Source organism: Bilophila wadsworthia ATCC 49260 (assembly GCF_000701705.1).
In the GTDB taxonomy this organism is placed as follows: domain Bacteria; phylum Desulfobacterota; class Desulfovibrionia; order Desulfovibrionales; family Desulfovibrionaceae; genus Bilophila; species Bilophila wadsworthia.
On the sequence record NZ_JNJP01000006.1, the window covers coordinates 1 to 114,222 of the forward strand.

Annotated in this window: 110 protein-coding genes and 2 pseudogenes (1 of these 112 only partly in view); 47 read left to right on the plus strand and 65 right to left on the minus strand. The window is 55.3% G+C overall.

The genetic code is table 11. The annotated features are described in order from the left end of the window. The 5 genes and pseudogenes from T370_RS0104150 to T370_RS26170 all read left to right on the plus strand — a co-directional run. Positions 1-975: pseudogene (locus T370_RS0104150) on the plus strand (hypothetical protein); the annotation flags it as partial. 206 nt (positions 976-1,181) lie between these two features. Next, a pseudogene (locus tag T370_RS26245) lies at positions 1,182-1,373 on the plus strand (hypothetical protein); the annotation flags it as partial. Between the two features lie 369 nt (positions 1,374-1,742). Further along, the gene (locus tag T370_RS26250) at positions 1,743-1,934 is read left to right on the plus strand and encodes a Com family DNA-binding transcriptional regulator (protein WP_081847479.1); all 192 of its coding nucleotides are present in this window, start codon (positions 1,743-1,745) and stop codon (positions 1,932-1,934) included. Then, positions 1,912-2,244 carry a class I SAM-dependent methyltransferase gene (locus T370_RS26165; protein WP_306538141.1) on the plus strand — a complete coding sequence of 111 codons (333 nt, stop codon included), beginning with the start codon at positions 1,912-1,914 and terminating at the stop codon, positions 2,242-2,244. Before T370_RS26250 ends, T370_RS26165 begins: the two co-directional genes overlap by 23 nt. Next, positions 2,241-2,693 carry a DNA-methyltransferase gene (locus T370_RS26170; RefSeq protein ID WP_306538139.1) on the plus strand — a complete coding sequence of 151 codons (453 nt, stop codon included), beginning with the start codon at positions 2,241-2,243 and terminating at the stop codon, positions 2,691-2,693. Before T370_RS26165 ends, T370_RS26170 begins: the two co-directional genes overlap by 4 nt. 128 nt (positions 2,694-2,821) lie before the next feature. Here T370_RS26170 and T370_RS24795 read toward each other — a convergent pair whose 3' ends face one another. Genes T370_RS24795 through T370_RS24800 form a run of 3 tightly spaced genes read right to left on the minus strand, consistent with a single transcriptional unit; the run spans position 2,822 to position 4,970 of the window. Further along, the gene (locus tag T370_RS24795) at positions 2,822-3,022 is read right to left on the minus strand and encodes a hypothetical protein (protein ID WP_156034326.1); all 201 of its coding nucleotides are present in this window, start codon (positions 3,020-3,022) and stop codon (positions 2,822-2,824) included. A gap of 15 nt (positions 3,023-3,037) precedes the next feature. Beyond that, positions 3,038-3,343, minus strand: coding sequence for a hypothetical protein (locus T370_RS0104160; protein WP_029434848.1), 306 nt, complete (start codon positions 3,341-3,343; stop codon positions 3,038-3,040). 4 nt (positions 3,344-3,347) lie between these two features. After that, positions 3,348-4,970: a hypothetical protein gene (locus T370_RS24800; protein ID WP_156034327.1), complete on the minus strand. Its 1,623-nt coding sequence runs from the start codon at positions 4,968-4,970 to the stop codon at positions 3,348-3,350. A gap of 352 nt (positions 4,971-5,322) precedes the next feature. Here T370_RS24800 and T370_RS0104180 point away from each other — a divergent pair, with 352 nt between their 5' ends. Next, positions 5,323-6,138, plus strand: coding sequence for a Hachiman antiphage defense system protein HamA (locus T370_RS0104180; RefSeq protein ID WP_029434852.1), 816 nt, complete (start codon positions 5,323-5,325; stop codon positions 6,136-6,138). Next, entirely contained in the window at positions 6,128-9,250 is a 3,123-nt protein-coding gene (locus T370_RS0104185; RefSeq protein WP_029434853.1) for a DEAD/DEAH box helicase, read from the plus strand. Before T370_RS0104180 ends, T370_RS0104185 begins: the two co-directional genes overlap by 11 nt. A 114-nt stretch (positions 9,251-9,364) precedes the next feature. Here T370_RS0104185 and T370_RS24115 read toward each other — a convergent pair whose 3' ends face one another. From T370_RS24115 to T370_RS0104230, 9 genes are read right to left on the minus strand one after another with little or no spacing between them, the layout of a single operon-like run. Beyond that, positions 9,365-9,649 carry a PAAR domain-containing protein gene (locus tag T370_RS24115; protein WP_029434854.1) on the minus strand — a complete coding sequence of 95 codons (285 nt, stop codon included), beginning with the start codon at positions 9,647-9,649 and terminating at the stop codon, positions 9,365-9,367. Positions 9,650-9,652: 3 nt separating this feature from the next. Next, complete coding sequence (locus T370_RS0104195; RefSeq protein ID WP_029434855.1) at positions 9,653-9,880, minus strand: hypothetical protein; 228 nt, start codon at positions 9,878-9,880, stop codon at positions 9,653-9,655. Positions 9,881-9,890: 10 nt separating this feature from the next. Next, positions 9,891-10,472 (minus strand): phage baseplate assembly protein V, encoded by a 582-nt coding sequence (locus tag T370_RS23440; protein WP_156034328.1) that lies wholly within the window; start codon positions 10,470-10,472, stop codon positions 9,891-9,893. Positions 10,473-10,500: 28 nt separating this feature from the next. After that, positions 10,501-11,478 (minus strand): hypothetical protein, encoded by a 978-nt coding sequence (locus tag T370_RS0104205; RefSeq protein WP_029434857.1) that lies wholly within the window; start codon positions 11,476-11,478, stop codon positions 10,501-10,503. Between the two features lie 4 nt (positions 11,479-11,482). Beyond that, positions 11,483-12,163 carry a hypothetical protein gene (locus T370_RS0104210; protein WP_029434858.1) on the minus strand — a complete coding sequence of 227 codons (681 nt, stop codon included), beginning with the start codon at positions 12,161-12,163 and terminating at the stop codon, positions 11,483-11,485. Then, a complete protein-coding gene (locus T370_RS0104215) occupies positions 12,163-12,726 on the minus strand; it encodes a hypothetical protein (RefSeq protein ID WP_029434859.1) in 564 nt (187 codons plus the stop codon). The genes T370_RS0104210 and T370_RS0104215 overlap by 1 nt, the downstream gene beginning before the upstream one ends. Next, positions 12,723-13,850, minus strand: coding sequence for a hypothetical protein (locus T370_RS23445; protein ID WP_051643734.1), 1,128 nt, complete (start codon positions 13,848-13,850; stop codon positions 12,723-12,725). Before T370_RS23445 ends, T370_RS0104215 begins: the two co-directional genes overlap by 4 nt. After that, positions 13,847-14,191: a hypothetical protein gene (locus T370_RS0104225; protein ID WP_029434861.1), complete on the minus strand. Its 345-nt coding sequence runs from the start codon at positions 14,189-14,191 to the stop codon at positions 13,847-13,849. The genes T370_RS23445 and T370_RS0104225 overlap by 4 nt, the downstream gene beginning before the upstream one ends. Before the next feature lie 7 nt (positions 14,192-14,198). Beyond that, entirely contained in the window at positions 14,199-14,858 is a 660-nt protein-coding gene (locus tag T370_RS0104230; RefSeq protein WP_029434862.1) for a hypothetical protein, read from the minus strand. 130 nt (positions 14,859-14,988) lie between these two features. Between T370_RS0104230 and T370_RS24120 the strand changes: the two genes are divergently transcribed. Both T370_RS24120 and T370_RS22640 read left to right on the plus strand, forming a co-directional pair. Continuing rightward, positions 14,989-15,192, plus strand: coding sequence for a BrnT family toxin (locus tag T370_RS24120; protein ID WP_211250465.1), 204 nt, complete (start codon positions 14,989-14,991; stop codon positions 15,190-15,192). Between the two features lie 81 nt (positions 15,193-15,273). Next, positions 15,274-15,600: a BrnA antitoxin family protein gene (locus T370_RS22640; protein WP_034505736.1), complete on the plus strand. Its 327-nt coding sequence runs from the start codon at positions 15,274-15,276 to the stop codon at positions 15,598-15,600. A gap of 173 nt (positions 15,601-15,773) precedes the next feature. Here T370_RS22640 and T370_RS0104245 read toward each other — a convergent pair whose 3' ends face one another. The 3 genes from T370_RS0104245 to T370_RS0104250 all read right to left on the minus strand — a co-directional run bounded on the left by T370_RS0104245 (position 15,774) and on the right by T370_RS0104250 (position 17,370). Continuing rightward, positions 15,774-16,139 carry a hypothetical protein gene (locus T370_RS0104245; protein ID WP_029434863.1) on the minus strand — a complete coding sequence of 122 codons (366 nt, stop codon included), beginning with the start codon at positions 16,137-16,139 and terminating at the stop codon, positions 15,774-15,776. Between the two features lie 168 nt (positions 16,140-16,307). Further along, positions 16,308-16,970, minus strand: coding sequence for a hypothetical protein (locus T370_RS24805; RefSeq protein WP_156034329.1), 663 nt, complete (start codon positions 16,968-16,970; stop codon positions 16,308-16,310). Between the two features lie 58 nt (positions 16,971-17,028). Then, positions 17,029-17,370, minus strand: coding sequence for a hypothetical protein (locus tag T370_RS0104250; protein WP_029434864.1), 342 nt, complete (start codon positions 17,368-17,370; stop codon positions 17,029-17,031). Positions 17,371-17,420: 50 nt separating this feature from the next. Here T370_RS0104250 and T370_RS24125 point away from each other — a divergent pair, with 50 nt between their 5' ends. From T370_RS24125 to T370_RS0104265, 4 genes are all read left to right on the plus strand, one after another. Next, positions 17,421-17,705, plus strand: coding sequence for a hypothetical protein (locus tag T370_RS24125; RefSeq protein ID WP_211250469.1), 285 nt, complete (start codon positions 17,421-17,423; stop codon positions 17,703-17,705). A 248-nt stretch (positions 17,706-17,953) separates the two neighbouring features. Next, positions 17,954-19,567: an amidohydrolase gene (locus T370_RS0104255; protein ID WP_029434865.1), complete on the plus strand. Its 1,614-nt coding sequence runs from the start codon at positions 17,954-17,956 to the stop codon at positions 19,565-19,567. 85 nt (positions 19,568-19,652) lie between these two features. Then, positions 19,653-21,008 (plus strand): MFS transporter, encoded by a 1,356-nt coding sequence (locus T370_RS0104260; protein ID WP_029434866.1) that lies wholly within the window; start codon positions 19,653-19,655, stop codon positions 21,006-21,008. Between the two features lie 362 nt (positions 21,009-21,370). Then, a complete protein-coding gene (locus tag T370_RS0104265; RefSeq protein ID WP_248604206.1) occupies positions 21,371-24,466 on the plus strand; it encodes a sigma-54 interaction domain-containing protein in 3,096 nt (1,031 codons plus the stop codon). 750 nt (positions 24,467-25,216) lie between these two features. Here the strand turns inward: T370_RS0104265 and T370_RS0104270 are convergent. From T370_RS0104270 to T370_RS0104310, 7 genes are all read right to left on the minus strand, one after another. Continuing rightward, complete coding sequence (locus T370_RS0104270; protein ID WP_016361026.1) at positions 25,217-25,489, minus strand: phage regulatory CII family protein; 273 nt, start codon at positions 25,487-25,489, stop codon at positions 25,217-25,219. A 237-nt stretch (positions 25,490-25,726) separates the two neighbouring features. Then, complete coding sequence (locus T370_RS0104275; RefSeq protein WP_029434868.1) at positions 25,727-25,927, minus strand: hypothetical protein; 201 nt, start codon at positions 25,925-25,927, stop codon at positions 25,727-25,729. A gap of 1,150 nt (positions 25,928-27,077) precedes the next feature. Then, the gene (locus T370_RS0104285; RefSeq protein WP_029434869.1) at positions 27,078-27,485 is read right to left on the minus strand and encodes an ExbD/TolR family protein; all 408 of its coding nucleotides are present in this window, start codon (positions 27,483-27,485) and stop codon (positions 27,078-27,080) included. After that, positions 27,475-28,044, minus strand: a complete 570-nt coding sequence (locus T370_RS0104290; protein ID WP_029434870.1) for a MotA/TolQ/ExbB proton channel family protein — start codon at positions 28,042-28,044, stop codon at positions 27,475-27,477. The genes T370_RS0104285 and T370_RS0104290 overlap by 11 nt, the downstream gene beginning before the upstream one ends. Then, the gene (locus T370_RS26175; RefSeq protein ID WP_314970493.1) at positions 28,041-28,772 is read right to left on the minus strand and encodes an energy transducer TonB; all 732 of its coding nucleotides are present in this window, start codon (positions 28,770-28,772) and stop codon (positions 28,041-28,043) included. The genes T370_RS0104290 and T370_RS26175 overlap by 4 nt, the downstream gene beginning before the upstream one ends. Further along, on the minus strand, positions 28,769-29,512 hold the full coding sequence (locus tag T370_RS0104305) for an ABC transporter permease (RefSeq protein WP_029434873.1): 744 nt from the start codon (positions 29,510-29,512) through the stop codon (positions 28,769-28,771). The genes T370_RS26175 and T370_RS0104305 overlap by 4 nt, the downstream gene beginning before the upstream one ends. Beyond that, positions 29,509-30,357, minus strand: a complete 849-nt coding sequence (locus T370_RS0104310; protein WP_029434874.1) for an ABC transporter ATP-binding protein — start codon at positions 30,355-30,357, stop codon at positions 29,509-29,511. Before T370_RS0104310 ends, T370_RS0104305 begins: the two co-directional genes overlap by 4 nt. A gap of 155 nt (positions 30,358-30,512) precedes the next feature. Here T370_RS0104310 and T370_RS0104315 point away from each other — a divergent pair, with 155 nt between their 5' ends. From T370_RS0104315 to T370_RS0104355, 9 genes are all read left to right on the plus strand, one after another. Next, entirely contained in the window at positions 30,513-31,514 is a 1,002-nt protein-coding gene (locus T370_RS0104315) for a FecCD family ABC transporter permease (RefSeq protein ID WP_005027178.1), read from the plus strand. Then, positions 31,507-32,340: an ABC transporter ATP-binding protein gene (locus T370_RS0104320; RefSeq protein WP_005027175.1), complete on the plus strand. Its 834-nt coding sequence runs from the start codon at positions 31,507-31,509 to the stop codon at positions 32,338-32,340. The genes T370_RS0104315 and T370_RS0104320 overlap by 8 nt, the downstream gene beginning before the upstream one ends. Further along, complete coding sequence (locus T370_RS0104325; RefSeq protein WP_029434876.1) at positions 32,337-34,385, plus strand: TonB-dependent receptor plug domain-containing protein; 2,049 nt, start codon at positions 32,337-32,339, stop codon at positions 34,383-34,385. The genes T370_RS0104320 and T370_RS0104325 overlap by 4 nt, the downstream gene beginning before the upstream one ends. Before the next feature lie 90 nt (positions 34,386-34,475). Beyond that, positions 34,476-38,375, plus strand: coding sequence for a cobaltochelatase subunit CobN (gene cobN, locus T370_RS0104330; RefSeq protein ID WP_029434877.1), 3,900 nt, complete (start codon positions 34,476-34,478; stop codon positions 38,373-38,375). Positions 38,376-38,391: 16 nt separating this feature from the next. After that, entirely contained in the window at positions 38,392-39,387 is a 996-nt protein-coding gene (locus T370_RS0104335) for a magnesium chelatase ATPase subunit I (RefSeq protein ID WP_029434878.1), read from the plus strand. Next, positions 39,387-41,405: a magnesium chelatase subunit D family protein gene (locus T370_RS0104340; RefSeq protein ID WP_029434879.1), complete on the plus strand. Its 2,019-nt coding sequence runs from the start codon at positions 39,387-39,389 to the stop codon at positions 41,403-41,405. The genes T370_RS0104335 and T370_RS0104340 overlap by 1 nt, the downstream gene beginning before the upstream one ends. Beyond that, complete coding sequence (locus T370_RS0104345) at positions 41,402-42,415, plus strand: ABC transporter substrate-binding protein (RefSeq protein WP_029434880.1); 1,014 nt, start codon at positions 41,402-41,404, stop codon at positions 42,413-42,415. Before T370_RS0104340 ends, T370_RS0104345 begins: the two co-directional genes overlap by 4 nt. Positions 42,416-42,697: 282 nt before the next feature. After that, a complete protein-coding gene (locus tag T370_RS0104350; protein WP_029434881.1) occupies positions 42,698-43,387 on the plus strand; it encodes a hypothetical protein in 690 nt (229 codons plus the stop codon). Position 43,388: 1 nt separating this feature from the next. Continuing rightward, a complete protein-coding gene (locus T370_RS0104355; protein ID WP_029434882.1) occupies positions 43,389-43,928 on the plus strand; it encodes a FlgO family outer membrane protein in 540 nt (179 codons plus the stop codon). Between the two features lie 276 nt (positions 43,929-44,204). Here T370_RS0104355 and crcB (T370_RS0104360) read toward each other — a convergent pair whose 3' ends face one another. From crcB (T370_RS0104360) to T370_RS0104410, 11 genes are all read right to left on the minus strand, one after another. Next, complete coding sequence (gene crcB / locus T370_RS0104360) at positions 44,205-44,600, minus strand: fluoride efflux transporter CrcB (protein ID WP_005027160.1); 396 nt, start codon at positions 44,598-44,600, stop codon at positions 44,205-44,207. Positions 44,601-44,609: 9 nt separating this feature from the next. Further along, positions 44,610-44,990, minus strand: a complete 381-nt coding sequence (crcB, locus tag T370_RS0104365; RefSeq protein ID WP_029434883.1) for a fluoride efflux transporter CrcB — start codon at positions 44,988-44,990, stop codon at positions 44,610-44,612. Between the two features lie 48 nt (positions 44,991-45,038). Then, complete coding sequence (locus T370_RS0104370) at positions 45,039-46,253, minus strand: ammonium transporter (RefSeq protein ID WP_005027158.1); 1,215 nt, start codon at positions 46,251-46,253, stop codon at positions 45,039-45,041. Between the two features lie 30 nt (positions 46,254-46,283). Next, positions 46,284-47,285, minus strand: a complete 1,002-nt coding sequence (gene yut, locus T370_RS0104375; protein WP_005027157.1) for an urea transporter — start codon at positions 47,283-47,285, stop codon at positions 46,284-46,286. A 137-nt stretch (positions 47,286-47,422) separates the two neighbouring features. Then, complete coding sequence (locus tag T370_RS0104380) at positions 47,423-48,391, minus strand: urease accessory protein UreD (protein ID WP_005027155.1); 969 nt, start codon at positions 48,389-48,391, stop codon at positions 47,423-47,425. A gap of 10 nt (positions 48,392-48,401) precedes the next feature. Next, positions 48,402-49,040, minus strand: coding sequence for an urease accessory protein UreG (ureG, locus tag T370_RS0104385; protein WP_005027152.1), 639 nt, complete (start codon positions 49,038-49,040; stop codon positions 48,402-48,404). 55 nt (positions 49,041-49,095) lie between these two features. Next, positions 49,096-49,902, minus strand: coding sequence for an urease accessory protein UreF (locus tag T370_RS0104390; protein ID WP_005027150.1), 807 nt, complete (start codon positions 49,900-49,902; stop codon positions 49,096-49,098). Then, positions 49,829-50,473 carry an urease accessory protein UreE gene (locus tag T370_RS0104395; protein ID WP_029434885.1) on the minus strand — a complete coding sequence of 215 codons (645 nt, stop codon included), beginning with the start codon at positions 50,471-50,473 and terminating at the stop codon, positions 49,829-49,831. Before T370_RS0104395 ends, T370_RS0104390 begins: the two co-directional genes overlap by 74 nt. 250 nt (positions 50,474-50,723) lie before the next feature. After that, positions 50,724-52,442: an urease subunit alpha gene (locus T370_RS0104400; protein WP_029434886.1), complete on the minus strand. Its 1,719-nt coding sequence runs from the start codon at positions 52,440-52,442 to the stop codon at positions 50,724-50,726. 36 nt (positions 52,443-52,478) lie between these two features. After that, positions 52,479-52,883, minus strand: coding sequence for an urease subunit beta (gene ureB, locus T370_RS0104405; protein ID WP_005027144.1), 405 nt, complete (start codon positions 52,881-52,883; stop codon positions 52,479-52,481). A gap of 14 nt (positions 52,884-52,897) precedes the next feature. Next, positions 52,898-53,200, minus strand: coding sequence for an urease subunit gamma (locus T370_RS0104410; RefSeq protein WP_005027142.1), 303 nt, complete (start codon positions 53,198-53,200; stop codon positions 52,898-52,900). Positions 53,201-53,641: 441 nt separating this feature from the next. Between T370_RS0104410 and T370_RS0104415 the strand changes: the two genes are divergently transcribed. Beyond that, entirely contained in the window at positions 53,642-54,808 is a 1,167-nt protein-coding gene (locus T370_RS0104415; RefSeq protein WP_029434887.1) for an MFS transporter, read from the plus strand. A gap of 490 nt (positions 54,809-55,298) precedes the next feature. Continuing rightward, entirely contained in the window at positions 55,299-56,303 is a 1,005-nt protein-coding gene (locus T370_RS0104420; protein WP_029434888.1) for a sugar ABC transporter substrate-binding protein, read from the plus strand. 79 nt (positions 56,304-56,382) lie between these two features. On the opposite strand, the gene T370_RS0104425 is transcribed toward T370_RS0104420, so the two are convergent. The 6 genes from T370_RS0104425 to T370_RS0104450 form a co-directional block, all read right to left on the minus strand. Then, the gene (locus tag T370_RS0104425) at positions 56,383-57,441 is read right to left on the minus strand and encodes an ABC transporter substrate-binding protein (RefSeq protein WP_005027134.1); all 1,059 of its coding nucleotides are present in this window, start codon (positions 57,439-57,441) and stop codon (positions 56,383-56,385) included. Between the two features lie 57 nt (positions 57,442-57,498). Beyond that, a complete protein-coding gene (locus T370_RS0104430; protein WP_005027131.1) occupies positions 57,499-58,470 on the minus strand; it encodes a tripartite tricarboxylate transporter substrate binding protein in 972 nt (323 codons plus the stop codon). A 25-nt stretch (positions 58,471-58,495) separates the two neighbouring features. Next, positions 58,496-59,725: a M20/M25/M40 family metallo-hydrolase gene (locus T370_RS0104435; RefSeq protein WP_029434889.1), complete on the minus strand. Its 1,230-nt coding sequence runs from the start codon at positions 59,723-59,725 to the stop codon at positions 58,496-58,498. A 21-nt stretch (positions 59,726-59,746) separates the two neighbouring features. Next, the gene (locus tag T370_RS0104440; RefSeq protein ID WP_029434890.1) at positions 59,747-61,237 is read right to left on the minus strand and encodes a tripartite tricarboxylate transporter permease; all 1,491 of its coding nucleotides are present in this window, start codon (positions 61,235-61,237) and stop codon (positions 59,747-59,749) included. Between the two features lie 51 nt (positions 61,238-61,288). Beyond that, positions 61,289-61,774 (minus strand): tripartite tricarboxylate transporter TctB family protein, encoded by a 486-nt coding sequence (locus T370_RS0104445; RefSeq protein WP_009378392.1) that lies wholly within the window; start codon positions 61,772-61,774, stop codon positions 61,289-61,291. A gap of 226 nt (positions 61,775-62,000) precedes the next feature. After that, complete coding sequence (locus T370_RS0104450; protein ID WP_248604208.1) at positions 62,001-62,696, minus strand: FadR/GntR family transcriptional regulator; 696 nt, start codon at positions 62,694-62,696, stop codon at positions 62,001-62,003. A gap of 702 nt (positions 62,697-63,398) precedes the next feature. On the opposite strand from T370_RS0104450, the gene pap reads away from it, so the two are divergent. The 3 genes from pap (at position 63,399) to T370_RS0104465 (ending at position 66,101) form a co-directional block, all read left to right on the plus strand. After that, entirely contained in the window at positions 63,399-64,892 is a 1,494-nt protein-coding gene (gene pap, locus T370_RS0104455) for a polyphosphate:AMP phosphotransferase (RefSeq protein WP_005027118.1), read from the plus strand. 186 nt (positions 64,893-65,078) lie between these two features. Beyond that, a complete protein-coding gene (locus T370_RS25625) occupies positions 65,079-65,336 on the plus strand; it encodes a hypothetical protein (protein WP_198134970.1) in 258 nt (85 codons plus the stop codon). A gap of 324 nt (positions 65,337-65,660) precedes the next feature. Then, positions 65,661-66,101 carry a hypothetical protein gene (locus T370_RS0104465; RefSeq protein WP_005027112.1) on the plus strand — a complete coding sequence of 147 codons (441 nt, stop codon included), beginning with the start codon at positions 65,661-65,663 and terminating at the stop codon, positions 66,099-66,101. Positions 66,102-66,180: 79 nt separating this feature from the next. Here T370_RS0104465 and iadA read toward each other — a convergent pair whose 3' ends face one another. The 4 genes from iadA to T370_RS0104485 all read right to left on the minus strand — a co-directional run bounded on the left by iadA (position 66,181) and on the right by T370_RS0104485 (position 71,253). Beyond that, positions 66,181-67,350, minus strand: coding sequence for a beta-aspartyl-peptidase (gene iadA, locus T370_RS0104470; RefSeq protein WP_029434892.1), 1,170 nt, complete (start codon positions 67,348-67,350; stop codon positions 66,181-66,183). Between the two features lie 71 nt (positions 67,351-67,421). After that, positions 67,422-69,212, minus strand: a complete 1,791-nt coding sequence (gene nhaC, locus T370_RS22645; RefSeq protein WP_029434893.1) for a Na+/H+ antiporter NhaC — start codon at positions 69,210-69,212, stop codon at positions 67,422-67,424. Continuing rightward, positions 69,199-69,462 carry a type II toxin-antitoxin system RelB/DinJ family antitoxin gene (locus T370_RS0104480; protein ID WP_029434894.1) on the minus strand — a complete coding sequence of 88 codons (264 nt, stop codon included), beginning with the start codon at positions 69,460-69,462 and terminating at the stop codon, positions 69,199-69,201. The genes nhaC and T370_RS0104480 overlap by 14 nt, the downstream gene beginning before the upstream one ends. A gap of 225 nt (positions 69,463-69,687) precedes the next feature. Further along, positions 69,688-71,253: a Na+/H+ antiporter NhaC family protein gene (locus tag T370_RS0104485; protein ID WP_029434895.1), complete on the minus strand. Its 1,566-nt coding sequence runs from the start codon at positions 71,251-71,253 to the stop codon at positions 69,688-69,690. Positions 71,254-71,896: 643 nt separating this feature from the next. Here T370_RS0104485 and T370_RS0104490 point away from each other — a divergent pair. Next, the gene (locus tag T370_RS0104490) at positions 71,897-72,253 is read left to right on the plus strand and encodes a hypothetical protein (protein WP_016361016.1); all 357 of its coding nucleotides are present in this window, start codon (positions 71,897-71,899) and stop codon (positions 72,251-72,253) included. 125 nt (positions 72,254-72,378) lie between these two features. On the opposite strand, the gene T370_RS0104495 is transcribed toward T370_RS0104490, so the two are convergent. Both T370_RS0104495 and T370_RS0104500 read right to left on the minus strand, forming a co-directional pair. After that, entirely contained in the window at positions 72,379-74,568 is a 2,190-nt protein-coding gene (locus T370_RS0104495) for a sensor histidine kinase (protein ID WP_029434896.1), read from the minus strand. Between the two features lie 18 nt (positions 74,569-74,586). Next, positions 74,587-75,357, minus strand: a complete 771-nt coding sequence (locus T370_RS0104500; RefSeq protein ID WP_248604209.1) for a DUF4390 domain-containing protein — start codon at positions 75,355-75,357, stop codon at positions 74,587-74,589. 110 nt (positions 75,358-75,467) lie between these two features. On the opposite strand from T370_RS0104500, the gene T370_RS24140 reads away from it, so the two are divergent. Then, positions 75,468-75,707: an FmdB family zinc ribbon protein gene (locus tag T370_RS24140; protein WP_227327646.1), complete on the plus strand. Its 240-nt coding sequence runs from the start codon at positions 75,468-75,470 to the stop codon at positions 75,705-75,707. Positions 75,708-75,947: 240 nt separating this feature from the next. On the opposite strand, the gene T370_RS0104505 is transcribed toward T370_RS24140, so the two are convergent. The 7 genes from T370_RS0104505 to T370_RS0104535 all read right to left on the minus strand — a co-directional run bounded on the left by T370_RS0104505 (position 75,948) and on the right by T370_RS0104535 (position 81,783). After that, a complete protein-coding gene (locus tag T370_RS0104505) occupies positions 75,948-76,172 on the minus strand; it encodes a hypothetical protein (RefSeq protein WP_005027090.1) in 225 nt (74 codons plus the stop codon). A 184-nt stretch (positions 76,173-76,356) separates the two neighbouring features. After that, entirely contained in the window at positions 76,357-77,268 is a 912-nt protein-coding gene (locus tag T370_RS0104510; RefSeq protein WP_029434898.1) for a TIGR01777 family oxidoreductase, read from the minus strand. A 124-nt stretch (positions 77,269-77,392) separates the two neighbouring features. Further along, a complete protein-coding gene (locus T370_RS0104515) occupies positions 77,393-77,707 on the minus strand; it encodes a hypothetical protein (RefSeq protein WP_227327609.1) in 315 nt (104 codons plus the stop codon). A 273-nt stretch (positions 77,708-77,980) separates the two neighbouring features. After that, positions 77,981-78,709 (minus strand): DUF4396 domain-containing protein, encoded by a 729-nt coding sequence (locus T370_RS0104520; RefSeq protein ID WP_029434899.1) that lies wholly within the window; start codon positions 78,707-78,709, stop codon positions 77,981-77,983. 291 nt (positions 78,710-79,000) lie between these two features. Further along, positions 79,001-79,225: a MoaD/ThiS family protein gene (locus tag T370_RS0104525; protein ID WP_347289375.1), complete on the minus strand. Its 225-nt coding sequence runs from the start codon at positions 79,223-79,225 to the stop codon at positions 79,001-79,003. Further along, positions 79,222-79,962, minus strand: coding sequence for a HesA/MoeB/ThiF family protein (locus T370_RS0104530; RefSeq protein WP_005027083.1), 741 nt, complete (start codon positions 79,960-79,962; stop codon positions 79,222-79,224). Before T370_RS0104530 ends, T370_RS0104525 begins: the two co-directional genes overlap by 4 nt. A gap of 81 nt (positions 79,963-80,043) precedes the next feature. Next, positions 80,044-81,783 (minus strand): aldehyde ferredoxin oxidoreductase C-terminal domain-containing protein, encoded by a 1,740-nt coding sequence (locus T370_RS0104535; protein ID WP_029434900.1) that lies wholly within the window; start codon positions 81,781-81,783, stop codon positions 80,044-80,046. Between the two features lie 369 nt (positions 81,784-82,152). Here T370_RS0104535 and T370_RS0104540 point away from each other — a divergent pair, with 369 nt between their 5' ends. From T370_RS0104540 to T370_RS0104550, 3 genes are all read left to right on the plus strand, one after another. Further along, entirely contained in the window at positions 82,153-82,761 is a 609-nt protein-coding gene (locus T370_RS0104540) for a phosphatase PAP2 family protein (protein ID WP_051643735.1), read from the plus strand. 193 nt (positions 82,762-82,954) lie between these two features. After that, positions 82,955-83,293 (plus strand): ethanolamine utilization microcompartment protein EutS, encoded by a 339-nt coding sequence (gene eutS / locus T370_RS0104545; RefSeq protein WP_005027076.1) that lies wholly within the window; start codon positions 82,955-82,957, stop codon positions 83,291-83,293. Between the two features lie 4 nt (positions 83,294-83,297). Further along, positions 83,298-83,738 (plus strand): EutP/PduV family microcompartment system protein, encoded by a 441-nt coding sequence (locus T370_RS0104550; RefSeq protein ID WP_016361012.1) that lies wholly within the window; start codon positions 83,298-83,300, stop codon positions 83,736-83,738. Between the two features lie 179 nt (positions 83,739-83,917). Here the strand turns inward: T370_RS0104550 and T370_RS0104555 are convergent, their stop codons facing one another. The 3 genes from T370_RS0104555 to dnaE form a co-directional block, all read right to left on the minus strand. Then, positions 83,918-84,130: a hypothetical protein gene (locus T370_RS0104555; RefSeq protein WP_029434902.1), complete on the minus strand. Its 213-nt coding sequence runs from the start codon at positions 84,128-84,130 to the stop codon at positions 83,918-83,920. A 388-nt stretch (positions 84,131-84,518) separates the two neighbouring features. Next, the gene (queD, locus tag T370_RS0104560; protein WP_005027071.1) at positions 84,519-84,905 is read right to left on the minus strand and encodes a 6-carboxytetrahydropterin synthase QueD; all 387 of its coding nucleotides are present in this window, start codon (positions 84,903-84,905) and stop codon (positions 84,519-84,521) included. 22 nt (positions 84,906-84,927) lie between these two features. Beyond that, positions 84,928-88,455 (minus strand): DNA polymerase III subunit alpha, encoded by a 3,528-nt coding sequence (dnaE, locus tag T370_RS0104565; RefSeq protein WP_029434903.1) that lies wholly within the window; start codon positions 88,453-88,455, stop codon positions 84,928-84,930. 152 nt (positions 88,456-88,607) lie between these two features. Here dnaE and T370_RS24145 point away from each other — a divergent pair, with 152 nt between their 5' ends. The 7 genes from T370_RS24145 to T370_RS0104600 all read left to right on the plus strand — a co-directional run bounded on the left by T370_RS24145 (position 88,608) and on the right by T370_RS0104600 (position 94,689). Further along, positions 88,608-89,417 (plus strand): HD domain-containing protein, encoded by an 810-nt coding sequence (locus tag T370_RS24145; RefSeq protein WP_162177132.1) that lies wholly within the window; start codon positions 88,608-88,610, stop codon positions 89,415-89,417. Next, entirely contained in the window at positions 89,410-89,838 is a 429-nt protein-coding gene (locus T370_RS0104575; RefSeq protein ID WP_029434905.1) for a hypothetical protein, read from the plus strand. Before T370_RS24145 ends, T370_RS0104575 begins: the two co-directional genes overlap by 8 nt. A gap of 118 nt (positions 89,839-89,956) precedes the next feature. After that, a complete protein-coding gene (locus T370_RS0104580) occupies positions 89,957-90,571 on the plus strand; it encodes a recombination-associated protein RdgC (protein WP_029434906.1) in 615 nt (204 codons plus the stop codon). A gap of 10 nt (positions 90,572-90,581) precedes the next feature. Beyond that, positions 90,582-91,106 carry a hypothetical protein gene (locus T370_RS0104585; RefSeq protein ID WP_009378420.1) on the plus strand — a complete coding sequence of 175 codons (525 nt, stop codon included), beginning with the start codon at positions 90,582-90,584 and terminating at the stop codon, positions 91,104-91,106. Positions 91,107-91,128: 22 nt separating this feature from the next. After that, positions 91,129-92,139 carry an ABC transporter permease gene (locus T370_RS0104590; RefSeq protein WP_029434907.1) on the plus strand — a complete coding sequence of 337 codons (1,011 nt, stop codon included), beginning with the start codon at positions 91,129-91,131 and terminating at the stop codon, positions 92,137-92,139. After that, a complete protein-coding gene (locus tag T370_RS0104595; RefSeq protein ID WP_005027058.1) occupies positions 92,136-92,999 on the plus strand; it encodes an ABC transporter permease in 864 nt (287 codons plus the stop codon). The genes T370_RS0104590 and T370_RS0104595 overlap by 4 nt, the downstream gene beginning before the upstream one ends. Before the next feature lie 130 nt (positions 93,000-93,129). Continuing rightward, positions 93,130-94,689, plus strand: a complete 1,560-nt coding sequence (locus T370_RS0104600) for a DNA repair protein RecN (protein ID WP_029434908.1) — start codon at positions 93,130-93,132, stop codon at positions 94,687-94,689. 74 nt (positions 94,690-94,763) lie between these two features. Here the strand turns inward: T370_RS0104600 and rpsT are convergent, their stop codons facing one another. The 8 genes from rpsT to T370_RS0104640 form a co-directional block, all read right to left on the minus strand. After that, positions 94,764-95,036 carry a 30S ribosomal protein S20 gene (rpsT, locus tag T370_RS0104605; RefSeq protein WP_005027055.1) on the minus strand — a complete coding sequence of 91 codons (273 nt, stop codon included), beginning with the start codon at positions 95,034-95,036 and terminating at the stop codon, positions 94,764-94,766. A gap of 195 nt (positions 95,037-95,231) precedes the next feature. Continuing rightward, positions 95,232-97,319, minus strand: a complete 2,088-nt coding sequence (gene glyS, locus T370_RS0104610) for a glycine--tRNA ligase subunit beta (protein ID WP_029434909.1) — start codon at positions 97,317-97,319, stop codon at positions 95,232-95,234. After that, positions 97,319-98,194 (minus strand): glycine--tRNA ligase subunit alpha, encoded by an 876-nt coding sequence (locus tag T370_RS0104615; RefSeq protein WP_029434910.1) that lies wholly within the window; start codon positions 98,192-98,194, stop codon positions 97,319-97,321. Before T370_RS0104615 ends, glyS begins: the two co-directional genes overlap by 1 nt. Before the next feature lie 98 nt (positions 98,195-98,292). Continuing rightward, a complete protein-coding gene (gene recO / locus T370_RS0104620; protein WP_029434911.1) occupies positions 98,293-99,063 on the minus strand; it encodes a DNA repair protein RecO in 771 nt (256 codons plus the stop codon). A 3-nt stretch (positions 99,064-99,066) separates the two neighbouring features. Further along, a complete protein-coding gene (locus tag T370_RS0104625) occupies positions 99,067-99,936 on the minus strand; it encodes a RodZ domain-containing protein (protein ID WP_005027047.1) in 870 nt (289 codons plus the stop codon). A 39-nt stretch (positions 99,937-99,975) separates the two neighbouring features. Then, the gene (locus tag T370_RS0104630) at positions 99,976-100,902 is read right to left on the minus strand and encodes a SurA N-terminal domain-containing protein (protein WP_005027045.1); all 927 of its coding nucleotides are present in this window, start codon (positions 100,900-100,902) and stop codon (positions 99,976-99,978) included. Positions 100,903-101,124: 222 nt separating this feature from the next. After that, on the minus strand, positions 101,125-104,559 hold the full coding sequence (gene mfd, locus T370_RS0104635) for a transcription-repair coupling factor (protein WP_029434912.1): 3,435 nt from the start codon (positions 104,557-104,559) through the stop codon (positions 101,125-101,127). A 305-nt stretch (positions 104,560-104,864) separates the two neighbouring features. Beyond that, a complete protein-coding gene (locus tag T370_RS0104640; RefSeq protein WP_029434913.1) occupies positions 104,865-106,085 on the minus strand; it encodes a M24 family metallopeptidase in 1,221 nt (406 codons plus the stop codon). A gap of 362 nt (positions 106,086-106,447) precedes the next feature. Here T370_RS0104640 and T370_RS0104645 point away from each other — a divergent pair, with 362 nt between their 5' ends. From T370_RS0104645 to T370_RS0104655, 3 genes are all read left to right on the plus strand, one after another. Then, positions 106,448-106,873, plus strand: a complete 426-nt coding sequence (locus T370_RS0104645; protein WP_034505751.1) for a CoA-binding protein — start codon at positions 106,448-106,450, stop codon at positions 106,871-106,873. A gap of 4 nt (positions 106,874-106,877) precedes the next feature. Then, a complete protein-coding gene (locus T370_RS0104650) occupies positions 106,878-107,339 on the plus strand; it encodes a YkgJ family cysteine cluster protein (RefSeq protein ID WP_005027036.1) in 462 nt (153 codons plus the stop codon). A gap of 108 nt (positions 107,340-107,447) precedes the next feature. Next, positions 107,448-108,125 carry an adenylate kinase gene (locus T370_RS0104655; protein ID WP_029434915.1) on the plus strand — a complete coding sequence of 226 codons (678 nt, stop codon included), beginning with the start codon at positions 107,448-107,450 and terminating at the stop codon, positions 108,123-108,125. Between the two features lie 71 nt (positions 108,126-108,196). Here the strand turns inward: T370_RS0104655 and T370_RS0104660 are convergent, their stop codons facing one another. Next, the gene (locus tag T370_RS0104660) at positions 108,197-108,625 is read right to left on the minus strand and encodes a GNAT family N-acetyltransferase (protein ID WP_029434916.1); all 429 of its coding nucleotides are present in this window, start codon (positions 108,623-108,625) and stop codon (positions 108,197-108,199) included. A 143-nt stretch (positions 108,626-108,768) separates the two neighbouring features. Here T370_RS0104660 and T370_RS0104665 point away from each other — a divergent pair, with 143 nt between their 5' ends. From T370_RS0104665 to T370_RS0104680, 4 genes are read left to right on the plus strand one after another with little or no spacing between them, the layout of a single operon-like run. After that, on the plus strand, positions 108,769-109,446 hold the full coding sequence (locus T370_RS0104665) for a precorrin-2 dehydrogenase/sirohydrochlorin ferrochelatase family protein (RefSeq protein ID WP_029434917.1): 678 nt from the start codon (positions 108,769-108,771) through the stop codon (positions 109,444-109,446). Further along, positions 109,433-110,266, plus strand: coding sequence for a cytochrome C assembly family protein (locus T370_RS0104670; protein ID WP_005027027.1), 834 nt, complete (start codon positions 109,433-109,435; stop codon positions 110,264-110,266). The genes T370_RS0104665 and T370_RS0104670 overlap by 14 nt, the downstream gene beginning before the upstream one ends. Before the next feature lies 1 nt (position 110,267). Then, a complete protein-coding gene (gene hemA, locus T370_RS0104675) occupies positions 110,268-111,611 on the plus strand; it encodes a glutamyl-tRNA reductase (protein WP_029434918.1) in 1,344 nt (447 codons plus the stop codon). A gap of 9 nt (positions 111,612-111,620) precedes the next feature. After that, positions 111,621-111,971, plus strand: coding sequence for a hypothetical protein (locus tag T370_RS0104680; protein WP_029434919.1), 351 nt, complete (start codon positions 111,621-111,623; stop codon positions 111,969-111,971). 100 nt (positions 111,972-112,071) lie between these two features. Here the strand turns inward: T370_RS0104680 and purM are convergent, their stop codons facing one another. Continuing rightward, on the minus strand, positions 112,072-113,124 hold the full coding sequence (gene purM / locus T370_RS0104685; RefSeq protein ID WP_005027022.1) for a phosphoribosylformylglycinamidine cyclo-ligase: 1,053 nt from the start codon (positions 113,122-113,124) through the stop codon (positions 112,072-112,074). Between the two features lie 186 nt (positions 113,125-113,310). On the opposite strand from purM, the gene T370_RS25920 reads away from it, so the two are divergent. Then, positions 113,311-114,222: the 5' portion of a Smr/MutS family protein gene (locus tag T370_RS25920; RefSeq protein WP_029434920.1), read on the plus strand. Its footprint extends 81 nt past the window's final position; 912 of the gene's 993 nt are visible here — the first part of the coding sequence; its start codon is at positions 113,311-113,313; its stop codon lies off the right edge, out of view.

Below are 114,222 nucleotides of genomic sequence, written 5' to 3' on the forward strand. Positions count from 1 at the left end.
GCTATGAGCACCATGTTGGAACTGTATCGGCACCGTTTCGGTGCTGGCGTGAAAGCCCGAGGGAATGGCTGGAATGGCCCATGCCCGATTTGTGGTGGTGAAGTCGGCAAGTCCGACCGCTTCATGATCTGGCCCGACCGGGAAAGGGACCTTGGCCATACCTGCACCGAGAACCACATCCCCGGCGTGTTCTCGTGTCGGCGCTGCGGCAGGACCGGCGACAGCATCCGGTACATGATGGACATGGAGGGTATGAGCTTCCGTGAAGCCTGTGCCGAACTGGGCATCTCGGACATGCCTGTACGCCCCCGCCGCCGTCCCGCTCCGCTGGAACCGCAAGTACGGGCGGCATGGCAGCCGTCAGTCAAGGAAGGGCCTTCGGAGAAGTGGCAAAACTACGCGGCGAAGCTGCTGGCCGAAGCCGAGGCCGAAATCTGGAATCATCCCGAGGCGCTCAACTGGCTGGCGAAGCGCGGCATCACGGAAGAGGTCATCCGGACGTACCACCTCGGCTATCTGGCTGGCGAGAACGGCAAGCCCGGACGGTTCCGGGCGCGTTCCGTCCTCGGGCTTCCGCCGAAGCAGAGGAACGGCAAGGACCAGACATGGCTGTTCATCCCTCGCGGCATCGTGATCCCCACGTTCGAGAGTGATGAGCTGATCAACCTGCGGATTCGCCGCCCGAATCAGGACATCAGGGAGAGAGAGGACGGAACGCGCCCGGCGAAGTATCTGGAACTGTCCGGCTCCTGTTCCAAGCCCATGCTGCTGCTTCCAGAAGGCGGCAATCCCAACCTCCGGGCGTTCGTTGTCGTGGAGGGGGAACTGGACGCCATCCTCTGCCACCATGCGGCAGGTCGCCGGATAGGGGCCGTGGCTATTCGCTCCAACCAGACCAAGCCGGACACCGTGGCCCACGGGCAACTCAGGAATGCCGTCCGCATCCTGCTGGCTATAGGGGGTCATGGAAGATGAGAATGAAGGGTAAGGCCGATCCTGCTTGACGGATACTTGACTTTCCCTTGACTGATGCGGGCTTGAAGGTTGCCCGGCCTTGGAAAAACCGCGAAAGAATGGTTTGAGAATGGAGGGCTGTTTTGAGGTCCGATAGTCACGCAAGTTGAGAACGAGAGAGCCCCGGTGTGTGTCGAATCTGACACAAAACAGGGCTTGCTACAGCTAACATTCGCACCATCGCAGAGCTTGCCCGGCGACAGCCCTATGAGTTGCTCAAAGTAAAGGGCATTGGCGAAACCGTCCTCCAGGAATATGCGCGCGAACTTGAGCGTCACGGACTCTATTTAGCGTGCGCTGGGCGAAGAAAATATTTGCGGGCCTGTCGAGATGCTACGCGAATGGGCGTGTCAATATAGACACCGTGCGCTGCTGCGTTGCGTCCTTTACGGGCTACATGCGGCATTGCAAGGGATGGAAGAGCACGGAAAATGCCCTGAAAAGTCTGATTTAGTCAAAAACGGCGGAAAAGACAAGGAATAAGAGGCGAAAATCCTTCGCATGGAACGCGCTGTTTCCGGGCGGGTCGCGACTTTTTTCGGCATAGTGGAGGCAGGCAGAGGCGGGGGCGGTCAGGCCCCCACCGGCGGGCTTGACAAACCCACCACGGCCCCACGGATAGAAAGCGTTATCCTCTATCCGCAAGGTATCCGCCTGTCGTGTTGTCTCTGGGCGAGATAAGGGCACGATAGAGGCATTTGCTTAGGGGCGCAACACTTTTAACCACCATGCGGAAAGAAGAACTCGAAGAAATCAGATGTTGCCGTTGCGGCAAGCTCCTGGCCAAAGGCCAGGCCAGCGAAATGGAGTTTAAGTGCCCCCGTTGTGGGGCGTTCACCATCGTGCGGGCCGTGCGCCCCTGCTCCGAGTCGTCCGACGGCCAGAACGGAGCGAACTGTGATAAAGGATTGTCTGAATGACGGCGTTACGCTGTACCATGGGGATGCGCTGGGTATCCTGGCCACCTTGCCGGATGCCGCCATGGACGCGGTTTTAACCGACCCGCCGTATTCCAGCGGCGGCGTCACCCTGGGAGCGCGGCAGGCCGACCCGGCCCAGAAGTACCAGCAGAGCGGGACAAAACGTCGGTATCCGCCGATGCTGAGCGACGCCAAGGACCAACGAAGCTGGACCATGTGGTGCATGCTGTGGCTTGCCGAGTGCTGGCGCATCGCCCGCGATGGCGCGCCGCTCATGGCGTTTACGGACTGGCGGCAACTTCCCGCATGACAGACGCCGTGCAGGCGGCGGGCTGGGCCTGGCGGGGCATTGTGGCCTGGGACAAACAGAATGCCCGCCCACAAATCGGCAAGTTCCGCCAGCAGTGCGAGTATGTGGTTTTTGTCACCAAGGGGCGCTTTGTCCCGTACACGCGCACCTGTTTACCTGGTGTGTATTCCTATCCGGTGATCTCCGCGCAGAAGGTCCACCTGACCAGCAAGCCCGTTGCGCTGATTGAGAACTTGCTGGACGTGACGGCTCCGCAAGAAACCGTTCTTGACCCCTTCATGGGAGGCGGCAGCGTGGGCGAGGCATGTATCAGGACGGGCCGCAGCTATGTGGGAATGGAACTGTCGCGGGAGTATTACGACATCAGCCGTGACAGGCTGACGGCGGCGCTTGCCACGAAAAAGGAATCGAAGGAAGTGGTCCAGAAGCAGGGCATGTATCCCCGGTAATGCGTGTACAGCCAAGTAGCCTGCCGTAATAATCCATAAAATGCAGGGGGGAACCTTAAGAGACCCAGCGAATACTCTTGGTGCCGGTGGAATCGCCCCCACTTCCTCAAAAAAAGGTGTGGATTGTGTCAGTTTTGACACGACGCCACGCCCTCCCAAAATGCCGACAAAAAACGTGCCAAAGCAAAAAAATGCCTTGGCACGTTCTCATTTCTCGTGACGGAAATTCTCAAGTTGCGCGACAGCTCACACCCGCCTCCTGTTTTAAAGTTGTTGTCCAACGGCTCAAGGAGCGTGATTCCAGCCGCATTGGTGATGGTGTGGTTCATGTTTGTCTCACTGGGCTATGCAGCCGGTTCCGCTTTGCCCTTTGCGGTGGGCGTAGACTGGGTGGGGGCTTTGTCGGTCGCTTTGGTGGAAGATGCTTTGGTGGATGCCAAGGCCTCGACCGGAGGGAGGGGCTCTTCTTTCGTGGTGATGACCAGCGATGGATATTGTCGGCGCAGGCGCTCGATGAGGGCTGTGGTCTGGGAAGTTGCGGGGCGGATCGTGGTCACCGTCCCCTGTGCGGGGATATCGATGCATGGGCGCCCGAAGACCTTGATGGGGTTGCAGCCGTTGTTGGTGATGGTCAGCTTGAGTTTTTCCATGTTGTCATTGGCTCCTGTGGATCAGGCTCCCGTTTTGGGGACCATCTTCAGGGTTGTGAGGTATTCGCGGCCGTCGAACGGCTGAAGGTTGCGGTAGGAGAGTTCCCACAGCGTTGAGCGGGACATGAGGTCCGTGAGGACAGGATGGCGGAAGGTGATGGCAGGGACTGCATCGCCCGCGACAAACCCGGTTTGGCCGTGTTCGGGGCCTTTGGCGTAGCACAGGGAGGTGTAGGGTTCCTGGGAAGGGTTGCAGTACAGATCGTACTGGCCGAATATCTTGCCGACATAGTGCGGCTGCGGCGAAGGGCGGTACCCGGGAGCTGGAGTGAAAAAGGGACTGGGCAGATAGCGGAAAATGTTGACGGACTGCGTGTCGCCGACAATCCCGGTGAGGCCTACGACGCCCGTTCGCTGCGTGAGGCGGGTGTCGATTTCCAACAGCGCGGCCTTGAGGGTTTCGTAATGCTCCTGAAGGGTGAGGGATTCCGGCCCTTCGTAAGCACCATTCCGTTACACCCTTGGCGTAAAACAGCATCTGCCGAAGGATCTTGCGATCCTTGTCGGCTGCCAGGAGGTTGCGCATCCCGGCGAGGGTCATGTTGTCGATATCGAGGCCGTATTCGCGGCGAAGCCCCCATTGGGCCTGAATGGTGGAGTCCCCGGCAATGGCCGCTTCATGGGGATAGAGGGTCCTGCTGTCCATTTCATGGTCGATTCTGGGGATCAGCGTCGGATCCTTTTCGATGTCCACGTCATAGCCGATATGAACTTCAACGCCGATGGCGGGGGCCTTGGAGAAGGTCACGTCGACTTTTCCAGTGGCATAGTCCACCGTGCCGGTGACGTTTACTATTTCTCCCCCCAGACGGAAGGCTCCCATGACCGAGCCCGCGTCGTCAGATGCAACCACGTTATGATCGTGCAGCACCATGATGCGTTTGCGTTTCAACGGGTAGACCGTCCCGAACGCGGTCTTGGAGTCGAAGGAGAATTTCGTGGTTGTCCCATCGCCGTCGCCAGCCTTGAACATCTGATCCATCACGGCATATTGGCCGTTGTAGGTGTAGTCGATGATGTCGCCTTTCTGGAGATCGCCGAATTTGGAGCCCGCAATTCGTTTGATGCGGAAAAATTCCGACTGGTTGAACTGGCCGGGGATGAGCGTGACCATGTTGGGCGTGATGGAGTTCAGCAGCACGGGCAGGATGAGGGACACCATGCGGTCACGCATGATGATGCCCTCGGTTGAGCTCATTTCCTTTCCGGCGTCTTCGAAAACGCCGGACAGGGCGGGCTTTCCTCTGCCCAGGGTCATGAAGTTTTCAATTGCTTGGTGGGCGCTGGCCAAAAGTTCATCGGAGGGGAGGGTTCCGCCGTGCTGTTCGATGAAGTTTTTCAGGGCGCGCGCATGGATTCCCATGATCATGGGGGCCTGTTCGCCTGCGGATTCATAGACGGAATTTTGGGATGCGGTTTTGAACGTCGTGTTGAGCTCTTCCCGCGAGATATCGCTTCGGAATGAGCCATTTGCGTCAAGAATCGGGAGAAGAAGATCTCGGCGCATCTGTGCGGCGCGGGATGTACGATCCTGCGTGCTTTTCTCAAAGGCAGAGAAGTCGGGCATTTGCAATACTCCATAGTTGATTAGGTGTTCCGCAGATGCGGATCTTTGTGCCTAGCTGACTACGGAGTGGGAAATCTGTCACGGAAAAGTTGCCTAGATATGCCGTATTTACGGGAGATGAAGAAAAATGTACTTAGAGATATTAGCCAACCGCTAGTGGGGTTCCTTAGGGTCTGGCTAGGCTGGATGTAATCGTATCTTTTACCTGAATTGATGAGTCTACCTTAGACGACGCTCTGTTGAAGTTAACAGCCAAATCACAAGACGACGCTCTGTTGAAGTTAACAGCCAAATCACAAGACGACGCTCTGTTGAAGTTAACAGCCAAATCACACTCAGGGGTGGAACGGGAATGCCTTGGACTTCGGAACATACTAAATGGCTCGTCGACACTGGCGAACGACTGAAGACCGCCGACGGCAAGGAAGTCGAAGTCTGGGAGTTTCGTCACGAAAAAGACGAGGCAGTGCTCTCCGCATGGGCAAAACACTTCCGGAATCATTACTGCTTTGACAGTGAGATCGATTATTGGCGCAAAGGGTACAAGTACTCTCGCAGAGAGTATCTCAACACCATAAAGTTCCCGGACCCAAAAGTTGCCCCAGGACCCAGTATCCGCGCTGGCGACTTTGGAGAAGTGCTAGTTGCTGATTTTCTCGAATACCTAGTTGGATACTGGGTTCCACGCACACGCTACGGTAACAAAACCACTCGGAATGAGTCTACTAAAGGCAGTGACATAATCGGCTTTCATATTGCCAAGGATAGCCCATCCTTTGAGGATAAGCTGGCAATTTTTGAAGCAAAGGCTCAGTTCTCAGGGAAGAAGGCTAAGGGGAGACTTCAAGATGCTATAGATGGCTCAGCAAAAGACTTTATACGGAAGGCGGAGTCTTTAAATGCCATTAAGCAGAGGCTACATGATCAGAATGAGCTTAATGATGCCGAAAAAATTGAGCGCTTCCAGAACAAACTAGATCGCCCATACAGGGAAGTTTATGGGGCTGTCGCACTTTTTGAGAATTCGCTTTTTGATTACCACCAGATATCCTCAGTCGATGCCTCATCTCATCCATCTCCATACGGCCCTATGTTATTAGTTATCAAAGGGGAGCAGATGATGGCGCTCGTCCATGAACTCTACAGGAGGGCCGCAGATGAGGCCTGAACAAAACTCCCAATATTGGCTTAGTAGCACTCAGTTAGAAGCCAAGATGCTTGAGTACGGCATTCCGAAAGGGCTTGATAGCCCCCGCCGTGTAGATCCAGCCCATCTCTTCCCTCTCTCGATTGGTCTGCTGGGTGATTTTGCCTCTGCTATCAACCGGGAGGAACCATATCTCGATCACCACTCCAAGCTGAGAAGTAATCTGCTTTTTTCTGCCCGTTTTTTCGACTCCTACCTCCAGTCAAAGCTGAACGAGACACCTGATCCATACTTTGTGATCCTTGGCTCCGCCTCCTATTACCTATGTGATCTTCCTGGTAGTGCGTCGGTGCTGGCGAAGTGGATCAATGGTGATTGTCCTGATTTGGGCGGAGATGGCTTGGAAAATCTGTTACTCTGGTTATTGCAGGGTAACTTTAGAACTAATTTTGATGGCTCTGAGGGGTTATTCGGCAGAATCATCGACGAGATTTCAAAAGGGATTCTCCGGTTTTTCGAGGCTGGAAAGGGCGAAGGCAATCTCCTCGAGTTGGCCACGGAGCTGAGGGAATCCGTCTATGATTTCGGCACACCAAGGCAGCTTCTGTTTGGTGATGTAATCGCGGCTGTTCTGAGGAAAAAGCTTGAGAATTCCGTCTGGAAGGCTCTGCCGTCATATTCTGGATTGCCTAGTGGCAAATGGTTCCAGGTGCTGCAAAAGGATTCGTTCATCAAGGAATTCTGGCCTGCGCAACATCTTTTGGGCAAGGCAGATGTTTTTAAGGGTAAGTCTGCAATCATTCAAATGCCCACCAGCGCTGGCAAGACGAAGGCAACGGAATTGATCCTTCGAAGCGCGTTTCTGGCCGAGCGCGCGTCACTGGCCATCATCATCGCCCCGTTCAGGGCACTGTGCCATGAGATCAAGAACAGCCTCGTTGAGGCGTTCCACAACGAACCCACCAAGGTGGATGAATTATCCGATGCCTTACAGACCGACTTCGAGATTGCCGAACTCTTGGGCCACCAACAGATTCTGGTTGTAACCCCTGAGAAGCTGCTCTACGTTCTTCGACACGCTCCAGAGCTGGCTGCCCACGTTGGCCTGTTGGTCTTTGATGAAGGTCACCAGTTTGACAGTGGTACCCGAGGCATCACATACGAGCTACTTCTAACATCATTGCGCTCGATGATTCTAGAAGGAACCCAGAAGGTATTGATCTCAGCGGTGATCAGCAACGCTGAGGCTGTCGGAGAATGGCTGAACGGCGAGCCTAATGTCGTTGAAGGCACAACACTGATTCCGACTTTTAGATCTATCGGGTTCACAAGCTGGCTCGATCAATTGGGAAGAATCGAATACGTCGCTAGCCGTGATGTCGAAAAAAGCGAGTTTTCCGTTCCTAGGGTGATTGAAAAATTTTATCTCGAGAAGAAGAAACGGGAAAGAGCGGATCGTTTTTTTCCTGAAAAGACTGACGGGCAAGCTATCGCACTATACCTTGGTCTCAAATTGGTCCCGAATGGCAGTATCGCTGTTTTCTGCGGAAGGAAGTCAACAGCGGCCAGAGTCTGCGAAAAGGCCGTTGATATTATTGAGCGAGGCGCACCTTTGGGCTTGCCGTCAGATTTTTCAGACGCCCAGGAAGTTGAGCGGTTGACACATCTGTATATTGAGAATCTCGGCGCTGACGCTCCGGCGTCCCAGAGTGCGACACACGGCATTTTTTCCCATCATGGCAATACACCGCATGGTATCCGGCTTGCGGTGGAATATGCCATGCGTAACGGCCTGGTACGATTCGTTGTTTGTACCTCGACTTTGGCCCAGGGCATAAACCTTCCGATTCGATACCTCATCGTGACCAGTGTCTACCAAGGGGGGGAGCGCATCAAGGCCCGCGATTTCCACAACCTAGTCGGTAGAGCAGGCCGAGCCGGAATGTATACTGAAGGCAGTATCCTGTTCGCAGATTCGGAGATATATGACAACCGAGAGTCGAATAACGGCAAATGGCGTTGGAATCAGGTGAAAGAACTTTTGAATTCTCGGAATTTTGAGCCATGTACCAGCAATCTTCTATCAATCTTCGACCCCATCAAGAGTGATGACGAGAAAGAAACCCTCCCTATGGAGGCTCTGGGTTTCGCCAAAACCTATATCAACGCCCCTGACAAAGTTGCCAAACTGGCTGCCAAGATAGCCGCACAACATGGAGACAAGGGATTCTCACAAGGTGGTGTCGAGCGGCAAATCGCTTGGAGAATCAGTTTGATATGTGCAGTGGAGAGCTTTCTATTGTCCCATGGGGATGAATCGGAGGATGCTCTTTCGGAAGCCGACGTAACGCGCCTGGCAGAAGGGACGTTTGCTTTCTTTCTAGCTGATAAACAGAAAAAAGCTCATCTCCGCGAGTTATTTCAGCTTCTCGCAAGGCACATTTCGGCAAATATAGCTGATCCCGTTCGCCGTAAAATTTACGGCAGGACGCTTTATGGAATGCAGGATGCCCAAGCCATTGAGGGATGGGTTAAGTCCAACGCTGACAGTCTGCTTTCAATTGTTGATGAAACAGAAGTACTCGATCTTGTCTGGCCATTGCTTACCCGGCATATCAATGGTGGCGTATTCACCAAGTTCGATACTCCGGAGGTGCTTAAAGAAATCGCGCATGGATGGATCAGTGGAAAGTCCTTCAGCGATCTCCTGAAAACCATCCATAAGCGAAAAGCCAAGATGGTATGTGGCACCCGCCGGAGGGAGTTCAAGATAGATCATGTCGTCGACGTCTGCGAAGGGACGCTCGCCTATGACGGTGCGCTTGTTATAGGCGCTGTGTGTGAATTCATTGAAATGCTCGCCCAAGATGGCACTAGAGAGTTACTCAGTCATTTGCAGCTTTTTCAAAAGCGTCTGAAATATGGCCTGCCCACGGAAACTTCCATTGCTTTTTACGAACTTGGCTTTTCAGACCGCGTCATCTCCCAGGACCTTGCCGTATCCCTGAATTTGGTAGCGACTCAAAAAAAAGCTCTCATCAAAGCGCTAAAACAGGATCGGAACAGAGCCAATGCTGTGATGGAAAAATACCCAAGTTATTTTCTGGAGCGAATGAAAAAGCTTCTACAGTAGAAATCTAGAACATCGATCCGAACTATATCGCTCTTAATCCTTTTTTAATACTGAATGAATTAAGATATAGTAGATAGAGCCGTCCAAAGCGAATCACTTACACGGTGGACTTTTCTATCCATTCGCAAACACATTCCCAGACCCCGTAGCCACAGCGGAACCGCAGGCCACGGGGTCGCCTATTCTGGCTATCTCCATCCCGTTTACGAAGACGTTGGGGGAACCGGCGGCGAGGACGGAGCCGTGGCATGTGACGCAGCAATGGGGAGCCCAACTGTCTCCTTGGCGGTGAACGGGAATGCCGTTGACGAAGACATTGGGGCTGGCCCCGGTGGATGGGCGTGAAGGGAAGCACCCATGCCCCGTACAGACATCCCCGAGGCGGCTGACTCCCGGCATGGCCTACTCCTTCTCCAATTCTTTCAGGTAAAGGGCGTATCGATCCGCGGGGTTTTCCTTGTAATGCAGCATACTCACCTTCAGGAGGGCATCGGATGCCCCGGATCCTCTCAGGCAGCATTCCCATTGTCCTATATTGGACTCGGCGATCTGTCTGAGGAGTAGGGTGTGCGTTTCAAGAGCGTCGGCGATACGCTCCAACTGTTCTGCTACGCCAGTGGTTTGACTCATTCTTAAACCTTTAGTTGAAGTCTATCCGGGGGGATTGTGCCTTGATGTTCCCCGGCGTCATTTCAAGGGATGATGCCCCGCACGTCATTTTGATCCGCGTGGGGGCGGACATGGTGATCGCATTCTCACCGTGGAGCAGGATGGTTCCGTCCGGGAGGATTTCTATGGCTGTTCCGCTGGAAAGCTGCGTCACTCGGATGGAGCCGCCTTGCGTGAGCTGGATCAATCCATTGTGCTGTTTGAAGACGACATCTTCGGCGTATCCCGGCGTATCCGGAGCGGGCTCACCTTCCGCGCGCTTGTGCTGGTAGGAATCAGGCCCTTGCCAGACGTCATCGGGCAGATTGGGCTTCCCTCCCGGCATGGATGAGGCCGCCGCGACGATGATCGGCTGGCGGCTGTCGCCGGCGTCAAATCGGACCCATACGATATCCCCTACCTGTACGGGGATGATGCCGCCGTTTCCGGGCCGGGAGCCGAGGGGAAGCTGATAGGTGGCCCATGGGAGGTATTTATCGGGGATCCCCGAGAATATCTCGGCCACACGTACCTGTACGCGCATCTGTTTCTTGGGGTCTTGTTTACTGATCACAGTCCCCCGGTACGTCCCCTCATATTTTTTAGGCTGAGGCAAGATCAATCACCCCCTTTACCCGGCATTGAAATTTTTGGCTGTAATAGGAATGGGCTACGGCACTTACAAGGATTTTCCCGGGGAGCCTCTCGTCAAGCGGCCGTTCTGGATTCGCGGTATGCCACAGGCATTTGATGACCTGCCCGGGCCGCAGGGCTCCATTTCCCTCGCAGTAGTAGTCGATGACATCGACTGTGCTGACGCTGTTGTTTTTGAGGGTGATGGGGTTTTGGCTTGCCGTGAATGCGGGTACGCCGCCACCGCCGATGCTTCCCTTTTCAAAGTTGAATCCGGAATAGTTCTTTTGGATGCCTTCCTGGAGTTCGGTCGTTCGGCTTGGCTGGCGATAGGCGGCAATGGTGTATTGCTCATCCGATTTGTCGTGATGGTAGGTAAAGGCGGGTTCCACTTTCCAGAGTTCCTGAAACCGCTGGAAATGGAGCGTATCCCGATCTGCCCATACCAGTGCCCCTTTCTCTACGGCAATCTGGCGCAACAGCCGGGAAGGGCGCTCCCCGGCAAGGCAGTGATAATCCTCAACGATGGGAAATTTTCCTATGTCGAGTTTCAATCCTTTGATGTAGTAGGGAAGAATTTCGGTTATGGATTTTTGAATGAAGCTTTTTGAAACGGTTACAAAGCATTTTGCTTGGTATACAGATGTGCTCATGAGCTGCATTTTGATGAAATGGCCGTTCGACTGCATTTTAAGAAGGGTGAAGGCCATATTGGCGTCGAGGCGATCTGATGCAAAGGAATCCGTGAGGGTCACGGAGAGCGTATCAAGTTCTTTGACCTTGAGTCCGTCGCGCAGATATGAGTATGGATCCATCATGGTGAGCAAGAGCTTGGGGCCGTCTAGGGACAGGGTTTCAATGAAAGTTCCCTCTTCGATGTAGCCGAGATCAAATTCCTGCCCGGATTGATCATGACATATCTTTTTGAATATATTGTTATTATACATGGCGTTATATGGTTGACCCGATAGACTGGAAGCGTTCGAAGGTTTCTGGGCTCTCGCGATAGTAAAGCACCTGGGTTTTGACCATGGCCAGCGTCCGTGCCGCCCATAACCGTCCATCACCCTGATCCGTGCTGGCGCTGTCGGTAGCTATGTCCCGCGTCGCCGTCAAAAAGGCCTTCACTTCCATATCCGGCTTTCCGTCTCCCAGGGGATACCGCACGGTGAACCGGCTGTGCCGCCTTCCGAATTGGCCGATATACGCCCACCATGCGATGGTCAGGTTATCAAGCGTCGGCTTGTCCCAGGCGCAAAAGGCGATAGAGTACGAAATCTCTACAGGCACGGCGGTGAGCTTGATTTTGGTTGTTCCCCCATCGGAATAACGGGTTAAATCGTACGAGCGGGGTTTCTCGTCGCTTCCACTCAGCCCCGGAGAACGGTAGTAGGCGATTACCGGGAGATCCGGCAGGGCGTTCCCATTTGATACCTTCCCGGCGATTCGTATCAGGAGGGTCCGTAGGTCTTCGTTATCGGCCCGGAAAATTTTGGTGGCATTATCCCGGCTGAGGAAACGCTGAAAAGCTGCGGGGCCGCGGGGGGCCAAACCTTCATAGGCGGCGACAAGAACGCGCCCGAATCCGAAGTCAACGGCTTGGAGATCGGAAACGGTATTGGCTGCGGCCATCATAATACTCCTACGATATCATCTTGCGGGCTGCCGGGCTGCAGTGGGCCTTCCTCTTCCGGTGCGGCGGCCGGGACTTCACCGAGTGCCGGGAGGGGAAGGCAGGTGTGCACGAGCCCGACGCCCAATGTCCTTCCGATAGGGGCACTGTCCATGATGTAGACCGTTCGGGGTTCCGGCTCTTCGGCGTCCAGTGTCGGGAACTCAAGCCACTGAATAAGGGAATACTTGCGGGCGCCGGGAACGGACAGGATGATGCGCATAGGCTGTGATGCGCCGATGAAGTTTTCTGCCAGGGCGGACGAGAGGACGCCGAAGGCCAGCGCGTCATCCGGCACTATGCGCGCCCGTGCCTGGATAGGCTTCTCATAGCTCTGCGCCCGTTCTCCGCTTTCGATGGAGCCGACGACATCCTGTTCGACCGTCACCTGTTCGTCGTGGCTGGAATCCTTGGCGATCCACACGAGGCAGTCGAAGGCCTCGGGGGACGCCGCCAGCAGCGTGGAGAGGTCCTGTTTCAGCACGCGGCCCGGTTGTCGGTAATCTCTGGGGGCGATGGTCATAGCCGGATACCTTCCTCTTTCATGATGGCGCGGACTTCATCTTGGGAAATTTTGTAGTGCTCAGACGTTGTTGCGATTATTTTTGCAGATGTTGTTGCCCCTGGGATAGCATGGAGCAGTGCGGAAGCGGCTTGCAGAGCCTTGACCAGCATCTTTCTGGCGTCAGGGCTCATGGGTGCGGCGGTGCGCGTTGAGAGTTGCGTGCCTCCCGGCTTTCTTCGTGGCCTGAGGTTTTTCCGGGCGTTCCGGGCTTCCGGCGTCGAAACGACCTGTTTGGCCTCCCGCATGAATTTCTTGAGGGCGGCGCGGGATTCCGGCGTTTGGCCTGTAATGCCGCGCGCCCGGGAAACCTGCTTGAGTTCTTGCTGGTTGAACAGGCGCGCCCGGGGATCGGCGAACCCGACAGAAGCCGACTGACGCTCCAGTTCGCGAGAAAGGACAGTATGGATGGCGTTTGTTTTCAAGACGCGCAGGACTTTCAGGACGTGCTTGCAGCAGCATCCCGTCAGGCCGGGGTTACGGATTTTTGGGAAGTCCTGTTCTTTTGGGGGATTGATGGCGAAGCCACCGATCTGCGTGAGGTAGCGATACCAGTACTGGTGGCGCCCACATGCGCAGTCAAATGATATCCGCCCGGTAGCCGCTTCCTTTGCTGCGATGAGTGGGTTCAGGTAGGGGTTGTGTAGGTGCTTTTCCCAGTCCTCAAGGCGTACGCGGACAAGGTAGTAGGGGTTGATATTCCCCTGCACCTGGAAGAACAGCATATTTCCGCTCACCTTGTAGAGCAGGGCGGATTTCACTTCCTGTGAACGCTGGCGGTCGGCTTCCCGTGACGCGTTTTCCAGTTGGGCCAGCGGCACGCCCCGGGTTTCTGGCCGGAAAGCCTTGTCCGCGCGCTCCCTCGCTTCAACGAACCGCTTGAGGTCGTCTACGGTGTAGGAAACCGTCGCCCCTTTTCTGCCGTAAGCTAAGACGAGGTCTGTACCGGATTTGATGTGTTTCCGGAGCAGCGCCGGAGTGAGCAGGCCTACCGCCTCTGCACGGTGCTCTCCCGCGTCCTGCCTTTCCTTTCTGGCCTCCCTGTCGAACTCCTTGGCCATTTGTTGAAGTTCTTTCCAGTTCATTTTCCAATCCCCTGCGTTTCCATCTCCGCATAGTGCCGGATGCGTTCCCTCAGCCATGCCGTAGTGGGGAGCGTCAGCACTGTGCCTGCCTCCACCCGTTCTCTGGGGTCATCAAGGGCTGCGGCGATCATGATCACCCATTTCAGCGTATCCATGCTGTACGCCCGGTAGGCGATCAGTTCCGGCATGAGCGTTTCCGAGGGTTGGATTTCGTATGTGAACCAGTTCTTTTCGAGGTCCTTTGTCTGGGCGGCGCGGATTTCCCGATATAATTCCGCTCGGAGCAGTACGTCTTTGATGTTTTCCGGGGAGAGTCTTCCTCCGGTCGAGTCGATAGCCATAGGGCACCTACCGTGGATAGGAAAGTGGAGTTCCAGCGTGAACGGAGCGTTCAAAGTCCCGTTGGCGGAACTCGTCATAGCCGGTCGTGATGGCAAAGAAGGAGTCCAACGGAGATTGGGGAGACGGCCGGTTGGACTGGGAAGCCTTGGCAAATTCATTCAGCCATCTATCGGAGAAGGGAAGCTCCATCACGGCCCCGGCGACGCACATGAGGATGGCCTTGTGCCCGCCGGTCATCCGGTTCCAGTCCACATCATAGACGAGCCGCCCCCTTTCATCGTGCCGGAAGTTGACTATCGCCATGTCGCCTTTGCGGATGGCGTGGGTTTCGACGCCGCGGTCGAGCATGAGGTTTCCAACCGCATCGAGGGAGTAATACCAGTCCAGGCAGTGCTGGAGCATGGTGCGTCCATCGTCCATGATCTCGTCAAAGTTGAAGGAGACGGCGTGAGGGGAAAAGTTGTGCGTCCGATCCTCCACGATTACGGCGAACCCCTTTTCCGTCTTTTCTTCGATGTCCTTGAGGAGCTTGTTTTTCCATTCCATTGGAGGTCCGGAGATGGGCAGGCAGTGCGTAACGACCAGCACGCCATCGGTATAGAGGGCGTGCGCACGGAACTTCCGTTCGGATTCGAGGGCTATGGAGAGGATTTTTTTGTCTTGCATCACCCCACGATAAGGCAAATCGTAGAGAACTTCAGGAAAGACCCCCGTAAATACGGCATATCTACGGAAATACCGAACATCGTTGAAAGGATATCTTGACTGTAATACAAAAAGTATATACATCCAGGGCATGGACACGCTTCATCAAACACCATTCGGCTCATTTGAGTGGGATTCTAGAAAAAACGATGCCAATATCGAAAAACACGGCCTTGACTTCGTGGACGTGGTGTTGGTCTTTCAGGATTCCTACGCGCGTATCGAATATGACCCCAAACATAGTGAAGGTGAAGAGCGCTACAGGATTACAGGCTCAATTAAAGGTATTTTGTAGTAGTGGTCATTTTCACGGATCGAAACAATGTTACACGGATCATCTCTGCCCGTAGAGCTACAAGGCAGGAGGTGAAAGATTATGAACGAAGATTCTAGAACTGATTGGAAGCGAGTCCTGAATATGACGGATGCGGAAGTAACGGCCAATGCCTTGAAAGACCCAGACAGTCTTCCTCTTCCCCCTGCTGGTGGAACCAAGGAAATCCATCTCTCCGAAGAGGATGGTGCCACCTTGCTGGAACGTTTCCGCAAGGCTCTTGAACGGGAAAGAAAAGTCCTTATTTCTGTAAGATACGATGCGGATATTGTGCGTTGGTATAAGGCGAAGGGAAAGGGATATCAGTCTGTCATGAATGCGGCTCTACGTGCCTGCATGGAAGCGGAACAGGCGGCGATGAAGTACTGATACTGGGAAGCGTTGAACCTGCAAAGAGGTTCATGTTAGAATATATGGGGCAAGGGCGGGGAGTATTCTCCGCCCTTGCCCCAAGGAAAACCTTGTAAATGGACAAATTTCGAAATTTGTCCATTTACAAGGTTTTTTACATTAATATCCCGTTGACTATAGCTCAGTGTGTTTCATGGAAGAATCCATTTTTTCGAGTCTCTGTTCTGGACAAGAGAGTATTCCCCCGACTCGGCTTCAAAAAGCCACCAGTCAGGGCTGATCCGTTTTGCCCTTCCGATGCCGGTGGTTTCCGAGGTCCGGGGAGCAGCTATCTGGACGTCAAGAGAGTCCGCCTTGAGACCGGCCCAAAACGCCTCAAATCCTCGATAGCGCATGAAGGAATCAAGCCACCGTCCACTCCAAAATTCCTCACGGGAAAGGGTCTGCATATTGAAAGAAATTTTATTGAAACGCTGGCTTACATAATCTTCTCTGGCGATGAGCAGATTATCTCCGGTCGAATCGCCAAAAAGGAGAAAAGGACCTATGGGCATCATAGTGACGCTCATTTCGTCATCAGGCTTGCCAAGCCGAATTTTTCAAGTTGTGCGCGAATCCGTTCCAAGCTCATGCGGCACCTCCCACATGATGCAAGTATACTCTTATGTTGATATGAAATCAATTTTTGATTTATTTTATGATTGATATTACTCTCTGTTTGGTAATTAAAAACTATTTCGCCTGCGTAAAGAATGAGGTAATGGAGCTCTAGACATTTTTCTTACAGTATCATCATAGTCTCCTACTTCTTTGCTTTCATATTGTACCGGTAATTGATGAAGTCCTGCTTCAATCATTTCTGTCGTGCGGAAAAGCGAAATGTTAGGATATACGTTAGGCTTAAGAACAATTTCGGTATCATGTTTCCATACATCCATCATTTTACTGTATGTACTTCCAGTTGGTATGAGGAATCCTGTTCCATTTTGTATTCCCCAATCGTAATGTACTCCGACACGCATACCTTCGAATAAATGTACATAAACACGTGTAATAACATATATTCCTAACTCACCAGCTTTTGGAGATGATTCATACGGAGGCTCTTCTTGAGTCTCTATTGTAACCCCTTCTGCGTAGTCCTTGGCTAAACGAATATCGCGGGCAACATAAAACCCCAGTCCTCTTTCGAGCCCAACGGCTGAGCCTGCATAGGTAAGCATAAGCCCATGCATACCTATATTTCTGAGAGATGCTAAGCTGGTTCCATGATAACCAATAAACGAATATGTTTGCTGCGATAGCAGCGCATCCGCAGCCCCAACTAGAGCAGCAGTTGGATTATCACTGAGTTGGGAAAACAAAGGCATATTGGGGAAGATGGGCATGGCTTTCCTCCACGGGTATGATTATCCCTAATTCTGATTGAAGAGGTAGGCAAGAAAATTATTCCCCCAAGCGCGCCCTAGCCAGTTCCAAGAACCTGTCACGCTCCACCGTGGCTTTCTGCCCATCTCCGGCGGGGATGTAGTCGAGAAGAAAAGCGAAACAGCAAGTGTCGGAAATGTCCGGAGACTTGATGCCGTCCGACTTCATTTTGTCCTTTGGGGTCATCTGGTACCTACCGCGCTCATCGATGCGATAGGGGAGCCCCCAGTGGATGCGCTCCACGGGGATTCCCATTTCTTCCAGCTCCAGAATGACAGTGCGTCCCGCGCCGTCGCCGTCAACGCCGATGGTGAGCGCAGGGAGTTCGAGGTATTCATGGCACTCTACAGCTTCGTACATGCGCTCTTCCCGCGGCCCGGATATTCGACCATGCGTTCTGGAGTAACTCAGTGACAAACACGAAATACTATCGCCTTATGCTCGGCAAGGGCAGCCGCCATGCAGAGCAATGTCTTGCAGAACGCTTTGTTGGTGCGGATTATGGCATAGAACGCGACCTGTCTCGCGAACTTCCCGACAGTTGGGCCAGTTCAACGCGATGTTCATTCCTGTCTATCAAGAAGCGCATCCCGAAAAGACCAAAGTTGCCGCCGGACTTGTCTCCATGCCATAGGGTGGATGAACGCGAACGGCTACGTGCGCTGGAGTACGTGCATTTGTTTAATATTCTATAATTGGTAAAAAAACGATACAGAATATGTATAGTATCTTGGACGAGGAGGGGCATCGGAAACGTACAATCTTTAAAAAACTATGATTACAGCGTGTTAAAAACACAAATTCCTTGGCATTGCTCTTGCTTATCTCTGTAGAGGCAAGGCTGGCATTGGCCCGCGCTTTCTCGTGGGGCAACATGTTGCCTAACCGCCTGAGAAAACGTTGTTGCGGCAGGCCCCAATGACCTAATCCAAGGAGATGACACGTGTTTTGCACAGAAAAATTGAAGCTGTACACCGGTGCGAAAATCGTCACCCTGTATGATCCCATGCCGATCGTGGAAGCTGTCTGTGTTATTGGAGAGCGCATACATGCCATGGGCAGTTTGGAAGACATGGAGCGTTGCGCGGCTCTCTGCGGCGAATACGAGAAAATCGATCTCGGCGGGGGCGTGTTGTATCCCGGCTTCATCGATACGCATAGCCATCTGTCCATGTATGCGGATACGTTCAGCCAAGTCTATTGCGGCTCCCGACTGGGCACTGTTCCGCGCGTTCTCGACGGGTTGCGTGAAGCCGCCGGGAATACGCCTCAAGATCGCTGGATTGTCGGCTATGCGTATGATGATACGGGCATTGACGAAAAACGTCATCTGACCCGTGAAGACCTGGACGCCGTATCCACGGAACGCCCGATCCTTGTTAAACATCTTTCCGTCCATTTTTGCTACCTGAATTCGCTGGCTATCGAAAAGCTCGGCTACACAGCGGAAACGCGGGTCGCCGGGGGGACGGTCTGTCTTGGGGCCGACGGCAGGCCAAACGGGATTCTGGAAGAAAACGCCTCTTATCAGGCGATTGCCAAACTTCCGGCGACGTCATTTGACGAGACCCGGAAGAACATGCTGCGGGCCGTGCGCGACTACAACGCCCAGGGGTTCACGACCTTTATGGACGGAGGGATCGGGCTTTCCGGTTCCTATAAGACGGACATGGCGGCGTACCTGAGCCTTGCAAGGGACAAGGCGCTTGACGCCCGGGGCTACCTGCAGTTCATGCCTCCGGTATTGGATGCGCTGGAGCCTTACGGCCTGTGGGGTTTTCCTTCCGAGTATCTGAGTTTCGGCGGCGTCAAGTATTTTACGGATGGTTCCATCCAAGGCTACACCGGAGCCTTGCTTGAAGATTACCACTCCCGCCCCGGTTACCGCAGCGAGTTGGTCTGCACGCCTGAAGAGCTCGGCAACCTTGTCATGCACTATCATGCCGCAGGCATTCAGATAGCCGTCCACACCAACGGTGATGCCGCCATCGAAGCCACCCTGCAAGCCTATGAGCGGGTGCAGTGTGCCTTGCCCCGCCCTGATTTGCATCACATTTTTGTTCATGCGCAGATGGCCTCGGACGGACAGCTCCGCCGCATGAAGGCCTGCCATGCGCTCCCCACTTTTTTTGTCCGGCATATCGAAGTGTGGGGCGACGGCCACTACGACACCTATCTTGGCCCCAGCCGCGCCAACAGGCTCGATCCCGCCGGTTCCGCCGTCAGGATTGGCCTTCCCTTCGCTCTCCACGTGGACACCCCGGTGCTGCCGGTCACGGCGCTTGATTCCATCCATGCCGCCGTCAACCGCATTTCCCCGAGCGGCCGCCTCATGGGAGCGGATCAGCGCATCAGCCCCCGGGAAGCGATCAAGGCCTACACCGTTTATGCCTCCCTGTTCTGCATGGGCGAATACGATCGCGGGCGTATCGAGCCGGGACGGCTGGCCGACTTCGTGCTGCTGTCCGACGACCTTGAAGCCATCGATCCTTTGGCCATCAATCAGGTGAAGGTTCGCATGACGCTCTGTGGTGGACGTATCGTGTATCAGGCTTAGCCCTTCCGCAGACATCCGCAAAGCATCCGGAAAGAACTTCCGCTCATCCTTCAAACGGGTTATGTACCCGCGCCGGAGAATGCCCATGCCTTCAATTGTTCTTGACCGTGAAGAAGAAATGAAAAGCCAAACCGAATCCGTCGTCGCATCCGTCCGGCAGGACGGCGCCTCTGCGGAAAAGGGGCTGGCCGCTTCCGACGAACCGACGTCTCCCGTCGGGAAAAAATGGTTTCTTTTCGGCTTTGGCGTGCTTTACATGCTTTTCCTGTTGGATTTCGCCGCGAGACTGGGGATCACCGCCGTTTTCCCCGCCATGCAGAAGGATCTCGGGCTTTCCGACTCGCAGGTCGGCGTCGCCGGTTCCGCCGTATTGCTAGGCATGACCGTGTTTGTGCTCCCCTTCTCCTTTTTGGCGGACAAGGGCTCGAAAAAGCACGCCGTGGATCTCATGTCCGCCGTTTGGGGCGTGGGCTGCACACTGTGCGGCCTCGTCTCACACCTCTTCCTGATAGTGCTCGGGCGCTTCATGGTCGGCATAGGCAACGCCAGCTACGCGCCCGTTTCCGTATCCATGCTGACCAGTTGGACCCGCCGCTCTAGATGGGGTTCGGTCATCGGGGCCTATAACTCCGCCATGTCCGTGGGGCTGGCTCTCGGCACCACGATCGCCGGGGTTCTGGCGCAGCATTACGGCTGGCGTTCCGCGTTCCTTGCTGTCGGGGGCCTGACGCTGCTGTTCACCGCGCTGTCCCTGTTCCTGCCCAACGTCAAGAATCACGTTTCGGCGGCGAGCGCCGACGGCAAACGGGAGCATGTGAAGGTCCGGGAGGCCTTTGCTTTCACGCTCCAGAACAAAACGCTGATATTGCTCGGCATCGGCGTCGGCATCGCCAACATGGGTTATACCAGCATGATTTCCTGGATTCCCATGTTCATGGTCCGCATCATGGGCTGGACGTCCACGGAAGTGGGCGCCTACATGGGGCCGGCCTACCTGATTACCGGCCTTTTGATCACGCCCTTCTCCGGCTGGCTTTCAGACCGCCTCGGCCTGTGGAGCCGCCGCACGCGGGCGTGGCTCGGCGTGCCCTGTTTCCTCATTCTGGCTGCGGTGTTTGCGGCGGGCTTCTACTATCAGATTGCCGCCTGCTGCGCGATCGGAATGTTTCTGTTCATCATCCCCGTGACCGGCGTGCACATCACCACGCAGGAACTGGTTCCCACCCGCTACAAGGCCACCGCGTACGGGACGTACGTGACCCTGCTTCAAGGGTTGGGCTTTTTCGGGCCCATGCTCGCCGGGGCGCTTTCCGATGCGTTCGGGCTTCAGCTGGCGCTTGTCTACATGCAGCTGGTGTTCGTCATCGGCGGCTTGATCATGCTGGTTGCGGGATTCACCTACGTTAAGGATTACAACAGGGCCCGCGCCATGGAAGCCTAACCGTATCCTCGGCATCTTGCTCCATACCCCCTTATGTTCCCTTTGCCGTCCCCCCACTTTGGCGCAAGGGGAACATATACAATGGCAAGAGGTGCTCCGGAGAAGCGCGGCGCGTCCGATACGTATCGGCAAAGGTATAATCGAATAGTGGTGGAGAAGCACAACTCCGTGTGGTGCAATGCAAAAATGACAGCTTTTCCCTCCTGGCGTGCCGTACTCCTCTGGAATGTCTTTATCGCATCTCGTTTCCGTTTCGTTCATCCGGAGTCCGGAACGCTTGTTGCCAAGGCACACTGAATGACATATCGTTTTTGCCTTGAGTAAAACAGGCCCCATCCTTATCTGTTATGAAGGGGAAATCCGTGTTGACCTCACAGCAGATAGCCCATGTTTTGGCGTTGCATCTTGCCGGGCGTTCTCTCTTCATTGAAGAGCTTGCACTGCTCACGGGGAATGTGCTGCCCGCATCCGATGAGCGGTGGCGCGAGCTGGAGCGTCTTGGCTTGGCGGAACGCGTTTCTTCGCCGCACGGAACCGCGTGGAAGGCGGGCGATGAAACCGCTGCATTCATACGTTCTCAGCTTCCTTTGCTGAAGGAGTTTTTTCGGCCCGACGAAAAGGCGTACGCCCTTACCTGTCTCCATGAACAAGCCAGCCTCAGCGACTGTGAAACCGTCCTGAGCCGGATCAGCCAATGCGCCGAACGGGACAGGAACATTCTGCCCTTGCTCGAACTGGCTGTCCTTTTCCTCCTGCGCTGGGGACGGCGCAACGGCAGCACGGCGGGTCTGGACGGCAAGTTCCTGAATCTTGTCTTTGCGGTACAGGGGCTCAGCTTCAATTCCACGGAACTGCTCAAAAAAATACTGCGCCTTTCAGCTCTCGCCTACGGCCTTGCCCGAAAAAACGGTAACAAGCGGTTTTTAGCGCTTCTGATGCTGTCGCGTATGTATCTGCATGTCTTCATCGGAAGCAACACCACGCGCCTTACCCAGAATCTCCAGCAGGCCCTGTGCCGGGTCAGAAGCTATTTTGATGGCGACACGCAGGAAGCGCTTCCTCTGTTTGAGGGGTTGCTTGCCTATCTGTGCGGGGATCTCAAGAAAAACATCGATTGGTTCAACCGTTGCTCCGAAGAAACACCTTGGTATTACAAGAGGTTCTACGATACACTGGCGGTCTGTACGCTCTTTTCCGCAGGGTATCTGCAGCAATTCCACTTTGCGCTTGGCTGCATCGAGTTTCTTCGGCGCACGGCGACGTTGACCGACGATATCCTTTCGGCGACCCTGTATGAAGTCAACACGTGTTTCCTGCTGCTACGCAAGCGGGATAGCGGCAAGGCGCTGGAGTTCATCAATCGGCTTCGCGTTTCCCCGCTATATACGCAGCATACCGTAGTCAACTCGCTGACGACGCGGGCACATGCGTTGTACCACTTTTTGGCGGGCGACATCGAGCGCGCCTATGCCGTCCTGAATGATGAAACCCGCAGGGCGATCACCCGTGACATCAGGCCCGCGACCTTCAAGGATCCGTTAGTCCTCGACATGCTCTATGTGTTTGCGCACAACGGCTATGTACCCATCCCCTACTATGAGCTGGAGCCTACGTTGGGCCACCTGCTCCTAGGGGCTAATGTGCATCTCAAGGGCTCCGCCATGCGCGTTCAGGCACTGTTGCTGCGCGATAGGGGAGAGGGGCCACAGAAGCAGCTTGAGCTGTTGCGCCAAAGTTTCGAGCTTATCCTCACGACGCGGGATATGCATGAACTGACCCTCACCGCGCACGAGCTGGCCAACACCTGCGAACTGTGCGGCAGCATGGAGGAGGCCCGATCGCTCCGCAACATCGTCTGCAAAGCCACCGGGAAGCCTCTTGATGCCTCAACGTCCTACCATCAAGCCTCACTCGCCTGCCTGAACGTGCCTCCGGCTGCGTTTAGCCTGTTTACATGCTCCCTTCCCGATGCCGAATCCGAAGAGAAATACATCATCGAACGGTGCCATAAGGCGCTGAACACCGCGCCGCAGCGTGAAATCTTTGAGGAAAGGCTTCATCTGCTTCTCAGGGCCTCTATTGACGGCTTCCGGGTGGAACGGGCCGCGTTTTTCCGCACGGTCGATGAGGATAATCCGTTGCAGTTTGTCCAGGCCGTCAACCTGTCTGCTCTTGAATTGAAAAGCGAGCACATGCGGCCTTGTATGCAATGGCTTGTGCAGGTCGCGCAGCAACGTTCCGCCACGACGCCGGTGCACTTCCATAAGCAGTACGGCTTTTGTCTCAGCATCGACATCGGAACGGAACCTCCGTGGCTTCTCTATTTGAGCAGCACCTATTCCGTTTTGCCGGCTGACGAATTTTCCCTGTTTGAACTGCGGTGCGCAGCCCGCCTTTTCACTGCGGAACTGCGTTCGGCCCTCTTCGTGCGGCGATTGAAGGAACGTGAAAACGAATTGCAGCAGAATAAACTGCGCAGCATCTTTTTGCAGGAGGACAGGGGCGAGTGTTTGGTGTTGGGGGCCGGGCTGAACACCCTCCTCAATGAAGCTAAGTATGCCGCCGTAACGGATGTCCCCATCCTGCTCTGGGGAGAAACCGGAGTCGGCAAGGAGATCATGGCCCGGCATATCCACCGCCTCAGTGGGCGTCAGGGGCCGTTCATAGCCGTCCACCCCGCGAGCATGGTTGAATCGCTCTTTGAAAGCGAATTTTTCGGACACGAGCGGGGCGCGTTTACCGGAGCGTCTAATCAAAAAATCGGCTTGTTCGAGATGGCGGATCAGGGGACGCTGTTTATCGACGAAATAGGGGAAATGTCGCCGCTCATCCAGACAAAGCTTCTGCGGGTGCTTCAGGAGCAGCGGTTCATGCGTGTCGGCGGAACGGCGGAAATCAAGTCCCGGTTCCGGCTTATCGCCGCGACCAACCGGGATTTATGGAAAGAAGTCCGTGAGAAGCGTTTCCGTCAGGATCTCCTGTACCGCATATCCGTCGTCCCGTTGCTGTTGCCGCCCCTGCGCGAACGAAAGCAGGATATTTTGCCGCTTGTCGACGCTTTCATTCGCCATTCCAGCCAGCGTTACGGTAAAACGATTTTTCCTCTGTCGCCGGAGCAGAAACAGGCGCTAGTGGACTATTCCTGGCCGGGAAACGTGCGCGAATTGAAAAACATCATCGAGCGGGCGGTAATTCTGTGCGAGCAGGGCGCGTCGTTGCATTTTCATTTCGACCAGGCGAACATGGAGCCATTTTTCTCCAGTCAGGCGGGGGACGGCGGCATCCTTGCGGACACGCCGACACTGGAACAGTTGGAAGAACGGTACCTGCGTAAGATCATGGCGATGACGCAAGGGCGCGTACGCGGCGAACACGGAGCAGCGGCCTTGCTGCATATGAAAATCCCGACGCTCTATGCCAAGCTGCGTAAATTCTCCATTCCATGCGGGAAACGCTGAGGCTGAATATGTTTCCGTTTTTAGAGAAGCCCGGAGTGTTTTTCGGATGCTCTTGAGTCATTGGCAGGCATGGCCCGTTTGGCAGGCCTCGCCCTTGAGCCTCTTGAGGGCACATGCCGAGCGGGCGGGATTATGGTGAAGCGTCCGTGAGACCTTTTTCCGTCTGTCATAGGAAAAGCCCACAACCGTGAGGAAGGGGGCTTTATCTTTTTCATGCCGGGGTTTTTAGAATTTTCACTCCACGGCAATGTTTCCCGTATAGCGATAACGTATGGGTACTTTTCGCGGCCTGTCATCGTGGTATCATATATCATGTACCATCCGAAAGTCATTTTCGTGATAGGAGTTGGTGTCACTGCCATAGCATTGCCCCATTGCTGTTTCGGGTTGTGGTATTTGTTCCTTTGTATTCGGTATGATATAAGTGCACAATGGCAAACTCCCGGTGGAGCCAATCCCCGTCGGGGCGCGCACATCCATACGTTTCAGGTCCCGCATGGTTCGGGGCGACGGGTGTTCGCCGCCCCCTTTCATGTGGGGCCCGTCAATTCATAGGGGCAAGCCTGTAGCCGAACTTCGCCTGTCATCGAGAGGGGCCTTTCCCGGAGCCGGGTCTAGTAGGGCTTCTTGCCAATGGTCCAAGGGGAGAGCATGAAAAAAGGCGGCTCCAAAGAACCGCCTTTGCAAAAAAATAGCCACCCGTTATCGGTAGCTTGCCACTATATTTTTATGTTAATATATATGGTTATCTTATAATGCAGCCGAGTCCTCCTCTCCTTCATCTTTTGAGACAGGGACAAGCCTGTACCCAAGCTCTTTCGCCATGAATACAAGGGGGCTTATGTCTTTAGTTGCCCTTACGATATCCATAAGGGTGTCGGCACCTACTTTTGCACCTTTATCATTGGGGTTCACTTCCCTCATCATGGTGGAGTAAGGTTTGCCGATTTTTACAGCAACAGCTTTGGCTCCGATGGGACTCCGTGATACAGTATCTTGAATAAGTTGATAAAATTCATTCATGACCACTCCTTAAAACTATTTTTGAAATTTGAAGAATGCCCTATGAATTTTATGTGAATATATATTGAATAAAGCAATTGGTCAATTGAGTAACGATTATGCACAAATTGGTTACCGATTTATAGAATGTACGTTAAATTAAGCACAATATAGATCGTATTGAGTTTTTATATCCGCCAAATGGAACAATAAAATCCAATACCTTTAAGCAATACACGTCATATGGCGCTCGTAGGCTCACACAGCCAAGGCGGGAGAAGCGTCAACCTCCGCCACGGCGGCGAAAGCTTCCGAGAACGTGGCCAAGGACAGTGAACAGACCGCGACGGAAGCCGCGAATACGGTAATGGCGAAGCCTCCGTTTCCGCCGCTGCTGCCAGTGTGAGTGAGATGAACGCCGCATCCAGCGCCACGGCTGCCGCCGATTCCGCCAATCACACGTGGTTCCGTCAAGCCTGATGGGCTGACGATTTCACTCACCGCGAAGGACGTGGCAGTTGGGGGGAATCAGAGAAAACTGGCGAACAAGAGAGGGCAGATTGGCGATTATGTAAGTGGCGGTTCTTTTGATTTCAATAATGAAATCCTTAGTTGCAATAAAACCAAGTTACACAACAGATGGAGTCGTAACATACGGCACGGCAGGTTGGTCTAGAATGCTTGATGAAAAGCATGTCGGAGACGGCCCCAACTCCGTCCCCGAGACGCAGGGCTCTATCTCATTCCGGCTGCGGCTGCTGTGGCAACATCTTCGCTGAAGGTGTTGGTCGTCATGGCAATAATCGGGATAGTGGCTGCGTCCGGGTGATCCGGGGCACTGCGGATCGCCGCTGTTTGATATCCGTCCATCATCGGTATTTGGATGTCCATCAGGATGATGTTATAGGTTCCGGGAGGGAGGGTGAGGATTTGAACATGTCCACCGCAATCTGTCCGTTCTCCGCGCAACTGACGGATAACCCTTGTGTCTTGAGGAGTTCCTCCGCGATTTCCCGGTTCAGCTCGTTGTCCTCCGCGAGCAGGACGTTGTATCCATGGTGTCGGACAGTTTTTGAATATCTTCGGCGGGGCCGAGATTCCGTTCGGCAATGACGGCTATGGCCTTTTCCTGGAGGCTATAGCGTTCTGTCTGGAACTCGATCGGTTCTTTGCTCTCTTGTGAGTTCCCTGCAGGAACACCTTGAAAAACGATCGTATATCGAGCAGACGGGAACGGATTTCCTGGGCGGTTATGGTCACTTATCTACGCGCTCTTATGCCCTTTTCAAGTGTCGTTTGAAAAATGTTCCTTTGAAACAATCCTTGTTCAGCCGAGAGGAGTATCCTGTTTACAAGAATTGATAACGTACCTTGGCTATACACTATATTATCCTTTGCTGGTTTCTTGAGGTGAATTCTTCCGAACAGGGCATTCATACTTCGATTGTTTACCCTCTTCGTGGCGAAGACGGAGGAGTGATATTCTCTGTATTCAGTGTCAGAGTCTGAATACTGCGCACGGGATTGGCGATTACTTGATCGTTCGTTTGGCAAGTGCTTTTTTTCTGAAATACCCCTCTCGAAATCATGGGTACCCCGGTATCATGTATTATTTGCGGTTAACTTGTTGCGTCATCAGATCAAAATGCTGAAATCCGGCGTTGCGGATTGCATCGATGATTGCCACAAGTTTACCAACTTCTACCTCTTGATCTGCGCGTACCTGTACGGCTTGTTTTTCATCAATCTTCCGCAGGCTGGCGAGTTCCGTTTCCAGAGATTGTGATGGGACATCTTTTCCATTCAGACGGATCACCCCTTCCGGGGTTACTGTCAGGATAATCTCCGTTTCCGATTGTTGTTTTGCCGATGAAGATGTCGGCAGTTCTACGGAGATGGCCTCCTCAGGAGAAAAATGAAGGGTGAGAGCAAAAAACAGCAATAAGAGGAATACCACATCGACAAGCGGCGTAATGCTCATGCTGTTGCGTGCCCGTTTGCGCCGTTTAATGTCCATGGGATATCCCACAGAAGGCAATGCGGCGAACGTCAACGATTTCTTGAACAGTCTGGATAAGTTCAGACAGACGGTTCTCAAGGAAATGATAGGCGACATGCGCGGGAAGGGCGACCAGTAATCCTGCAGCCGTCGTGATCAGGGCTTCCCATATACCCCCGGCGAGCACGGAAGGATCCACCCGTGATCCGTGTTCCCCTATCGCTTGAAATGTGCTGATCATGCCGGTCACTGTGCCGGTAAGCCCCAGGATGGGTGCGATCGTCGTGATCAACTCCAGGACGCCGAGCCCCCGCTCCAGCTTCCTGACCTGCCTGTTCGCTGTGAGGGATAAGGTTTCTTCGTCGGCTGTCCCCAGTCGTTCGCAGATGGGTGCCAAAAACCAAGGCAGGGGAATGGAGTCTCCCTGTTTGATTTTTCCGAGCGTATGCAGGGCTGTCGTATATTCCAACGTCTTGAACAGGACTATGGCGAGAGCGAGTACGGAACACAGGAGAATGGGCCACATGAGCGGGCCGCCTTTGGCAAAGAAATCGGCAAACGACATGAGAAAATTCATGAGGCATCCCTCAGCGTAAAGTGGATGGGAAGGAGAACAATACAGGTTGCCGGGCGTCCGTTATGGGTCGCGGGGCGGAAAATGGCCTTCCGGACGGCTTCAAGGGCCGCTTCATCGAATCCGTTCCCGCCGCTTTTTTTTATGGACGCACTCATCAAACGCCCCTCCGCGTCAATCATCAATTCCATGAGCACCTGTCCCTCGATACCTTTGCGTTGCGCCAGCCGTGGGTAACGCGGTGCTGGCGGCTGGAGGAATTTCGGCCCGTCCACGGCGTCGAATGACGTGTGCCGAGGGGCGGCTGCTTCCGTTTTTCCTTGTGCCGGCTGTACGGTGTGTTGTGGAGAGGAAGGTGAGGGGGCCTTTGCCGATTGAGCCTGTGGTGCGCGGGAATGCTCTGGCGGTGTTGCTGTTTTTTGGGGGGCTGTTCTCCGTTTTTCAGTTTTGGCCTGGTGGGTGGAACGCTTTTGAGGCGGCGGAGGTTCCTGCTGGGGCGTTGGTCGGGGAGGCGTTTTTTCTTTCGGAGCAAGCGGAGGGGGCTGCGGGCTGGATTCCGCTGCATTGGTCGGCGCGGGTGGAGCTGGCGTTACGGCGAGGCGCAGAGAGAGCGGAGCTTCTTTAGATTCGGAGAGACGTGCCAGCGGCGAGCGATTGAGGAAAAGCCCTCCGTGTGCCAAAAGCGACACGCCCAACATGAGGCAGAAACAGCGCCCTCCTGACAGGTTCATCCCTGTGCGCTCCTGACACTGAAGATAGCCCACGTAAACGCGGCGCCGGCACCAAGAAAAAGCAGGCCGCAGGAAAGAAAACGCACGGGTTGTCCGATAGCGGCGGCTTGCATGGCTTGCGCCGCATGGGGAAGAGGGAGGAGTTCCAAAACATGTTGAGCCCAACCGGGGAGGCGATCCAATGGAAAGAACGTGCCGCCGAGAAAGGCCATGGGCGTAATGACGAAGTTGGACAGCAGCGCCTGATCCGCATGGGCTTTGACATGCAAAGCAAGCGCTACGGCAAGGCTTGAAAAGAGCCACGCGTTCAACAAGAGGGCGAGCCAGAGCCCCGGTGCGCCATAGGCGATCTGGATACCGCCGAGCAACCCGATTCCCATAACAACAAGACAGGCCAATACGGCACGGGTCATCCCCGCCAATACCTCTCCAGTAACATAAGCTGCAGCATGGAGGGGGGCCGTCTGAAATTCATCAAAGGTATGCCAGTAAAAACGGCTGATGTTGATGTCGCTGGCGATGGCCCAGCTTTGGGTCATGCTGCTCATGGCTACGAGCCCGGGCAGGAGGAAATCGGCATAGGGACGCGAGCCGACGAGCGTATCGTTCATGGCGTAATGAAAAGCCACCAGATACAGAAGCGGCGAGACGAGCCACGAAGCAAACTGTTTGAGAATGCGGCGTCTGAGGATGAGCATTTCCCGCAGGTATACGGCCGCCATGCCGCGAAGGGGCTTCACTGTGCGCTCCCCGAGACTTTACGTCCCGTAATGCTCAGAAACACATCTTCAAGATTGACCCTCCTCACCGTGCTGGTCCCCTGTTCCTGAGTGGTTTCTCTGGCGGCTTCATCGCGTTCATTGAAGCAGCGGGTCGTCAACAGACCGTTGCACTGGACATCAAGAGCCCATTGGCCGATTCGGTTCATGAGCGCGTTCGGAGTACCTTCGGCAACGATGCGCCCCTTGTCGAGAAAGATAACCCGATCGGCAAGAAATTCCGCTTCCTCAATGTAATGCGTTGTCAGGAGGATGGTTGTGCCTTCCTGCTGGATGCGTTTGATCAAGCCCCAGAGTTTTCGGCGGATGAGCGGATCAAGCCCTACCGTGGGTTCGTCCAGAAAGAGGATGCGGGGTTTATGCAATAAGGCCCGCGCCAGCATGATACGCCGTTTTTCTCCCCCCGAAAGCGTTTTCGTCAGCACGTCGACCTTGTGTGCCATTTCGACGGTTTCAAGCAAACTGGTGATCCCTTCCTTTCTCTCGGATGCGTTCATGCCGAAAAGCCGTCCGTGGATGTCCAGATTTTCCCGTACTGAAAGTTCCGCATCCAGATTGAGATGCTGGCTCACGACGCCGCACAATGCCTTGGCTTCCAACGGGTGTTCGGTGAGGTTACGCCCGGCAAGTTTGACGGTGCCGCCGTCTGCCCGGGCCTGACCGGACAGGATACGTACGGTCGTTGTCTTTCCGGCTCCGTTCGGTCCGAGATAGGCCACAAGTTCCCGATCCCTCACATGCAGGCTTATGCCGGACAGGATGTGGGTTCGGCCAAATGATTTGGTGATATGTTCAGTCTGAATCATCAGTCAGGAGCCTGTCGCTGGGTGTATTGGGAAGAGATGAGGGCGTAAGGAACCTCGTCGAACACGAAAAAAGAAGTAGCACAATCGTAAAGAGTGTGCTACCTATTCTGGTGACATTTTTTTTATAAAAATAATACTCAAATGAGATTGAAGAGATGCATGCCATTCCTGCTGCTCGCTACCTTGCTCGCCGTAAACGGCAGAATCTTCTTTTGGGGCTGCTCGCCTTGGTGGCGTTGTGTATGCTCCTTTTGGGGGTGAGTGTGGGAAACGGTGTGGTGCGCCTTCCCTTGGGGCTCTCTGAACACGAGTTGGCGCTCTTTGTTCGCCTGCGCCTTCCCCGAGTGCTCATGGGGGCGCTGGTGGGAGCCGGACTTGCCATGAGTGGAACGCTGGCACAGGCGGTACTGCGGAACCCGTTGGCCTCTCCTTTTACGCTGGGCATCTCCTCCGGTGCGGCCTTCGGTGCCGCGCTGGCTATTCTACTGGGCGGGGCATCGCAATGGGGGATGGCGGGGAACGCTTTTGTATTCGCCGCATTGACGGCGTTTGCGGCACTGGGCTTTGCCCGACTGCGCGACAGCCGTCCTGAAACGCTGATCCTCGGCGGGGTTGCCATTATGTTCCTGTTTTCCGCCGCGACCTCGTTGCTGCAATATGTTGCCACGGAATATGAGGTACAGGCGATTGTCTTTTGGGGGTTCGGCAATTTGGGACGCGTGGGATGGTCGGAGTTGGGGATGGCCGCTGTCATGATCTTGCTTCCGGTACCGTTCGCACTGAAACTGTCATGGGATCTCAATGCGTTGCTTGCCGGTGAAGAAACCGCTTCGTCGCTGGGCGTCAATGTGCGGCGTTTGCGTATCGGCGGGATTCTGGCCGCTTCGCTCATGGCGGCGGGGGCTATATGCTTTACCGGAGTCATCGGTTTTATCGGACTGGTTGCCCCGCATATCGCACGTCTTGCCCTTGGCGCCGAACACCGCTTCCTGATTCCCGGTGCGGCGTTGTTTGGGGCGTCCCTTGTCACCTTTTCCGATGTGCTCGCCAGAAACATTTGCCCTCCTCAGATCATACCCATCGGGATTTTGACCTCTTTTCTCGGCGTTCCTTTCTTCTTCTGGCTGTTGATGCGGAAAGGGCAGAATCATGCTTGAACTCCGCGATCTGTCTTTTGCTTATCCGGCAGGGAGGCCCCTCATTGAGGGCCTTTCCTTCACGTTTCGAAGCGGTGGGATCTGTGCCGTTCTCGGTCCCAACGGAACCGGAAAAACGACGCTCCTCAAGCTGTTGCTGGGAATCTTGAAACCTTCCTCTGGCGAAATGCTCCTGTCGGGTATGCCGATAGGACGCATGACCGCCCAGAGGCGTGCCCGCAAGCTCGCCTATATCCCGCAGGATGTGTCCCTGCGTTTTCCGCTCAGTGTATTTGAGTTCGTATTGCTTGGACGCAAACCGTGGTTTGTGTGGGGGCCTTCCCCTTCCGATGTGGCGTTGACGGGGACGGTTCTTTCCCGGCTGGATCTGGATGCGCTCGCGGAGCGTCCTCTTGCCAACCTTTCCGGAGGGCAGCGCCAGAAGGTTGCGTTGGCCCGCGCTCTTGTTCAGGAGACGGATTGGCTGCTTCTTGATGAGCCCACCAGCAGCCTGGATCTCCGTCATCAGGTGGAAGTGCTGACAACGGCTCGCCGTGTTGCCACGAAGCAGGGCAAGGGCGTCATCCTTTCCATGCACGACATCAATCTTGCCGCCCGCTATGCCGATACGATTCTCCTCATGAAGGATGGGGGGATCGTGGCTTCCGGCGCTCCGGCGGATGTTTTGACGGGCGAACGCATCGCCTCGGTTTATGGTCTTCCCATGCGCGCGTTCCATGCCGCGGATAATCCGCAGGTTTCCCTGTGGTTTCCCGATACGACAGAGGAGGGGGCGGTTTTTCCGTCCCATTCAGGGATTTTTCAAGAAGAGGACATGGAACAGTGAAGAAGCAAGGAACCTGTCTGGCCGCGTTGTTGGGGGCTCTGTGTTTGTTCCCGCAAGGCGCACTTGCGGAGGAAACCGTCAGCGCGACCATGAAGCCGGTCGTCGTCACAGCGACCAAAACGGAACACAGCCTTGGTGAAACGACGGCAGACGTTTCCGTGGTGACGCGCGAACAGATCGAAAAGATGCCCGCCAACAACGTGTTGGACGTCATGCGCACGATGCCGGGCGTTACCGTCGATTCGGCACGTTCCTTTTATGGTACGAGCACGCAGAATAAGGTGATCATCCGTGGTATGGGCGGCGACGACGTCAACGGGCGCGTCCTGGTACTTATGGACGGCCTCCCTGTTATGACGGCGGGGAACAATATCTTCAACTGGGACACCATCAGCCTCGATACCGTGGAGCGCATCGAAGTGGTGCGTGGGCCCGCTTCCGCGCTGTACGGTTCCAGCGCGATGGGCGGCGTCATCAACATCATCACGAGAAAACCGACGGAAGAAGGTTTCAAAACCACGGTCGGCACCAAGTTCGGACGCTACAACACATGGCAGAACAAGCTCTACCATACCGGGGCTATCGACAAATTCAGCTACGCCATTTCCGGCAGCATGTTGAAGTCGCGCGGTTTCAACGTCCTGCCGGAACACAGTCCCAAAACCAGTTCAAACCGGAACGAATTCAACAGTGCCCGAGAGAAGATGGAGAACTACAACGGGGCGTTGGCGTTGAATTACCGTTTTGACGAAACCGCGGATCTCTCCATACATGGAGAAATGTCCTCCTTTGAAAATACAGGTAGATGGCACATCGAAGACTTTAACCTGTACAGCAATAAGCATCAGGGCATCGGTGCCAGATTGCATAAGGATTTTGGCGTAGTGGACAGCAGTTTCTCCGTTCGGGGCGACTTCACCAAGTCCGATTATGACAACGCCAGCAAAACGGTCAAAACGTCCGAAGCCCCTTCCAGGATGCGGACCGTTTCTTGGGATCAAAGCAATACGTTTGCCCTTGGCGACATGCATTTGTTTACGGTCGGGGTCGCTGGCTCTTGGGGAAAATTCGATTCGGAGTCCAACTACTTCACTTCGACCCGCTATACTCAGAAGGGCGGCAAGGAGTTGAACCTGAGTGGCTATCTTCAGGATGAAATATCGATTTGGGACGGCAAGCTCACCGTCGTACCCGGCGTTCGTTACGACTACTGGCGGAGCAAGGGATACCTTCAAGACACCAATGACAGGGTGAATCCCGACAAACAGGATTTCGCTTCGGCCAGCAACGTGCGTTTTTCTCCCAAGCTCGGCGTACGCGTGGACCCATGGGATAACCTTGTGGTGTTCCGGTCCAACTACGGTGAGGCGTTCCGCGCGCCGACGCTCAACGATCTTTTTGGCGGTTCCATCATCGGTTCGAGCCGCTATAAGAGCAACCCTGACCTGAAACCCGAACTGTCCAAGACGTGGGATGTCGGTGTGGACGTCAACCCCACGGACAGGCTGACCCTGAATGTGACCGGCTACAAGACGTGGGCCGAGGATTACATCGCCAACATCCCGAAGGGAAAGGAAGACGGCTACAACATCAAGATAAAGGAAAACATCGACAAGGTGACCATCACCGGCATCGAAGCCAACATCCACTACCAATACAACGAGTATTTGAAGCTTTTTGCCGAAGGGACCGCGCTGCGCCCGGAAATCCGCTCCGGAGCCAATCAGGGAAACCATCTGCACAATGTTCCCACGCGCAAGGCGAGCCTTGGGTTTACGTTCTCACATCCCGACTGGTTTACGTTGCAGGCCAGCGCCACATGGTTGGGCCGCATCTGGCAGGATCAGACGGACAACGGTGATATCGCCGAGGGCAACTTCTGGCTGGGCGAGTTCAAGCTGTCCAAGCGGTTTGATTACGAACGATACTGGCTGGAACCTTTCATCGAAATGCAAGGTATCACCACGAAGGATGAAATCCGCTATACGAACGGTTCCCGCGTTCCGATCAACATGTTTTTCGTTGGTCTGGAGGCCGGGTTCTAAAAATTGTAATGGGTCTCCCTCCATTACATGACAGGGAAGGGGCTGCAAGTGTTGCCGCGCCCCTTCCCGTATCCTTTTCAGGAGGAATGCATGTCCGTTGTCTGTGTCGCCTGGTCCAGCCATGTGGGCGCATTGATGTCCGCAGCCTCTCGCCCTGGGATGCCCTCGGTGCGCGTCCTGTCTTCCCGTATGCTGGAGGAGCCGGACGGCGTGGAGCGCTGCCTTGAAACCATGCGTTCCGCCACAGCGCTTTTCGTGTTTCGGACAACGGACGCGCTGTGGGATCAGCTTGATGAAGGCATCCGCCTGATAGGGAAGACGGTACCGGTGGTCTGCGTCAGTTACGATCCGGCTGCGTGGGCGTTGTCCTCGGTACCCTTCGAAACGGCACAGACGGCTTATCGCTATCTGACCTATGGCGGCGCGGAGAATCTCGGCAATCTGTTCCGTTTTCTGGACGCATTGCCGAATGCCGCGGCGGTTCCGGAACCGGTTCCCGTTCCTTGGGAAGGGCTTTGGCATCCCGATGCGCCGGTCCGCGCCTTTGCCACGGTGCGGGGCTATCTGGAGTGGTATGCGGGGTATGCGTGTGAACGCGGCCTGAGCTTGGATCCGGAACGGACGGTCGGATTGCTGTTCGGTCGGCATTACTGGGTCAACGACATGCCCGACGTGGAAGCGGCACTTGTCCATGCCCTCGAAGCGAAGGGCTTGGGCGTGTTTCCGGCCTTTACGAATACGCTGCGGGATAAGGCGACGGGCAACAAGGGGGCGACGATCTGGTCACGTGAGGTCTTTCTTGGGGAGAGCGGGAGCCGGATCGGGGCCCTCGTCAAGTTTTTGCCGTACTTCACCAATAACGGTGGGAATATGCCCGCGTTTGTCGGAGACGATTCCCCGGCGCGGGAAAGCGTGTGCGTTTTCCGTGAACTCGGCGTGCCTATCTTCCAGCCCGTTTTCGCTTCCTCAAAAACACTTGAGGAATGGGAAGCCGATCCGCAGGGTCTGAACAGCGAAGTGTCGTGGGCCGTCGCCATGCCCGAATTTGAAGGAGCCATTGAGCCGTTTTTCCTCGGTGGCGGCACCTTGTCCCAGGCCGGCGTGGGCGGAACCGAAATCGAGCGCCGTACGCCCCATCCCGAACGGGTGGAGCGTTTCGCCTCCCGCATCGCCCGCTGGCTGCGTCTCAGAAATAAGCCCGTGGCGGAACGCCGGGTCGCCTTTCTTTTGAACAGTGATCCCTGCGCGTCCGTGGAGGCATCCGTAGGCGGAGCCGCCAAGCTGGATTCTCTGGAGTCGGTGAGCCGTATCCTTCGGGCCATGCGGCAGGCCGGATATGCCGTGGATGTCCCCGAGTCCGGTGCGGCGCTCATCGAAACCATCATGGAGCGCAAGGCGATTTCCGAATTCCGTTGGACGACGGTGCAGGAAATTGAGGCCAAGGGCGGGGTACTCGCCCATGTGGATCTCGCAACCTATCGGCGATGGTTCGATGCCTACCCGGAAAACGTCAGGCAAAAGGTTGCGGAGGCATGGGGCAATCCGCCGGGGGAACCGATGAACGGTGTCCCCGCCGCAATGGTGCTCAACGGGGATATCCTCGTTACCGGCGTCCGATGGGGCAATGCCGTGGTTTGCATCCAGCCCAAGCGCGGATGCGCCGGCTCCCGGTGTGACGGGCAGGTCTGCAAAATATTGCATGACCCCTCCGTGCCGCCTCCACATCAATATATAGCGACCTACCGCTGGCTTCAGGACGGTTTCGGGGCGGATGTCGTGGTGCATGTGGGAACGCACGGCAACCTTGAATTTCTTCCCGGGAAGAGCGTCGGCCTGTCCGGTGCCTGTTTCCCCGATCTTGCGCTGCATGAAGTTCCGCACGTCTATATCTACAACTCCGACAATCCTCCGGAAGGTGTTGTCGCCAAGCGGCGGAGCTATGCGGAACTAGTCGATCACATGCAGACGGTTATGGTGCAGAGCGGCCTCTACGACGCACTGGAAGAGCTGGATCGCCTGCTTGGGGAATGGGAACAGGCTCGCGCCGGGAATCCCAACCGGGCGCACCAGCTGGAACACCTGATCCGGGAAGGCATCGCTGCCGCCAATCTGGAATCGCAAGTCTCTCCTGAAACGTCCCCCGACTTCGCCACCCTTGCCTCCCGTATCCATGCGGCTCTCGGCCTTCTCCGCAATACGCATATGGAAGACGGTATGCACGTTTTTGGGGAAACGCCGCAGGGGAAACGGCGGGCGCAGTTTATCGCGTCCATTGTCCGGTACGATGCGGGACAGGCCGACTCGTTGCGGAAAAGGTTGTGCACAGCCCAAGGGTTCGAGCTTGAAACACTACTTGCTGAACCGGGAGGAGTGGACAAACGCCTTGGGCAGAGTCATGCCAGCCTGTTGGAAAAGGTGGAAAAACAGCTTGTTGCCGTATGTGAAATACTGATGGAGGGTACGGATCCGGAGGTTCTCCCCGCATGTATCCGCTCTCTGCTGGGGGATGCGTGCCTCGTGCCGGACGCGCTGGGGGGCCTTGTTTCGGTGGGGCGGAGGATTCTCGGCATCATCGAACGGATGGAGGCCACGGACGAGACGGGTTCTTTGCTGAGCGCCTTCACGGGCAACTATGTGTTGCCGGGGCCTTCCGGCATCATTACGCGGGGGCGTGAAGACATTTTGCCGACTGGCCGGAATTTCTACGCGCTTGATCCCCGACGCCTGCCTACCCGTGCGGCGTGGCGCGTAGGGCAGAACCTCGCCCGCGCGCTTATCGCCAAACATCTGGAGGAAGAGGGGCGCTACCCCGAGAACGTCGCCATGTTCTGGATGTGCAACGACATGATGTGGGCCGACGGCGAGGGGATGGGGCAGCTCCTCTACCTTCTCGGAGTGGTTCCGCGTTGGCTGGGCAACGGGATGGTGGAAGGGTTCGACGTCATCCCGCTGGAAGAGCTGGGCCGCCCGCGTATTGACGTGACCGTCCGCGTATCGGGTCTGCTTCGGGACAGTTTCCCTGCGGCCATGCACATGCTGGATGCGGCGGTACAGGCCGTCACCGCGCTGGATGAACCTCTGGAAAGCAACTTTGTCCGCAAACATACCCAGGAACGTCTGGCGGCTATCGAAGCTGATGATCCCGATGCGTGGCGTTCCGCGACCTTTCGCATTTTTTCTTCGGAGCCGGGAACCTATCAGGCCGGGGTCAATCTCGCCGTCTACGCGTCCGCATGGCAGACGGAGGCCGATCTCGCGGATATTTTTCTCCATTGGAACGGGTACGCCTACGGCAAGGACGCGTTCGGGGTCAAACGCCCGAGGGCGCTGAAGGCCAGCCTCTCCACAGTGGATGTCACCTACAACAAGGTGGTCAGCGACGAGCACGATCTGTTCAACTGCTGCGGCTACTATGGGACGCACGGCGGCATGACGGCCGCGGCGTCGCACTTCCGGGGAGGGCAGGTTAAAACCTATTACGGAGACACGCGCGAACCCGAACAGGTGCAGGTACGCGATCTGACTGATGAGGTGCGCCGCGTCGTGCGGGCCCGTTTGCTCAATCCCAAATGGATAGAGGGCATGAAGCGGCACGGATACAAGGGCGCGGGCGATATTTCCAAGCGTACCGGGCGCGTGTACGGGTGGGAAGCCACCACGCAGGCCGTCGATGACTGGATTTTCGACGATATCGCCAAAACCTTCGTTCTGGATCCCGAAACCCGGGCTTTTTTTGATGAAAACAATCCGTGGGCACTGGAAGAAATCGCCCGTCGGCTGCTTGAGGCCGAAGCCCGGCATTTATGGAAAGCCGATCCCGATGTGCTCGCCGAATTGCGCGAGGCCTACATGGATATAGAGGGAACTCTGGAAGACCGTACGGAGGCGTTCGGTGGGGAATTTCAGGGAGGCTCCATCGACATCGTCACGTCCGACGATGTGGCGGAATGGAAACGGGCGCTGGAAGTCGTGCGCGGAAACAACCAGTAAGATCGAAGGAGAAGCTATGAAGACACTTCGCCAGCGTTACCCCTTTTCCGCTATTGTCGGGCAGGAGGAGCTGAAACAGGCCCTGTTGCTGAATCTGATCTATCCCGGCATCGGCGGGGTACTTATCCGAGGCGAAAAAGGGACCGCCAAGTCCACGGCTGTGCGGGCTCTGGAAGCGATTCTCCCGGAAATCGACGTGGTGGATGGGTGTCCCTGCGGATGCGACCCCCACGGCGACGCGTTGTGCCCGTGGTGTCTGGAGCAGGAAGCTCTTGAATCCGTTTCGCGTCAGGTTCGTGTGGTCGACTTGCCGGTCGGTTCCACGGAAGATCGCGTCGTCGGTTCACTGGATATGGAAACGGCCCTCCGTGAAGGCAGACGGCGTTTCGAACCGGGGATCCTTGCGGATGCCAACCGGGGTATCCTGTATGTGGACGAAATCAACCTGCTGGATGACCATCTTGTGGACGTATTGCTGGATGCGGCGGCAATGGGCGTAAACACGGTCGAGCGTGAAGGCGTTTCTTGGTCGCATCCTTCCCGTTTTGTACTTGTTGGAACGATGAACCCGGAAGAAGGGGAACTCCGCCCGCAGCTTCTCGACAGGTTCGGTCTGTGCGTGGAGGTCAGGGGCATGGCGGAACCGGAAGCGCGGCTTCAGGTGATGACGCGCCGTGCGGCCTTTGAAGATGATCCGGTGGGCTTCCGTGCCGCATGGCAGGAACGGGAAAACGAAATAGCCGAACGGATTGTCGCCGCCAGACGGAAACTTGGGAGCGTCGCTGTTCCGGAAGATGTCATGCGCGCCATTGTCGAACTTGCTATTGAAACGGAAGTGGACGGGCACAGAGCGGATATCGTCATGCTGAAAACCGTCAAGGCCATCGCCGCATGGCGTGGGGATGGCGAGGCCGCCAGGGAAGATGTCATGCAGGCGGCCCGGCTGGTTCTGCCGCACAGGATGAGGAGAAAGCCTTTTCAGAATGTCGGGTCCGCGAAGGCGGTGCGGTGATGTCCGGCAAATGGCGGGTGTTTCCTTTCACCGCCCTTGTAGGGCAGGAAAAGATCAAGCGCGCCTTGCTCGCCAATGCCGTTTTGCCGAGCATTGGCGGCGTGTTGCTGCGGGGTGAAAAAGGAACGGCGAAATCCACGGCTGTGCGTGGTCTGGCTTCGCTTCTGCCACAATCTCAAGCTGTTGCGGGCTGCCCGTGGCACTGTGATCCGCTTGCCCCGGAAGAATGGCTTTGCCCCTCCTGCGCGAGGAAAAAACGGAAGGGGGCGCTGCCATCAGTGGCCTTTGCGCCCCAGCTGGCGGATGTTCCCTTGTCCGCCAGCGAAGACAGGGTAGCCGGAAGCCTGGACATGGAAGCGGCGTTCCGCGAGGGTGTGCGTGTCCTTCAGCCCGGACTGCTCGCAGCCGCGCACCGTGGCATCTTGTATATAGATGAAGTCAATCTGCTTCCTGATCATGTGGCGGACATCATCCTCGAAGCCTGCTCCGAGGGCGTGAACCGGATCCGGCGGGAAGGCATCTCCGCAGAACATCCTTCGCGTTTCGTGCTTGTCGGTACGATGAACCCGGAAGAGGGAGAGCTTCGGCCCCAGCTTCTGGATCGCTTCGGGCTGGCGGTTTCGGTATCCGCGCCCGGCGATGTGGAAGAACGGCTGGAGGTCTTGAGGCTCCGCGAGCGGTTTGACGCTGATCCGCAAGGATTTCTCCTTCAATACGCGGAACGGGAGGCCGCGCTTGCCGTCCGCATCCGGGAGGCGCAGCGGCTCGTCGCGCAAGTCCGTATCCCCAGGCTTTTGCTGAAACGGATGGCGGAGCTTGCCGCTGAAGCGCATTGCGCCGGGCATCGTGGTGAGCTGGCCCTGGAGCGGACGGCCCGCGCATTCGCGGCACTGGCCGGAAGGCTGGATGTTCGGGAAGAAGACGTGTTGGAGGCGGCGGAGTTGGCGCTGGCGCACCGGCGCCGTATAACGACCCCGCCCCCGCAGGAACAGAAGGAGCAAGAGCGGAACGAACGTTCCCCCTCGCAAGAACAGGAGCAGTCCAGACGCGAGACGGATGGAGACGAACAAAGAGAGCACTCCCATTCACAGGAGCAGCCTTTTGATACAGTTCCGCTGTTGCCCTCTCAGGCCAACAGCTCAGGAGCAGCAGGGCTGGGAGATGTGGAGCAGGTCTTTGCCATTGGAGATCCGTTTACGATCAAGCCTATCCGGCTGAGAAAAGATCGGGTGCAACGCAAAGGAACAGGACGGCGCTCCCGTACGGCCACGCTGCAAAAGGCAGGGAGGACTGTAGGAAGCCTTCCACTCGTGGGGAGTGAAATGAAGTATGCCGATATCGCGTGGGATGCGACGCTTCGAGCCGCAGCCTTGCGCCACCGCGTCGGCGAGGGAGGATGGACCCGCCCCGTCATTACCCTTGCAGATATCCGTACCAGACGCCGCGAAAAGAAAATCGGCAACCTGATCGTCTTTTCCGTGGATGCTTCCGGCTCAATGGGGGCGGCCAGACGTATGGAGGAAGCCAAGGGCGCCGTGCTGTCTCTTCTTATGGACGCCTACCAGAAGCGGGATAAAGTGGCTTTTATCGCTTTTCGCGGCCAACAGGCCGAAGTCCTGTTGGAACCCACGGGGAGTGTGGAGCAGGCCTACCGGAGGCTGGAGGAGCTGCCCACGGGGGGGAGGACTCCCCTTGCGTCGGGACTTGAGGAAAGCCATCGCATCATCAGGAACCAGCTTCGGAAAGATCCCGATACCAGACCTATTCTGCTTGTCCTTTCCGATGGAAGAGCGAACGCCGCACCGGACGGGATGAAACCCATGCCCGCTGCGCTGGAGGCCGCCCGGCGTATTGCCGCCGATGGCCGCACTCATTCCTTGGTGATCGATGTGGAGCGGCAAGGCCTCGTCCAGTTTGCAATGGCAAAGACGCTTTCTGAAGGCTTGGAAGCCGAATATATGCACCTTGAAGAACTCGAGGCGGATACGCTGGTGCGTACGCTCAAGGATATATTGTGAACCGCATTCTGGGATGGTTCGCCGTTCTTGTTTTGGCGATGTGTTCGGCGACTTGGGCACAAGGTCCGGAAACCGTCGTTACGGATTCCTTGGGAAGAAGCGTCCATATTCCCGTTCCGGTTCGCAGAGTCGTGTCGCTCTCCGCTTCCGGCGTCGAATGTATCCGGATTATGGAGAGAATAGACACGCTCGTCGGAATCACGGAGCACACGAAGACCCGAAAGGCACAGTTTCCCGAAGTGGCGAGACTGCCAAGCGTAGGGCGCGGCTTCATGCCGAATTTCGAAGTGATCGCGGAACTTCGCCCGGACGTTATCCTTGCATGGAAAACTAACCCAGGCCCGGAACTGGAACGGCAGTTGGAACCTTTGGGGATCGCCGTACTGCGGCTTGATCTGACGGAGCCCGGAAAATTGCCTGAAGAGATGCGGACGCTCGCATCGATTTTGGGCCCGGAAGCGCAAAAGCGCACGGAAGCCTATTGGGAATGGGTGGCACGTTGGACGGAGCAGATACAAAAAAGCATAGCCGGTCAGCCAAAGCCAACTGTGCTGGCGGAGCATTTCACGCCCTTGAGAATAGCGGGACCGGGCTCAGGCCTGTATGATCTGACGCAGATGGCGGGGGCAAACAACCTTGCCGATGATATTGGCATACGCTCCATGCAGGTGGATTCCGAATGGGTTCTTGAAAGGAATCCGCAGTGTTTTGTGAAGAGCATTCTCCTGGGCAAACGGAATGCCGAAGAGGACACCCGGAGAACCGATGAATGCTTGCGCAGTGTCTTGGAACGGGACAACTGGCAGCTGCTCGATGCCGTCAAAGAGAATCGCGTGTATATCCTCGATTCGGATATCGCAAGCGGGCCTCGTTATCTTGTCGGCCTCGCCGAGCTTGCAGCATGGTTGTATCCTAATGCCTCCGTCCCTTCTAGCAAGCGGATTCATGAGGAATGGGCCAATGCGGCATGGATACCCATGTATAAGAAAGATGATGGTGGGCAAGGTTGATAGCAGTTTATTTGTGTGAACTGTTTTGTTTTATTATGTTTTTAAAGGTCCGATCATCACTGGCGCAGTACTAGAAAAGAGCGCTGAAAGCACGAAAGCCATAGACAGCTGAACGGATAGGAGACGGTCACGTGCAGTATCAGGTTTCCTTTTGTGTCCATATGACATCTTATATTCGGCGATATCATTTGGTACACCACGTTTAATATGTAATAGCTTATATAAAAACTTGAATTGAGGAGTAAACTATTATAGTGATGGACCACATGCAGGAGGACGGGTATGTGGAAATATTTTTTGTGTCTTATGAGCATGTTGCTCACTTTGACCGCTTGGGGATGCAGCCTTGCGCCTCAACCCGTCGCCCGGCCTGTAACAGGGCAACAAACCCTTGAGGCCGCCGATCACTGGCGCATCCTTGCCCAGCAAATCGTTAAAGAGATGCAGCTCACCACTGGAAGTTCCGTCTATGTCTCAGAACAGGATCGTTCTCCTTTCGGACGAGCCTTTACGACACTTCTCCGGCATGAGGTAGCTGCTTCCGGGGCGCGGCTCAGCAGAGCCCGTGAAGGCTCCCTCTGCATTGATTGGGGTGTTCAGATCATTAAGTATAGTGAACCCCGGCAGACCATTCATGTTTACCCGGGGACCATCGCCGCGATTACGGGAGGCGGAATCGGCGCTGGCTACATTATCAAGAACCGGCCGAGTTCATGGCCGGTTGTTGGTGCCGCGGGAGCCGGGCTTTTAGGTGAGGCGGCGAATTTACTGGATATGGCCACTCCAAAGTACCCTATTGATACCGAAGTCCTCATAAATATTACAGGGGCAGTGGATGGGGCCGTAACCTACGATTATTCAGGTCTTTTCTACATGCGTGCGAAAGATTCCGACCAATATTGGGAACGTCCGCCATTTAGAGGAAAGGAGCAGCCCATGCAGGCCAAAACATACAGAAGCGTAGGGAATTAGCATGAATACTGCAAAGATCTGTGTGTTTGGGCTTGCACTTTTTTGTTTATGTGGTTGTACGGACAGCCACTATGAGATGAAACAGGTTCCTCCGCAGCTTTCCCAAGCGGAGATGTCGAGGACGGATATCGTAAAGGTCGGATACGAACTTGCGGATGGCCTCATCAAAAATCTACATGCTCCCCTCAATGAAGGGGAGACGGTCATTGTTGCCAGTTTCGCGGATGTGGACAATTTGACGCAGTCTTCGACGGTGGGAAGGCTGCTTGGGGACATCGTGGGGTCACGCCTTTCACAGCAGGGATTTACCGTTGTCGATATACGTACTCGGCAAAACTCTATTTTTATTCAAGAGCAGGGTGGGGAGTTCGTACTCAGCCGAGATGTGAGAGCGTTGAGCAAAGCCAATAACGCCGCTTACGTGGTAGCTGGTACCTTTGGGCGCCTCGGCAAGTCCACAGTTGTCTCCGTGCGCATGATCCGTGCCTCCGATAATGTTATTTTGTCCTCCGCTGATGGTGTGTTGGTTCGCGGACGATAATCCGCAAGAGCAGAGGGTGAGTACTTGAGCTGAACGCGCGGGACTGGAAACGGCGGAATGAGAACATTGCACGAATGCCGGGAACTGGAGTGGTTAACGGTATTTAATCTATTGAAGTCACACGAGTTTCTTTTGGGGCTTTCGTTAATATGGCTTTCTCAAAACGGTTTATCCCTCTGTTCCTTAGATTGAGCGTTGGGAACAGGCTTAAAACAAAGACCCGGCCAATGACCGGGTCTTTGCCTCTATTCTCCTGAGAGGGAAGGCAGAGTTTCCTTATGCGGCGGCGGTGCGTGGGAAGACAATGCGGTAGCCAGCCCACACGGCGCAGATGCATATTACGGCATTGAGGAGAATGTTCAGACCTGCGAGCATGAGATCGCCGGTATGGTAGAGGTTAAACGTATCGAGCGAGAAGGTGGAGAAGGTGGTGAAACCGCCGAGGAAGCCGGTTCCAAGCAGGCTGTATCCCACCGTGAACGGTTTTCCGCTGCGTTTCATGGCTCCTTGCAGCAGGCCCATGAGAAAACCGCCGAGCACGTTGATGCAGAGGATGCCGAGAGGGAAGGTCATGGTCAGGCCGCTCATGATTGCGGCATTCAGCTTGAAGCGGCAGACCGCCCCCGCCGCGCCGCCGCACAGGACAGCAATGGTGTTTTCGATATACGACATGCCTTCCTCCTACTGAACCATCAGGAAAAAGCCGAAAGCGGTCCCACAGAGGCACAGGACCATATTGACGACGACGTTGGCGATGGCCTTTCCGGGCTGTCCGTCGCGGAAGGCGGCGAACGTATCCATGGAGAATGTGGAAAACGTGGTCAGTGCTCCGAGAAAGCCTTCGCCAATGAAATCGTGCCACGGGATAAAGGGAACGGCATTCATCTTGATTGCCCCTACAAGCAGTCCCATAATAAAAGAACCGAGCACGTTTACAAATAGGGTACCGTAGGGGAACCCCTTGCCGAACCATGCGGCGAACCACGCGGAGATCTGGAAGCGGCAGTAAGCGCCGAGCGCGCCTCCGCCCGCGACCCAAAGTGTTCCGGCCAATTCAGTCATGTTGTTTCCTTTCGAAAAAGGCCGGGGAGCTGGCCCGGCCTTTGAGAGTTACATCTTGTAGGCTTCTTCGCCGTGCAAGGACTCATCAAGCCCCGCCTCTTCCTCTTCCTTGGTGACCCGGATCGGCCCCCACGCGCTGATGACCTTGAAGATGATGATGGTCACAACGAAGGAGTAGACCGCCACGATGATCACGCCGAGGAGCTGCATGAGGAATTGATGGATGCTGGCGTTCACCTTGTCGATGTTGCTGCTGGCGAGAATGCCGAGGAGCAGGGCGCCGGTGACGCCGCCCATGCCGTGGGCGCGCCATACTTCGAGCGCATCGTCGAACCCGAGGCGTTCCTGCACATACTTGGCGTAGTAGCATACGGAGGAGCCCACGGCGCCGATGATGATCGCGGCCCACGGTTCCACGTACCCGGCGCAGGGGGTAATGGTGGCGAGGCCGGCCACGGCGCCGACGAGCACGCCGGAGAAGGAAGGCTTGCGGTCATAATGCCAGTCGTAAAGCATCCAGACGATCATGGCGATGGAACCGGCGATGGTCGTGTTGGTGAAGGCATAGGCGGCCAGGCCGTCGGCGGCGTATGCGCCGCCCGCGTTGAAGCCGAACCAGCCGAACCACAAGAGGCCGGCACCCACGGCGACCAGCGGCAGGTTGTTGGGTACGGTCGGTTCGCCGGGCTTCATGTCGTCACGCCGTCCGAGGAAAATGACCGAGGCAAGCGCCGCAAAACCGGCGCTGACGTGGATCACGATACCGCCCGCAAAGTCCATTACGCCGATCTTGGCGAGGAAGCCGCCGCCCCAAATCCAGTGGCAGACGGGAATGTAGATGAAGATCATCCACAAGATGAGGAACTTCAGGTAGCCGCGGAAGTTCAGCCGCCCGGCGAACGCGCCCGTGATCAGCGCCGGAGCGATGACGGCAAACATAAGCTGGTAAGCAAAGAACAGGATGAAAGGCACAGTGCTCGCATAGACGGGGCTCGGAGCGATCCCCACCTTATCCAGCGCGAAGTGGTAGCTGATGTCGCCGAACAGGCCGCCCACATCCGGCCCGAAAGCGAGGCTGAACCCGCCGAAAATCCAGATGATGGCCGTAACGCCCATGGAAATGAAGTTCTGCATCATGATGGTCAGCACGTTCTTTTTGCGGACCATGCCGCCGTAAAACAGCGCAAGGGCGGGCGTCATCATGCACACCAGCGCGGTGCAGAGCATAACAAAACCTGTATCGCCCGTGTTGAGGGAAAGCATATGGCTACTCCTTGTTGAGGTTGAGGATGATCAGCTCTGATAGTTCTTCGGGAGCAGATCGATGTTGGGCAGCAGGAAAATCCATGCCGCGACCACAAAGGGGAAGGTCAGGGTCGGAATGCCATAAACGTTCAACAGCACGTTGAGCGCACCCTGCGCCACCACGGTAAACACGGTGCCGAGGAAGGTGTAGCAGACGACCCGCCAGTTGGGATTGTAGAAGGTTGTGCCAAGGCCGATGGCGGTCAGCACCGCGCTGAACTGGAACAGCCCCGCGATGATGGCCGTGGAGCCGCCGCCTAGGATGAGAGCCGTGCAAATGGCGATGATGGAGCCTACGAAGGCGAATACCGCCGCCCAGATGGAACTCACCGCAAGGCCGATGAGGAACAGGATGCCCGTGATCACGTTGTTGATCAGGAACACCTGTGATACGCCGGCGAACGCCGCCCTCCAGAACTGTTCCATGTTTAGGGCGAACAGGTCGGACGCTGCGGGCTGCACAGAGATGGCGGGATGCGGAAGGCTGATGATCTGAATGTTGCCGAAATTGTAGGCGGCAAGCATCAGGAACCATGTGGTGATGACGAAGGGGCCGGTCATGGCCGAAACCTTCCACGTCCGCAACATGCTGGAGACGGCCATCATCAGGACGGTGGAAAAGATCGAGCCCGCCACGATGTACCCCCACAGCAGGGGCGTGGCCGCAAAGAAGGTCGGCAGCGCGCAACCTACGAGGATGCCGTTATAGCCGTGCAATCCCATGTTGATGTTCTCTCTGGGGGCTCTTAGAGCGTAAGCGGTAAGCGTACCCATGATCGTCCCGAGCACCGCGCCGATGCCTACGGAAATCATATGCGCGGAGTAGGCGCCCCAAAAGATGCCGACCAGGAAAAACAACCCGGTCAGCGGGTTGTTTTGGAACATGACCTGCCCGGCACCGCGCAGGCAGACGTCAATGAAGTGCACGACCGGATTCTGGGACGCGAGGGCGTTCCACGGGTTGGGTGAGTCTTTGGCGACAGCGTTCATGTTTTCCTCCGGATGATTGCCGGGTTGAATGGTGGCCTTGCGGCAGAAAAGGAGGAGCCCGCTTGTTGGAGCGGGCGTCCGGACGCGGGCGGCGGAAACCGCCGCCAGTGTCCGTCGGAGCTTCCTATCGGTCCGCGTCACTGCCACAGGAAGGCTTGCGGCAGATCCCGCCCGGCGACGGCTTTGCGCGCGATTTGCCAAAACTCCCGGATTTTGCCCCGGACCGATTCCGAGGTCATGCCGAGAACCTTGAAAATCAGCCCACATTCTCCCGGGAGCAGGGACGCCCCGTAGGCGAGGCGCGCCTCCCGATCCACGCCGGCCTCTACAGCCTCGCGCACCTGCATAGTCTTTTCCTTCGTGGTCATGAGGATGACATTGCCGAACACCTCATAGCCGTTCATGATTCCGGTCCGGGACAGATCCGTTTCGCGCGGGTCTATGATGAACTTCTCCACGAACAGCTTTTCACCGCTCTCGCGGCGGGTGGCCTCAATGGTCGAAGAGTAGAGGTCGAATCCGAACATTTCGTCTTCATGGTGGTATTTCCGCCCCGGCAGCACGACTTCGGCGTAGAGCAGGCTCCCGGTTTCCGCGACGGAAAGCCGGGTCTTGCTGAGGAAGCGCGAAGTACGGTGCGGGATGAGCGGATCGGGCATGTACTCCAGATAGCCTCCTTCCTCCACGACAATGTCCTGCAGCTGCGAGGCGTAGTTGGCATTCATCATATGAACCTTGGTCGCAGACTGCGTGGTGACATGGGCCTGCGCGTTTTTGCCGACCTCGATCTCCAACGCCATCCGGTCGCCCTGCAACACGCAACCCGTTGTCGTGATGATGAATATGCAGGGCATCTGCGGCATGGCCTCGTCCCAGTACAGCGCGCGCTGGACAAGGAACGGCACACGCCGATCCATAAACGCCATCACGCTGCGATCGCCCCGATCGGCGAACTCAAGCCGCAGGTACCCGTCTTTGCCGACCGTGCCGCTGGGCATCTGCGCCGGTTCATCCTGATAGGGGCGCAGTTCCGGAGCTTCGAGCCCGATCCGCGAAAGGGCCGCCTTGGCGAGCTCGACGCGGGCGCGGCTGCTGAGCTGACTCATGGGCAACCTCCTAGGCCGTTTTTTCGGCGGGCTTGAAATCAAACAGGGCGTCACGGATGATCATGTCCGTGAGTTCTTCGATGTTCTTGCCTGTCATGCAATTGGTAAAAATGAAGGGCTTGCCGTCGCGCATCTTCCTGGAATCGCGATCCATGACTTCAAGGCTGGCCTTGACGTAAGGGGCGAGGTCTTCCTTGTTGATCACGAGGATGTCCGACTGGCATACGCCGGGGCCGCTCTTGCGCGGGATCTTGTCCCCAGCGGCCACGTCGATGACGTAGATGAAGAAGTCCGCCAGCGCCGGGCTGAAGGTCAGGGTGAGGTTGTCGCCGCCGCTCTCGATGAAGATGAGATCGCTGTCGGGGAACTTGCTTTCCAGTTCTTCCACGGCGGCGAGGTTCATGCTCGGGTCCTCGCGGATGGCGGTGTGCGGGCACGCCCCGGTTTCCACGCCCACGATTTTTTCGGCTTCAAGGATGCCGTCCAGTTCACGCTGGACGTGCTTGGCGTCTTCGGTGGTGACCACGTCGTTGGTGATGATGAGCGGCTTGATGCCTCTGCGGATAAGAACGGGGGTGACGGCTTCGATGATGGCCGTCTTGCCGGAGCCGACCGGGCCGCCCACGCCGATGCGAGTGATTTTTTTCATTGCGTATTCCTTTTCAAAAAAGAGGTGGAGGAGCTTTCTGGAACGGATGGCCGGATCAGCCCATGAACAGACGCACGTGCGCCTTGACGTGGCTGGCGGCGAGGATGTCGGTCATGGGAGCGTAATTGGACATCTGTTCCAGTGGCGTCCGCATGGCGGTGCGGCACATGGCGTCGAAATCCCGCGTCAGGCTGTAGAGCACGCGCTGCATGTCAATATGGCTGATGCGCATGATGCGCATGGATGCGTTCAGGATGGTCATGGCGACGCCGTACTGGTGGACGGTGAGGACTTCGTCGAGCGTTCCGGTGTCGAGCTTCTCCTGCGTGGAGAGGCCCATTGCCACGAACTGCACGGCGAGGGAGACCGGATAGGTCCCCGGAGCCCTGCCGTCCTTGATGGCGTCCCGCCAGCCGATGACGAGGGGATTCTCGGTGATGTCCGCCCCCATCTCCGCGAGCTTGCGGCCCATGCGGGTGGCCATAAGCCTGGTTTCTTCGTTAAGCTTGCGGCACAGGACCTCACGGTCAACGCGAATCAGATCTTCCAGATCCCCGGCGAGGGCCGCGCGCGTCGCCCAAACGACGGCCACGGCATCGCCTTTCGCCGCCTGCTCGAGAGCCGTATGCGTATATTGACGCAAGGTTTCGGCATCGTGGACCACGCCTTTCTGGACGGCCGATTCCAGGCCGTTCGAAAAGGCGAAGGCCCCCACGGGGAGCATGGAGTCGCCGAACTGCATCATTCTGGAGAGGGAAAGAATATTTTTCACGGTATGCTCCGGGGCCTTAGTTGTGGCAATGGCCGTCGTGGCAATGTCCTTCGTGTGCGTGCGTGTGGTGATGGTCATGGTGGTGCGCATGTCCGTCGGGAGACGCGTGGGTGTGACCGCCGTCCATGGGGCGCTCCGTTCCGCCGAACAAACGGCGGGCCTGCGTAGGTTCGAGGAGATCCACGATCTCGGAACCGGGCGCAAAGCGGAAGGTGATGTCTTTAAAATGATGTGTGTTCATGACGGAATTCATGACGAGGCGGTTCACCGCCATGGGCACGTACACGAAGCCGTTCTGTACAATGGCTGGCCAGTGTTGGTTGCCGAGGGCATGTCCGAGCTGGACGCAGCGCTCGATGAGCTGATCGGCGGGCAGCTTCTGGAGGCCGCTCAGATCGATGATAAGCACCTCACACAGGTCGATTTTGCAGATGACGGCTTGTTTCGTTTTTTCGTCCCAAAGGAGGATGTCGCCGTCGTGCAGGAACGCGTTGCGGTCAAGGGATACCGCGATAGCTTGTCCCTTGCGGGTATCCTTGCGGAGCCTGTTTTTCTGAGCGTCCCATTGGCTGAGTTCGAGTGTATCGATGGTGGCGTCGGCCAAGCGGGCCTTCCACGCGGGATCGTTGCTGTTGCCAAGTACATTTTCTACAAGCTGCATGGGTTTTCCTTTATTGTGATGCCTCCGGCGACAAGGACCACCGGGGCAATGATTTCCCGGCTCCCTTGGAGCTGCCGCAACACGGCCTTGCAGCCGTATCCCGGCGGCTCCAAAGGCGTCGGGGAATTGTTTGGGAGTCCGTCGGAACGGATTCATCTCGAGCAGCCTCCCCACCCTTCAAAGTTCTTACAGGTGGGGGCTGGGGGAGGGCACTTTTTCCCAAAAGCGTCTTCCCCCAGTCTTTCAACATTTAACTGAAGAAGTAGAGCTGGCCGAGGGCAACCTTCTGGGCGGGTTTGACGGTGGCGTGCACGCCATCGACCTTGACCGCGAAGGTTTCGGGATCAACTTCGATTTTCGGCAGGTTGCCGTTGCGCACCATGTCGTGCTTGTTCAGGCCACGGATATTGCACACGGGTTCGACGCAGCTGCGCAGGCCGAGCTTTTCGCGGATGTTCCGTTCCATAGCGGCCTGTGAAACAAACGTGATGCGGGTGCGGGGCTTGGCAAGGCCCATGCCGCCGAACATCGGGCGGTAGTAGGTGGGCTGCGGCGTGGGCAGGGAGGCGTTGGGGTCACCCATGTTGGCCCAGCTGATCATGCCGCCCTTGATCACCATCTTGGGCTTGGCGCCGAAGAACTGCGGTTCCCAGAGCACGAGGTCGGCGTATTTGCCCACTTCCACGGAGCCGATGAGGTGGCTGACGCCCTGCGTGATGGCGGGGTTGATCGTCAGCTTGGCCACATAGCGCAGGACGCGGAAGTTGTCGTTGCCGGGCGCATCTTCGGGGAGTTTGCCGCGGGCGGCCTTCATGGCGTCGGCCGTCTGGATCACGCGCAGCCAGTTTTCGCCCACGCGGCCCATAGCCTGCGAGTCACTGGAGATCATGGAGATGACGCCCATATCGTGCAGCACGTTTTCAGCGGCGACGGTTTCGGCGCGTACGCGGCTTTCGGCGAAGGAAACGTCGGAAGGCACGTTGGGGTTCAGGTTATGGCAAACCATGATCATGTCGAACAGTTCCGACTGTGTGTTGATGCCGAACGGCAGCGTCGGGTTCGTGGAGCTGGGCAGCACGTTGGGATGGCTCGCCACGCGCAGGATGTCGGGAGCGTGGCCGCCGCCCGCGCCTTCCGTATGGAAGGTGTGGATGACGCGGCCCGCGATGGCGTCGATGGTGTCTTCCACGTAGCCGGATTCGTTCAAGGTGTCGGTGTGGACGGAAACCTGAACGTCCATGTCGTCGGCGACGCTCAGGGCGGCGCGGATCATGGAGGGCATGGCACCCCAGTCCTCATGCACCTTGAAGCCGCACGCGCCGGCCTCGATCTGTTCGACCAGCGGAACGCTGTTGTAGGCGTGCCCCTTGCCGAGGATGCCCATGTTCACCGGCATGGCGTCGATGGCTTCGAGCATTTTGCTGATATTCCACGGGCCGGGGGTAATGGTCGTTCCGTTGGTGCCGTCGGTGGGGCCGACGCCGCCGCCGAAGAAGGTGGTCACGCCGTTGGAGAGCGCGGCGTACCCCTGTTGCGGGGAGATGTAGTGAACGTGAGAGTCGATGCCGCCGGCGGTGAGGATGAGATGCTCGCCGGTGATGGCGTCGGTAGAATTGCCCACGATAAGATCAGGATCGACACCATTCATCATAGACGGGTTGCCGCTCTTGCCGATGCCCACGATCCTGCCGTCCCGGATGCCCACGTCGGCTTTGATGACGCCCTGCACCGCGTCGATGACGGTGACGTTGGTGATGACGAGATCAAGCACGCCGGCATCGCGGTTCAGGCGGGCATCGCCGCCCATGCCGCCGCGCAGGGTTTTACCGCCGCCGTACATGGACTCGTCGCCGTAGTGGCGCAGGTCCTTTTCGATTTCGACAAACAGATCCGTGTCCCCAAGCCGGATTTTGTCCCCAACGGTCGGGCCGAAGAGGGCAGCGTGTTCCTGACGAGAAATTGTCGGCATATGAAACTCCTTTCCGCCGCGTCGGTGGCGCGGAGATTACTTTTTGGCGTTCTTGAAGCCGAGCTTGTCGGCACGTTCTTCGTTGATGACCCGTTCGTGTTCGTCCCCGGTCCAGCCGTCCACGAGGTTGTTGAACCCGTAGGTGCCGGAAGTCCCGCCGATGGAGACGAGGGATACGGTTTTTTCATCGCCCGGCTCGAAACGGATGGCGGTCGTGGAGGAGATGTTCAAACGCATTCCGTAAGCTGCGTGGCGATCGAATTCGAGGGCGCGGTTCACTTCGAAGAAATGAAAATGGGAGCCGACCTGAATGGGGCGGTCGCCGGTGTTACGGACTTTGAGGGTGATGGTTTTGCGCCCCGCATTGAATTCAATGGGATCGGAACCAAGGATCAGGCCGCCGACCGGCGTTTTGGTCTTGTTCGGAGTCTTGTTGGTCATGGGAAAATCCCCCTTTAGTTGATGGGGTTGTGAATGGTGATGAGGCGGCTCCCGTCGGTGAAGACGGCTTCCACCTGCACGGTGGGGATCATTTCGACCACACCTTCCATGACGTCGTTGCGGGTGAGGACTTTGCGGGTTTCGGCCATGACTTCTTCGACGGTCTTCCCGGCGCGGGCTTCCTCAAGTGCGGCGGCGGAGAGCACGGCCACGGTCTCGGGATGGTTGAGCTTCAAGCCTTTGGCTTTCCGCTTGAGCGCGACATCAGCCAAGGTATGAATCATGAGCTTGTCGAGCTCGCGAGGAGTAAGGTGCATATGGACCTCCTTTGCACTGTCTGTAACACGCATTGTATGAATGTAACACGAATGTTTCATGACGAGTACATCACGTCATGAAGTAACCAAAGGTTAACAATGCAGAGAAAATATGAACAATTATAAAGTGTATTATATTGTATAGATATGCATTATATCTATTTTCATTGTTAAAAATGAAATACGATGTACGGTAATGTCTTTATATTCACATTATATGTATTATTTATATTATTATAATGGTAAAAGTGTATTATCTACATAAATATTGAAGAATTCATTATATAAATTTTATGTTTAATCTCTGTATGGAATAGCAATTGTACATTGTTTATAAATCAAAAAAAGAAAAATAAACAGAAAATGCAGTAGGACATGATTCAGTAGTGTGGATCACGCGGTGTGCCGCGTGCTGGCGAGAAAAGACATCGCGGAGGGGCCATGCCGGGAAAAAGAGACTTGACGTTGTTGTTCGGAGTCCGTTTGCTAAGCGCTATGGGGGTCACGCTGATTCTGCCGGTCATGCCGGCAATGGCGCGGACATTCGGCCTGAGCATTGCGGAGGCGGGCATGGTGGTTGTCTGCTTTACGTTGGCGGAAGCCACAATGACGCCTGTTGCGGGCGTACTGTCCGATCGGTTCGGGAGAATGGCGGTTTTGCTTCCGGCTCTGCTGGTATTCGCAGGAGGGGGGATTTTGTGCCTCTTTGCGGAGAGCTGGCGAGATGTGTTGATCTGTCGTGTCATCCAAGGGATTGGTGCTGGCCCGCTTGGCGTGCTCTACACCATCCTTGCGGCGGATATGGTGGATGAGAAGCATCTGCCGCGTATCATGGGGCGGCTTACGGCAGTTTCGAGCCTCGGGACCATCGTCTACCCCGTCATTGGCGGCCTGCTCGGAGAATGGTCATGGCGGGCGCCTTTTTTCGTCTTCACGCTGGCCCTGCCGACAGCGGTTTTGTCCCTCATGGTGACGCTGGAAAAACCGCAAGGGGCGATGGACTGGCGGCGCTACTGGAAGCAAACGGGGAATATCCTACGTGAGAGGCGGGCCATTGGCTTCTTTGTGCTGGTATTTTTGTGCTACTGCGCCATCTATGGGCCCATCAACACCTGTTTCCCGATGATGGCCGAAGCGAAGTACCACGCATCTTCGTCTCGTATCGGCCTTGTCTTTTCGTTCGTAGCCATCGGTTCCTACTTGGCGGCCGCAGGGCTCCCCCGCCTCCATGCAAAGTGGTCTTTCCGTACGCTCATCTTGGTTGCGGGATTCTGTTATACGCTGCCTCTGGCTTTTCTGGCCTCCGTTCCGGGTTTGTGGCTTTGCGCGGTGCCTCTGTTCGTTTCCGGTGCGGCGCAGGGGCTTTCCTTACCCATCATCAACGATAATGTGGCACTGCTCGGCACGCCCGATGACCGCGCCGCCATCCTTGCTGTAAACGAGACGTCCGTTCGCGTAAGCCAGAGCGTATCACCGCTCCTGTTCAGCATCATTTCCATGAAGTGGCTCTGGGATGGCGCCTATGCCTCCGGTTTTGCCGTGGGTATATTGATTCTGCTGGTAGCGTTTTTTGTGTTCGAACCCCGTACCGCTCCATCGCAGAAATAAAAAAGCGTTCACCCTCCAGCTCTCAGGGCAAACAAAAGGGCCGGGAAATGCTCCCCGGCCCTTTTGTTTGCAAAGAAAACTTTCCGTTAACCAGCATATTCTCAAAATTTAAAATTTCCGTATGTGCGGCGTCTTGACCGTTGCGGGGAGTACCGTCTGAGTATGGTCCCGTCGTTGGTTTTGGGACTGTGAAACGGGAAGGCTGTAAACAGACTGAGGCGTGCCTTGTTTATACGATATTCAGTTATATGCTATAAATATGGATGGCAATAGTGCTCTATAAAAAACTATATCAAAAAATAAAGCTGTATAGAGCATGGCAATGGCGTATTGTGCCGCTTTTCGTATGATAGCTTCTTGCTTCCAACGATGACCGTATGATAAAGAAATGTATCATTGATAAGAGAATGTCCATACTTTTACGGGGCCGTACATAGGCGAACAGGTTGTATTCCGTTTGTCTCGTTCTTTGTTATCGTTGGAGTATACGATGCCCAAAAGGCTTCTGTGCTGTATTTTTTTGGTATTGATGTGTGTCAGCGGCTGTGACGATGCACCGAAGCCGAAAATCGGCATTTCCTTTGGCGTGGGTGAAGCGAAGCGCTGGCCCGCCGAGAAGGGCTACATGGAGGAAAGGGCTCAGGAACTGGGGATGGAAGTGGAAACCCGTTTCAACAAGGCCGATGCTCCCAAAACCCAGATGCAGGATTGTTTTGAGCTGATCGACAGCGGTATCTCAGTGCTCATCCTTATACCGCGCGACGCCAGGAAAGCGAACGAAATCCTCGCGTATGCGAAGAAAAAGAACGTTAAGGTCATCTCGTACGCCAGGGCGGTGATGGGTGAAGACATCGATTTTTTTGTGGGCTACGATACCTACAGGATCGGGCAGAGTTTGGGGCTGCATCTTACAGAAAAGACCTATAAGGGAAATCTTGCCATTTTGAAGGGTGACAAGAACGATTTTAACTCCCCCTTGCTTTATGATGGCGCGATGATTTCTATCAGGCCCTTGGTGGAACGGGGGGCTATCCATATGATTCTTGACGAATACGTGAACGGATGGTCAGTGGATCTTGCGAAGCGTATGCTCACTGACGCCATCATCAAAAACGATTACAAGATCGACGCTGTTTTTGCCCACAATGACATTTTTGCCGGAGCCGCTGCCGAGGTCGTCAAGGAGCTTGGCATCAAGAATCCGGTGATCATCACGGGGATGGACGCCGAAACTCCCGCGCTCAAGAGACTGCTCAAGGGAACGCAGGACGCCACCGTGTACATGGACCTTAAATCGATGGCGTATACGGCGGTCAATGAAGCCTACAACATGGCTACCAAGAAGAAGCCCAACGTCAACTCCGAGTTCGATAACGAGAGCAAGTTTAAGATCGACGCTTTCCTTATCAACGGGAAACTCATTACACGTGAAAACATAGACAGAGTGCTCATCGCTCCGGGCCACTTCACACATGAACAGATTTACGGCAACTGAGTAGTCTTCCGATTGCTTTTTGCAAGAAGGCCGGGACAATCCCGGCCTTTTCTCTGCCTTTTAGCCATCGGAGCATCGGCTATCGAAGGGCTTTGAGGTAGTCGTCCGTAACGGCGTTCATGCGCCGCAGGCGCTGCCGGTCTTCCTTGCGTACCATGCCGATGCTTTCATAGAATGCGGCAATGTCTGTAAGCCAGTTTTGAAGTTTGCTTTTGCCTTGTGCGTCATCAAAGAGGGCAAGCTGTTCCTCGAGATTGAACACCGCATGATTCGCCAAATCCTTTGCGGCGATTTCGGAGGTAAGTTTGCGCCCCGTCCATTCTTCATAAAAGCGGACATAATCGGGGACGAGCGTTTCGACGGGCGTTTCCCGCATGAATGTGATTACCCTGAGGTACATCTTCAAGAACGCCTCGACCCGTTCCGGATACTGGATAGCGTACTCATGATTGGCGACGATGAGGACGGGCTGAGAGACGCCGCAATTGCTGGACAAGGCGGCCGGTTTGAATCCCTTGGCGTCAGCATCGTAGGTCAGAGGAGCCCACAGTGCCACAACGTCGCCAAGTCCGCCCGCGAAAGCCCCGAGCGCCTGTACCGGAGACATATACTTGACGCGCACATCTTTTTCCTCAAGGCCCAATGACTTGAGCCATGCCGCCATCATATAGTGGGCGGAAGTGCCTTTCGGACAGAGTATCTCTTTTCCCTTGACCGTGGCTTGATCGCCGTAGATGTCAGGATAGGCCGGGTTTGTTCCCTTGATGCTGAGGAGCGGGCTGTCGGCGCGGACATAGAGGGCGTTGGCGGCGGATTCGTCATTGGCGACGGCAATGATGTCGAGGCGCTCGCTCAGTGCTGCGGTAAGCGCGGGGACAGCCCCACAACCGGCAATGGCCCAATCGTAGGCAAGCACGCCCTCCACAATGGCCTTGCCCGAGTCAAAGCGGAGCATGGTGAGATCCAGCCCGGCTTCCTTGTCCCATCCTTTCTGCTTGGCATACCAGACGGCGAAGGTTTCGTGTTCACCCAGCCATGCCGTCTTCATGGGGATGGGTGATGCGGACCGGGCGGGAGTGCTCCAGGCCAGCGCAAGAAGCACCAGACAGATACCGACGAATGACCGTTTGAATCCCATAACGCACTCCTCTCAATGGTCCCGGACCGCCGCGATGGCGATCCGGGAGAGCCGTCGCTAGTTGAACTTGTTTTCCCGCATGATGTCGCCGATGGTCTTCCACATATTGTCGAGAGCCTTCTGGAAATCCTCGGCGGACAGATAATCGGTGGTCAGGCCGGCCTTGGCGAACTTGGCCTGCACGTCGGGATCGGCGAGGGCTTCCTTGACGAGATTCTGCATGGTCAGGATACGGTCTTCAGGGACGCGCTTGGGGGCAACCAGGCCATGCGAAGAGGCAAAAGTATACTCGGGGCCGATCTGTTCGGCGAAGGTGGGCACGTCTGGGAATTCAGCGAGGCGTTCGGGGCTGGATACGCCGATCATGGTGAAATCGCCGGAAAGGACATAAGGCTTTTGGTTGGTGGTCACGCCAAAACCGCTGGTGACATGGCGTCCGAGGAGGGCTGTGGAGACTTCATGGCCGCTGGTGTAGCTGACATGGGGGAGATCGACGCCGGGGAACGCCTTCAGCAGGCGGCTCATGAACAGGCGCTGCGTGGAGAGGGCTCCGTGGGTGGCATAATTGTACTTTCCGGGGGTTGCCTTGGCTGCGGCCATAAGCTCGTTGATGGTCTTGATGCCGGAGTCGGCGTTTACGGCGAGGCTCAGCCACATATTGGTGACTTGCACCACAGCGCGGAAGTCGGCCAGCGTATAGCCGGTCTTCTTGATCTGCGGCGTGGTCGAGAAGGTGGCTATTGCCGGGAAGCCGAAGGTATAGCCGTCGGGACGGGCCTTGGCCACGTCGAGCATGGCGGGGGCCCCCGCGCCGCCGGCCTTGCAGACGATGTTCAGCGTGATTTGGTGCTTGTTTTGAAAGTACTCGGCCAGGATGCGGGCTGCGATATCCACGGCTCCGCCGGGGCCGAACGGGATAATGATGGTAACGGGCCGATCGGGATACGCGGCGGAAGCGGTGCGAGGCAGGCCGGACAGCAGCAGGGTGCAGACGAGGAGGGCGCAAAACAGGGCTTGAAGCTTCTTCATGGTCTCTTCCTTGCGAGGGTAAAGGTTACAGGGAAACCTTCGCGGCGGGTGCGAATGCCCGTGCGGCCTGAATGGCCGTGAGCGCCGCGAGTTTGCACCGGGGAACAAAGGTAGACGGAATCATGTATTCATCCGCGGAATGCAGGTTGGAGCCTTCCGGCCCCATGCTGCATATCGCCGGAACGCCGAGGACGCTGGAGCAATAACCGGACTCAGCCGTCCCCTTGGAGGGTGCCGAGTGGACGGAATACCCGATGAGTTCCCCGGCCTGTTCAGCCAGGGAAAAAAGCTTCATGACGCCGGGAGTGGGGACAAGCGGAGGAAGGCGTACGCCGCCGCTGATGTGTGAACTCGTGCCCGGGATATGGTTCTTTGCGGTTTCAGCGCGGAGCGCTTCAGCCAGTCTCCGTCCGGTTTCAAGCGTCTTGAACGTAATATGGACGCGTGCGGAAGCATTGGGAGCGACCGAGTTCGCAGACGTTCCGCCGTTGACGAGCCCCGTGTTGACCGTGGTGTCGTGGTCAAGATCCACATAGGCATCGAAAGCGAGGATCTTGTGGGCCAGTTCGAGGATGGCGGAAGCGCCGTCCTGATAACAGCGCCCCGCGTGGGCGGATATCCCCATGATTTCAAGGAACATGTGGCCTGAACCTTTACGTTCCAGCGTCACCCCGCCGCCGGGATAGCCCGGTTCGGTACAGATGACGGCCTGCGCGCCGTTGAGCTGCTCGCCCAGAATGGGGGTTGTGGAAGGGGAACCGAGTTCCTCGTCGGGCGAGAACGTCAGCGTCATGGGGACGTCCATCAGGCCGAGTTCCTTGAGGGCTCTGGCGACAAACATGTTTTGGACAATACCGGCCTTCATGTCAGTCACGCCGGGACCCGTGGCGCGATCCGCCGCGCGATCAAGCCGGAAAGGACGCGCTCCCGCCGTACCCGCAGGGAAGACGGTGTCCATATGCCCAATAAAGGCCACGCCGGGTCCGCATTCCACAGAATGGGTACGCGCCGAGAAGACATTGCCAAGGCCATTCATCCACTGCTCGTCAGCCGGTGCGGGCTTTTTCGGAAGTTTTGCCGTGTGGAAACCGGCCTCCGCAAGCCATCCTGTCACCACTTCGCCTACCTTGTTCACGTCGGCGGCATCGTTGGTGAAGGAATCCATGTTGACGATGCGTTCCAGCATGGAGAGCATTTCCGGTTCCTTATCGGAAAACCATGCATCAATCCGTTCCTTACATTGAGAAAGTTCCATAGCTGAGGCTCCTTTTGAGGATTACGCCGCTGCCTTGCGACCGGCGCGGAAGTCGTCGTAAACGGGCTTGAGGAGAACGAGCAAACTGACGAGCAGAATGATGCAGGCCACAGGGCTGGTATAGAAGATGCTGTAGTCGTTCTGGGAAATCGTAAGCGCCCGGCGGAAATTGGCTTCGGCGATGGGCTCGAGGATCATGGCGAGCAGGAGCGGCGGCTGGGGAAAGTCGCACTTGATCATCAGGTAGCCGACCGTTCCGAAGATGGCCACGACAAGCAGGTCGAAGGTGGAGTTGTTGACCGCATAGCCGCCGACCACGCACAGGGTGATGACGATGGGCATGAGCACGGCGCCGGGGATGGCAATGATCTTGCCCGCGCCGCGTACTGCAATGAGCCCGCACACCAGCATCATAATATTGGCGATGATGAAGGCGGCGAAGATGCCGTATACGGTAACGGGATGTTCTACGAACAGGAGCGGGCCGGGGGTGAGCCCCTGAATCATGAGCGCGCCGAGCATAATGGCGGTAATGATGTCTCCGGGCACCCCGAGGGTCAGGAGAGGGATCAGCGCGCCGCCGCATACCGCGTTGTTGGAGGATTCCGTTGCGGCGATGCCCTCCACACAGCCCTTGCCGTACATTTCCGGCGTCTTGGAAAAGCGTTTGGCCTCCGAATAGGCGAGGAAGGATGCCGCACTGACGCCCGTAGCCGGGATGATGCCGATAAGCGTGCCGATGACGGAGGAACGGATGAAGTTCACGACGTTGCCCGTCAAATCCTTGAGCGAGATGCCGCGCTTCGATACTGTGCTTTCCTTAAGGGACACGCCACGGACTACGTCTTCAACGGTTACGAGCACTTGAGAGACGGCGAATAAGCCGACAAGCACGGGAACCAGAGACAGGCCGTTGAAGAGATTGGGGTTGTCGAAGGTATTGCGCATGTCCCCCGTTACGGGATCGAGGCCGATAGTGGCGAGGAACAGGCCCGCAAGCGCGGAAATGAGCCCTTTGACGAGATGCCCGGACGACAGCGAGGCCACCACGGTAAGGCCGAACACGGCCACCGCGAAATATTCGGGAGCGCCGAAGGACATGGCCGCCCGGGCCAGCATTGGAGCGATGAAAATCAGAGCCAGAGCACTGACGATGCCGCCGACGAAGGAGGCTATGGTAGCCATGTCCAAAGCCCGGCGGGATTCTCCGCGGGCCGTGAGGGCGGGGCCTTCAAGCATGGTCGCGGCGGCGGACACAGTACCCGGCGTGCCGACGAGAATGGCGGTGATGCAGCCGCCATAAATGGCTCCCACATACATGCCGAGCAACGCGGAAAAGGCTTCCACGGCGGGCATACCGAAGGTTAGGGGGATAAGCAGGGCCACCCCCATGGCTGCGGTAAGTCCTGGAAGCGCGCCAAAGATGATGCCAAGGGTGACGCCCATAAGGTTTGCCAGCAGGGAGCCCATGGAAATGGCGTTCATGATGCCGTCAAAAATGTTCGCTAACATAAATCCTCTCCAATCCGTCATAGAGATTATCTGTAAAGGAGTTCCGGGCGGCTAGGGGAGCAGAACCTGAAAGAACCAGCCGAAAGCGAAGACGAGTACCGCCGTCGTCAGGACGGCTACGGACAGGATCTCGATGGGCTTGCGTCTGCCCAGCAGTGGAAGCGCTATGAGGAGGAAGAGGAAGGTGCTGATGCTGAATGCCCCGTTAGCCTGAAAGGGCGGATTTTCCATATTCAAGAAGAGCTCGCCGAGTCCAGTCAGGGTAACCAGGTATAGGTAGAACAAGCCGATGAAGGCGAGGATCTTCTTGAAAACCTTGGATTCGGGCCAGTATACTTTAACGGGGGAGCGGCGGAACCCCTGCACGATGAGAACAAGGCTCAGCGCGGTCAGGAGCACGAGAATACCGGCGGGAAACGCGCCGGGGCCGACATGCTCCATGCCTCCGGCATCCGGCAGGGTAGCGACGCTATAAGCGCCGACGCCGCACAGCCCAAGCAAAATGAAACCGCTGACGACATCTGTGGGACTCTTCATGGCTGTTCCTCTTGGTGGTTCAAGTAGGGGTATGGTTACAGGCATTCGCCGACATACGCACACCGGCGGCAATAGCCGTACGGCGGAACACTTTCTGAGCTTAGGAACGGATATATGGATTAGGTACGTGAGCCCCTATGGGCGCTGCGGCGCGCTCACCTCCTTGGTGCTTAAGCTTTCAGCAATGGTTCCCCGCAGGCAGAGGGTGGAGATGGCAGTCATCTTGCTAGTCCCTTGCCGTGACGAAAAGGTGTTTGTGAACGATGGTATCGAGATGTTCTTCGACGGCTTTGCGGCAATCTTCAGCGGACTGCCGCTCAAGAGCATCAATGATGCGCAGGTGGGAAGCGACTGAGAACTGGTGCCACGATGCGTCGCGTAAGTCCGCGGTCCGACCGCCGGCGTACTGCTCGTTCAACAGAGCCACGGTATTGATGAGCAATCTGTTGCCCGAACACTCTGCCAGGCAGAGGTGGAATTGGGCGTCCAGCTCGCCGTCATCCCCGTCGATGAGTATGCGGCGCTGTTGATCGCAGGCAATGATCTTCAAGCGGTCGAGCTGCTCGGGGGTGCGGCGGAGCGCGGCAAGTTCGGCTACCGCGGGTTCGAGTATCCGGCGATATTCCATGACTTCGTCAAACAGGTGTCCTTCCGAATCCACCGCCTCAAGAATGGCGCTCCTGAGAGGTTCCATGTCTGGCACTCTGACATATGTGCCGTCGCCATGACGGCTCTCAAGGAGCCCCCGCTCGGCAAGGGCATGGATGGCCTCACGGACGCTGTTTCGGGAAACGCCAAAGGACTCCGCCAGAGCCCGCTCCGGGGGGAGCTTGTCGCCATCCCGGAAATGGTTCTCGGCCATGAATTGCCGGAGGCGCTCCGAGAGCTTCTGGTAGTGCCGGGGGCGGACGGTGGTAGGCAAGGGTGTCTCTTTGAGCATCTGAAACCTTTCCTGTTAATTGGTAAGACCAAAATGTCCGATTGTTCTTTTCCTGTCAACCATTTTGAAAGTGTCAAACCAATGTGTTTATGTATAAAGTATATATAAACAATATGTTATTGATAATAAAGTGTGGGTATATTTTTCTGCTTTGTAGAACAGTCGGCACAGTGGAAGGAAAAGGGCTTCTTGGTGGCTTGCAAAGATAAGGCCAAAATACAGCTGATTGGTTGGGTGACTCAAAAAGTGAATTCAATTGGTATGATTTTATGTAATACTTTACGAACAATGAGTATATTGCAAAAGACAGAAGAAGGGAGCGTGATGCCGTGACGTGTTTTTTTGTTGTGACGATGTAAGATGGTATAAATTGGTTTGATAGTATTGTGCACAATATTTTCACTGGGATAGTATGCTTAGTTGGATAGTTTTATGAACTGATGTGAGGTGCTTTCCGGCTTTTGAACCTCTTCAAAAAGACATTACCCTGCGATTACAGACCGTTCGTCCTGTGTGACTGGCTTTGCTTATGGCCAAAAGGTCTCAGCTGGAGCCGCGCCTTTTCTTGAAGGGATGAGCTTGCGTTCATGTGGGCGGGCGCGTAATCTCCTCAAACAATAGTCTATTGATACCTTGCTATAGCCCTTCCCGTTGGGAGGAAGCCGTAGAGGAAAGGAGTGCTCCATGTTTGAGTCTGCGGCATTGGGCCGGAGTTATCCGGCAAAGGAATATGCAGCTCTTGAAAACGACCTGCGCATGAAGCTGTTCAAGGCGCAGGGGACCTGCATTGAGCACAAACTTCCCGTCTTGATTACCATAGCCGGGGTGGACGGTTCCGGGCGCGGCGCCGTCGCCAATATGCTTTCCGAGTGGATGGACGCCAAGACGATCCGAAATCATGTCTTCTGGATGCAGACGGATGAGGAGCGAACCCGCCCTGAAGCATGGCAGTTTTGGAACAAACTGCCTGCCGGAGGCGAAATCGGGGTCTTCTTGGGTGGTTGGTATGGTGGCACCATCAGGCGTTTTTGTTGCGGAGATATCGGCGAGAGGGAGTTCAATGCGTCGATGGAACGCTGGAGGAGGCTTGAGCATACGTTGGCGTCATCCGGGACTGTCATCGTCAAGCTCTGGCTTCATCTCGGTAAGAAGGTCCAGAAGGCCCGTTTGAAAGATCGCCTGAAGCATCAGGAGATCCACCACTTCACCCCTTATGACAAGAAGAGTGCCGAGAACTATGACGGCCTTGTGAGCGCGGCAGCCAAGGCCATTACTCTGACGGACAGGGTGGATGCCCCTTGGACCGTCATCGACGCATATGACGGCAATTTCCGTAATGCGTCGGTAGCCCGGGCCATTATTGCGGCGGTTGAAGCGGCGGTCGCCGTGAAGCGGCAGAATGCGGTCCCAGTGGTTCCAACAAAAGCGAGTGAAGAAGAGATAGGGCAGATTTCCGCTCTGGATGCCATCGATCTTTCCAGGACGTGCGAACGCGGCGTATACAAGAAGGAATTGGCCGAATTACAATCGGAATTGTACGATTTGACGTATAAAGCCTACAAGAAGGGCATTTCCAGCACGATTCTTTTTGAAGGCTGGGATGCGGCGGGCAAGGGGGGCGCTATCCGGAGGCTGACGGCGGGCATAGACGCCCGGATTACCCGGGTCATCCCTGTCAGCGCTCCGACTGACGAAGAGCTCGCCCATAATTACCTGTGGCGGTTTTGGCGTCACATTCCGCGGGCGGGATTCGTCACGATTTATGATCGCTCATGGTATGGCCGGGTGTTGGTGGAGCGGGTGGAAAAACTGACGCAGCCGGAGGATTGGAAGCGTGCTTATGCGGAGCTGAATGACTTTGAGGAGCAGCTGCAGGAACATAACAATATCCTGCTCAAATTCTGGCTGCACATTTCCCCGGACGAGCAACTGCGGCGGTTCAAGGAGCGGGAAGAGATCCCGTGGAAAAATTATAAGATCACCCCGGATGACTGGCGCAACAGAGAAAAATGGCCCGCCTATGTGGAAGCCGCCGATGAGATGTTCCTCAGGACAAGTACGGAATACGCGCCGTGGCATATCATTCCAGCCGAAGACAAAAAATGTGCGCGGCTGGATGTAATACGGATATATCGGGACGCCCTCAGGAAGGCCTTGGAACAGAAAAAGAAGAAATGAACCCCGTAGGCGGATTGTCTCGGGAGTGCCGGAAGGATGAATGGCTCCTGAACCTTCTGATCTAATAGAAAAACGCGCCCTCCGTTCCATTAAGAACGGAGGGCGCGTTTTTTAGACTCAAAAGTAAGGCTTCATCGCTCCATTGTCCTTGCCTCTATGTAAGGCAAGGCACTGTTATGAGGAGCGATGTCTGATTTTTTTCTGAACAAGGAGGTTGACGCCTATGGTCGTCAGAACGGAAAACGTCATCCAAAGCACTCTTCCAAGGGGGGACCATTCACTGAGCGGCGTATACTTCCAGAACAGGAATACATCAAACATGAACCAGAATACCGCTGCAAGGGCAAAAACAATCAAAAGAAGAAAAAAGTAAAAGATACGTTTGATGATAAACTCGAATTGGGGAAATTCCATAGCGTTTTCTCTGAAAAAATACGTTTATGAATGTCTAACTAAATACAACGTCCAGCCTAAAGCCACTTTTCAACAGGCCGGATTGGAAAGAAGGTCAACATCTGTAAGGCGTTTTCACTCGCAATGCAGTTTGCCCGATAGGCCGTACACACGGCTATATCCCTTCATGGACACTGATCTGTCATATACAGAATACCAGGAACTGTCTAGAAGGTACCATCATTTTTTAGGAAGGAATGGGAACTTTCGAAGGGCAGGAGCGCGCATAGCCAGAACCATTCCGGATAGCGGTTGCGTCCCTTACGGCATCGCGCTATCACCGTCCGAGCATAAGCCTAGGGAAAGGAGATAAGCATGGACTTCATAAAGGTATACGAGCGGATCAGAGAGCGTGGCATGGAGGCGGAATGGGGAACCCTGAACAATGGCTTGCCGCAGATCAGCGTGCGGGTTTTGGGGATTACCTTTTTCGTCGTGCCAGATCATTTCCCCGGGTATGAGAAAGCGGAGAGCGATTTCATCTGCCTCAGGACCTTCATGCCCATGGAAACGGTCAATGTGCGCCACAAAGCGTTCCTTGATGCCGCCTTCAATAAAATTGCCAGCAATATCCGAATGGTAAAAATATACAGTGTGGAAAATGATGGTATCCTATACGCCTTTTTTGAGGTACAGGTGCTGAGTACACCCGAGGATTTTGCCCAAAGGCTATCCCCGTATGCGAATGAGTGTGTGCGTGCCATCAGAGAGGTGGCGGCATTCGTCAACAGTCATCCTTCGCTTGCGGAGAGTTGAGCGAAGCTGTCGCTGACAAATAAAAAGCCCTATCCGGTCATTCTCGGATAGGGCTTTTTTTCAAGTGCGGCACAGCCCTTTATTCTTCAAAGGTTCCCTTTTTGCACAGCGTTCCTTCCCGCATCATGCACTCGCCGCGCGCGATAACGGTATGCAGGGCCAGATCGGGCGCGAGCAACAGGATGTCGGCATCGGCGCCGACCGCGATATGTCCCTTCCGGGAGAGTGAGAAAGCCTGAGCCACGTTGCGGGTAATGGGGCAAAGCGCTTCGGAGAGCGGCATACCTTCCTTTACACAGTCAGCAAACTCCGTGTGGAGGCTGCCGAGATCAGAGGCCACAAGCCCGCGGACACTGCCGTCGTCTCCATAACGGGCCGCGCTGCCGTTGCCGTCCGAACTCATCAGGATACGTTCCTTGGCGACTCCCTGACGCATGGCTAAAGCGATGGCTTCCGATGGCTTCAGCGTTTCCGGCCCTAGGGTTTGGACGTTCAGGCCGGAAGAAATATCCATGAAGCCGCCTTTGGCAACCAATTTGGCAGCTTCGGAAAAGGCGAAGGGGCTACGGTTGATGTGCGTGGCGATCAGGTGGCGCCCCAAGTGCGGCGCGCGTTCCAGCGCGGCGAATACACAGGAAAGCCCTTCCGCCGCCGCGCCGATATGCATGATCAACATGCCGATGAATCCGCGGAGCATCCCGCCTACGCGGGCTTCCGTGGCAACGGCAAGCAGGGTTTCGGCGGAAACGGGAGCGACTCGGTGGTCCGCAATGGCAATTTTGCCGCCGCGGACCTTTTCGATAAAGGCAATATCCGAACGGATTGAACCGGTCAGCGTCGGAGAAGGTACAGGATAACCTCCAGACATGATAAAGGAACTGACGCCTTCTTCTTCAAGGGAGTTCGCTTTGGCGAGTACGGCGTCAACATGCCGGGTTACACCGTCCGTGCCGAGAAGGCCACCGACAGTCGTCACACCCGAGCGGATAAGCTTTGAAAGCGGAAGGGGAGGGACCTGAGAAGAAAACCCCGCTTCACCGCCTCCTCCGGTAATGTGAACATGCGCATCGATGAATCCGGGAACGGCAAAAAGCCCTTTGCCATTCATTTCCTGCACCGATCCGAGCCATTCGGGGACGGAAACATTCTGTGCGATGGCGGCAATGCGATCATTGATGATCAGGATATCGTTGGTTCCAAGGGGGTCGGGAGAAAAAAGGGAGGCATTACGTATAAGAATGGTGGCCATGATACTTCCTTTGGGAGGAACCGCCGCCCTGGATAGGCGGCGGTTCAAGGGATAGGATGCGGGAGGGAGGATTACTCCGCTACGAACTCTTTGTTTTCTTCCGCCATTTCCTCGGGAGTGAACCGGGTCATGTTAATGTTAAAGGCCGCGTAAAGAATGGACATGAGGGGCGTAAGGTACAGGACGAACGCCCACGGTGCGTAATCCATATACGAGACGCTGAGCATACTCATGGGGAAGAGGGCATTGGAGGCCCAGGGCACAAGGGGGCCGCCGAGCGTTCCGGCGTCTTCAACGACGCGGGAGCAGTTTTCGGGGCGGTAGCCGCGTTTGCGGAACAGGGGAGCCATGACGGTACCGTTCATGACGATGCTGAAGTAGGCGGCGGCCGTCAGCATAAGCGTCCCGTAGCCGATGAACAGCGTGGCGAGTACGAGAGAAAGGCCGGAAGTCGCACGGCGGGCCACGGGTTCCAGCACGACGTCGATGATGCCGATGTGGCGAAGCATACCGCCAAGCCCGCAGGCAAAAATGACCAGTGCGGCGATGTCGAGCATACTGGTGATGCCGCCGCGGTTGAGCAGCTTCGCCAACATGGGATTGGCGAAATCAGCTTTGTAGCCGCTCCACATGGAGTTGAAGGCGGTCGTCAAATCCATACCGGCATACCCTACGGCGATGAGGACGCCGAAAAGCGCGCCGCTGACGATGGCGAGGACCGGGTTGGTCTGGCGGATCAGCAGGCCGAGCACCAGCAGCATGGGCAGGGCAGGGATAATGCCGATTTGGAAATGTTCGCTGATCCCGGAGAGGATGGCATTGAGCTGGGACGTATCGGCTACGCCAGAACCCTGCTTGAACCCGATGATCGCGTACAGGATAATGGTGATGATATAGGCGGGTGTGATCGTATTCACCATATGGCGGACATGCCGGAGCAACGGAACCCCGCTGACCGCAGCGGCCATATTGGTGGTATCGGAGAGGGGGGAAAGCTTATCGCCGAAGAACGCACCGCAGATAATGGAGGCCGCGGTAATACCGGGATCAAAGCCGAGGCCGGCGCCAATCCCCATGATGGCAAGGCCGACCGTTCCGATCGTACCCCATGAAGTCCCTGTCGTAAGTGACGTCACCGAACACAGGATAAGGCTTGTCACGAGAAACAGGCTGGGGGAAATGATTTGGAGGCCGACATAGATCATCACCGGGACCGTTCCGGCGGAAATCCATGCCCCAATGAGCGCGCCGACGCACATCAAAATGATAACGGCGCCCATAGCTCTCTGGATGAGCTCATAGGCGCCGACTTCGAGTTCCGTATACGTATAACCCAGACGCCGGGCAAACAGGGCACAGACGACCCAGCAAGACATCATGAGCAGGTGAAGTTTCAATTTGAAGAAAATCATCCCGCAGGCAATGATCGTGACGATGGAAAGCAGCGTGAAAAGGGCGAAGGCAAGTGTCGGTTTTTTATGCGTGGTCACAGTCGGTCTCCCTGTAGTTGCATTGTCGGGTTTGAAAAATCTGGAAGGCTCTTCCTTATTCCCGCAAGATACAGAGAATCCGATGTCATACTCGTCGTCCCGGCATTCAAAGTCGGAACAACTCCCGAGTCGTACGAGCTGAAGTCTGTTTTTGTCAGGTTTTCTATAGATAAGGAAAAGATTCGATTGCAGCTGGCATTCCAGATAATCGCTCCATTTGCCGGGCAGCGTGTGCGCCGGCATACCCACCATGAATTCAAGATCACGCGCCAGAATGGAGAGCAGGTCCTCAACGGTTCGTTTTCGACCCGGATCCTGGCAGACTCTTTTCAAGTCCTCCTTGAAGGTTGGTGTTGCTTCAATTGTTCTCATCGATGCTGGCCATAAGTGCTGTGACAGACTCGAAGGATTCCAGCGTGCCCACGTTCACGTCTTCCATAGCTCGGATTGTGCTTGTGTTGGGAACCCTGATTTCGAAAGGCAAAGCCTTTTCTGCCGCTACACGAACAAGGAGCAGACGCACAGCATCGGAAAGAGACAGGCCCATGCCGTCCAAGGCGGCACATGCTTCGCGCTTGAGCTTTTCGTCAACACGGATGTGGACCATTGTCGTACTAGCCATACTCACCTCGTATCGTATTTGAGTTATAATGCATCTCAATTGAGATACTGTCAATCTAACGTCCCGAAAAAAGGGACTGCCCAGAAACATTTCTTGTGTCCGTCTTCCGGATTTTTTATTATACCGTATTTACAGGATAATAGTTCTATTTGATCCCATGCGCGCACAAAAAAGAGGGCGGACCCGAGCCCACCCTCCCATATACCCGATTTTTTACGCGGACTATCAGGCATTTCCCCCGATTGCGGCCGTTTCTCTAGCAGCAGCCCTTTTATTGCCCAGCATGTGCAAAATGAACACACTGATGAGCAGCAGGACAAGGGAAGAGCCAAGGCTCCACCACAGATTGGCCTTGGTAAATCCGGCGACAACGTAACCGACGAAGCAGCAAAAAGCCACGATGCACGCATAACCCAGCTGTGTCGATACGTGTTCGATATGATTACATCCGGCACCGGCACTGGAGAGAATGGTCGTATCCGAAATGGGGGAGCAATGATCACCGAACACGCTGCCAGCGAGGGTCGCGGAAAGGGAAACCACCACGAGATCCGGATCGACGGCCTGAGCCACCGGGACGATGATCGGGATCAGGATGCCGAAGGTCCCCCATGCCGTGCCCGTGGAGAAGCTCAAAAAGCCTGCAATCAAAAACACGATGGCGGGGAGGAACGCCCCGGATACGCCTCCGTCCGCCACAAGGGACTGCACGAAAATAGGCGTTTGGAGAAGATCGCGGCAGACACCGCTGATCGTCCATGCCAGCACCAGAATGATGTTGGCGGGCAGCATGGCCTTCATGCCTTCAACGGCCCCGTCCATAAATGTCCTGAAAGACAAAAGGCCGCGAGGAACAAAAAGCAGGAAGGAAACGGTAAGGGCTCCGACGGATGCCCAAACAAGCGCCTTGGCGGCCGTACAGTTGCCGAAGGCCGCGCCCATGGTGTGGAACGCCGGATCCTTGCCCCAGTAACCGCCGCTATAGAGGAGGCCGAGTACGGCAAAAACGATCAGGCTGCCGATGGGGAGCAACATATCCCATACGGTCCCACGTTCCGCCGGTTGAACCTGCTTCTCGGAACTTCCATCAACGGCGCCAAGATCACCGTGCTGAGCGCGTTCCTCAGCTGTGCGCATGGGGCCGAAATCCGAATTGGTCAGGCAGATAAGGCCCACCATAGCGATGGAGAGCAGGGCGTAGAAGTTATAGGGGATAGTGGAAACAAACGCGGCAAAATCGCTGGAGAACGCCCCGGTTGTCCTGAGGTTGCTTCCCACCGCGGCGGCCCAGCTGGAAATAGGCGCGATGATGCAGATGGGCGCGGCAGTGGCATCAATGATATAGGCCAGCTTGGCGCGAGAAATTTTGTAGGAATCGGTGACAGGTTTCATAACCGTACCGACGGTAAGGCAATTGAAATAGTCATCGATGAAAATGAACGCACCCAGACCGCCGGTGGACAGCAGGGCGGCCTTTCGGCTCTTGATCCTGCGCGTAGCCCATTTCCCGTACGCTCTCGTCCCCCCCGCCATGGAAATGGTGTAGACCAAAGCCCCAAGCAGCGTACAGAAAACCAGGATGTTGAAGTCGACCTTGTTGGCCATAGTGTCAAAGGCCGATTCAATGGTTCCCATGAACAGGACATCACTATTCATCCCGACGGAATAAATGAACGTTCCCGTCAATATGCCGATCAGCAAAGAGGAAATGACTTCTTTGGTCAGCAAGGCCAAGGTGATGGCGATAACTGGCGGCAGCAGCGAGAGCCATCCTGCGTAATACGGTTCCACAATCTCATCCTCCATGCAGCCGATATGAATCCGGCAACATCTTTTTATGCTCCTCTAAGCTCCGCAACGTCCATGCTGGCAATCGACACAAGCCGATCCGTTTCTTGCCTGGTATGAACATTCCCCTTATGTCGGACAGAGTGAAGCAGTATTCAAGAGAGCTGTTTAGGGACAAAAACAGCATGGAAAATATGCCATTCGGGGGACTATAATACAGGCTAAGGGGGGTTGTATACCTGTTTTTGTTTGGGATGAGTGCCGCTGCGTTACGGTATGAATACGTTGATTTTCGAATGGTATGTTTTGTATTTGAGGCTACCCATACGTAGCCCATAATTATAATATAATTATGTAAATTTTATATACTCAACACACAAAATTTTCCACATAAACAAAAATAGTTACGCAAAAATTTTCAAAACCATAACCGTACTCGAAACAAATTCCGCGCCAAGACCTAAAGTGAGAATCCTGCCGGTCCAAATGGTTTTTCAGCATAGCCCACTTGACAACGCGTCCATTTTTTATACCGTAATTCTATGAATTGCGGATACTATCACAGGATAGCTTCTCGGTTGCCTTCAATCATATCGAGGAGAGTGCGGCATTCAGCCGTATTTTTTGATAGAAACAGGATGATGCTATGAAACGATTTGGTGTGATTGGTGCTGCGTTGTTGTTGCTCTCTGGTTGTGCCGCGAATGATACGGAAACCCCCTCAAACCTTGAAGGGGCCGTTTCTGAAGCCCCTGCAGCTAACGCTTCCGCTCCTGCCGTAACCGATGGACAGCTGCATACGTTAAGCGTCGAATTGATGACGTATCAGGGCGGAACGAATGGCGCTCGGGAATACGTTGTAGCCCAAGCGAAGCAAGCTTGCGACAGCATCAATCAGGAAGTGTACATCGAAAACCTTACTTCGGAAACCACATGGCGCGGGGGCAGGGCAGAGTTGACTTTTGCCTGTGTCGATAAAAGCGATTCCCGCCTCAAGCAATAGCGGGCAGGCCCGCCACGCAGCTTTTGTGCGTTGTTGTGCCAATAAAAAAACTCCCCGAGGCTACCGGGGAGTTTTTTTATTGAGTTCATGAGTTGCGATTACCCATTGAGCGCAAGCGAAATCCGCTAGGCCCTCATAACAGGGAATTCAAGGACAATGGATGTCCCGCCCCCCTGTGCCGCTACAGCCCGGATGGTGCCACGGTGATCGGCGATGATGGATTTGACAATGGCTAACCCCAGTCCCGTGCCCCCTTTCTTGCGGGAAAAGTAGGGCTCAAACATACGTTCCCGTTCTTCCGGCTGCAATCCCGGGCCATTATCGGAAATGATGAGCCTGAGGCTGCCACGTCCCCGGTCGTGGACAGCCGTAATGCGCACCCGCTTGGTGGCTTCGGGCGGCAGGGTATCCAGCGCTTCCGCAGCATTGGTAAAGATATTCAGCAAGGCACGGTGCAATGCCGCGGGATCCAAAGCTATCTTGGGCAGGCGTTCGGGCAGATGCAAATCCCACATGACGCTGCTGTGGCTTGTACGGAAGAGCGTTGTGAGTTCGTCCAACAGGGGGGCGACATCGTCTGGTGAAAGCTGCACTTCCGGAAGCTTCGCAAAAGAGGAAAACTCCTGCACCATTTCCTGCAGCCGCTCGACTTGTTTGACGATAAGATCGGTACATTGACCAAATGCCGGATCTTCTATCTGTTTGCCGAATTTTCTATCCAAACGCTGCGCCGATAGCTTGATTGGAGTAAGCGGGTTCTTGATCTCATGGGCGATACGCTTGGCGACTTCGCGCCATGCGGCCATCCGCTGCATTTTCTCGAGTTCCGTAATATCTTCAACAACAATGACATATGCCCGGATGCCGCCAGGCCCGGAGAGCGCAACCGCGTGCAATATGAGCTTCCAGCTCCGATCCCCAAGCAGAAAATCTTCCTGGCGCTTCCAATTTTGCTCGGGGTGTTCGCGTAGCGTTTCAAGCATGGAAACAAAAATATTGGAGTAGCTTCTGGGAAGAAATTCCGCAGGGTTTCTCCCTTCGAGCCTTTCGGGCTGGGCATCAAAAATGGAACTTGCCGCTTTGTTCATTGTCCGGATGCGCCCATCCGCATCCAACGTGATGACGCCCGTGGTGATATTGTCGAGCACCGTTTCGATATAGCGATTGTGCTCGGCCAGCATCGCGTTGGCATGGGTCAGGCTCATCCGGCCCTCTTGGAGATCTTTAGCCATATGGTTAAAGGACTGTACAAGAAGCCCCAGCTCATCAGCGCCTTTATCCTCGAGACGGAAATCGAGATCGCCTTGCGCAATGCGCGTGGTCCCTTGCGCCAAAGCCAAAATGGGGGCCGTGAACTCTTTGGACAGGCGGAAGCCAAACCAGACGGAACCGAAGATGGTGATCATTCCCAGCACGCCCAAAATAAGCAAAAAAGAAACCTTGAGCGGCTTTTTGAGCTGCTTCAGCTGAGCGTATTCTTCGAAGCCCTTTGAAATCCGTTCGAGTTTGGCCAGCAAGCCCTGCCCAATGCTCTCCGCCGTGATCAGGTAGCCGGTTTTGCCTCCATCAATCGCCAAAACGCCGATAACGTAATCGGCATCATCCGTTGCCCAGAGCAAGGAGCCGAAGGTCGCCCTGGCCACATGGGTCCAATCGATTCGCGTGCGTGCTTCCTGCCATCCCTCGGTAAAGGCTTTGGGGGCGTGCCAATACAGTTCCTTCTCCTGCGGCGTGACAAAGCCTACCAGGGTAAGGCCGTATTCTTTTTGCTTTGTTTGAAGAAGCGTGTTGGCGCTGGAGGCCGTCCAAGCGATGCGCCGTTGTGCGGCTTCCTGAGCGATCGCCTCGGAACGGCTGTGCAAACGTTCCGCCGCTGCCGCATAAAAACTTTGCCCCACATCAAGGGCCGCCTGGAGGGATGTTTCCGTCTGCCGGGTAAACCAGTAGTCGACGCTGGTTGCGACGACACGGTTGGATGCCAGAAACATGATGACTGTAGGAATCAGAGAAAGAGAAACAAAAACGACGACAAGGCGGGTACGGATTTGGGCGCCGAAAACTTTTCTGCGCCGCTCCATGATCAGCTTTACGACATTCCGGGCGACAAGGAACAGGATGATGAGCATGAAGATGGAGTTGATATTCAGCAAGGCGATGAACATCCATGAGTCCACGCCATAAAGCGTGAGCTGCGTCCATGTTCCCCCCAACACCAACAACAGCAGAAGGAAGGCCGCCAAGAGTTCATAACGCCTGCGGCGCCGTTCCCGTTCATCAGGAACGCCAATCTGGACAACCTTCTCCTGTTCCGTCATGCGTGCCCCCCCCCAGCCTTAGAAAATAAAGTCCTGAGAAAAAGATAAGGGCGGAGTGACTTCCCATGACCAGAAAAAGAGAGCTTTTTCCAGCCACGGCGGAACTTCGGCGTGTTCCAGAGTGATCTTGAGCTGGACGCGATAGGTCTCCCCGGAAACGAGCGGCGCCTGCAAAGGAAGGAGAAAATCCAGATGCTGAAAAGCTGAGGCGAGCAGGGTATCAAACTGCTTTTGCCGCACAATGGGGTGCCCCGGAGACGACAAAATGAACTCGCGGGAAAGCAAATCATGGCGCAACTGGTATGAGCGCGATTCCCCGGAAATGACTTCGTTGGAGAGCAGGGTGCGCACACGCTCAAGAGCAAGTTTGCAAGTCAGTGTCATTACGGCGCCATCCCGCAGCTGGGACCGGACCACTCCGCCGTTTTCCAGCCCTATTCCCGTACTGACATGCACGCCGTCGTTAAGCATCTCAATCGTAAAAGTACGTAATTCCAGCTTTGGTGTCTGCCCATTAGAGAGTGATCCGTCTGACGTTTTGAGTTCGACGGACGTGCGGCTCCCCCGTTCCTCCCCTGACGCTGATCGGGCATGGGCTTCCGCAAGGAAAAAGAGCAGAAGGGCCAGAATCAGGCAGGCCGAAAAACCGTATGGTATGCGCTGGGGTAATGACATAGGGCAAATGCTGTTGAAGATGTAGAGCCTGAAACGGACGATAAAAAACACAAACACTGTTGTTTGGCACAGGAACCAAAACTTGGCAAGCTCGGTGGAGGCACGCCGTCCCAAAAGAAAATGACAAGACACGAGAAAAGAGCCTTGTCAGCGGTTAAAAACTGGCTATATAATCGGCAGTCATACACGGCACGACGTCAGAATGGAGTTATCCCCTTATGCCTATGTACGATTTTTATTGCTCTTCCTGCTCTTGCGAGTTTGAAGACATGGTCGGCCCCGATGAAGCCTGTCCGCCTTGCCCCAATTGCGGAAGTGCAGACACCGAACGGCTGCTTTCGGCCGCAAACCTGAAACACGGGGCGAAGCCTTTCAAGGTGGGCCCTGTCCGGCCAATGCCTCCCAAACCCTTGCGCGGAGGCGGCCCTTGCGGGGGCGGAGGCTGTGGCGGCTGCGGTATGTAGCCAAAAGCCGCTTGTATCGATGATACAGGCGGTTTTTTTACGGAAAAAAGGCCCCGGACGTGTTCTGTCCATCCTTTTGCGTTCGTACCATGCCGCATGGCTCCTGTAAATAAAGGGAGGGGCGAGGGGACAGCGTTTGGGCGGGGCGAATGTCTTTTTTGAAGCGATTTTCCGACACAATATACTGAAAAACAAAGGCGATCCGGAAGGATCGCCTTTGTTTCATGCGTACCGTTTCAATCAGGCATACATTTGATCGATGGTCGCCTTTACAGCCCGATGATGCTCGGTATCGGAATATACAGAGGCATACCGCTCATTGATGGCTGAGAACCAATCAAGGATATCTTCACTCAACAGCGCAAAATCAGAGGAATAAACGCCGTCGAACATCAGGTTCTTCACAAACTGGTTCCCCGGATCGACGATTTCGATGAACCGGACTTGCTTCCAGAGATTTACCATTTTTTGTCTTCTTGAAATCATGTCTCCTGCCCCTCGCAGTTATTGTGAGTTAGTTCCTGTTCGCATTACTATAGGATTTCCTCCTGAAAGGGAACCCTTCACCACGGGATGGGGCAAGAATTTCGCTTTGGAAAAGAGAATCTATTTTATTGATAGATGGATAACGTTGCCGCATACCGCCGCATCATGCGAAAAGAGCCGAGTCGAGGGTGGGGTGGCGAAAGACAAACCCATGCTCCAGCAGACGGACAGGAGAGGCCTTTTGTCCGGCAAGGAGCAGTTCATCGGCCATATCGCCGAAACCGAGCCGCAAAAGAGGCGAGGGGACGGGAAGCCATACGGGCCTTTTCAGCACTTTTCCGAGGGATTGCACAAAATCATTCATGGTACTGTGCTCAGGGGCGACTAGGTTGAAGGGGCCGCTCAGCTCTTCATGATCGAGTAAAAAAAGAATCGCAGCTACTTCATCGTCAAGATGAATCCAAGCGAACGGTTGCCTTCCTGTCCCCACCGGCCCTCCAAGCCCAAGCTGGAACACCGGGAGCAGCTTGGCAAGCATACCTCCACCCAATCCTAACACGGGCGCTGTCCGGATGATGCACCGGCGGAGTCCCAAATGCTCCGCCTGCTGTGTTGAACGTTCCCATTGGATGGTGGTGGTCGCCAAAAAACCTGAACCGACGGGACTGTCTTCGGTACAGTCGGGAGCCGAAGCGTTTTCGGGCCAGAATCCGTAATAACCGATTGCCGAAGCCTGTATCAAGACTTTGGGTTTTACGATGGGCATTTGCAGCGCGATAACGAGCGCCTGCCCCGCGAGGAGCCTTGAGCTGATGATGCGTTCTTTTTGTACAGAACTCCAACGTTTCGCCGCGATGTTTTCACCAAGCAAATTAATGACGGCATCGGCTCCATTGAGGAGTTGGCTCAGGCTCGAGTGATCCTGCCCATCCCATAACTGGTATTCGGGGCCGGTGGAGGGCGTTGCGGCTGGGACATGCCGAGTCGGAACAACCACCTCATCGCCACGGGAAATGAGCGCCTGCGTCAGGGCTCTACCTATGAAGCCGGAACCACCCAAGATAATGACCCGCATACAGCACTCCTCATCGAAACTGATATCCCTCAGCGATAATGAAAATGAGGGGAGCTTTATATGATTACTTCGGCGGATACAAAAAAAGCCGGGCTGTGTCCCGGCTCTCGGCTGTGGAGAGAGGTTATTTCATCTGAAGAAGCCGGTTGGAAAACTGCATACAATCAAAATTGGAAGGCTCCAGCCCTCGATCTCGCAAAAGGATTTTCCCAATGCCAAACGCAAACCACAAATGCTTGGCTTCATCCATACCGACCTCAGGGACTTCCGCAATGCGTTTGTCTGGGATCTTGTCAAAGAGCTCGTCCGCCACTGAACTGACAAAGACCCGCTTGATATCGTACGTTTCGGCAATTTTTAGCAAAAATTCCTCGTTGGAAACGCCTTTCTCCTGAAATTCCGCGCGCAAGTTGTCAGCAAGATCAAAAACATCCATCATGCTCCTCCTCTATGGGTATCATTGAACGCAAAAGGTTTCGGATGACGTGTCGTTTCTCATTCGCTATCATGCTGTATCCATTCTGTAAACACAGAAAAAAATTCAGACTGTACCGTAATATATCCACGACGCCCCGTTCGAGATGGAGCAATGGCAGCCGGAAAGGATACACACTCAAGGGGGTTGCTGAAGAAAGGGGCATGGCGGGCATACCACAAGAAAGAAAAAGCCCCACCCCGAATATTCCGGGTGGGGCCAGTTCCTCGAAGGCGCTTACATGGCGCTTTTAATACCGATGCGTATGAGCCACCAATTCATGGGGTACGCGGTGATGAAGCCGCAAACCATGCTGATCTGCATCATGAGCCAAAAAACGGGCTGATCGGGCGACATGGGGCCTACCAAAAGGAACACAGCTATGGCCATCCAGCCGTACATCCCCACCTGCCAAGCCGTAAGCGACAAGAAGTCAACCTTGAAAGCCCTGAACCAGAGGGAAAGGCCCCGGTCATGGCTCATCGAGGCCAGTCCGGCATATTGGAAGAAAACGCCGATGATCAGGGCCAACACATAATCCACCGCCCATTCTCCATACAGTGAACTGCCAAAGAGAACGAAGGGCGCCATGCGAAAGAGGAAGGGGCCTGCCAAGTCGGCAAGTGTGCATCCCGCCCCGCAATGGAGCGTTCCCGTCATGACGCTCTTCCAGTGAGGGGTATGTGAATGCATCGGCTGCATGGGCCTTTCCATATGCATGTCGGACATGTCATGCCTAGCTCCACCGTCACCGTCATGGGAAGGCATACGCCGATTGGATGTTTCATAGGCCCAGATACCCAAGGGGCCGGCCCACAGCGTGATGATGGGCCAGACCAGCAGCATGACGCGCATCATAGGGGCAGGGCGCCGCCGCTGTTTGGAGATAATGAACAGGCAGCACAACACGCAGATGCCGATGTACGTTTCAGCGATCAGGTCGAGCCAGTACATGCTTGATTCCATGCGTATCCTCCAGATTGTTTCACCGCTTTCAATGATGCTCTCCAAAAAGAAAGGGGAGAGGTTCCCCCTCTCCCCTGAAGAACCGGTGCTCGCGCATCGATTCCCGCTCCTGTATGGGCTGACGCCTCATGCAGGAGCCCCGCACCTCCTTTCTAAGTAAGGAGGCCATCCGAAAAAATGATTATCACAAAAAACGGCGGATCTTCTCACTGGAGTTTGCCGCCAACCAAAAGACGGCGGACACTCTTTTTGCACGGCAGGCAATTTCAACGTATTGTGCAAAGACGGAAATCACCCTCCTCCCACGGGGGGGAAAATCCCCACGCGATCGCCATCATGGAGCAAGGCATCCTTTTCTACGCCGATGCCGTTCACAAAAATGATCCTGGCTTCTGACTCCGGGATACTGAGCTGCCGCAGCAGGTCACAGACATCCGTACCGTGAAACTCCAAGCTGCCGCCCGGAGGGGTCAGAGGCATAAGCGTGGCAAAACACTTGACGGTGAGTTTCATCATGGCCTCCGGTCGAGCACTACCTGCGTGAAGGTTCCATCTTCAAGATCAAAAAACAAGGCTTCCCGCCGGACGGGTTTTCCGGTCAGGATTTGGAGCACGAGCGCAGCCTGTAAGGACGCCGCAAGAAATACCGTGGGCGCGAGGTTGCCGAGGATTTCGTCGGGAGTAGGGCGATCGCCTTCTCCGGCGAGAAGAGACGCGGGCCCCGTCTCTCCCGGAAAGATGGCCTTGCACCAGCCCGTCAGCCCGGCTATGCCGGCACTGACCACGGGAACACCCTTTTCCGCGGCGGCCTTCTCGAGCGCCTGCCTGTCCGCAAGCCCTCCTAGCGCATCGACGACAACGTCAGCATCCCGGAACAGATCGCACATCGATCCGAAGTCCTGTTTTTCCGTCACAGGGATGAAGCGGACGCCCGAATTGATTTGCCGGGCACGTAAACGGGCCGCTTCCGCCTTATGAAGGCCGATATTTTCTTCCGTAGCGAGGAGCTGCCGGTTCAAGTTCGAAAGTTCAAAGACATCCATATCAACGCCGGTAATCGTACCGATGCCGAGCCGCAGGAGCTCCTCAAGAACGGTCCCGCCCAAACCGCCAAGCCCTATGATGACAACATGCGCTTGCAAGAGTTTCTCTTGATCCGTCCGGGAAAGGAAACGGGCGTTTCTCCAATAGCGTTCCGGTATGGCGTCGAGTGCGGCGGGAGTGTCCCTGTTCGTGCGTTCAGCGTCTTTCATTGCCTTTCCTATGCGAAATGGGGACGAAGCGTCGTGCGTTTCGTCCCCATATTCATGAATATGCCTTAGCGGGCATAATTATTAAAAATTGAATACGGAATCCAGATCTTCGTCCGAAACATCCCAACGCACATTGTGGGGGGCAACCGACTCACGGCTGAAGTACAAAGGCAACCGATCGTGGGCCTTGGTGAACCCGGCAGCGGCATTGAATGCCCGCTCCTTTCTGAGGATATCCTTGCCGAGCTCCGTCACGTCATCAAGGGTCATGTTCAGATCATACATGGCATTGATCGTATCGACAAGAGCCTGCATGGTTTCAGGCTGATCGAGCAGGGCAAATGCCGTAAAGAGGCAATAGCCCGTGGCATCGATAGCGGCCGTAGCGATCTGCAGGTTCCGGGATATTTCGGCCTGCCCCTCTGCGGAAAGAGGATCGGTCTTGCCGCCGCATCCCAAGATGTTGGTCGCCACGGCATAGCCCGCCGTGTGGTCCGCTCCCATGGTCGTCGTGGCATACGTCACACCCTGCCCCTTGACCGCACGGGGATCATAGGCGGGCATGGCCTGCCCCTTGACGACGGGCGCGCGCTCAATGCCAAAGCAGCGGGCCGTGGTGGCTGTTCCCGCACCAAGGATACGGCCCATAGGCGTACCCTTGCCGATTTCATGAATCATGGCGATGATGCCGTCGATGTCCCCCCATTTGAGGGCGCCGGCTTCCATAAGCACGCCGAGAGCCGCGCCGGTCTCGATGGTATCAAGCCCATAATCGTCCTCAAGACGGTCACAGAGGATGATTTTGTCCAAGTCATCCACGCCGCAATGCGCACCGTGCGACCAGACGGTTTCATACTCAGGCTGCTTGGACACGAATTCGCCGTTTTCATCCACGCAAATACCGGAACATTTCATAATGCAGCCGCGGTGACAGCCATGAGTGGGATTGCCGCCGCGACGTTTCTGGATTTCCACCATCGTCTCGGCACAAATCTTATCCGCGCCTTCAAAACGGCCGACCGAGAAATTTTTTGTGGGCAATCCGCCTGCTTCATTCAGGATATTGACGAGAACGTTGGTTCCGTACGTGGGAAGTCCCGTTCCGCATACGGGATGTGACGAAAGCCCCTGTGCGAAGGCCCGGCTCGCCGCTTTGAACGCTTCAGCGTTCTTCGGTTTGCGGATTACCGGAGTACCCGCCGGGTCCAGCACGATAGCCTTGATTCCCTTGGAGCCCATGACGGCTCCAACGCCGCCGCGCCCGGCATGGCGGGTAGCCCGGCCTTCAGGATCGGTAAAGCAGATGGTGGAATTGCACATGAGCATTTCCCCGGCAGTCCCGATGGTCACATATCCGGGTTCCATGCCATATTTTTCCTGAAGGGCGGCAACTAGAGGATAGTTGGAAAACATACGGTATTCATTACATTTTTCAAACGTTACCGCGTCTTTCGTGATAACGATTTTCCACAGGTCGTCTGTTTTCCTTTCGCCTTCAATGATGATGGCCGCATAGCCAAGGCGGGCCATGAACTGGCCGCCGGTGCCGCCCGAGTTGGATTCCTTGATGGTCCCCGTAAGCGGGCTTTTGCATCCGACCGAGATGCGGCCCGACGACGCCGCAGCCGAACCAGCCATCAGGCCGGGAGAAAAAACGAGCTTGTTTTCAGGACCAAGAGGATGGCAATTCGGGGGGACTTCGTTGCATACGACGGTCGTCGTCATAGCGCGCCCTCCAAGGCCCGCGTACGCGCCGAGTTCCTCTATAGTAGCCACGGGGCCGTTTTCAGCGCCGACATTGATACGAAGCACTTTTTCCATGCCGCTTCTCCTGTTTTTTCTTTGAGCATAGCAAAACGGGAGCGTTGCGCAATATGTCATGGAAAACATAGGTGAAACATCTTTCGCTTTCGATGAGGGCAGAGGCATATGCTCATCCGGACATGCCGGAACAGGACGACTGCTGGAAATAATACATGTATCCAACCTATTCGTTTAGCTTCTTATCCCGAGGCAAGGCATCTCTCTGACAGGGGGAAGACGACAAAATGCCTCTTGCTTATTTCATCCACTGGACTTAGTAATCTTTTTATGAATCCAATAAGTTACCCTATCAGAATCCTTCTTGCTCCGTCCCCGGACTACCGATGGGGGGAGCATCTTTGCCTGTTGGCACCGCTTGGTGCCATTATGGCGTTCGTTATCCTCTGCCTCGGCTGGTGGGGAGAACCCGTCCGCCAATTCTTTTCTCCGCTAGCGACAGCCGATATTCACATTACCCGCTTCATGAGCGTCGTTACCCATATCGGCAATCCGCTCATCTATGTGTTTTATCTTGTGTTACTGCTTGTTGCTCTCACCAAGCGGGACTGGCGGGAAACAATGTTCGTTCTGCGTTGCGTTTTGTTCAGCGTCTTCTTTTTGTGCTTCGTCATGCAGATCATGAAATACGGGCTGGGTATGCCGAGACCGGGATTTCCCTGGCCTCCATACCCTTTGGGCTTTACCAATCAATATGCTTCGTTCCCTTCAGGGCATACGGCGACTATCATCACCGCAGCCGTGCCTCTGGCACTTTGGTTCAGAAACCGTCCTTTTTCCCTTTTCCTCTCGGCAGTAATCGCGCTCATGGGTTTTTCCCGAGTGTGGTTGGGGCAGCATCACCCCATAGATATTGTTGGAGGAATGCTTTTAGGGAGTATTGCCGCCAGGTGCATTGCCTGCGAGCGGCTCCCGATGGGAAAAGAAGAGCAGCAGGCGCTTGGCGAACAAAAAATACGAGAAGAAACGGGTAAATAAGATTACATCGCTGAAAGATGCCTGCTCGCTGGCTTTGCTTTTGAAGCAAAGAGAGTATCGAGCCACAGGCCTCTCACCCAACTCCTCCTTGAAATATGGAGCGGGTTCACTTATCCTTATCGGATTCGCACGGGTTGTGCGGTCAACGTCCTTCGCTGATGCACGCCAGACTGTGCGCAGGAGAATTGAGCTCATGGAAGAAAAAGCACGTATCATTCAGGAACTCGTACCAGGGAAACAGGTTACGATTGCTCATCTGATCGCCCACCCTGACGAGGATCTCGCCAAAAAAATGGGCGTTCCCGGCGCTGAAGCGGTAGGGATCTTGACGTTGAGCCCTCGTGAAGCGGCTATGATCGCAGGCGACTTCGCTACAAAAGCCGCTTCCGTCCAGATCGGATTTGTGGATCGCTTCACCGGCGCACTGGTCATTCAGGGCTCCGTAGCCAGCGTGGAAGAAGCCTTACGCTATACGGTAAAAGCCCTTCACGACGTACTGGGCTTTGCCGCATGTGAAACGACCAAGAGTTAACCCGATGAAACGTTACGTTCTTCTTGGCACGGTCGGCGCGGGTAAAAGCACATTATACGCGGCCCTTCACGGTATCGCGTGTGATGAGGCGAAAAAAACGCAGGCCATGCAATATGATCTGGACGGAGGCGTCGATACCCCCGGCGAATTCTTCTGTCACCCCATGTACTATCCGGCATTGCTCAGCACCACTGTGGATACCGACGTGCTTATCTATGTTCACCCCGCCAACGATCCGCTGTGCCGCCTGCCCGCTGGTTTTCTGAATATCTATACGCAGCGTGAGGTCATTTGCGCCATCACGAAAGTGGATCTGCCCGACGCCGATTTTGAAGCCACCAAGGCCATGCTCATGGACCACGGCGTTTCGGGGCCTTTCTTCCCTCTCGGAAAAGATCGCCCTGAACTCCTGCAGGAACTGGTGGATTGGCTCCAGAAGGAATAAGTTCCAACTGATGGTGAGTAGGGAGTAGGGCTGTATACGGTATTTTTTAAGATGGAAATCCCCCTTGAGTTTATGCTCAAGGGGGATTTCTTATTTTCTAAAACTATTGTTCGTAGCGAAAACCGGACTTTCCCGCGATGACATAGTGTCCCTGGCGAACGTGAATAAGGGCAGGAACGTTACTTTTTGGCCTTTTCGTAGGCTTTTTGCACCGCTTCGCCGGCGGCATTGATACCTTCCTTGGCCTTGCCCTTAACCTTACTGAGATTATCCTTGGCGTCGTCAACGAAATCGCCCACGTTTTCCGTGACGGAATCCTTGGCGTCGCTCAGATAATCTGTGGTTTTGTCGAATGCATCCTTGGCTTTCTTCTTGAGCGTGCTGCTTTCCATTGAAAACCTCCTTTGGTTTCCATAACCATGCTCAAGAAGATGTTATACAAAAATGATTTTCCTGTGACTCTCTAAATTATATGACTTTTTAGCGTAACAACCTCTGAGTTCCGAACTTCCATTGAATGGAAGACAGGGACTGAGGAATTGCCCACCTTGTCCGCTGGGAAGCATAGGAACGCAACATGTTGGCGGGATACGTATAGTGTATGTTCGGCGAAGGGCTCTAAAACATATGTGAGGAGGACAATTTTAAAAATATGAAGAACCTAAAAAAAGCCCCCCCCTTCTCAATAAAACCGAGAAGGGGGGGGGTTCTCCACATAGGCAGGGCATATTTTGACAATACTACTGAAACTCAACTCGATCATTTTAATATGTTAAATCATTATTCCTCTTCCATGTACGTTGCGGACTGGATGCCCTTTTCGGCTACCGTTACGCTGTACATTTTCACCGTTTCGGGAAGAGAGGGTGCCATCTGATTCCAGATATAGCGCGCCAAGTTCTCTGAAGAGGGGTTCACGGCATCGAACGGGGGCACATCATTGATATAGGCATGATCAAGAGGCTCGAGGGCCTGTTTGAGGAGGGCCTTAAGGTCGCCAAAATCCATGAGGAGTTCCGTATTCTGCGAGAGGGTATACCCTTTGACGACGACTTCGACGGCGTAGTTATGACCGTGGAGGTGTTCGCACTTTCCTTGATAGTGCCGAAGGGCGTGCGCGGCGCAGAATTCGGAACGAACCGTAAGCTTCCAAAAAGGTCGAGACATGGTATTCCTTTCTTTCTGTATGTTATTGGATAGGATTAGCTGAACACCAGCGATGCATATCCTGCTGGAAGGCCGGGCCGGGAGTGACCATCCACTGTGGGCCAAGCCGTACCCGGCAGAAGGTGCCGTCAAGGCAGAAAGCCAACTGCATTTCAGTGTTTCCTTTATGCCTTTCGAGAATGACCTTGAGCGATTCCATCCCTTCAGCGTTCAGGCGGCGGGGATCCAGCTCCCATGAAATGGGCGCGTCGCTTGCGGAGCAGGCGTCGTTCAAGGCCTGTACCGAAACGCCCCGCAGTTTGATTTCCTTGACCGGGGCCTCATCGTCCGAATCGTCATCCGAATCAGGAGAATAAGACGAGCTTTCTCTATTGTCGATAGTCGCGGTCAGTAAAAGCGGCTGTTCCGAGTTGAGCAGCTCTCGGCTGGCATTCAGCTCTTCCGTAAAGAACGTCACCTCACCGGAAGCCGTAAGATCTTCCACAGCGACGAAGGCCATGCGGTTTCCACGTTTATTGAGGATTTCGCGGATACTCGTGACCAACACGGCGCACTTGATCGTCGCCTTGTCCGCCATTTCCCGGCAGTCTTCCAACGGGCGCAGATCCAGCCGATTCAGTTCATGCCGATAGGGCTGCAAAGGATGACTCGTCAAAAAGAAGCCAAGCGCTTCCTTCTCAAAGCGGAGCTTCTGATCCTCGTCCCACTCCGAAATACTTTCTTCCTCGCAGGAGAAGCCTATCCCCGACGCCTGATTTTCTTCAATTTTCTTGGGGGAAAGCGTCAACAAGGATATTTGGTTGGATTGTTTTTCCTTGATCTTCTTTTGAGCACGGGCGACCACTGGATCAATGGCCGCAACCATAGCGGCGCGGGAACAGCCGAAGCAATCCAGCGCTCCTCCCTTGATGAGGCTTTCCAAGACCCGTTTTGTGACTTTCCGCAGGCTGACGCGAATACACAGATCCAAGAACGAAAGGAATGGCCCGTCCTTCTCACGGGCTGCAACGATTTCGCGGATGGCTTCATCACCAACGTTTTTGATCCCTCCCAAACCGTAAACCACCGCCTCGTCTCGCACGATGAACTCGCGGCGGCTGACCTGGACATCAGGCTGCCGGACTTCAATGTCATTGTCCTTGCAGGCGGCAATGTACTTGAGGATCTTATCCTGATTGCCGATTTCCGAAGTGAGCAGGGCGGCCATGAATTCCACCTTGTGGTGGGTCTTCAGATACGCCGTATGGTAAGAAATGAGCGCATACGCGGCGGAGTGCGATTTGTTGAAACCGTATTCCGCGAATTTTTCCATCAAGTCAAAGATTTCCGTCGCCTTTTCCTTACTGGTGCCATTCTTGACGGCACCGTCCACGAAAAGGGTTCGTTCTTTGGCCATGGCTTCGGCGTTTTTCTTCCCCATCGCTCGCCGGAGCAGGTCTGCGCCGCCGAGGGTATACCCGGCGACAATCTGCGCGATCTGCATGACCTGTTCCTGATAGACGATAACCCCGTAGGTGTCTTTCAGGCAGCCTTCCAACGACGGCAGCGGATAGGTGACGTCCACTTCTCCGTGCTTGCGCTTGATGAATTCATCGACCATGCCGGAACCGAGCGGGCCGGGCCGGTACAGCGCCAGCATAGCGATGATGTCTTCAAAGCAGTTCGGGCAGAGCATACGCAAGTACTGGCGCATACCCGAGCTTTCCACCTGAAACACGCCGTCCGTATCGCCCCGGGAAAAGACATCGTAGGTATCGGGGTCCGTCAAAGGAAGGATGTCAAGGTTGGGAGCCTTCTTTCCTTGTTCTTCAATGGCTTTCAGGGTGTTGTCGATCAGGGTCATGGTCCGCAGACCAAGGAAGTCGAACTTCACGAGCCCCACTTTCTCGACCATTTTCATATCGAACTGGGTGACAAGTTCGCCTTTTTTCCCCCGATAGATAGGCAAGTATTCATCCATCGGCTTGTCGGAAACCACCACACCCGCAGCGTGCGTCGATGCGTGACGTGACAACCCCTCCAGACGCATGGAGATGTCGATCAGTTTGCGGATGATCTGATCTTCCTTATAGAGGGTCGCCAGCTCGGGCTCCGCGTCCAGCGCCTTCTTGATGGTCATCTTGAGATCATCAGGGATGAGCTTGGCGATACGGTCGGTTTCCTTGAAGGACATGTCCAGTGCACGCCCTACGTCGCGGACCACCGCTTTGGCTTTCATTTTTCCGAACGTCGTGATCTGCGATACGGAATCAATACCGTATTTTTGGCTCACATACTGGATCACGCGGGTACGCTTGTCTTCGCAGAAGTCAACGTCGATATCGGGCAGGCTGACGCGTTCGATATTCAGGAAGCGTTCGAAAATGAGATTGTAGGGCAGGGGATCAAGGTTTGTGATACGCAAAGCCCACGCGACGATCGAACCGGCCGCGGAACCACGACCGGGACCGACCGGGATGTCGTTCCCCTTCGCCCAGTTGATGAAGTCCTGCACGATCAGAAAATACCCCGGAAAACCCATCTCGCAGATGACCTTCAGTTCCATTTCGAGACGATCCCAATAAATTTGGGGATCAATCGTGTCCCGATCGGGGTGCAGTTCCAGGCGCTGTTTGAGGCCTTCACGCGCAAGGCGCTGGAACTCCGTCGACAGGGTCATCCCTTCCGGAAGTTCGTATACGGGGAAGTAGTGATGCGTGAAGTCCATCTCCACATGGCATTCTTCAGCTATGCGGACCGTATTGGAAAGGGCTTCGGGAATATGCTTGAACGCCTGTTCCATCTCCTCAGCGGATTTATAATAGAGATCCCGCGCTTCAAAACGCATCCGTTTTGCGTCATTGACTTTGGCCTGCGTCTGAATACACAGCAGGACGTCATGGGCCTCAACGTCGTCCGCGTTCAGGTAATGGCAGTCGTTCGTCGCAACCAAAGGAACTTTGGTATGCTCCGCAAGCTCCAACAACTTATTGTTCAGAGTCGCCTGATCAGGCAGTGTATTGGCTTGGACTTCCAGATAGAAACGCCCATCGTAGATATCCATGTACTCTTGCGTTTGCCGGATGGCGTCGTCAAATGTCCCGCCGTTCGTGATCAGCTTGTTGGCTCCCATCAACGTGCGAGGGATTTCACCGGCAAGGCACGCGGAAAGCGCAATGAGCCCTTCGCTGTGCTGGCGGAGCAGGGCTTTATCCACGCGGGGCTTATAATGGAAGCCGTCCAGAAAGCCCTTGGAGACAAGACGGACAAGGTTATGGTACCCCTCGTTGTTCTTCGCCAGTAAAATCAGATGGTGCCGGACACGGGAGAATTCGGAATCCTTATCCCGGTGATCCTTGGTAACGTAGACTTCGCACCCGATGACGGGTTTGATGCCGTAACTCTTGCATGTCGTATAGAAATAAGCCGCGCCGTACAGGTTGCCGTGATCGGTAATCGCGGCGGCAGGCATCCCGAAATCTTTGGCGCGTGCGCATAAATCGTTCAGACGAATCGCGCCGTCGAGAAGACTGTACTCCGTGTGACAATGCAGATGCACAAATTCGGACATGGAACAATCCCGTGGAAGAAAGAGTGAAGAGATATGGGGATAAGCCTATCAAAAGACGCGGGGAGGCACAATGAACCTTTCTGGAAGGTTATAATAGGGCAACCTATAATAGACGCTTGTCGATCGCCTTGCTTCGGGGTATGAACAAATCCATGATGCATACCTATGAAAACAATATACCCCAGGCTTGGGACGACATCAGGAATCACGAGGCACTCTTCGAATCGTTTGCCTCCATGTACCTGCGTGAACACCCTGGCGACATGCTCCGGCTCAAACGGGAACACACCTATAAAGTTTTAGCTCATGCCCGTGCCATCGTCGCTCAGGAAGGGCTTGTTTCCCAAGAGGGAAGGGCGACCCTGCTTGCGGCACTCTACCATGATACAGGACGATTCCCCCAGTATGTCCGTTGGCGCACGTTCAGCGATGCCGAATCTGAAAATCATGGCTATCTTGGCGTCCATGTCGTGAAAAAAGAGCATTTTTTGACGGGCGAACCCCCAAATATCCATAAATGGGTGCTCACGGCCATTGCCTTGCACAACAGATATGCGCTCCCTGCCTTGCCGGAACCGTACCTCACCATTACACATGCTGTTCGAGATGCGGATAAGCTGGACATCATGCGCATCATGGCCCAGCATCTTTCACGGCCCATTCCGACGCGGGACGTCGTTCTCCGTGTTCAGGATGCCCCAAAACTGTGGTCTCAATCCATTGTGGATACTGTTCTTTCCGGTGGTATCCCCAGTTATCACGATCTTCGTTATGTAAATGATTTTAGGATATTATTGGGATCTTGGATCCAAGATCTTCACTTTACGTCTTCAAAGAAAACATGTGTGGCGTCTGGATTTCTTCAAGAAGTCCTTAAAGGTTTGCCTTCCACACCGGAGCTGCAGCCCGTAACAGCGTATCTGCTCAATGAGTTCTCGACTGTGAGGAATCTCTGTGGCTGACTTCCTCCACCCATCGCTCCAGCGGGACATCAAGCGTTTTTGTTTACGGTACGGGTTGAACGTATCCCATGCTTACCATACCCCCACGGACTTTTGGAATGACGAAGGGGCAGGGGGTCAGGCTGTTTTTGTGTGCCTGCTGCACCAAATGCCTTTTGGGGAGGCCTTGAAGCTGGTAAGGGCTGCACGGCAACGTTTCCGGAACGTCCTCCTTGTGGACTACAAGCTGCCGGAAAGGAACTTGGATTTCCCTGCATATTGGCTCGGGCATTACTGCGAACGGATGGGAGCACATTATGGTTTGTACGACCGCTTTATGCGTCATGGCGGTATTGAAGGCGTTATCCATCAGTTAGGGGTTGTTCCTTTGAGGAGGGATGTTTTTTGGGGTGGAGGGATTGGCGCGGTGTGGATTGTATGATATGGAAGTAAACAAAAGTTTACATAATTCCCATTATGCGCTATTTATACACTTGCCACAATATACGTCCTTAGCGTAAAAATACATTCTTTCGTTACCCTCATTCAAGGACACGCTCATGGGCATTCTCAGTGCTAGCTGTAGTTTTACACGGTTCAAAATCACGGAACCGGTTCCCAAAGAACTCTGGATGGAAATTCCCGCAAAACTCCGGCAATTCGCCTTTCAGGATATCGACGACATCGCCGAGGAACGCGGATGGGGATGGACCAGCTTTGAGGATATGCTCGATATGCAATGGCGCTCTGCTCCACCGGAAAAAGGCGCGTACCTCGCTTTTGCGCTCCGTCTGGACACGCGCAGGATTCCTCCTGCGGTCTTGAAAAAATATGTTACGATCGCACTCCGTGAAGAAGAAGGCCGCATCAAGGAACAAGGAAAAAAGTTCATCGCCCGGGATCGGAAAAACGAACTTCGGGATCAGGTCAAACTGCGCCTCATGGGGCGTTTTCTCCCCATTCCGGCCGTATTTGACGTGGCGTGGGCAACCGATACCAACATCGTCTACCTGGCATCCACACAAACAAAACTCATTGAACTTTTCATGAACCATTTTACATTGACTTTTGATCTCCACTTGGAGCCGATGACGCCGTACGCCTTGGCAGCTTCCATGCTGGACGAGAAAACTTTGGCCCGTTTGGATGATCTTGAACCCACCAGCTTTGTATAAGAGGCCGACAATGAACGAACCTTATCTCGGCCAGACGACGGACATGGTGCTCGGCCAGGAATTTCTGACGTGGCTCTGGTTTCGCAGTGAAACGCAACCTATGGGCTTTAAAGATAAAGAAGGCGTGCCCTTTTCCATGAACCTTGAACAGAGGATCGTTGTCCAAGGTGGCGAAGGCGACAGTCTGGAAACGGCCTCCGTGTCCGGTTCCCTTTCCCAACTGCGTGAGGTCCGCCTTGGCCTGCGGACGGGCAAAAAGGTGACGAGGGCCCTTGTCCGTTTCGAACGGGAAGAATTGGCTTGGCAAACCACTATAAAGGCGGAAGATTTTTCTCTTGGCAGTTTCAAGACGCCAAAGGTGGAAAGAGAAGAGGACGATGATCCCGATGCCGCTTTCCTTGAAAAAATGTATTTGATGGAACTCTGCCTGGGGCTCTTTGACGCTTGTTACAAGCAGTTTTTGGATATCCGCCTTTCCAGCCTTTGGGATAAGGAAGTTCAAGACATGTCCGCATGGATGAGTCAGCAGGCATAGCCCACAAGCGCTGGAGGCGACCATGTTCACGAACGAGACAACTTCCTTTATTCTCCGCTGCGTTCGCAAAACAATCTGGATGCTTCTGGTGCTGTGGGGGATCACCCTCGTCAGCTTCTTTGTTATCCATCTGGCTCCGGGGACGCCGACGGACATGCAGACGACGCTGAACCCCCTTGCGGGGGAAGCGGCGCGGGCTCGTCTTGAGGCGCTTTATGGGATCGATCGTCCTCTGTACATCCAATATTTCGACTGGTTGTCGCGGATCGTACAGCTCGATTTCGGAAACTCCATGTCCAGCGATGCCCGCCCCGTTATAGAAAAAATAGCGGAGCGCCTTCCGCTGACCATCGGCATCAACGTAATTTCCCTCCTGTTGACGCTGCTCATCGCCGTTCCCATCGGAGTCCTTTCCGCATGGAAACAGGGCTCGCTGTTCGATAAAGGAATGACGGTCCTCGTCTTTCTCGGATTCGCCATGCCGGGGTTCTGGCTTGCGCTGCTCCTCATGCTGTATACGGGCTTGGAACACCAATGGCTGCCTATTTCCGGTTTGATGTCCCTTGATTATGAGTCGCTGTCCTTCTGGGGAAAGCTGATGGATCTGGGCAGGCACCTTGTTTTGCCCATTACCGTCATCACAGTGGGAAGCGTCGCAGGCATGTCCCGCTTCATGCGGTCATCCATGCTGGAAGTCTTGCGGCAGGACTTCATTCTTACGGCCAAGGCCAAAGGACTGCCCGCACGCGTGGTTATTTTCCGACATGCCCTGCGCAATGCGCTCCTCCCGGTCATTACCCTGCTCGGCCTCTCCGTGCCCGGCCTTATCGGGGGCAGTGTCATCATTGAAACCATCTTTGCCCTGCCCGGCTTGGGACAGCTTTTCTACGCCGCGGTCATGGCGAGGGACTATCCTTTGATCATGGGGAATCTGGTTCTCGGCGCCGTGCTTACACTCGCGGGCAATATGCTTGCCGATATCGGATACGGGCTCGCCGATCCCCGAATCCGCGCTCAGGGGAAACGCCAATGAACGCAGACAAGACGCTTTTGACCCCGCTCTGCAAGCGCCTCGGCGCCACCCTTTCCCGGCGTGGAATGCTCTTTGTCGGCCTCGGCATCGTCATCATCATGTCTGCGGCCGCCCTGCTCGCTCCGTGGCTCTCCCCCTATGATCCCACGGCATTACACCTCAAATCCATCTTGGTGCCGCCGAGCGCGCAGTTTCCTTTGGGGACGGATGCCTTGGGCCGGGATGTGCTCTCACGCCTGCTTTACGGCGCACGTGTCTCGCTCTGGGTAGGCTTCGTTTCCGTGAGCATCTCCATAGCCATAGGCATTGCCTTGGGGCTACTCGCCGGATACTTCAGGGGCATCGTCGATGAAATCATCATGCGCGGCGTCGATGTCATGCTCTGCTTCCCTTCTTTTTTCCTTATCCTTGCCGTTATTGCGTTTTTAGAACCAAGCCTCAATACGATTATGGTGGTCATCGGGCTGACCTCATGGATGGGGGTGGCCCGGTTGGTCCGCGCGGAAACCCTCTCCCTGCGCGAACGGGATTTTGTCGCGGCCGCCCGGTTGGCCGGTACCCGCCCTTTCCGCATCATGGTCATGCATATCCTTCCCAATGCACTCACCCCTGTTCTTGTCTCCGCCACACTCGGCATCGCCGGGGCCATTTTAGTGGAGTCTTCGCTCAGCTTTCTCGGGCTAGGCGTCCAGCCGCCGGATCCCAGTTGGGGAAACATGCTTATGGAAGGTAAGGACGTCCTCGAAATCGCGCCGTGGTTGTCATTGTATCCGGGGCTTGCGATCCTGATTACCGTCTTAGGATACAATCTGTTGGGAGAAAGCCTGCGGGATACGCTTGATCCTCGGCTCAAGCGGTAAACGGCAAACCAGCCTTTCCCTCGCGGCTTGCATCATTCGAGTAATCCCCCTATGGTAGCCCTCGTTCGCAATGAAGCCTGCGTACGGCTTCGCAAGTCATGACCTTTCTTCGTTACGAGTATTCCTTATTATGCTTGAATATTTGCATATTCGTGATCTCGCCCTGATATCCGATATGGAACTGGAATTTGCCTCGGGCATGAATGTTCTTACCGGCGAAACGGGGGCTGGGAAAAGCTTCATTCTGAAAGCGCTCAACTTTCTGATGGGAGAGAGGCTCGGCGCGGACATGGTCCGCCCGGGAAAAGAGCGGGCTCAGGTTGAGGCCCTTTTCATGCGTTCCGGGGAAGAACTCATCGTCCGCAGGGAGCTGATTGCGGAAACCGGGCGTAGCCGCCTGTTCATCAATGACACCCTGGCCTCTCAAGAAACCATCAAGGAACTGCGAACCACCCTTCTCGTCCATACGAGCCAGCATGGGCAGCAGAAACTGCTCCAGCCGAATTTTCAGGCCAAGTTGATTGACGACTGGATGAACCAGCCCGATCTTTTGGCAGCACGCAATACTCTGTTGAAAGAACTCAAGGAAGCGGCCGAGCGTAAGGAAGCGCTCCGGACTCGTTTCAGAGAGCTTGCGGATCGCCGGGAACTCCTTGAAATGCACCTCACGGAGATCGAAAAAGTTTCTCCTGCTGAAGGCGAAGAAGAACAGCTTGAAGCCATGCGTGCGGAGTGGCGCGGGACCGAGCAGTTGCGGCGGCATTACGAACGGGCGCAGATGATTCTGCGTGGCGAGGAAACGGGACTTCTTGAACAGATCGGCCATCTGGAACGGGCGTTGGAGCTGCTGGCCGGAGACGATGAGGATATGGCCGCGTATCTTGAGTCGGCGGTCTCTTTTCGCCAGACGATTACCGAGCTGGAACGGAAACTGCGCCGCCCTCCCCTGCCTCAGGCTGATATCGATCCGGAACAAATAGAAGCCCGGCTTTTCGAATTGGCGCAGCTCAAGCGCAAGCTTCATCGGACGCTTCCGGAAATCCTTGCCCTCAGGGAAGAAATTCAGGACAACCTTTCGTTTCTCGACGCCTGTACGCTGGACATCCGGCAAGTGGAAAAGCGGGAAAAGCAGCTTCAAGAACAACTCGCGGGCGTATTGGCACTTCTGAATCCCGAACGCCGGAAGGCTGGGGAGTCGTTCACCCGAAAACTGGAAAGCGAGTTGCAGGGATTGGGCTTTTCCCAGTATGTCCGCGTAAGCGCGGATTGGTCGGAAGTGGCATTATTCCCTGGATGCGTGGAGGACCGCGTCAGACTTTTGTGGTCCCCTAACCCCGGCCAACAGCCGCAGCCTCTGGATAAGATCGCCTCAGGCGGCGAACTGTCCCGATTCATGCTCGCGGTCGTTTCCGTGCAGGAGCACGATGAAGAAGCCACGCTCATTTTTGACGAAGTGGATGCCGGTGTCGGCGGGCTCACCCTCAACAAGGTTGCGGAACGGCTCGAAGCTCTTGCCCAACGCCGCCAGATGCTTTTGATAACGCACTGGCCACAGCTTGCCTCCAGGGCGTTCCGCCACTTCCGGGTGACGAAGCAAGTCAAGGACGGCAAGACATTTACGCAATGCATCCGTCTGGATGAACGTGAACGGAAAACGGAATTGGCGCGCATGGCCGGTATTGAAAGCTGACTTTCCTTTGACAGCACATAAAAAAAGGAAGAGGAACATTCCTCTTCCTTTTTTTACATCAGAAAACAGATGTGTTACGCGGCGGCTTTGGCAGCGTTGAGAGCCTTGGCAAGGCGAGAAATCTTGCGGGCGGCCTTCTTCCAATGGATGACGCCCTTGGTGGCGGCCTTATCCAGAGAAGAGGTGGCGGTGCTCAGGAGCTGCGTAGCGGCAGCCTGGTCATCAGCCTTGATGGCGGCGCGAACAGATTTCACCACATTCTTGATGCGGGTCTTGACGGTACGATTGCGAGCAGCGCGCTTCACGCTCTGCTTATGACGCTTGATAGCAGACTTGTGGTTGGCCACGATTTCCCTCCGGGGTACGTCTTGCTGCGTCCGAGACGCGGCGTGGTTGCGGTTTGAATTGATGTCCTTATCTTCTTTTACGTATTCAGTCAAGTCTTTTCAGGAAGACAAGTTCCCGTGCAGCCGCGCAGAACCGTTCCGAATGCGTTATGGCGATGGCTCCCCGGCCGGACCAAGCCGGGGAGCCATGTGGGGCTAAAGTTGCAGCACCGAAAAATCGGCAAGCCGCTCCATGCGCAGGGTCAATGCCTTAAGCATATTGAGGCGGTTGGCGCGAAGATCAGGATCTTCGCACATAACCATGACCTTATCGAAAAGCTCATCCACGGCTGGTCGAAGTGCGGCGAGCATAGAGAAGAGCGCTTCAAAATCGTCGTTCGCCCATGCTGTCTCAAATGCGGCAAACATTTTTTCCAAGGCTTCCGCAAGCGCCATTTCCGCCGGTTCCTGCAACAGTTCACGTTTCCACGTGCCCTGAAGATCCACGCCAGCTTCATGGCCTTGTTTACGGATGATGTTGGCGACTCGCTTGAACGTCTGTGCAGCCTGCGGAAAATCATCCTGCCGACTCATGGATTCCAATGCGCCGAGACGTCGGCCGAGGGCCCATACATTGTCGGGATCGACGGCGGTTACAGCCTCGACGAGCAGTGTTTCCTTGCCCTGAGTCAGAAAATAATTCTTCACGCGGGCAATGAAAAAGTCATTCAACTTTGCGATTGCTTCAGCGGGGGCCAGCTTCCATTTCCGATCGCCGTACAGCCTCTGCGCTTCTTCGAAAAGTTCCTTGACGTCGAAGCGGTACCCACGCTCAAGCATGATACGGGTGATGCCGAGCGCGCAGCGCCGCAGAGCATAGGGGTCGGCCGCACCTGTGGGAATCATGCCCAGACCGAAACACCCGACAAGGGTATCCACCTTATCCGCGATGGACAGGATGGAACCAAGCTCTGTGGCCGGAACGGGCGAATCAGGACCGGACGGCAGATACTGTTCGGCAAGAGCCGCGGCGACAGCTTCCGTTTCTCCCTTTTTGCGGGCATAAATCCCGCCCATGATGCCCTGCAACGTATCAAATTCGCCGACCATAGCGGAGACCAGGTCAGCTTTGGAAAGGCGCCCCGCCCGCGCGGCCTGTTCCGGATCCTGCTGAACCTTCTCGGCAAGCCAGCGGCACAGCGCGCTGATACGGCGCGTCTTTTCGCCCATACTCCCCAAAGGAGCAAGGAACGTGACCGCATCAAGCGCTTCCAGCCATTCATCAAACGTGGCTTCAAGGTCGGTCTTCCAGAAGAACCGCCCGTCTTCAAGGCGTGCGCGGAGCACACGTTCCCATCCCTTTTTGACAAGAGAAAGATCTTTCGGGTGCAGATTCAGAACGGTCAGGAAGTACGGCATGAGGTTGCCCGAAGCATCTTCCACGCCAAAACTCTTCTGGTGTTCCTGCATGCTGGTCAACAGGACTTCACGGGGCAATTCAAGGAAAGAAGGATCAAAGTCGCCCAGCAACGGCACGGGACACTCAACCAGTCCTTGAACTTCATCAAGCAGGCCATCGATCCAGATGATTTTGCCATTGGCCGCTTCCGCGATTCTGTTCCCTTCGCTGACGATATAGGCGCGCCTTTCAGCCGCCTTCAGTTGAACGGCCCCTTCCTTCACGATGGTGGGAACGTAATCGCCCGCGGTCTTGATCGTGAAGGGACCGGGACCAAGCACGCGGTGCCCCTGCGTAACCCGCCCGGAAGCCACTTTACCGACTTCAAACGGAACGACAACGTCGTCAAGCAGCGCAAGAACCCAACGGATGGGACGGGCAAAAGCAAACTCGCCGTCTCCCCACCGCATACGCTTGGCAAAGGGCAAGGCAGCGATAATCGCCGGACACAAGCCAGCCAGCACGTCCAACGTAGGCACGCCGCCGGTTTTCTTCATCCCTGAAAGGTATTCCCCTTTCTCGGTCTGCGTCCTGCCCAAAGCGGAAACGTCGATACCAAGCGTCTTGGCAAACCCCTGAGCGGCCTTGGTGGGATTCCCCTCGGCATCGAAAGCAATGCGGGCGGGCGGCCCCATAACCAATTCTTCCCTGACAGGCTGGGTATCTTCCAGACCTTCCACGATGACCACGGAACGACGCGGCGTAGCACAGGTATCAAGGAGGGAAAACGTATAGCCAGCTTCTTTGAGCCCAGCCGTGAACCGATCCGCCAGTTCTTTTTCAACATTGGACAAAAAGCGGGCCGGCAGCTCTTCCGTGCCGATTTCAAGAACAAAGGTGGACATTATCGGTTCCCTCCGAGCATGGGATACCCCATTTCCTTACGCTGCTCCGCATACAGATGCGCAACGGACGAGGCCAACGTGCGCACGCGCCCGATATAGCCGGTGCGTTCCGTAATGGAGATAGCCCCCCGAGCGTCCAACAGGTTGAACGTATGGGAGCACTTCAAACAATAATCATACGCGGGCCAAAGCAGTCCCTGTCCGGTGAGACGAAGGCATTCGGCCTCAAACTGGTCGAAGTGCTCACGGTGCATGGCGGCGTCACTCTCATCAAAATTATAGCGAGACTGCTCGACTTCGTTCTGATGGTAGATCTGGCCGTAGGTCACATGCTCGTTCCACTGGATGTCATAGACGGAATCTTTCCCTTGCAGGTACATGGTCAGGCGTTCCAGACCATAGGTGAGCTCCGCGCTGACGGGCGAAAGATCGATCCCGCCAACCTGCTGGAAATAGGTGAACTGCGACACTTCCATGCCGTTCAGCCACACTTCCCAGCCAAGCCCCCACGCGCCGAGGGTCGGAGACTCCCAGTCGTCTTCGACGAAGCGGATGTCATGCTCTTCCTGATGGATCCCCAGTGCACGAAGGCTGCCAAGGTAGAGATCCTGCACATCGTCGGGAGAGGGCTTCAAAATGACCTGAAACTGGAAATAGTGCTGAAGCCGATTGGGGTTTTCGCCATACCGCCCGTCCGTGGGACGCCGAGAAGGCTCCACATAGGCCACATTCCACGGCTCCGGCCCGATAACCCGCAGAAACGTCGAAGGGTTAAACGTGCCGGCACCACATTCTATATCCATCGGCTGAGCGACGACGCATCCCCTGCTCGCCCAATAGCGTTGCAGAGTGAGAATCACATCCTGAAAATACATGCTTCCTCCATGACAATAGCGGCACTCACCAGACGGGGTATTTCCTTCCGAAAAAGCAGCCACAGCAGACCGTTTTTTAGTGCTCGGAATCCTCCGGATCACATTCTCCGGAAGCGCCCCCTGTCCCAAGTCAGGCCCAAATGATACTGCACAAAGCCATCCACCGCTCTCGCGCACTCACGTCGTTCCGCCGGGAGCAATACTTCGCCCGTCTCTTCCGAAGAGCCGGACGTTAAAAAATGCCAATGCAGGGGTGATACTTCCTGTACTTGGCGCAAAACGTCAAGGCTTTTGCCACTGATTTCCACAATATTTCCTCGCCCGGAAACACAATCCGGGCAAACGATGGTCCCTTCCGAGACCAGAAATCCGGCATGATCAAAATCTTTTTTCCCGCAGGAGACACATGCCGTCAAAGCGGGAGCGTACCCCTGCTGAGACGCCAAGCGCAACCGAAAAAGTATCGGGAGAATATCCTGAACGGTTTCAGACTGTTCAAGGAGTTCCAACGTGTCCTTGAGAAGCAGGAACACTCCGGCCGCACCATCCTGAGGAACGCCAAGCGCTTCAACAAACCGGACACAGTTCATAAACATACCCAGCCGATTCCAGTCCGTCCGCAAACGCCGGGGCCCCCGAATCAGATTACCCTCCTGCAAGGAAAGGTACATGCCGTTTCGGGTCGTTTTGGTACTGATCTGAAGTTCGTTGAAAAGATCCAGACAGCCACAGAATCGTTTGCGGCTCCGGCTGCCGCCAAAGGCAAACGCCGATACGATGCCGTGGCGGCGCGTCAGCATACGCAGCCAGAGGTCCGATTCCCGAAAGCGCCCTACCCCCAAAACGAGGGCCGTGTCGGACCATTCCATAGACTAATTCTGAGCGTCATTGGGGAACGTGACAGTCTTGACCTGACCGATTTTCCCCACAGGCGGCAGTTCCTTGCCGTCATACGTGATCAGCATGGCTCCCGCGTTGCCCAGCTTCATAACGAGCTTTTCCTGAAAGTCGACATTCAGGGTGTCCCCCTTATGCATGACGCGCTGGCTGTTTTTGCCGTCCGCAGTCGTCGAAACCCAGCAATCGCCCTGCGCCGTCAACAACATACGGTGACCGGTGGCGGGAAGAGCCGCTTGCTCCGTCGGCGTCTCGGTTTCAGCGGGAAGAGGCGTTCCACCCAAAACAATCGGTTCCTCCGATGCCGCAGGAAGCGTGGCGTTCGCAGCCGGCTCCACAGGGATGGCAGGCGTCGTGACGACAGTATCCGCTTCAGGGACAGCCGGAGAAGACACAGCCGGCGAGGCCGTTTTTTCCCGACTCACCGTATTGCTGGAAAGTCCGGGGATACTATCCCGAAAATACCATGCCCCTCCCGCAAGAAACAACGCGCACAAAAGGATGGCAAGCCAAGGCACATGACTTTCCTCGCGACGTGCCGCAGCGGGGACAACACGGATTTCCTGTTCGCGCAGCTCTTCTTCCGGATCTTTGAGCAGTGCGCACGCAGCGTGGGTAACGCTATCGTCGACGGCAAGAAGCTTCGCATACGCCCGGATAAATCCCCGGGCATATACGGCATGCGGCATGGATTCCATGTCTCCTTCCTCTATGGCTTTAACCAACCGAGAGGTGATCTTGAGTTCCGCGGCGACATTTTCTTCCGTCAACCCCTTATGGATACGCCTCTCACGAAGCAGGGCTCCAAAGTCTGCCAGCGTCAAAACAGTTTCCGTCTCTTCCATGCTGTGTACCTTTCGGAAATCGAATGCAAAAAGGGATAGTTATTGGCGGATCTCAACCACAGCCCGCTTGCGAAGCTGTTCGCTGTATTCACGGAAGCGCTCTTGGAGCTTCGGTTCGCGCAAAATCCTTTCGATCTGAGGCGTGGCTTCCTCCAGCGTCTGTCCGTCTCCGGATTCCATAGAGAGAAGCTTCAACTGTCCTTTCAATCCGTTATTCACTTCAAACAATCCGGAGACATCTCCCGGCTTGAGCTGCGAAAGGCGGTCCTGCCATGTAGGATCAAGGCTGTTCCAATCCACGACGCCCACATCACCGCCTTCCTGAGCGCGAGGCCCCACGGAAACCTGACGAGCGGCTTGTTCAAAGGAAAGCTTGCCGCTACGGATACGGGCGGCCTGCGCCTCGGCATTTTCCGTCGGCGGATATACAATAACCGCAAAACGGACTTTCTGGTTGTTCATGAACGTCTGCTTATGCTGATTATAATAATCGGCGATCTCTTCTTTCGTCACGATGACCTTACGGCCGACCATGTTGGCAAGGAGGCGGTTCCGCAAAATGCTGCTGCGGATACGCTCGCGGAAATCCTTCTCTGTCGTGCGCTGGATCTGGAGCTGACGCTGGAATTCTTCCGGCGTCATTTTATTGCGCGACATGATCTGCTGTATTTCATTATCCACTTCGCTGTCGCCCACCGAAATTTTAAGGCGCTGGGCTTCCTGCGTCAGAATAATGTTGTTGATCATGCGTTCCAGCGTTGCCTTGGTCAGTTCTTCTATCGCAGCGGCCTGATTGGGATCTTTGGGATTCAATCCCCGCCGCATGGCTTCGGGGGCCGTTTCAGCCTGCAAGTCAAACGCCGTTATCATTTCGCCGTTCACGACCGCGGCAACGCCATTGATGGCGGCGCGTACGGGAGACGTAATCAAAAAAAACAAAAGAAACGCAGTACTGACGATGCGCACGCTATGCTCCTTGATATTCTGGCTCTGGGACTGAAACATTCCCAGCCTTGTTTTTGCAACACTGAGCACACAAAAAGATTTCCTCGGACGGAACGTTTCTCAAGATGCGTTCAGCCCAATGGAAAACGTCTTTGGAGTGCTCTCTGTGCGACAATTTTTTGGCAAGATACGCTGATTCCCGCCAACTTGCAACGCCGGGACTTTCTAACCCTCTCAGGCATATCAGTCAGTCAGAAGTGTCCCCAGCGCCAGTCTGGCGGCATCAAGCCTGCGCGGAGTGGGCAACTGCATATCCAACTTCAATTCAAGGCTTGATGGGGGAATCAACTTGGCATTGCCTTTTTGCGCACTCAAGAACGGCACCAGTTTCTCGGGGGCGATGGCGTTCTGCTTCTCATCCCAGAGGACACGGAGCCGATCCTCGTATACGTCCGCCTTCAAGGCTTGAGCGCCGCTCAGGAATTGCTTTAGCGCCAGTACAGCCATAAAGATTTCCAATGGTTGCGGCAAAATGCCAAAGCGGTCTCGAAGCTCGAGTTCAAGTTCCTGGCGGGCCTGAGCGTCCGGAGCAGCGGATAGCCGCTTATACCAACGCAGACGTTCCCGTCCATCCGTAATATAGTCCTCGGGGATATGGGCGGTAAGCCCTAAATTGAGTTCCGTTTCAATCTGCAACGATACGCCGCCGTTTTTAATCTTGTTGACGGCTTGTTCGAGCATTTCAAGATACAGTTCAAGCCCCACACGTCCCATATGGCCGGACTGAACCTCACCAAGAATGTTTCCGGCACCACGCAACCGCAAATCTTCCATCGCAACTTGGAAGCCCGCGCCCAAGTAATCCATATCAAGAATAATGCGCAAACGTTCTTTTGTTGCAGCAGGCAACCGCTCCAGATCAGAAACGACGAAACAGGCAAAAGCCTGCCGATCGGACCGCCCCACCCTGCCCCGCAACTGGTACAACTGCCCCAGACCGAAAAGATGCGCCTGATCGACGATCAGCGTATTGGCCCGAGGGAAGTCCAGCCCCGATTCAACAATGGCGGTACAAACCAGAATGTCCAACTCGCCATGCCAAAATGCGTGCATGGTTTCTTCAAGCTTCTTTTCCGGCAGCTGCCCATGCGCCATGCCGATACGCGCATTCGGAGCCAGTTCCTTGACGAACTCGACGACCCGTTCCAGCCCCTGCACCCGGTTATGGACCCAAAAAACCTGCCCCTCACGGGCTAGTTCCCGTTCAATCACCTGCCGAAGCGTTGCCTTGTCCCGCTCCAGCAGCGCCGTAGAAACGGGTTTACGCTCAGGGGGGGCCGTCTCGATGACCGAAAGTTCGCGGACTCCGGACATGGATAACTGGAGCGTCCGGGGAATCGGAGTGGCCGTCAATGTGAGCGCATCAACGTTCTTTTTGATTTTCTTGAGTTTCTCTTTGTGCCGAACGCCGAAACGCTGCTCCTCGTCAAGGATAAGCAAGCCAAGATTCGGGAGAACCACATCGTCCGAAAGGAGCCGATGCGTACCGATGAGGATGTCGATCTGTCCGGAAGCCGCCGCTTTGAGCACTTCTTTCTGCTTGGCTGAAGAAACGAAGCGGCTCAGCAGTCCGACATTGAGCGCAAAGCCCGAAAGCCGGGAGCGGAAGGTCTGGTAATGCTGCTCGGCAAGAACTGTCGTGGGACACAAGAGTGCGACCTGACGCCCTTCCGAGGCGGCCCTGAACGCCGCCCGCAGAGCAACCTCCGTTTTGCCGAACCCCACGTCTCCGCATACAAGCCGATCCATAGGTTCGGGCTTTTCCATATCAGCCAGGACGTCCTGTATGGCTTTCGCCTGATCAGGCGTTTCCTCGAAGCCGAAGGACGCTTCAAATTCACGGTACAACTCCCCAAGAGGAGGATACCGGAACCCCTTGGCCACTTTACGCCACGCATACATTTCAATCAGGTCTTCGGCGATTTTTTCGATAGCCTTGCGGGCTTTTTCCTTGCCGGATTGCCAGGCTCCGCCGCCCAGACGATCCAGCGACGGCTGCGCTTCTCCCCCGCCCTTAAAGCGTTGGATGAGGGAAAGGCGATCCACAGGAACATAAAGCCGATCATCTCCGGAATAGTGCAGCAGCAGGAAATCGTTGGCAGTGCTGCCCGTTTCCATGCGCAGCAGCCCCCCAAAGCGGGCAATGCCGTAATCCCGATGGACCAGCAAGTCGCCGGGCTTCAACTCGTCATACCGCTCAAGCCCCTTGAAGGCTCCTGTAGGAACGCGGCGGCTTTTCTCCGCATGTGGCTGGAGGAGATCTTCCCCGAGTATGAGGCTCTGATCCCAAATCAGTTCAGCGCCGGCCCGAAATGGCGCCACCAAAGCGAACAGGCCATGCTGTTCCCCGGAATACCGCAGCAAAGGGGACAAGCCATCCTGAGAGGCCAGATTCAAAAATTTCGTACGGCTCTTTTCGGAAGCAAAGCACAAAATCGTCTGCCGCTTGTCGTTCTGCCACCGTTTCAGTGCTTGAACGAGCGTCTGCCAAGGGCGATCCTGCTCCGCAGTCGAAGGAAACAGATCCTCGAACGAAGAAAGGCTCCGTTCCGGCAGATCATGGATTCCTTTGGCGATGCCCATCACCAGCGGTTCTGCGTGAACACAGGCGAACCGCGCGCAAGCGCTTTCCACATCGCTTGCTTCGCGCATGGCCAAACGCTGCGGCTGAGGACGGCCCTCCACATCCTGTGCTTCGAAGGCTTCCGTCCAAAGACGTTCCGCTGAGGACAACATATCACGAAAATCGGAGAGCCCCGGCAGAACCCATACGGTATCGGCAGGGAGCCATGCTTCCAGATTGGTCGCCGTGTCATAGCAGCAACCCGGCAATAAGCGGAAATCGCCCTGTTCCTGTAAGCGGGTCAACCCGAACCGTTCATTTTCGGTCAGCATGTTTTTCTGGAACAGGCTTTTCCAGCGTGCCTGCATCTTCGCTTGATCAGCGGGCGACTGTCGAATGGGTGACACGGGAAGAACACGTACTTCAGAAAGATTTGCCTTCGAACGCTGGCTCACAGGATCGAAAAGACGGATTTCCTCTATGAGATCTCCAAAAAAATCAAGGCGTATGGGCTTATCATAACCGGGAGGCATGATGTCGAGAATATCACCTCGCCTGGCGATCTCGCCCGGATTCGAGACCATGGAAACACGCTCATAGCCCCATTCAACCGCCTGTTCGAGTATCATATCCAACGAAACGTCTTCACCCCGTATGAGGGTAACCTCCCGGTTCTCGAAGAAATCCAGAGGCACCAGCTTGGGGAGCAGGTTATCGGCGGTCAGGATAAGCCCTTTGGCCTGCCCGCTGCGCAATGCGTACAGAGCGGACAAGCGTTCCGTCCAGCCCTCACGGTTGGCCAAGCGAGGAGAAAACGGCGGCAGAGACGTCCAGCCGCCCTTATCAAGGGCATCCGGCAAAAAGTCGCCGCTGGACAACTCGGGAGAGAAAAGCCGCATCAAGGCGCGGGCGGTAAGCAACTCATCCCTGTTTTTTACGACCCAAGCCATGCCACGGCCCTGTTGGAGCATATCCACGCAAAGCCGCGCCTGCGTGGCCAGCCCCGCGCGCGCAACGTGTATCCGCCCAGCCTTGAAACGGGCGATCTCGGTCATCACATCTGTATACACAAAAGTACCTCGTCAACCATTGAACGTCATTCCCAAAATCACATGGAATCAATGAAGCTTTCCCACCCATTGTCAAGCCTCGCTCCGTATGCCGCCGGACAGGAACAAGAGCGGAAGGAGAAAACTGCCGCACCTCTAATGCATCCTAGCCAACGGATAAGCAGGGGTATAAAATGGGTAAAGGCCTCCACAAGTCCCTGCCCAAAGGCAAGAGGATTGTGGAGGCGAACAATCCCGCTTCTGAGCGACATCACAATCATATCGGCAGGACACGGGGTATGAAAGGGAAATCAACCGATCAGGATGATTTGCTTTGATGTCCCCGTAAGCGGACGAGCCCCTGACGCGGTGATTTCCAGCGTATGCTCAAGGCCGACCATCCCTGAGCCGGGGATGCCGATCTTCGGCTCAATGGCCACAACCATGCCCTGTTCCAGCGGAGCGGTAAAGCCTTTGGCAAAAACCGGGGTCTCATCGACAGTCAGGCCTATGCCATGCCCCAAGAATGGAACCTTGTCACGCCCCAACCCCATAAACCCGTCCATTTGCCCTTCGCGCTGGGCAACGGCACACGCTTCCGCCCATATCTCTGCCGGAACGGCTCCCGGTTTCAACGCGGCTGCGGTTTGTTCAAAAATCTCAACGCACACGGCATGTGCCCTACGAATCGGGCCGGGGATCGTATCGGCCGCGCCACTCCAGTACACCTGTGTCCTATCCGTATTATACCCTTCAACATTGAACCCCATATCGATGGAAAGCAAGGCGCGCTTCTGCCAAAGGCGTTCGGCATTTCCCATAAACGGAATGGCCGGACACATGCCTTTGCAACCAAGAGGTCCATTGTAATAGGTGGGATAAATGCCGGACGTATCAGCCGAGGCATAACCAAAAAAGTTTTCCTCACCCGGCGCATTCATCCGCAACATTCCGCTTCCGCCGCACGCGAACACCGCTTCCACATACGTTCTCGCAACATCAAATTCACTCATGCCGGGGTGTATGCGTTCCGGAAGTATTTCATCCAGAACTTTTGCATGTAATGCCCCGCATCGACGGATTTTTTCGAGCTCCCACTCGGATTTTACGGCTCGGGCCTGAGCAAGGACGGCATCACAGGAGGTGAACCGCACACCTTCCATACGGCTTTGCAGCATCTCCGCCATCGACCAGTTGAATCCGTTTTTATCCACGGCAATGGCGGAAGAAACCGGGCTCCCGCACCCAGCGCAGAGAGAGGTGATTTCCTTATATGACTTGAAGGGAAGAATGTGACGCAAGGGGGATTCCAGTTGTGCGCGTTCCACTCCCTTGCGAAGCAACAAAACGGGCTCCCCTTCAACGGGCAACCATACGAGCCCCCACCCCAGCGTTCCCGTCAAATAATAAATGCCAAGCCGGGAAGTAACGAGCATCCCCCCTGCATCAGGAGCGAGCGTGCGCAACAGACGGCGGCAGCGGGCATACCGGAATTCTATCTCTCCAAGCGGCAACAGATCGGGGCTCGACATGATCAGCTCTCCTTTTATACAGCAGGTTCGTTTGGGTCCATTTTGACAGGTTCCCTTTGAATCATTGATCTTTGGAATTTTCCTTATTTTGTCTTCCATTGCAACAGAGGATTTGAAAGATCTCCTTGTAATCCGGTGAAATATTTTTTGCGGTTTGTTTTGGTAGGATGTCTGGTGTTATAAATTTACATAATTTTAAAAGACTATGAGCCATAACATGCTTTAAAAACGCTCGCGGCAACTCACTGAAAAGCAACTCTTTCCGTGCTCTCCTAGACGAAGAGTACACACCCAAAACCTTTTCGTTGCCTTTATTGGCATAACCAACTAAACTTTCCTGCACTCTTTTTGTGAGGTCCATCATGTTACAGACATTTCTCTCCGACGGCAGGATGCGCGAATTTCTGACCCAAGCCCGCACAATCGCCGTCGTTGGTGCAAAAGATAAAGAAGGTCAGCCTGTTGACCGCGTCGGGAAGTATCTCATCCAAGCAGGCTACCAGGTGATCCCGGTCCACCCCATACGTAAAGACGTGTGGAGCCTGCAAACCTATCCTTCGCTTGCCGAAGTGCCTTTTCCCGTTGACATCGTCAATGTATTCCGGGCTCCTCAATACTGCCCTGATCATGCGCGGGAGACCGTGGCACTCTCCCCCCTGCCCCAACTGTTTTGGATGCAGCAAGGCATCGTGAGCCCCGAAGCCGCTTCTATCGCTGGGAAGGCCGGGATCGCCGTCGTTGAAGATTTATGCATCATGGTCGAACACAAACGCCTCTTAGGAAATTGATATCATGAAGAAAACTGTCTTTGACTGCCAGATGTGCGGTCAATGTTGCGAAGGGGAAGGCGGCATTGTCCTGAGCCCCAAGGATCTGAAACGCCTTTATGAAGGCCTGAATCTCGAAAAACAGGCTTTCCTTGATGCTTATGGCGTTTTCCGGAACGGGAAATGGCAAGTGCGGACGGGCGAAGACGGCAATTGTATTTTTTTCCGGGCCGGACAAAGCTGTACCGTCCATGCCATCAAGCCCGATGTTTGCCGGGCATGGCCGTTTTTCCGGGGGAACATGGCCGATGCCGAAAGCCTCCATCTGGCCAAGGCGTTTTGCCCAGGTATACGCCCTGATGCGACGCATGAGGAATTCGTGGAGGAAGGCCAGAGCTATCTGGAAGAAAATGGGCTCGTAGCCTCCGATCCCGAACATGAAGGGCACGCCCTTCTGCCGGTTTCCAAAACGGATTCTTCCTTTTAACCTTTCAGGATCCCTGCCCAAACCTTCTGGGCGGGCTTTGTGCTTCCGCCTCAGATTGTTCTGAAGACGCCAGCACCATACGACCTCTTACACAGGAGACTTTGGATCATGAATATCCTTATGTTCGGTCCCAACGGCAGCGGCAAAGGCACGCAGGGCGCTCTCATCAAGAAGGCGTTTGGTTTGGCCCATATCGAATCCGGAGCCATTTTCCGCGAACACGTGGGCGGCGGAACCGAACTCGGCAAAAAGGCCAAGGAATATATGGATCGCGGCGAACTCGTCCCTGACTCCATCACCATTCCCATGGTCCTCGAAACCTTGAAGACCAAAGGGGCTGACGGCTGGTTGCTTGATGGTTTCCCCCGCAATATCGCCCAGGCCGAACAACTGCACAAGGCGATGCAGGAACAGGGCATGAAGCTTGACTATGTGGTGGAAATCGATCTGCCCCGCAACATCGCCCGCGATCGCATCATGGGCCGCCGGGTGTGCAAGAACGACGGCAACCATCCCAACAACATCTTCATTGATGCCATCAAGCCCAATGGCGACGCCTGCCGGGTCTGTGGCGGCGAGCTCACGGCCCGTGCTGACGATCAGGACGAAGCCGCGATCAACAAGCGCCATGACATTTATTATGATGACAAAACGGGGACGCTGGCTGCAGCCCACTACTTCAAGGCGTTGGCCGAAAAGGGCGAAACCAAGTACATCGTCCTCAATGGTCAGGGTACGATCGACAGCATCAAAGAAACGCTTATCAAGGAACTGGGACTGAACTAGTCTTTGCTTTCCAAGCGGCTGGCTGGTTGAATTTTTCGGCCAGCCTGCCGCTGTAAAAAATGCGCTGCCGTTTATGGGAAAGCCATGAGCAGCTCTGTGCGACCGGTCACTTCTTCGATCCGTTCACCGGTTATACGGAACCCGTTTTTTTGGTAAAAGGCGACTGCCCGTTCGTTTTCCGCATAAACAGTAAGATCCAATGTGCCGCGCATCTTTTTGGCCAGTGCCAGCAAACGGGACCCCACTCCCCTCTTTTGGTGCGCGGGGGCAACAAAAAGCGCCGCAAGATAGTCCTCCACGAAGGCCATAAAGGCCACCACTTCTCCCGTAGTCCTGTCCTCATCCACAACGATTTCGCTTAATGGAAGATACAAGGTCCGCATGGCCTCGGCCTTTTCTTCCCAATATGCCTTATCAATAAAAGAATGGGAACGAACGGAAGCCGCCAGCCATATTCGGATAACGGTCTCCGTGTCTTCTTCTTTGAATGCCCGGATCATCTTCCCTCCATGCGCACGCACCGGACAAAGGGCACCCGAAAGCCCCCATTCCCCCATCTGTGGACGAAGGGGCGTGGTCGTGCTATATTCGATAATTCGTAGGTTACGAATATGTTTTCCGTTACAACCCTATCGGACGCCTTATGCATTACTATCCAGTTTTTTTGGAACTTTCTGGGCAGAGCTGCCTTGTAGTCGGCGCGGGCGCCGTCGGTTGCCGCAAGATAGCTTCCTTGCTCGAATGCCCTATTGAACGGCTTCACGTCATTGACCTGGCTGAACCGGATACAAATCTTCAAGTGTTGCTTGAAGATAAACGCGTCAGTTTTACGAAACGCCCCTTTACACCGTCCGATGTGGAGGGGTGCGCCTTGGTTTTTGCCGCCACCAGCAACAGGGAGACCAATGATGCCGTGGCGAGGGCCTGCACGGAACGCGGCATCCTCTGTAACTGCGCCGATGCCCCTAAGGACAGTTCCTTTATCGTACCCGCCCTTGTCGAACAAGGGAATATCGCCATCGCCCTTTCCACAGGCGGCGCCAGCCCGGCGCTTGCCCGGAAGATCCGTGAAGATCTGGAAACGTGGCTCGGAGAGCGTTATACGGGGATAAGCGAACTTTTGATGCGGCTCCGCCCCTTGGTTCTTGCCTTGCATCACGAGACGAGGCAGAATACAACCCTCTTCCGGAGCATTGTGGATTCGCCCCTGTCCGAAGCCCTGCAGCGTCGGGATCGGCAAACGTGCGAATCTTTGCTCAGGGAATTGTTACCCATCGAACTGCATCCGTATATCATGGAGTTGCTGCATGATCTTGCCTGAACTGTTGCCGGTTCTGGCCATTCACCTGTACGCCCTTGGGACGGCGGCCGTCGTGGCGGGCATCCTTGCCCGGAACGAATGGCTTAAGCGCGCCGCCCTCGTGCTTACGGTGCTTGCCTTCACCACCCACACATTACTGTTGATCGCCACCTTTATGGACGACGGATTCACGGGCCTGACCCGCTCCGTGTATGTCCAGCTTCTGGCTTGGTGCATTACCCTCAGCGGGCTTGTCGCGTGGCTCCGGTGGCGCTATGAGGCACTGCTCCTGACCGTAGCACCATTCTCCTTGCTGACGTTTCTGATCGCCCTCTTGCTGCGTCATGCCGAAACACCGCTTCCCCCCGTACTTTCGGGGATGACCTTTACCATCCATATCGCAGCGATATTCATCAGTATCGGCCTGATGGCCCTTGCTTTCGGCGCGGGCGTGCTTTTCCTCATCCAAGCGAAGAGCATCAAATCGAAATCAAAGCTGGCGGGCTTCCAAAAGGATCTCCCTGCCCTCTCCGCATTGGACAAAATCAATGCGTTCACGACGACGGTCGGCTTTCCGCTGTTCACGGCGGGCGTGCTTTTTGGGTTCATCTCGGCCCGCATCAATTGGGGCACAATCCTTTCCGGCGATCCTAAAGAGTTTATTTCGCTCGTTGTCTGGGGCCTGTACGCTTGGCTTTTCCACCAGCGGTTCACGCAGGGCTGGCAAGGACGCAAACCAGCAATTCTGGCAATATGGATCTTCACGGTTTGCGCGTTTTCGCTCATCGTGGTGAACCTCTTTATGACCACACACCACAGTTTTCTGACCACACCACGCTGATATGGAACAACAAATCTACCTTATTGGGCTCAACTACCGCACTGCCGGCGTTGAGGTGCGGGAACGTTTCGCGTTGACGGATCATTGCTCCAAAGACACGTGGGCCATTCCGTTGCGCCCTTCGGGGGAAAACGATTCGGCCGAGACGACGCTGGACGAGGCGCTGATCCTCTCAACCTGCAACCGGGTTGAGATCCTTGCCGTGGGCCAAGGCGACGTGCCGGGGCTGATTCTGGAGGCGTGGGCCTCCGCCAAAAACCGGAAGGCCGTCGAACTCGCGCCGTATGTGTACATCCACAAAGGCCGTGAGGCGATTGCACACCTGTTCACCGTTGCCTCCAGCCTCGATTCGATGGTGCTCGGAGAACCGCAGATCCTTGGGCAGCTCAAAGGAGCCTATCGCAAGGCAACCCTGGCCGGGACGACGAAGACCATCATCAATCGCCTTCTGCACAAATCGTTCAGTGTCGCCAAACGGGTACGCACGGAAACCGGCATTGCGGCGAGCGCCGTTTCCATCAGCTACGCGGCCGTGGAGCTTGCCAAGCGTATTTTCGGCGACATGGGCCAATACCAAGCCATGCTCATCGGCGCTGGCGAAATGGCGGAACTCGCGGCCACGCACCTGATTCAAGCCGGGATCAGCAACGTCAAAGTCGCCAACCGGACCTACCAGCGCGCCAAAGAGCTTGCCGCCGAATTCAAAGGAGAAGCCGTTCCCTTTGAGCACTTGTTCAAGCATCTTGCCGATGTGGACATCATCATCAGCTCCACAGGCTCACCGGAAGCCATTATCCGCGCACGCGACATCAAGGACGTCTTGAAACGCCGCAAATACCGGCCAATGTTCTTCATTGACATCGCGGTCCCCCGAGACATCGATCCCGACGTCAACAACGTGGATAACGTCTACCTCTATGACATCGACGATCTGAAAGAAGTGGTTGAAGAAAATCTGGCCCATCGGCGCGTCGAAGCGGAAAAGGCGCAGGGGATCGTTGACGAAGAGGTCAATGCCTTTGCCTTTTGGCTGGAATCGTTGGAGCTCCAGCCCACTATTGTGGACCTGCTCTCCCACTTCGAAACCCATGCGCAAGAAGAGCTCCAGCGGACCTTAAAACGGCTCGGTCCCGTGAATCCTGAAACCCGTGAGGCGTTGGAGGCCATGCTGCATGGTCTGGTCCGGAAGCTTTCGCATGAGCCCATTACGTTCCTGAAGGAAGCCAAGTCCGAGACAGCTTCCCGCAACGTGGAACTGATCAGGCGTATGTTCGGACTGGATGACGAACACCCGATGGGCCGATGTACGCGCAGGGTCCACAGAAACGAATCTCAACTGCCATAGGGAGCGGTCATGCGCTGCTATCTTGTAGACGAACTCCAGCCCGAGGTCATTGCCAACCTTGAGGCGCAGCTGACGAAAAACGGCTGCCAGTCCGGTATTGAAAGATTATATTGGCTGCCTCTAGAGAAAGAACGCCTGCTTCCCGTTCAGCGTGAGCACGAATCCTCGTGCGGGCCGCATTGCCTTGCATTGGAGATCCTTGACGATGCCGTCAGGCTTGAATTCCTCGTCCGGGCTAAAGGGCGTATGCGCTGCGAATGTGTATGCTATCTCTCTCCGGAAACGGAGCGCCACATGATGGACTGGCTTGACGCCCGCATTATGGAAGCGGAAATCGAACAAGGGCTCATCCACCAGTAAGCGAACCGTTGTTCCTTTTTTCGTACACGCAGGACCGACAAAAAGGCCTCCCCACATTTCCGTGGGGAGGCCTTTTCATAAACAAGCTTCCAGAAGGCGGCTAGAACAGGATCTTGACCTGTTCTTCGTCCTTATCCTGACGGCGGCCGATCGTCCCGATGACCCAAGCCCCTTTGTGCATGGCCTCAAGACGGCCCATCGCCTCTTCCGCGACTTCGCTGGGCACAATAAAGACATAGCCGATGCCGCAATTGAAGATCTGCAGCATTTCAGGCCATGTCAGGCCGCCTTCTTCACGCAGCCAATGGAAAACGGGCTGCACATCCCATGAAGCGAACTTGATATCCGCAGTGACCGAATTGGGCAGGACGCGGGGAATGTTATCGTAGAAGCCGCCACCCGTGATATGGACCATCCCCTTGACGGGCAGGTCGCGCATCAGGTTACGCACGACGTCGGAATAAATATAGGTGGGCTCCAACAGGACATCTTTCACTGTCCGGTCGGAACCGGGCATGGTGTCATCGGGGCCAAGGCCGCTCTTGTCAAGGATCTTGCGGACGAGCGAATAGCCGTTGGAATGGATGCCGGAAGAAGCGAGGCCGATGAGCACGTCTCCGACACGGATTCCCGAGCCGTCCACAATCTTGGCATTGTCGGCCATGCCTACGCAGAAGCCCGCGAGATCATACTCGCCGTCAGCGTACATATCGGGCATTTCGGCCGTTTCACCGCCAAGGAGGGCGCATCCGGCCTGCTTGCAGCCTTCCGCGATGCCGGCGATCACCTGCGTGGTCTTGTCCACATCAAGCTTACCGGTCGCAAAATAGTCGAGGAACAACAACGGACGCGCGCCCTGAACCAAAATATCATTGGCACTCATAGCCACAAGATCGATACCGACCGTATCATGCTTGTCGAAAGCGAAGGCCAGCTTCAACTTGGTGCCGACCCCATCGGTGGAAGCAACCAGCACCGGTTCGGCCATTCCGGACATATCCGGCTTGAAAAGCCCGCCGAACCCCCCGATATCCGAAAGGACCCCGTGGATATGGGTCTGGGATACGATGGATTTGATACGGGAAACAAGGGAATTGCCGGCATCGATGTTCACTCCGGCTTCGGTATACGCTTGGGCTCGCGTCAGGGGCATGATCCTCTCCTAAACTAGCATTGGGTAACTTGTCCGGTGAGAATAGGCTTTTCCCATTACTTGCGCAAGAGGCCAGTTTCCTTTCTCGAGTACTCCGTTTCCCCATTCCCGCCCTTGCGGTCCGCCCGTTCGGAGACTATTCTAGCCGATATCCGATTGTTCCCAACACACTGAAGGTTGCAAATCATGAATGAAGAAAAACCCTTCGAGGGCGAAAACCCCTTTCGAAAGCTTGATAAGAAACGTTTTCTGTCTCATGACGAAAAGAAAAAGGCGAAAAGCCTCAAGAAAAATGGCCTCATCTCCAATAATGACGGTGAGGTTTCCTCTTTCTATGCGGAATTCGTCTCTCCTCAGGATGAAGGGGAGACCAGAGCCTTTTTGAATGCCGTCTCCGGCGTGACCAAACTGGGCGCTCCGGCAAACGCAAAACGCGAAAAACGGCCTTCCGTTACCTCCCTGAATAACCCTGTACTCGGCAAACAGGCTCTCTGGGAGACCGATCGTTCGTTGTCAAAAACGAAAAAAAACAATCCTACTCCTGAAATAGCCGGCAAGAATGCTGCCTCCTCCACTCCGAAAAAAACGGGGAATGAAACAGGCGAGGAGGACATCAATTTCTTTGCGGCCATGCAGGATGTTACCCCGCTTTCTGGAAAGGGGCGGGAAGTGGCGGCGGAAGCGCCGGTATCCATTCCTCCCGTGCAGACGCCGCCTAACCCGCTTCAGGAATTCATCGACGGAAAGCTCGAGTTCGCGCTTGCCTTCACCGATGAATATGTGGAAGGACATGTTGTCGGCCTCGATCTGATGCTTGTGGGAAAACTGCAGGCGGGCCAATTCAGTCCGGAGTCACATCTGGACTTGCATGGAATGAACGCGCAACAGGCTTTTGACGCTTTGGTGGGCTTTTTCCGTGCGGCGTATTTCAAAGGGCAGCGCACGGTCCTCGTGGTGCCCGGACGCGGCCTGAACTCTCCTCATGGTATATCCATCCTCAGAGAGAAAGTTCAGGAGTGGTTTACCCAAGAACCGCTTAAGCGTGTCATTCTTGCGTTCTGTACGGCCAAACCTTCCGATGGCGGAGCGGGAGCCCTC

Excerpts from the sequence above, each read along its gene's own strand:
- nhaC (WP_029434893.1), bottom strand. The coding sequence starts at position 69,212 with ATGAGAACAATTGAAGCAACACCAACCTTCAAGGAGGACTTGAAAAGA.
- T370_RS0104525 (WP_347289375.1), bottom strand. The coding sequence starts at position 79,225 with ATGATGAAACTCACCGTCAAGTGTTTTGCCACGCTTATGCCTCTGACC.
- T370_RS0104260 (WP_029434866.1), top strand. The coding sequence starts at position 19,653 with ATGCCTTCAATTGTTCTTGACCGTGAAGAAGAAATGAAAAGCCAAACC.
- glyS (WP_029434909.1), bottom strand. The coding sequence starts at position 97,319 with ATGTCCACCTTTGTTCTTGAAATCGGCACGGAAGAGCTGCCGGCCCGC.
- dnaE (WP_029434903.1), bottom strand. The coding sequence starts at position 88,455 with ATGTCCGAATTTGTGCATCTGCATTGTCACACGGAGTACAGTCTTCTC.
- T370_RS0104540 (WP_051643735.1), top strand. The coding sequence starts at position 82,153 with ATGGCGTTCGTTATCCTCTGCCTCGGCTGGTGGGGAGAACCCGTCCGC.
- ureG (WP_005027152.1), bottom strand. The coding sequence starts at position 49,040 with ATGAAAAAAATCACTCGCATCGGCGTGGGCGGCCCGGTCGGCTCCGGC.
- purM (WP_005027022.1), bottom strand. The coding sequence starts at position 113,124 with ATGCCCCTGACGCGAGCCCAAGCGTATACCGAAGCCGGAGTGAACATC.
- T370_RS0104185 (WP_029434853.1), top strand. The coding sequence starts at position 6,128 with ATGAGGCCTGAACAAAACTCCCAATATTGGCTTAGTAGCACTCAGTTA.
- T370_RS0104645 (WP_034505751.1), top strand. The coding sequence starts at position 106,448 with ATGTTACAGACATTTCTCTCCGACGGCAGGATGCGCGAATTTCTGACC.
- T370_RS0104225 (WP_029434861.1), bottom strand. The coding sequence starts at position 14,191 with ATGGCTATCGACTCGACCGGAGGAAGACTCTCCCCGGAAAACATCAAA.
- T370_RS0104425 (WP_005027134.1), bottom strand. The coding sequence starts at position 57,441 with ATGGGATTCAAACGGTCATTCGTCGGTATCTGTCTGGTGCTTCTTGCG.
- T370_RS23445 (WP_051643734.1), bottom strand. The coding sequence starts at position 13,850 with ATGAACTGGAAAGAACTTCAACAAATGGCCAAGGAGTTCGACAGGGAG.
- T370_RS0104505 (WP_005027090.1), bottom strand. The coding sequence starts at position 76,172 with ATGGTAAATCTCTGGAAGCAAGTCCGGTTCATCGAAATCGTCGATCCG.
- hemA (WP_029434918.1), top strand. The coding sequence starts at position 110,268 with ATGGAACAACAAATCTACCTTATTGGGCTCAACTACCGCACTGCCGGC.
- T370_RS0104665 (WP_029434917.1), top strand. The coding sequence starts at position 108,769 with ATGCATTACTATCCAGTTTTTTTGGAACTTTCTGGGCAGAGCTGCCTT.
- T370_RS0104250 (WP_029434864.1), bottom strand. The coding sequence starts at position 17,370 with ATGTACGAAGCTGTAGAGTGCCATGAATACCTCGAACTCCCTGCGCTC.
- T370_RS0104335 (WP_029434878.1), top strand. The coding sequence starts at position 38,392 with ATGAAGACACTTCGCCAGCGTTACCCCTTTTCCGCTATTGTCGGGCAG.
- iadA (WP_029434892.1), bottom strand. The coding sequence starts at position 67,350 with ATGGCCACCATTCTTATACGTAATGCCTCCCTTTTTTCTCCCGACCCC.
- T370_RS0104625 (WP_005027047.1), bottom strand. The coding sequence starts at position 99,936 with ATGGAAGAGACGGAAACTGTTTTGACGCTGGCAGACTTTGGAGCCCTG.
- T370_RS0104410 (WP_005027142.1), bottom strand. The coding sequence starts at position 53,200 with ATGCACCTTACTCCTCGCGAGCTCGACAAGCTCATGATTCATACCTTG.
- T370_RS22640 (WP_034505736.1), top strand. The coding sequence starts at position 15,274 with ATGAACGAAGATTCTAGAACTGATTGGAAGCGAGTCCTGAATATGACG.
- T370_RS0104310 (WP_029434874.1), bottom strand. The coding sequence starts at position 30,357 with ATGATTCAGACTGAACATATCACCAAATCATTTGGCCGAACCCACATC.
- T370_RS0104390 (WP_005027150.1), bottom strand. The coding sequence starts at position 49,902 with ATGCGCACCACCATGACCATCACCACACGCACGCACACGAAGGACATT.
- T370_RS0104355 (WP_029434882.1), top strand. The coding sequence starts at position 43,389 with ATGAATACTGCAAAGATCTGTGTGTTTGGGCTTGCACTTTTTTGTTTA.
- T370_RS0104395 (WP_029434885.1), bottom strand. The coding sequence starts at position 50,473 with ATGCAGCTTGTAGAAAATGTACTTGGCAACAGCAACGATCCCGCGTGG.
- T370_RS0104670 (WP_005027027.1), top strand. The coding sequence starts at position 109,433 with ATGATCTTGCCTGAACTGTTGCCGGTTCTGGCCATTCACCTGTACGCC.
- T370_RS0104230 (WP_029434862.1), bottom strand. The coding sequence starts at position 14,858 with ATGCAAGACAAAAAAATCCTCTCCATAGCCCTCGAATCCGAACGGAAG.
- T370_RS0104415 (WP_029434887.1), top strand. The coding sequence starts at position 53,642 with ATGCCGGGAAAAAGAGACTTGACGTTGTTGTTCGGAGTCCGTTTGCTA.
- T370_RS0104320 (WP_005027175.1), top strand. The coding sequence starts at position 31,507 with ATGCTTGAACTCCGCGATCTGTCTTTTGCTTATCCGGCAGGGAGGCCC.
- T370_RS25625 (WP_198134970.1), top strand. The coding sequence starts at position 65,079 with ATGTCTGATTTTTTTCTGAACAAGGAGGTTGACGCCTATGGTCGTCAG.
- T370_RS24795 (WP_156034326.1), bottom strand. The coding sequence starts at position 3,022 with ATGAACCACACCATCACCAATGCGGCTGGAATCACGCTCCTTGAGCCG.
- T370_RS0104160 (WP_029434848.1), bottom strand. The coding sequence starts at position 3,343 with ATGGAAAAACTCAAGCTGACCATCACCAACAACGGCTGCAACCCCATC.
- T370_RS0104445 (WP_009378392.1), bottom strand. The coding sequence starts at position 61,774 with ATGAAGAGTCCCACAGATGTCGTCAGCGGTTTCATTTTGCTTGGGCTG.
- yut (WP_005027157.1), bottom strand. The coding sequence starts at position 47,285 with ATGAACGCTGTCGCCAAAGACTCACCCAACCCGTGGAACGCCCTCGCG.
- crcB (WP_005027160.1), bottom strand. The coding sequence starts at position 44,600 with ATGTCGTATATCGAAAACACCATTGCTGTCCTGTGCGGCGGCGCGGCG.
- T370_RS0104270 (WP_016361026.1), bottom strand. The coding sequence starts at position 25,489 with ATGAATGAATTTTATCAACTTATTCAAGATACTGTATCACGGAGTCCC.
- T370_RS0104580 (WP_029434906.1), top strand. The coding sequence starts at position 89,957 with ATGGGCATTCTCAGTGCTAGCTGTAGTTTTACACGGTTCAAAATCACG.
- T370_RS24805 (WP_156034329.1), bottom strand. The coding sequence starts at position 16,970 with ATGCCCATCTTCCCCAATATGCCTTTGTTTTCCCAACTCAGTGATAAT.
- T370_RS26170 (WP_306538139.1), top strand. The coding sequence starts at position 2,241 with ATGACAGACGCCGTGCAGGCGGCGGGCTGGGCCTGGCGGGGCATTGTG.
- T370_RS0104595 (WP_005027058.1), top strand. The coding sequence starts at position 92,136 with ATGAACGCAGACAAGACGCTTTTGACCCCGCTCTGCAAGCGCCTCGGC.
- T370_RS0104380 (WP_005027155.1), bottom strand. The coding sequence starts at position 48,391 with ATGAGTCAGCTCAGCAGCCGCGCCCGCGTCGAGCTCGCCAAGGCGGCC.
- mfd (WP_029434912.1), bottom strand. The coding sequence starts at position 104,559 with ATGACCGAGATCGCCCGTTTCAAGGCTGGGCGGATACACGTTGCGCGC.
- cobN (WP_029434877.1), top strand. The coding sequence starts at position 34,476 with ATGTCCGTTGTCTGTGTCGCCTGGTCCAGCCATGTGGGCGCATTGATG.
- T370_RS0104210 (WP_029434858.1), bottom strand. The coding sequence starts at position 12,163 with ATGGCCGCAGCCAATACCGTTTCCGATCTCCAAGCCGTTGACTTCGGA.
- T370_RS0104465 (WP_005027112.1), top strand. The coding sequence starts at position 65,661 with ATGGACTTCATAAAGGTATACGAGCGGATCAGAGAGCGTGGCATGGAG.
- T370_RS0104400 (WP_029434886.1), bottom strand. The coding sequence starts at position 52,442 with ATGCCGACAATTTCTCGTCAGGAACACGCTGCCCTCTTCGGCCCGACC.
- T370_RS0104340 (WP_029434879.1), top strand. The coding sequence starts at position 39,387 with ATGTCCGGCAAATGGCGGGTGTTTCCTTTCACCGCCCTTGTAGGGCAG.
- T370_RS0104590 (WP_029434907.1), top strand. The coding sequence starts at position 91,129 with ATGTTCACGAACGAGACAACTTCCTTTATTCTCCGCTGCGTTCGCAAA.
- T370_RS0104615 (WP_029434910.1), bottom strand. The coding sequence starts at position 98,194 with ATGTATTTTCAGGATGTGATTCTCACTCTGCAACGCTATTGGGCGAGC.
- T370_RS0104600 (WP_029434908.1), top strand. The coding sequence starts at position 93,130 with ATGCTTGAATATTTGCATATTCGTGATCTCGCCCTGATATCCGATATG.
- pap (WP_005027118.1), top strand. The coding sequence starts at position 63,399 with ATGTTTGAGTCTGCGGCATTGGGCCGGAGTTATCCGGCAAAGGAATAT.
- T370_RS0104180 (WP_029434852.1), top strand. The coding sequence starts at position 5,323 with ATGCCTTGGACTTCGGAACATACTAAATGGCTCGTCGACACTGGCGAA.
- ureB (WP_005027144.1), bottom strand. The coding sequence starts at position 52,883 with ATGACCAACAAGACTCCGAACAAGACCAAAACGCCGGTCGGCGGCCTG.
- T370_RS0104490 (WP_016361016.1), top strand. The coding sequence starts at position 71,897 with ATGAAACGATTTGGTGTGATTGGTGCTGCGTTGTTGTTGCTCTCTGGT.
- T370_RS0104495 (WP_029434896.1), bottom strand. The coding sequence starts at position 74,568 with ATGACGGAACAGGAGAAGGTTGTCCAGATTGGCGTTCCTGATGAACGG.
- T370_RS26175 (WP_314970493.1), bottom strand. The coding sequence starts at position 28,772 with ATGAACCTGTCAGGAGGGCGCTGTTTCTGCCTCATGTTGGGCGTGTCG.
- T370_RS0104550 (WP_016361012.1), top strand. The coding sequence starts at position 83,298 with ATGAAACGTTACGTTCTTCTTGGCACGGTCGGCGCGGGTAAAAGCACA.
- T370_RS0104640 (WP_029434913.1), bottom strand. The coding sequence starts at position 106,085 with ATGTCGAGCCCCGATCTGTTGCCGCTTGGAGAGATAGAATTCCGGTAT.
- T370_RS0104535 (WP_029434900.1), bottom strand. The coding sequence starts at position 81,783 with ATGGAAAAAGTGCTTCGTATCAATGTCGGCGCTGAAAACGGCCCCGTG.
- T370_RS24120 (WP_211250465.1), top strand. The coding sequence starts at position 14,989 with ATGGACACGCTTCATCAAACACCATTCGGCTCATTTGAGTGGGATTCT.
- T370_RS24800 (WP_156034327.1), bottom strand. The coding sequence starts at position 4,970 with ATGCCCGACTTCTCTGCCTTTGAGAAAAGCACGCAGGATCGTACATCC.
- T370_RS0104370 (WP_005027158.1), bottom strand. The coding sequence starts at position 46,253 with ATGCTTTCCCTCAACACGGGCGATACAGGTTTTGTTATGCTCTGCACC.
- T370_RS0104290 (WP_029434870.1), bottom strand. The coding sequence starts at position 28,044 with ATGAATTTTCTCATGTCGTTTGCCGATTTCTTTGCCAAAGGCGGCCCG.
- T370_RS0104315 (WP_005027178.1), top strand. The coding sequence starts at position 30,513 with ATGCATGCCATTCCTGCTGCTCGCTACCTTGCTCGCCGTAAACGGCAG.
- T370_RS0104655 (WP_029434915.1), top strand. The coding sequence starts at position 107,448 with ATGAATATCCTTATGTTCGGTCCCAACGGCAGCGGCAAAGGCACGCAG.
- T370_RS0104480 (WP_029434894.1), bottom strand. The coding sequence starts at position 69,462 with ATGGCTAGTACGACAATGGTCCACATCCGTGTTGACGAAAAGCTCAAG.
- T370_RS0104430 (WP_005027131.1), bottom strand. The coding sequence starts at position 58,470 with ATGAAGAAGCTTCAAGCCCTGTTTTGCGCCCTCCTCGTCTGCACCCTG.
- T370_RS0104435 (WP_029434889.1), bottom strand. The coding sequence starts at position 59,725 with ATGGAACTTTCTCAATGTAAGGAACGGATTGATGCATGGTTTTCCGAT.
- T370_RS0104660 (WP_029434916.1), bottom strand. The coding sequence starts at position 108,625 with ATGATCCGGGCATTCAAAGAAGAAGACACGGAGACCGTTATCCGAATA.
- T370_RS0104350 (WP_029434881.1), top strand. The coding sequence starts at position 42,698 with ATGTGGAAATATTTTTTGTGTCTTATGAGCATGTTGCTCACTTTGACC.
- T370_RS0104195 (WP_029434855.1), bottom strand. The coding sequence starts at position 9,880 with ATGAGTCAAACCACTGGCGTAGCAGAACAGTTGGAGCGTATCGCCGAC.
- crcB (WP_029434883.1), bottom strand. The coding sequence starts at position 44,990 with ATGACTGAATTGGCCGGAACACTTTGGGTCGCGGGCGGAGGCGCGCTC.
- T370_RS0104530 (WP_005027083.1), bottom strand. The coding sequence starts at position 79,962 with ATGAAAGACGCTGAACGCACGAACAGGGACACTCCCGCCGCACTCGAC.
- recO (WP_029434911.1), bottom strand. The coding sequence starts at position 99,063 with ATGGAATGGTCCGACACGGCCCTCGTTTTGGGGGTAGGGCGCTTTCGG.
- T370_RS0104285 (WP_029434869.1), bottom strand. The coding sequence starts at position 27,485 with ATGGACATTAAACGGCGCAAACGGGCACGCAACAGCATGAGCATTACG.
- T370_RS0104650 (WP_005027036.1), top strand. The coding sequence starts at position 106,878 with ATGAAGAAAACTGTCTTTGACTGCCAGATGTGCGGTCAATGTTGCGAA.
- T370_RS0104555 (WP_029434902.1), bottom strand. The coding sequence starts at position 84,130 with ATGGAAAGCAGCACGCTCAAGAAGAAAGCCAAGGATGCATTCGACAAA.
- T370_RS0104680 (WP_029434919.1), top strand. The coding sequence starts at position 111,621 with ATGCGCTGCTATCTTGTAGACGAACTCCAGCCCGAGGTCATTGCCAAC.
- T370_RS0104205 (WP_029434857.1), bottom strand. The coding sequence starts at position 11,478 with ATGTATAATAACAATATATTCAAAAAGATATGTCATGATCAATCCGGG.
- T370_RS0104510 (WP_029434898.1), bottom strand. The coding sequence starts at position 77,268 with ATGCGGGTCATTATCTTGGGTGGTTCCGGCTTCATAGGTAGAGCCCTG.
- T370_RS0104245 (WP_029434863.1), bottom strand. The coding sequence starts at position 16,139 with ATGATGCCCATAGGTCCTTTTCTCCTTTTTGGCGATTCGACCGGAGAT.
- T370_RS26250 (WP_081847479.1), top strand. The coding sequence starts at position 1,743 with ATGCGGAAAGAAGAACTCGAAGAAATCAGATGTTGCCGTTGCGGCAAG.
- T370_RS24140 (WP_227327646.1), top strand. The coding sequence starts at position 75,468 with ATGTACGATTTTTATTGCTCTTCCTGCTCTTGCGAGTTTGAAGACATG.
- T370_RS0104215 (WP_029434859.1), bottom strand. The coding sequence starts at position 12,726 with ATGACCATCGCCCCCAGAGATTACCGACAACCGGGCCGCGTGCTGAAA.
- T370_RS0104520 (WP_029434899.1), bottom strand. The coding sequence starts at position 78,709 with ATGGAATCAAGCATGTACTGGCTCGACCTGATCGCTGAAACGTACATC.
- eutS (WP_005027076.1), top strand. The coding sequence starts at position 82,955 with ATGGAAGAAAAAGCACGTATCATTCAGGAACTCGTACCAGGGAAACAG.
- T370_RS0104515 (WP_227327609.1), bottom strand. The coding sequence starts at position 77,707 with ATGATGGATGTTTTTGATCTTGCTGACAACTTGCGCGCGGAATTTCAG.
- T370_RS24115 (WP_029434854.1), bottom strand. The coding sequence starts at position 9,649 with ATGCCGGGAGTCAGCCGCCTCGGGGATGTCTGTACGGGGCATGGGTGC.
- T370_RS24145 (WP_162177132.1), top strand. The coding sequence starts at position 88,608 with ATGATGCATACCTATGAAAACAATATACCCCAGGCTTGGGACGACATC.
- T370_RS0104440 (WP_029434890.1), bottom strand. The coding sequence starts at position 61,237 with ATGTTAGCGAACATTTTTGACGGCATCATGAACGCCATTTCCATGGGC.
- queD (WP_005027071.1), bottom strand. The coding sequence starts at position 84,905 with ATGTCTCGACCTTTTTGGAAGCTTACGGTTCGTTCCGAATTCTGCGCC.
- T370_RS0104420 (WP_029434888.1), top strand. The coding sequence starts at position 55,299 with ATGCCCAAAAGGCTTCTGTGCTGTATTTTTTTGGTATTGATGTGTGTC.
- T370_RS0104585 (WP_009378420.1), top strand. The coding sequence starts at position 90,582 with ATGAACGAACCTTATCTCGGCCAGACGACGGACATGGTGCTCGGCCAG.